This is a genomic window from Mycobacterium sp. NGS17 (genome assembly GCF_059813205.1).
Genome location: NZ_JCALED010000011.1, coordinates 57448 through 171246, shown reverse-complemented (window position 1 = coordinate 171246; position 113799 = coordinate 57448). Strand labels below are relative to the sequence as shown.

107 protein-coding genes, 1 tRNA gene and 2 pseudogenes (1 of these 110 only partly in view) are annotated in these 113799 nt (G+C 67.1%); 57 read left to right on the top strand and 53 right to left on the bottom strand.

Going from position 1 to position 113799, the window contains the following annotated elements:
• Positions 1-102 precede the first annotated feature (102 nt).
• Positions 103-831 carry a DUF2652 domain-containing protein gene (locus AC5Y7E_RS21880; protein ID WP_499950730.1) on the top strand — a complete coding sequence of 243 codons (729 nt, stop codon included), beginning with the start codon at positions 103-105 and terminating at the stop codon, positions 829-831.
• A gap of 12 nt (positions 832-843) precedes the next feature.
• Here the strand turns inward: AC5Y7E_RS21880 and AC5Y7E_RS21875 are convergent, their stop codons facing one another.
• Together AC5Y7E_RS21875 and AC5Y7E_RS21870 are read right to left on the bottom strand one after the other, a co-directional pair.
• Complete coding sequence (locus AC5Y7E_RS21875; RefSeq protein WP_499950729.1) at positions 844-2049, bottom strand: MalY/PatB family protein; 1206 nt, start codon at positions 2047-2049, stop codon at positions 844-846.
• Positions 2050-2072: 23 nt separating this feature from the next.
• Positions 2073-3170: an NAD(P)H-dependent amine dehydrogenase family protein gene (locus AC5Y7E_RS21870; RefSeq protein WP_499950728.1), complete on the bottom strand. Its 1098-nt coding sequence runs from the start codon at positions 3168-3170 to the stop codon at positions 2073-2075.
• A 377-nt stretch (positions 3171-3547) separates the two neighbouring features.
• On the opposite strand from AC5Y7E_RS21870, the gene AC5Y7E_RS21865 reads away from it, so the two are divergent.
• A complete protein-coding gene (locus AC5Y7E_RS21865) occupies positions 3548-4522 on the top strand; it encodes an LLM class flavin-dependent oxidoreductase (RefSeq protein ID WP_499950727.1) in 975 nt (324 codons plus the stop codon).
• A gap of 7 nt (positions 4523-4529) precedes the next feature.
• On the opposite strand, the gene AC5Y7E_RS21860 is transcribed toward AC5Y7E_RS21865, so the two are convergent.
• Positions 4530-5315 carry a spirocyclase AveC family protein gene (locus AC5Y7E_RS21860; RefSeq protein WP_499950726.1) on the bottom strand — a complete coding sequence of 262 codons (786 nt, stop codon included), beginning with the start codon at positions 5313-5315 and terminating at the stop codon, positions 4530-4532.
• Between the two features lie 214 nt (positions 5316-5529).
• Between AC5Y7E_RS21860 and AC5Y7E_RS21855 the strand changes: the two genes are divergently transcribed.
• A complete protein-coding gene (locus AC5Y7E_RS21855; RefSeq protein ID WP_499950725.1) occupies positions 5530-6180 on the top strand; it encodes a TetR/AcrR family transcriptional regulator in 651 nt (216 codons plus the stop codon).
• A 15-nt stretch (positions 6181-6195) separates the two neighbouring features.
• Positions 6196-7398, top strand: a complete 1203-nt coding sequence (locus tag AC5Y7E_RS21850) for a cytochrome P450 (RefSeq protein WP_499950724.1) — start codon at positions 6196-6198, stop codon at positions 7396-7398.
• An 82-nt stretch (positions 7399-7480) separates the two neighbouring features.
• On the opposite strand, the gene AC5Y7E_RS21845 is transcribed toward AC5Y7E_RS21850, so the two are convergent.
• Genes AC5Y7E_RS21845 through AC5Y7E_RS21830 form a run of 4 tightly spaced genes read right to left on the bottom strand, consistent with a single transcriptional unit; the run spans position 7481 to position 10622 of the window.
• A complete protein-coding gene (locus AC5Y7E_RS21845; protein WP_499950723.1) occupies positions 7481-8470 on the bottom strand; it encodes an alpha/beta fold hydrolase in 990 nt (329 codons plus the stop codon).
• A gap of 42 nt (positions 8471-8512) precedes the next feature.
• Positions 8513-9031, bottom strand: a complete 519-nt coding sequence (locus AC5Y7E_RS21840) for a lipoprotein LpqH (RefSeq protein ID WP_499915690.1) — start codon at positions 9029-9031, stop codon at positions 8513-8515.
• A gap of 45 nt (positions 9032-9076) precedes the next feature.
• The gene (locus tag AC5Y7E_RS21835) at positions 9077-9805 is read right to left on the bottom strand and encodes a hypothetical protein (protein WP_499950743.1); all 729 of its coding nucleotides are present in this window, start codon (positions 9803-9805) and stop codon (positions 9077-9079) included.
• 34 nt (positions 9806-9839) lie between these two features.
• Positions 9840-10622, bottom strand: a complete 783-nt coding sequence (locus tag AC5Y7E_RS21830) for an SDR family NAD(P)-dependent oxidoreductase (protein ID WP_499950722.1) — start codon at positions 10620-10622, stop codon at positions 9840-9842.
• Positions 10623-10801: 179 nt separating this feature from the next.
• On the opposite strand from AC5Y7E_RS21830, the gene AC5Y7E_RS21825 reads away from it, so the two are divergent.
• The gene (locus tag AC5Y7E_RS21825) at positions 10802-11680 is read left to right on the top strand and encodes a 5'-methylthioadenosine/S-adenosylhomocysteine nucleosidase family protein (protein ID WP_499950721.1); all 879 of its coding nucleotides are present in this window, start codon (positions 10802-10804) and stop codon (positions 11678-11680) included.
• Between the two features lie 3 nt (positions 11681-11683).
• Here AC5Y7E_RS21825 and AC5Y7E_RS21820 read toward each other — a convergent pair whose 3' ends face one another.
• The 6 genes from AC5Y7E_RS21820 to AC5Y7E_RS21795 all read right to left on the bottom strand — a co-directional run bounded on the left by AC5Y7E_RS21820 (position 11684) and on the right by AC5Y7E_RS21795 (position 18953).
• Complete coding sequence (locus AC5Y7E_RS21820) at positions 11684-12538, bottom strand: sulfurtransferase (RefSeq protein ID WP_499950720.1); 855 nt, start codon at positions 12536-12538, stop codon at positions 11684-11686.
• 38 nt (positions 12539-12576) lie between these two features.
• The gene (locus AC5Y7E_RS21815; protein ID WP_499950719.1) at positions 12577-13722 is read right to left on the bottom strand and encodes a glycosyltransferase; all 1146 of its coding nucleotides are present in this window, start codon (positions 13720-13722) and stop codon (positions 12577-12579) included.
• Between the two features lie 89 nt (positions 13723-13811).
• Positions 13812-15335: an FAD-dependent monooxygenase gene (locus AC5Y7E_RS21810; RefSeq protein WP_499950718.1), complete on the bottom strand. Its 1524-nt coding sequence runs from the start codon at positions 15333-15335 to the stop codon at positions 13812-13814.
• Entirely contained in the window at positions 15328-15960 is a 633-nt protein-coding gene (locus AC5Y7E_RS21805; protein ID WP_499950717.1) for a TetR/AcrR family transcriptional regulator, read from the bottom strand. Before AC5Y7E_RS21805 ends, AC5Y7E_RS21810 begins: the two co-directional genes overlap by 8 nt.
• A gap of 170 nt (positions 15961-16130) precedes the next feature.
• Positions 16131-17312 carry an AAA family ATPase gene (locus AC5Y7E_RS21800; RefSeq protein WP_499915704.1) on the bottom strand — a complete coding sequence of 394 codons (1182 nt, stop codon included), beginning with the start codon at positions 17310-17312 and terminating at the stop codon, positions 16131-16133.
• A 33-nt stretch (positions 17313-17345) separates the two neighbouring features.
• Complete coding sequence (locus AC5Y7E_RS21795) at positions 17346-18953, bottom strand: Na+/H+ antiporter (protein ID WP_499950716.1); 1608 nt, start codon at positions 18951-18953, stop codon at positions 17346-17348.
• 101 nt (positions 18954-19054) lie between these two features.
• Between AC5Y7E_RS21795 and AC5Y7E_RS21790 the strand changes: the two genes are divergently transcribed.
• Positions 19055-19489 (top strand): protease inhibitor I42 family protein, encoded by a 435-nt coding sequence (locus AC5Y7E_RS21790; RefSeq protein WP_499950715.1) that lies wholly within the window; start codon positions 19055-19057, stop codon positions 19487-19489.
• 37 nt (positions 19490-19526) lie between these two features.
• Positions 19527-20006: a hypothetical protein gene (locus AC5Y7E_RS21785; RefSeq protein ID WP_499950714.1), complete on the top strand. Its 480-nt coding sequence runs from the start codon at positions 19527-19529 to the stop codon at positions 20004-20006.
• A 3-nt stretch (positions 20007-20009) separates the two neighbouring features.
• Here the strand turns inward: AC5Y7E_RS21785 and AC5Y7E_RS21780 are convergent, their stop codons facing one another.
• Entirely contained in the window at positions 20010-21302 is a 1293-nt protein-coding gene (locus AC5Y7E_RS21780; protein ID WP_499950713.1) for an alpha/beta hydrolase fold domain-containing protein, read from the bottom strand.
• Between the two features lie 26 nt (positions 21303-21328).
• The gene (gene fdxA, locus AC5Y7E_RS21775) at positions 21329-21655 is read right to left on the bottom strand and encodes a ferredoxin (RefSeq protein ID WP_499915711.1); all 327 of its coding nucleotides are present in this window, start codon (positions 21653-21655) and stop codon (positions 21329-21331) included.
• A 220-nt stretch (positions 21656-21875) separates the two neighbouring features.
• On the opposite strand from fdxA, the gene AC5Y7E_RS21770 reads away from it, so the two are divergent.
• On the top strand, positions 21876-22859 hold the full coding sequence (locus AC5Y7E_RS21770; protein ID WP_499950712.1) for a LysR family transcriptional regulator: 984 nt from the start codon (positions 21876-21878) through the stop codon (positions 22857-22859).
• Here the strand turns inward: AC5Y7E_RS21770 and AC5Y7E_RS21765 are convergent.
• From AC5Y7E_RS21765 to AC5Y7E_RS21755, 3 genes are all read right to left on the bottom strand, one after another.
• Positions 22823-23539, bottom strand: coding sequence for a sirohydrochlorin chelatase (locus AC5Y7E_RS21765; protein WP_499950711.1), 717 nt, complete (start codon positions 23537-23539; stop codon positions 22823-22825). The two genes, AC5Y7E_RS21770 and AC5Y7E_RS21765, sit on opposite strands and share 37 nt — an antisense overlap.
• Positions 23540-23546: 7 nt before the next feature.
• Positions 23547-25214, bottom strand: coding sequence for a nitrite/sulfite reductase (locus AC5Y7E_RS21760; RefSeq protein ID WP_499950710.1), 1668 nt, complete (start codon positions 25212-25214; stop codon positions 23547-23549).
• A gap of 254 nt (positions 25215-25468) precedes the next feature.
• Positions 25469-26854: an FAD-binding oxidoreductase gene (locus AC5Y7E_RS21755; RefSeq protein WP_499950709.1), complete on the bottom strand. Its 1386-nt coding sequence runs from the start codon at positions 26852-26854 to the stop codon at positions 25469-25471.
• A 259-nt stretch (positions 26855-27113) separates the two neighbouring features.
• Here AC5Y7E_RS21755 and AC5Y7E_RS21750 point away from each other — a divergent pair, with 259 nt between their 5' ends.
• Complete coding sequence (locus AC5Y7E_RS21750; RefSeq protein WP_499950708.1) at positions 27114-28586, top strand: serine/threonine-protein kinase; 1473 nt, start codon at positions 27114-27116, stop codon at positions 28584-28586.
• Here AC5Y7E_RS21750 and AC5Y7E_RS21745 read toward each other — a convergent pair whose 3' ends face one another.
• On the bottom strand, positions 28587-29066 hold the full coding sequence (locus tag AC5Y7E_RS21745) for a DUF1707 domain-containing protein (RefSeq protein WP_499950707.1): 480 nt from the start codon (positions 29064-29066) through the stop codon (positions 28587-28589).
• Positions 29067-29135: 69 nt separating this feature from the next.
• On the opposite strand from AC5Y7E_RS21745, the gene AC5Y7E_RS21740 reads away from it, so the two are divergent.
• A complete protein-coding gene (locus AC5Y7E_RS21740) occupies positions 29136-29738 on the top strand; it encodes a TetR/AcrR family transcriptional regulator (protein ID WP_499950742.1) in 603 nt (200 codons plus the stop codon).
• A 4-nt stretch (positions 29739-29742) separates the two neighbouring features.
• On the opposite strand, the gene AC5Y7E_RS21735 is transcribed toward AC5Y7E_RS21740, so the two are convergent.
• Positions 29743-31011 (bottom strand): cytochrome P450, encoded by a 1269-nt coding sequence (locus AC5Y7E_RS21735; RefSeq protein ID WP_499950706.1) that lies wholly within the window; start codon positions 31009-31011, stop codon positions 29743-29745.
• A gap of 148 nt (positions 31012-31159) precedes the next feature.
• Between AC5Y7E_RS21735 and AC5Y7E_RS21730 the strand changes: the two genes are divergently transcribed.
• On the top strand, positions 31160-31612 hold the full coding sequence (locus AC5Y7E_RS21730; RefSeq protein ID WP_499950705.1) for a VOC family protein: 453 nt from the start codon (positions 31160-31162) through the stop codon (positions 31610-31612).
• Between the two features lie 140 nt (positions 31613-31752).
• Here the strand turns inward: AC5Y7E_RS21730 and AC5Y7E_RS21725 are convergent, their stop codons facing one another.
• On the bottom strand, positions 31753-33579 hold the full coding sequence (locus AC5Y7E_RS21725; protein WP_499950704.1) for an AIPR family protein: 1827 nt from the start codon (positions 33577-33579) through the stop codon (positions 31753-31755).
• A gap of 439 nt (positions 33580-34018) precedes the next feature.
• On the opposite strand from AC5Y7E_RS21725, the gene AC5Y7E_RS21720 reads away from it, so the two are divergent.
• From AC5Y7E_RS21720 to AC5Y7E_RS21710, 3 genes are all read left to right on the top strand, one after another.
• The gene (locus tag AC5Y7E_RS21720) at positions 34019-35182 is read left to right on the top strand and encodes a DNA cytosine methyltransferase (protein WP_499950703.1); all 1164 of its coding nucleotides are present in this window, start codon (positions 34019-34021) and stop codon (positions 35180-35182) included.
• A gap of 246 nt (positions 35183-35428) precedes the next feature.
• The gene (locus AC5Y7E_RS21715; protein ID WP_499950702.1) at positions 35429-36073 is read left to right on the top strand and encodes a hypothetical protein; all 645 of its coding nucleotides are present in this window, start codon (positions 35429-35431) and stop codon (positions 36071-36073) included.
• Between the two features lie 56 nt (positions 36074-36129).
• Complete coding sequence (locus AC5Y7E_RS21710) at positions 36130-36585, top strand: very short patch repair endonuclease (RefSeq protein ID WP_499950701.1); 456 nt, start codon at positions 36130-36132, stop codon at positions 36583-36585.
• 26 nt (positions 36586-36611) lie between these two features.
• On the opposite strand, the pseudogene AC5Y7E_RS21705 reads toward AC5Y7E_RS21710, so the two are convergent.
• Positions 36612-37353: pseudogene (locus AC5Y7E_RS21705) on the bottom strand (virulence factor Mce); the annotation flags it as partial.
• Positions 37354-37807: 454 nt separating this feature from the next.
• Here AC5Y7E_RS21705 and AC5Y7E_RS21700 point away from each other — a divergent pair.
• From AC5Y7E_RS21700 to AC5Y7E_RS21685, 4 genes are all read left to right on the top strand, one after another.
• Entirely contained in the window at positions 37808-38323 is a 516-nt protein-coding gene (locus AC5Y7E_RS21700; protein WP_499950700.1) for a C39 family peptidase, read from the top strand.
• 106 nt (positions 38324-38429) lie between these two features.
• The gene (locus tag AC5Y7E_RS21695) at positions 38430-38948 is read left to right on the top strand and encodes a carboxymuconolactone decarboxylase family protein (RefSeq protein ID WP_499950699.1); all 519 of its coding nucleotides are present in this window, start codon (positions 38430-38432) and stop codon (positions 38946-38948) included.
• Positions 38945-39493, top strand: coding sequence for a carboxymuconolactone decarboxylase family protein (locus tag AC5Y7E_RS21690; protein ID WP_499950698.1), 549 nt, complete (start codon positions 38945-38947; stop codon positions 39491-39493). The genes AC5Y7E_RS21695 and AC5Y7E_RS21690 overlap by 4 nt, the downstream gene beginning before the upstream one ends.
• A 76-nt stretch (positions 39494-39569) precedes the next feature.
• Positions 39570-40106, top strand: coding sequence for a TetR/AcrR family transcriptional regulator (locus AC5Y7E_RS21685; RefSeq protein WP_499950741.1), 537 nt, complete (start codon positions 39570-39572; stop codon positions 40104-40106).
• On the opposite strand, the gene AC5Y7E_RS21680 is transcribed toward AC5Y7E_RS21685, so the two are convergent.
• The gene (locus tag AC5Y7E_RS21680) at positions 40086-41255 is read right to left on the bottom strand and encodes an acyl-CoA dehydrogenase family protein (RefSeq protein ID WP_499950697.1); all 1170 of its coding nucleotides are present in this window, start codon (positions 41253-41255) and stop codon (positions 40086-40088) included. The genes AC5Y7E_RS21685 and AC5Y7E_RS21680 overlap by 21 nt on opposite strands.
• Before the next feature lie 214 nt (positions 41256-41469).
• On the opposite strand from AC5Y7E_RS21680, the gene AC5Y7E_RS21675 reads away from it, so the two are divergent.
• The 15 genes from AC5Y7E_RS21675 (at position 41470) to AC5Y7E_RS21605 (ending at position 63956) form a co-directional block, all read left to right on the top strand.
• Positions 41470-42729, top strand: coding sequence for a condensation domain-containing protein (locus AC5Y7E_RS21675; RefSeq protein ID WP_499950696.1), 1260 nt, complete (start codon positions 41470-41472; stop codon positions 42727-42729).
• A gap of 16 nt (positions 42730-42745) precedes the next feature.
• Positions 42746-43525, top strand: coding sequence for an Rv3717 family N-acetylmuramoyl-L-alanine amidase (locus AC5Y7E_RS21670; RefSeq protein ID WP_499950695.1), 780 nt, complete (start codon positions 42746-42748; stop codon positions 43523-43525).
• A 362-nt stretch (positions 43526-43887) separates the two neighbouring features.
• Entirely contained in the window at positions 43888-44547 is a 660-nt protein-coding gene (locus AC5Y7E_RS21665; protein WP_499915770.1) for a DUF4190 domain-containing protein, read from the top strand.
• 66 nt (positions 44548-44613) lie between these two features.
• Positions 44614-45279 (top strand): DUF4190 domain-containing protein, encoded by a 666-nt coding sequence (locus AC5Y7E_RS21660; RefSeq protein ID WP_499915772.1) that lies wholly within the window; start codon positions 44614-44616, stop codon positions 45277-45279.
• A 5-nt stretch (positions 45280-45284) separates the two neighbouring features.
• The gene (locus AC5Y7E_RS21655) at positions 45285-45839 is read left to right on the top strand and encodes a hypothetical protein (RefSeq protein WP_499950694.1); all 555 of its coding nucleotides are present in this window, start codon (positions 45285-45287) and stop codon (positions 45837-45839) included.
• A 17-nt stretch (positions 45840-45856) separates the two neighbouring features.
• Positions 45857-48814 carry a vWA domain-containing protein gene (locus AC5Y7E_RS21650; protein WP_499950693.1) on the top strand — a complete coding sequence of 986 codons (2958 nt, stop codon included), beginning with the start codon at positions 45857-45859 and terminating at the stop codon, positions 48812-48814.
• Complete coding sequence (locus AC5Y7E_RS21645) at positions 48814-52359, top strand: tubulin-like doman-containing protein (protein WP_499950692.1); 3546 nt, start codon at positions 48814-48816, stop codon at positions 52357-52359. The genes AC5Y7E_RS21650 and AC5Y7E_RS21645 overlap by 1 nt, the downstream gene beginning before the upstream one ends.
• 2 nt (positions 52360-52361) lie before the next feature.
• On the top strand, positions 52362-55013 hold the full coding sequence (locus AC5Y7E_RS21640) for a hypothetical protein (RefSeq protein WP_499950691.1): 2652 nt from the start codon (positions 52362-52364) through the stop codon (positions 55011-55013).
• Positions 55014-55015: 2 nt separating this feature from the next.
• The gene (locus AC5Y7E_RS21635; protein ID WP_499950690.1) at positions 55016-57055 is read left to right on the top strand and encodes a SaeA-related protein; all 2040 of its coding nucleotides are present in this window, start codon (positions 55016-55018) and stop codon (positions 57053-57055) included.
• Complete coding sequence (locus tag AC5Y7E_RS21630; protein ID WP_499950689.1) at positions 57052-59541, top strand: GAP1-N2 domain-containing protein; 2490 nt, start codon at positions 57052-57054, stop codon at positions 59539-59541. The genes AC5Y7E_RS21635 and AC5Y7E_RS21630 overlap by 4 nt, the downstream gene beginning before the upstream one ends.
• Complete coding sequence (locus AC5Y7E_RS21625; protein ID WP_499950688.1) at positions 59541-60473, top strand: hypothetical protein; 933 nt, start codon at positions 59541-59543, stop codon at positions 60471-60473. Before AC5Y7E_RS21630 ends, AC5Y7E_RS21625 begins: the two co-directional genes overlap by 1 nt.
• A 23-nt stretch (positions 60474-60496) precedes the next feature.
• Positions 60497-61651: a hypothetical protein gene (locus AC5Y7E_RS21620; RefSeq protein WP_499950740.1), complete on the top strand. Its 1155-nt coding sequence runs from the start codon at positions 60497-60499 to the stop codon at positions 61649-61651.
• A gap of 153 nt (positions 61652-61804) precedes the next feature.
• Positions 61805-62629: a sensor domain-containing protein gene (locus AC5Y7E_RS21615; RefSeq protein WP_499950687.1), complete on the top strand. Its 825-nt coding sequence runs from the start codon at positions 61805-61807 to the stop codon at positions 62627-62629.
• Between the two features lie 3 nt (positions 62630-62632).
• On the top strand, positions 62633-63634 hold the full coding sequence (locus tag AC5Y7E_RS21610; protein WP_499915787.1) for a sensor domain-containing protein: 1002 nt from the start codon (positions 62633-62635) through the stop codon (positions 63632-63634).
• A 4-nt stretch (positions 63635-63638) separates the two neighbouring features.
• Positions 63639-63956: a DUF4190 domain-containing protein gene (locus AC5Y7E_RS21605; RefSeq protein ID WP_499915789.1), complete on the top strand. Its 318-nt coding sequence runs from the start codon at positions 63639-63641 to the stop codon at positions 63954-63956.
• 18 nt (positions 63957-63974) lie between these two features.
• On the opposite strand, the gene AC5Y7E_RS21600 is transcribed toward AC5Y7E_RS21605, so the two are convergent.
• The gene (locus AC5Y7E_RS21600) at positions 63975-64730 is read right to left on the bottom strand and encodes a cutinase family protein (RefSeq protein ID WP_499950686.1); all 756 of its coding nucleotides are present in this window, start codon (positions 64728-64730) and stop codon (positions 63975-63977) included.
• A 215-nt stretch (positions 64731-64945) separates the two neighbouring features.
• Between AC5Y7E_RS21600 and AC5Y7E_RS21595 the strand changes: the two genes are divergently transcribed.
• The gene (locus tag AC5Y7E_RS21595; protein WP_499950685.1) at positions 64946-65188 is read left to right on the top strand and encodes an acyl carrier protein; all 243 of its coding nucleotides are present in this window, start codon (positions 64946-64948) and stop codon (positions 65186-65188) included.
• 210 nt (positions 65189-65398) lie between these two features.
• Positions 65399-66886: a flavin-containing monooxygenase gene (locus tag AC5Y7E_RS21590; protein ID WP_499950684.1), complete on the top strand. Its 1488-nt coding sequence runs from the start codon at positions 65399-65401 to the stop codon at positions 66884-66886.
• Here AC5Y7E_RS21590 and AC5Y7E_RS21585 read toward each other — a convergent pair.
• The 3 genes from AC5Y7E_RS21585 to AC5Y7E_RS21575 form a co-directional block, all read right to left on the bottom strand.
• Entirely contained in the window at positions 66883-67437 is a 555-nt protein-coding gene (locus tag AC5Y7E_RS21585) for an ester cyclase (RefSeq protein ID WP_499915797.1), read from the bottom strand. The genes AC5Y7E_RS21590 and AC5Y7E_RS21585 overlap by 4 nt on opposite strands.
• A 92-nt stretch (positions 67438-67529) precedes the next feature.
• Positions 67530-68837 carry a cytochrome P450 gene (locus tag AC5Y7E_RS21580; RefSeq protein WP_499950683.1) on the bottom strand — a complete coding sequence of 436 codons (1308 nt, stop codon included), beginning with the start codon at positions 68835-68837 and terminating at the stop codon, positions 67530-67532.
• Positions 68838-68874: 37 nt separating this feature from the next.
• Entirely contained in the window at positions 68875-69222 is a 348-nt protein-coding gene (locus AC5Y7E_RS21575) for an MmpS family transport accessory protein (RefSeq protein ID WP_499915801.1), read from the bottom strand.
• 83 nt (positions 69223-69305) lie between these two features.
• On the opposite strand from AC5Y7E_RS21575, the gene AC5Y7E_RS21570 reads away from it, so the two are divergent.
• Both AC5Y7E_RS21570 and AC5Y7E_RS21565 read left to right on the top strand, forming a co-directional pair.
• The gene (locus tag AC5Y7E_RS21570; protein ID WP_499950682.1) at positions 69306-70391 is read left to right on the top strand and encodes an NAD(P)H-dependent amine dehydrogenase family protein; all 1086 of its coding nucleotides are present in this window, start codon (positions 69306-69308) and stop codon (positions 70389-70391) included.
• A gap of 108 nt (positions 70392-70499) precedes the next feature.
• Positions 70500-72173 (top strand): Hsp70 family protein, encoded by a 1674-nt coding sequence (locus AC5Y7E_RS21565; protein WP_499950681.1) that lies wholly within the window; start codon positions 70500-70502, stop codon positions 72171-72173.
• 21 nt (positions 72174-72194) lie between these two features.
• Here AC5Y7E_RS21565 and AC5Y7E_RS21560 read toward each other — a convergent pair whose 3' ends face one another.
• From AC5Y7E_RS21560 to AC5Y7E_RS21540, 5 genes are all read right to left on the bottom strand, one after another.
• Positions 72195-72659 (bottom strand): hypothetical protein, encoded by a 465-nt coding sequence (locus AC5Y7E_RS21560; protein WP_499950680.1) that lies wholly within the window; start codon positions 72657-72659, stop codon positions 72195-72197.
• A gap of 71 nt (positions 72660-72730) precedes the next feature.
• The gene (locus tag AC5Y7E_RS21555; RefSeq protein ID WP_499950679.1) at positions 72731-73828 is read right to left on the bottom strand and encodes a class I SAM-dependent methyltransferase; all 1098 of its coding nucleotides are present in this window, start codon (positions 73826-73828) and stop codon (positions 72731-72733) included.
• Positions 73829-73856: 28 nt separating this feature from the next.
• Positions 73857-74813, bottom strand: a complete 957-nt coding sequence (locus AC5Y7E_RS21550; RefSeq protein WP_499950678.1) for an SDR family oxidoreductase — start codon at positions 74811-74813, stop codon at positions 73857-73859.
• A gap of 30 nt (positions 74814-74843) precedes the next feature.
• Positions 74844-75467 carry an MBL fold metallo-hydrolase gene (locus tag AC5Y7E_RS21545; protein WP_499950677.1) on the bottom strand — a complete coding sequence of 208 codons (624 nt, stop codon included), beginning with the start codon at positions 75465-75467 and terminating at the stop codon, positions 74844-74846.
• Positions 75467-76552 carry an S-(hydroxymethyl)mycothiol dehydrogenase gene (locus AC5Y7E_RS21540; RefSeq protein WP_499950676.1) on the bottom strand — a complete coding sequence of 362 codons (1086 nt, stop codon included), beginning with the start codon at positions 76550-76552 and terminating at the stop codon, positions 75467-75469. The genes AC5Y7E_RS21545 and AC5Y7E_RS21540 overlap by 1 nt, the downstream gene beginning before the upstream one ends.
• Before the next feature lie 117 nt (positions 76553-76669).
• Between AC5Y7E_RS21540 and AC5Y7E_RS21535 the strand changes: the two genes are divergently transcribed.
• The 3 genes from AC5Y7E_RS21535 (at position 76670) to AC5Y7E_RS21525 (ending at position 79171) form a co-directional block, all read left to right on the top strand.
• Positions 76670-77689 carry a class I SAM-dependent methyltransferase gene (locus AC5Y7E_RS21535; RefSeq protein ID WP_499950739.1) on the top strand — a complete coding sequence of 340 codons (1020 nt, stop codon included), beginning with the start codon at positions 76670-76672 and terminating at the stop codon, positions 77687-77689.
• Entirely contained in the window at positions 77689-78507 is an 819-nt protein-coding gene (locus tag AC5Y7E_RS21530; RefSeq protein ID WP_499950675.1) for a serine hydrolase domain-containing protein, read from the top strand. Before AC5Y7E_RS21535 ends, AC5Y7E_RS21530 begins: the two co-directional genes overlap by 1 nt.
• A 151-nt stretch (positions 78508-78658) precedes the next feature.
• The gene (locus AC5Y7E_RS21525) at positions 78659-79171 is read left to right on the top strand and encodes a DUF3145 domain-containing protein (RefSeq protein ID WP_067132670.1); all 513 of its coding nucleotides are present in this window, start codon (positions 78659-78661) and stop codon (positions 79169-79171) included.
• Here AC5Y7E_RS21525 and AC5Y7E_RS21520 read toward each other — a convergent pair.
• Complete coding sequence (locus AC5Y7E_RS21520) at positions 79168-80100, bottom strand: diacylglycerol kinase (RefSeq protein WP_499950674.1); 933 nt, start codon at positions 80098-80100, stop codon at positions 79168-79170. The two genes, AC5Y7E_RS21525 and AC5Y7E_RS21520, sit on opposite strands and share 4 nt — an antisense overlap.
• Entirely contained in the window at positions 80097-81677 is a 1581-nt protein-coding gene (locus AC5Y7E_RS21515; protein ID WP_499950738.1) for an FAD-binding oxidoreductase, read from the bottom strand. The genes AC5Y7E_RS21520 and AC5Y7E_RS21515 overlap by 4 nt, the downstream gene beginning before the upstream one ends.
• Positions 81678-81724: 47 nt before the next feature.
• Here AC5Y7E_RS21515 and AC5Y7E_RS21510 point away from each other — a divergent pair, with 47 nt between their 5' ends.
• On the top strand, positions 81725-82294 hold the full coding sequence (locus AC5Y7E_RS21510) for a TetR/AcrR family transcriptional regulator (protein ID WP_499915821.1): 570 nt from the start codon (positions 81725-81727) through the stop codon (positions 82292-82294).
• On the top strand, positions 82291-83832 hold the full coding sequence (locus AC5Y7E_RS21505; protein ID WP_499950673.1) for a glycerol-3-phosphate dehydrogenase/oxidase: 1542 nt from the start codon (positions 82291-82293) through the stop codon (positions 83830-83832). The genes AC5Y7E_RS21510 and AC5Y7E_RS21505 overlap by 4 nt, the downstream gene beginning before the upstream one ends.
• A 14-nt stretch (positions 83833-83846) precedes the next feature.
• On the opposite strand, the gene AC5Y7E_RS21500 is transcribed toward AC5Y7E_RS21505, so the two are convergent.
• Positions 83847-84230: a hypothetical protein gene (locus AC5Y7E_RS21500; RefSeq protein WP_499950672.1), complete on the bottom strand. Its 384-nt coding sequence runs from the start codon at positions 84228-84230 to the stop codon at positions 83847-83849.
• Positions 84231-84422: 192 nt separating this feature from the next.
• Here AC5Y7E_RS21500 and AC5Y7E_RS21495 point away from each other — a divergent pair, with 192 nt between their 5' ends.
• Positions 84423-85967 carry an FAD-dependent monooxygenase gene (locus AC5Y7E_RS21495; RefSeq protein ID WP_499950671.1) on the top strand — a complete coding sequence of 515 codons (1545 nt, stop codon included), beginning with the start codon at positions 84423-84425 and terminating at the stop codon, positions 85965-85967.
• 72 nt (positions 85968-86039) lie between these two features.
• Here AC5Y7E_RS21495 and AC5Y7E_RS21490 read toward each other — a convergent pair whose 3' ends face one another.
• The 7 genes from AC5Y7E_RS21490 to aceE form a co-directional block, all read right to left on the bottom strand.
• On the bottom strand, positions 86040-87461 hold the full coding sequence (locus tag AC5Y7E_RS21490; RefSeq protein WP_499915829.1) for an acyl-CoA carboxylase subunit beta: 1422 nt from the start codon (positions 87459-87461) through the stop codon (positions 86040-86042).
• Between the two features lie 33 nt (positions 87462-87494).
• A complete protein-coding gene (kasB, locus tag AC5Y7E_RS21485) occupies positions 87495-88754 on the bottom strand; it encodes a 3-oxoacyl-ACP synthase KasB (protein ID WP_499950670.1) in 1260 nt (419 codons plus the stop codon).
• 26 nt (positions 88755-88780) lie between these two features.
• On the bottom strand, positions 88781-90031 hold the full coding sequence (kasA, locus tag AC5Y7E_RS21480) for a 3-oxoacyl-ACP synthase KasA (protein ID WP_499915833.1): 1251 nt from the start codon (positions 90029-90031) through the stop codon (positions 88781-88783).
• A complete protein-coding gene (gene acpM / locus AC5Y7E_RS21475) occupies positions 90028-90375 on the bottom strand; it encodes a meromycolate extension acyl carrier protein AcpM (protein ID WP_007770614.1) in 348 nt (115 codons plus the stop codon). Before acpM ends, kasA begins: the two co-directional genes overlap by 4 nt.
• An 87-nt stretch (positions 90376-90462) precedes the next feature.
• Positions 90463-91371 carry an ACP S-malonyltransferase gene (locus AC5Y7E_RS21470; RefSeq protein WP_499915834.1) on the bottom strand — a complete coding sequence of 303 codons (909 nt, stop codon included), beginning with the start codon at positions 91369-91371 and terminating at the stop codon, positions 90463-90465.
• Positions 91372-91514: 143 nt separating this feature from the next.
• Positions 91515-92837 carry a PucR family transcriptional regulator gene (locus AC5Y7E_RS21465; RefSeq protein ID WP_499950669.1) on the bottom strand — a complete coding sequence of 441 codons (1323 nt, stop codon included), beginning with the start codon at positions 92835-92837 and terminating at the stop codon, positions 91515-91517.
• Positions 92838-93000: 163 nt separating this feature from the next.
• Positions 93001-95790: a pyruvate dehydrogenase (acetyl-transferring), homodimeric type gene (gene aceE / locus AC5Y7E_RS21460; protein WP_499950668.1), complete on the bottom strand. Its 2790-nt coding sequence runs from the start codon at positions 95788-95790 to the stop codon at positions 93001-93003.
• Positions 95791-95973: 183 nt separating this feature from the next.
• Here aceE and AC5Y7E_RS21455 point away from each other — a divergent pair, with 183 nt between their 5' ends.
• The 4 genes from AC5Y7E_RS21455 (at position 95974) to AC5Y7E_RS21440 (ending at position 97657) form a co-directional block, all read left to right on the top strand.
• Entirely contained in the window at positions 95974-96561 is a 588-nt protein-coding gene (locus AC5Y7E_RS21455) for an Rv2240c family protein (RefSeq protein ID WP_499915839.1), read from the top strand.
• 83 nt (positions 96562-96644) lie between these two features.
• Complete coding sequence (locus AC5Y7E_RS21450; protein WP_499950667.1) at positions 96645-97067, top strand: DUF3052 domain-containing protein; 423 nt, start codon at positions 96645-96647, stop codon at positions 97065-97067.
• On the top strand, positions 97067-97528 hold the full coding sequence (locus tag AC5Y7E_RS21445; protein WP_499950666.1) for a peroxiredoxin: 462 nt from the start codon (positions 97067-97069) through the stop codon (positions 97526-97528). The genes AC5Y7E_RS21450 and AC5Y7E_RS21445 overlap by 1 nt, the downstream gene beginning before the upstream one ends.
• 57 nt (positions 97529-97585) lie before the next feature.
• A tRNA-Val gene (locus AC5Y7E_RS21440) sits at positions 97586-97657 on the top strand.
• A gap of 43 nt (positions 97658-97700) precedes the next feature.
• Here AC5Y7E_RS21440 and AC5Y7E_RS21435 read toward each other — a convergent pair.
• Positions 97701-98141, bottom strand: coding sequence for a DUF732 domain-containing protein (locus tag AC5Y7E_RS21435; protein WP_499950665.1), 441 nt, complete (start codon positions 98139-98141; stop codon positions 97701-97703).
• 25 nt (positions 98142-98166) lie between these two features.
• Between AC5Y7E_RS21435 and AC5Y7E_RS21430 the strand changes: the two are divergent.
• From AC5Y7E_RS21430 to AC5Y7E_RS21420, 3 genes and pseudogenes are all read left to right on the top strand, one after another.
• Positions 98167-98688, top strand: a pseudogene (locus AC5Y7E_RS21430) (peroxiredoxin); the annotation flags it as partial.
• Positions 98689-98694: 6 nt separating this feature from the next.
• Positions 98695-99132 carry a DUF742 domain-containing protein gene (locus tag AC5Y7E_RS21425; protein WP_499950737.1) on the top strand — a complete coding sequence of 146 codons (438 nt, stop codon included), beginning with the start codon at positions 98695-98697 and terminating at the stop codon, positions 99130-99132.
• A gap of 51 nt (positions 99133-99183) precedes the next feature.
• Positions 99184-100314, top strand: a complete 1131-nt coding sequence (locus AC5Y7E_RS21420) for an epoxide hydrolase family protein (protein WP_499950664.1) — start codon at positions 99184-99186, stop codon at positions 100312-100314.
• A 3-nt stretch (positions 100315-100317) separates the two neighbouring features.
• Here AC5Y7E_RS21420 and AC5Y7E_RS21415 read toward each other — a convergent pair whose 3' ends face one another.
• Together AC5Y7E_RS21415 and AC5Y7E_RS21410 are read right to left on the bottom strand one after the other, a co-directional pair.
• The gene (locus AC5Y7E_RS21415) at positions 100318-100713 is read right to left on the bottom strand and encodes a VOC family protein (protein WP_499950663.1); all 396 of its coding nucleotides are present in this window, start codon (positions 100711-100713) and stop codon (positions 100318-100320) included.
• A gap of 84 nt (positions 100714-100797) precedes the next feature.
• Positions 100798-101613, bottom strand: coding sequence for an oxygenase MpaB family protein (locus AC5Y7E_RS21410; RefSeq protein ID WP_499950662.1), 816 nt, complete (start codon positions 101611-101613; stop codon positions 100798-100800).
• A gap of 107 nt (positions 101614-101720) precedes the next feature.
• Here AC5Y7E_RS21410 and AC5Y7E_RS21405 point away from each other — a divergent pair, with 107 nt between their 5' ends.
• Entirely contained in the window at positions 101721-101924 is a 204-nt protein-coding gene (locus AC5Y7E_RS21405; protein ID WP_499950661.1) for a hypothetical protein, read from the top strand.
• 36 nt (positions 101925-101960) lie between these two features.
• Positions 101961-102917 (top strand): cobalamin biosynthesis protein, encoded by a 957-nt coding sequence (locus AC5Y7E_RS21400; protein ID WP_499950660.1) that lies wholly within the window; start codon positions 101961-101963, stop codon positions 102915-102917.
• On the opposite strand, the gene AC5Y7E_RS21395 is transcribed toward AC5Y7E_RS21400, so the two are convergent.
• The 3 genes from AC5Y7E_RS21395 to AC5Y7E_RS21385 are packed head-to-tail and all read right to left on the bottom strand — an operon-like array spanning position 102899 to position 104926.
• Positions 102899-103741, bottom strand: a complete 843-nt coding sequence (locus AC5Y7E_RS21395; RefSeq protein ID WP_499950659.1) for an SURF1 family cytochrome oxidase biogenesis protein — start codon at positions 103739-103741, stop codon at positions 102899-102901. The genes AC5Y7E_RS21400 and AC5Y7E_RS21395 overlap by 19 nt on opposite strands.
• Positions 103741-104238, bottom strand: coding sequence for a low molecular weight protein-tyrosine-phosphatase (locus tag AC5Y7E_RS21390; protein ID WP_499915858.1), 498 nt, complete (start codon positions 104236-104238; stop codon positions 103741-103743). Before AC5Y7E_RS21390 ends, AC5Y7E_RS21395 begins: the two co-directional genes overlap by 1 nt.
• Entirely contained in the window at positions 104231-104926 is a 696-nt protein-coding gene (locus AC5Y7E_RS21385; protein ID WP_499950658.1) for an HAD-IA family hydrolase, read from the bottom strand. Before AC5Y7E_RS21385 ends, AC5Y7E_RS21390 begins: the two co-directional genes overlap by 8 nt.
• 90 nt (positions 104927-105016) lie before the next feature.
• Here AC5Y7E_RS21385 and cobC point away from each other — a divergent pair, with 90 nt between their 5' ends.
• Genes cobC through AC5Y7E_RS21365 form a run of 4 tightly spaced genes read left to right on the top strand, consistent with a single transcriptional unit; the run spans position 105017 to position 109054 of the window.
• Positions 105017-106063, top strand: coding sequence for an Rv2231c family histidinol phosphate aminotransferase CobC (gene cobC / locus AC5Y7E_RS21380; RefSeq protein WP_499950657.1), 1047 nt, complete (start codon positions 105017-105019; stop codon positions 106061-106063).
• Positions 106060-107208, top strand: coding sequence for a Nif3-like dinuclear metal center hexameric protein (locus tag AC5Y7E_RS21375; RefSeq protein ID WP_499950656.1), 1149 nt, complete (start codon positions 106060-106062; stop codon positions 107206-107208). Before cobC ends, AC5Y7E_RS21375 begins: the two co-directional genes overlap by 4 nt.
• Positions 107205-107942 carry a zinc ribbon domain-containing protein gene (locus AC5Y7E_RS21370; protein ID WP_499950655.1) on the top strand — a complete coding sequence of 246 codons (738 nt, stop codon included), beginning with the start codon at positions 107205-107207 and terminating at the stop codon, positions 107940-107942. Before AC5Y7E_RS21375 ends, AC5Y7E_RS21370 begins: the two co-directional genes overlap by 4 nt.
• On the top strand, positions 107939-109054 hold the full coding sequence (locus tag AC5Y7E_RS21365) for a bifunctional RNase H/acid phosphatase (protein ID WP_499950654.1): 1116 nt from the start codon (positions 107939-107941) through the stop codon (positions 109052-109054). The genes AC5Y7E_RS21370 and AC5Y7E_RS21365 overlap by 4 nt, the downstream gene beginning before the upstream one ends.
• A 3-nt stretch (positions 109055-109057) precedes the next feature.
• On the opposite strand, the gene AC5Y7E_RS21360 is transcribed toward AC5Y7E_RS21365, so the two are convergent.
• From AC5Y7E_RS21360 to AC5Y7E_RS21345, 4 genes are all read right to left on the bottom strand, one after another.
• Complete coding sequence (locus AC5Y7E_RS21360) at positions 109058-111010, bottom strand: aconitate hydratase (protein ID WP_499950653.1); 1953 nt, start codon at positions 111008-111010, stop codon at positions 109058-109060.
• 72 nt (positions 111011-111082) lie between these two features.
• Complete coding sequence (locus tag AC5Y7E_RS21355) at positions 111083-111277, bottom strand: ferredoxin (protein ID WP_499950652.1); 195 nt, start codon at positions 111275-111277, stop codon at positions 111083-111085.
• A complete protein-coding gene (locus AC5Y7E_RS21350) occupies positions 111274-112452 on the bottom strand; it encodes a cytochrome P450 (RefSeq protein ID WP_499915873.1) in 1179 nt (392 codons plus the stop codon). Before AC5Y7E_RS21350 ends, AC5Y7E_RS21355 begins: the two co-directional genes overlap by 4 nt.
• Positions 112453-112501: 49 nt before the next feature.
• A complete protein-coding gene (locus AC5Y7E_RS21345) occupies positions 112502-113077 on the bottom strand; it encodes a helix-turn-helix domain-containing protein (protein WP_499950651.1) in 576 nt (191 codons plus the stop codon).
• Positions 113078-113124: 47 nt separating this feature from the next.
• Here AC5Y7E_RS21345 and AC5Y7E_RS21340 point away from each other — a divergent pair, with 47 nt between their 5' ends.
• Positions 113125-113757: a class I SAM-dependent methyltransferase gene (locus AC5Y7E_RS21340; RefSeq protein ID WP_499950650.1), complete on the top strand. Its 633-nt coding sequence runs from the start codon at positions 113125-113127 to the stop codon at positions 113755-113757.
• Between the two features lie 5 nt (positions 113758-113762).
• Here AC5Y7E_RS21340 and AC5Y7E_RS21335 read toward each other — a convergent pair whose 3' ends face one another.
• Positions 113763-113799: the final stretch of a 2OG-Fe(II) oxygenase gene (locus AC5Y7E_RS21335; RefSeq protein ID WP_499950649.1), read on the bottom strand. 674 nt of this gene lie beyond the right edge of the window; the window shows 37 of its 711 coding nt (coding positions 675-711); its start codon lies beyond the right edge, outside the window; it ends in the stop codon at positions 113763-113765.

The window sequence follows — 113799 nt, the reverse complement described above, 5'->3', positions numbered from 1 at the left end:
TCCGGTGAACCGGCACCTCTGTAAGCCTCTCGCGCCGACGCGAGTTCGTCTAGTAGCAGATTCATTGAGCAACGCACCTCGGCCAACTAAACTGACGTGTTCATGGCGATTCGGCGCGTGGTCCTGCTCATCGCCGACATCGGCGGGTACACGCGTTACATGCAGTGGAACCGGACGCACCTTGCCCATGCGCAGCTGACGGTTGCCGCCCTGTTGGAGTCGGTGATCAATGCGGGCAAGGGTTTGAAGCTGGCCAAACTCGAGGGTGACGCCGCGTTCTTCTGTGCTCCGGACAGCCACGCCAAAGCGGTGGTGTGCGAGCGCTTGTCACGGATGCGCGCCTCGTTTCTGGAGCGGCGTGAGCAAATGAAAAACGACATCGCCTGCGAGTGTGCGAGTTGCGCACAACTGGACAAGCTGTCGCTGAAGTTCGTCGTGCACGTGGGCGAGGTGGCGGATCAGAAGGTGAAGCGCCACGTCGAGCTGGCCGGCTTCGACGTCATTCTGGTGCACCGCATGCTGAAAAACATGGTGCCGGTAGCCGAATACGTACTGATGACCGATCCCGTCGCGGCATGCCTCGACGAGCCGATGCGCGAGCTGTGCATGCCGCTGACGCACGTCTTCGACGGAATCGGAGAAACCTCGACGCACTACATCGACCTTGCGGCGTTACCGGTTTACGTCGCGCCGCCGCGGCGCAGCTTTTTGCGCCGGTTCGGCGCGACGACGAGGTTCGAACTCGACGCCCTGCCCTTCACGCTCGGCATGAAGGAGCCCGCACAAGGGTTCCGCAACTTGGGCCGGGGCGCCGAGGAGGTCTCCGCGTAGCTGAACACTCCACTATCGGGCATCGGCCAGGGCTCGGCCCATTCGCGATACCGCCTCGGTGAGGATCGCTCGCGAGGTGGCGAAGTTCAAGCGCACGTGTCCGGTTCCGCCGGTTCCGAACACATGGCCGGAACTGAGCGCTACCCGCGCGTGATCGAGAAACCAGCGCGCCGGGCCCGACAGGTCGGCAACCACCGCAAGGCCATCGGTGACTTCCTCGTCGAAACCGAGCTCTCGGCAGTCGAGCCAGGCCAGGTAAGTCCCTTGCGGCCATTGGTATTTCACGCCGGGAAGATGCTCGGCGACCAACTCGCCCAGCAGGGTCCGGTTCGCGTCCAGGCCCCGCAGGGTCGCGTCGAGCCAGTCGTCGCCGCTCCGGAACGCCTCGGCGTGGGCGATGACGCCGAGGTGGCTGGGTCCGTGACCGACCTCCTCCGGCATCCGGTTCAGGTCGGCGGCGGCCTCCGGTCCGGCGATGGCCAGCGCCGCTTTGAGGCCGGACAGATTCCAAGCCTTCGACGCCGAGGTCAACGCGAAGGCGTTCTCGGCCCCCGGCACCGTGAGGAACGGGGTGAATCGCGATCCCGGCAGGATGACGGGGGCGTGAATCTCGTCGGACACCACCCGCACCCCGAATCGCCGCGCGAGCTCGGCGACCGCACGGAGTTCGTCGGCGGTGTGGACCGATCCGGTCGGGTTGTGCGGATTGCACAACAGATAGGCGACCTTGGTGTCCTTAGCGGCTTCCGCGCGAGCCCGAACGAAGGCATTCTCCAAGGCGTTCAAGTCAATTCGCCCCTCGACCAGGGGCGCCTCGATGACGCGACGGCCGTCGTGCGACACGAACGCGTAGAACGGCGCATACACCGGCGGGTTGACGATGACCACGTCACCGCGATCGGTGAGCAGGCGCAACACCTCGACCACACCGAGCATCACGTCGGGAACCAGCGCGGTGCGGCTCACTGCGAGGTCATGCCACTGCCAATGCCGCGCGGCGAACTGGCTGACGGCTTCCGCCAGCGCGTGCCCGCAGGGATATCCGGTGTCGCCGTCGTCGATGGCCTTCCGCAGCGCTTCGGCGACCGTCGGTGCCAGGGTCACGTCCATCTCGGCGACCCAGAGCGGCAGGACGTCGGCGGGGTGCGCGCCCCATTTCATGCTGGTGCGACGCCGGAGTTGCTGCAGCGTCAGTTCCTCGAGCGGATTAACCGTCACGCCCGCAGACTAACCGCCGCGACCTAGCCCCCGACAAACGCCTTTTGTGGAATCGTCAGCGGTAGATCCACCGAACTCAGCAATCCCGGTTGGGCCGCAACCACATACGGCACGGCGTTGACGACGCGCATCGCCGTGGCGACCATAGCGCCGGCCCCGGAGGTCATCCCGCCGACGCCGGCCTTGGCGGGATCCTTCAGCGTCGCCGCCAGGGTGCAGTCGATATCCGGATCGCCGGAAATCATGACCCGGTAGGACAGATCGCCGATCCCGGTGGGCCAGTCGGGGGCGACGTCGTGCGCGAGTCGGGTGACGTGCTCGATGACGATGGCTTCCCGGCCGTCGACGACGCCGATGGCCTGCATCCGCAGCGCGCCACACGTTCCGGCCTCGACGGTGCCCATCGCAACCTCCAGCGTCCGGTTGGTGACGGCGCGGTCGAAACCCTCGCGGACTTCCTGGACTTCGACCCCCAACGCGTCGGCGATCAACCGGATCTGCCCCTGCCATTCGCCGGCGATGGCACCGGGGAAGCTGATCCACGGCTGGTAGTCGAGCGGACGGCCGAAGCCCAGCGCGTCGCTCATGATGTCGGGAACGCCGTAGTCGTCATACAGCCCGATCTCGAACGAGTGGATCTTGTCGATCGACGACGACTGGGTGGACAGCACCAGCGGTAAGTAGTCGGCAGCGAAGCCCGGCTCGATCCCCGAGGCGTACAGCGACGCCTGGCCCTGCTTGGCCGCGGCGACCAGCTGGTCGCGCCACTCCGCGGGCTCGTAAGCGTGTGGATTGACCAATCGCGTGGTGCTGGTGGTCACGACGTTGATCCCGCCTTCGAGCAGCTTGACGTAATCCGGGATGGCCAGCGCGTCGCGCTCCGGACCGCTGGCGGCATAGACGATGCAGTCGGGCCTGAGCGCGATCAGCGCGTCGGCGTCGTTGGTGGCTTTGAGGCCGATCGGCTCGCCGCCGGCCAGTTCGCCCGCGTCCTTGCCGACCTTTCCTTCCGAGTGCACCCACACGCCGACCAGATCGAGATTGGGGCGCCGCTGGATCGCGCGGATGGCGATCGAGCCGATGCCACCCGTCGCCCACACCACCACGCGATGAGCCGTCATCTTGTTCCTCCTCGGGTGCGTGCGCGGCGAAAGCTGAGGCGTCCGTTGCCCTTACGGCAGCAGTGACCCAACGTTCGTCTCGGAAGCTAACAGCCGCTATGCCGCACGGTCAAGGGTTTAAGAGAGTAAGTACTATCCTAATGAACAAATCTTAGGTTAATCTGCAGCGGTAACGCCCAATCCCGGCGGCCGCTGATGTTCACGCTCAGGTTCGACATGCCCGCCCCGCATGGGGGGCTCAGGCGCACGTAGTTGGGCACCACCGCGCCGTCGCGGTCGGGTCCGCTGGGGGCGACCTCCCGGCGACTCTTCCGCTTTACGCCTCCGACTGAACGTGTAACGTGCAGCACAACGATTAGGCCAGCTAGGAGTCAGCCGTGTACACACTGCGCTTCGACATGCGCGACCCCGAATGGGCGGCGCCCCCAGCCGATCTCTACGCCGCGGCACCCGAAATGTCGGCCTGGGCCGAAGAACACGGTGGCCTGGCCGCAATCCTCTGTGAACACCATGCGTCCGAGGACGGCTACCTGCCCTCACCGTTCCTGCTGGCCTCGGCGGTGGCAGCGCGAACGCAGCGGCTGGCGCTGAGCCTGATCCTGATCCTGCCGTTCTACGAAGCGGTGCGGCTCGCCGAGGACATGGCGGTGCTCGACATCATCAGCAACGGGCGCGCCTCCTACATTCTGGCGCTGGGCTACCGGCCCGAGGAGTTCGAGCACTTCGGCGTGCCGATCAAGAAGCGCGGCCGGGTCTGCGACGAGAAGCTCGCGCTGCTCCGGCGCCTGCTCGCCGGTGAAACCGTCGTCGAAGACGGTCGGCGGATCACCGTGACACCCCGCCCGCTGACTCCCGGCGGCCCCGGACTGATGTGGGGCGGGGGAACGCTCGCTGCGGCCCGTCGGGCCGGCAGGTACGGCCTGGGCATGCTGGGAAACGCCAACGCGCCCGGCATGCAGGAGGCCTACGAAGAGGCGTGCCGCGAGCACGGCCACACGCCCGGCCCGACGATGTTTCCCGACCGCAACACCCCTTCGGTCGTGTTCGTCGCCGACGATGTGGATCAGGCGTGGAAGGAGATCGGCGAGCACCTGCTGCACGACGTGCGCAGCTACGCGGCGTGGAACCCCGGCGACGAGACGACGGCGGGCTTCAGCCACGTGAACAGCATCGAAGAGCTGCGTGAGACGGGGACGTCGCACGTGATTATTTCTGTGCCCGAAGCGATTTCGCGCGTCAAAGCCGGCCAGGTGCTCAACCTGTCGCCGCTGTGCGGCGGGTTGCCACCCGACATCGCGTGGCCGTATCTGAAGCGCGTGGGCGAGGTCGTGCTGCCCGAGGCGATCGGCTGACGGCCCGTTATTTGGGTTGGTTCGGTACGCCTGGATAGAGCTGTTCGGTCGGGCCCGCGGTCACATAGCCGGCCAGCTTCGTGATGAGATGGGGCGCAAAGACCGCGCCATATACCAGGTGCCCGACGACGACGACGGCCGCGATCGACAGCGCCGCGGACTGGCCCCGGCTCTTTGATCGCTTGTCGACCCACATGTCGATGACGTTGCGTCCTTCGGCGTCGGTGCGGCCCAGTAGATAGGTGAAAAGCATCATCTGGATGCCCATGGCCAGCGAGTCGTAGAGCGGGTACTGGTGCTTGGTGCCCTCGAAGATCGCGAGCCCGGGAATCACGTAGCCGTAATAGAAGTTGCCCAACTGGGCCCCGGTGTAGGCGTTGAAGAACAATGCCCAGCAGAAGCCGACGACGAGGCCGACCACGAGCAGGGTAATCGGCCTGCGCCAGTTGAACTTTGCGCTCAGCCACCGTCCGAGGGCGGCCCCGGTCACCGCCGGGATGATGAAGTAGGAGACGTAGCCGATCGGCACCGCCAACGGCAAGCCTCCCCACGTCACGTTCAATGGCCACCAGGACGGCATGCGGGGCAGTCCGGGCGGAAACTGCGCGTACATCGCCCAGTCATAGGGTGACTCGATCCAGGAGAACGAGATCGCCGAGATGCCAAGAAGCAACAGCGGATGGATGCGGCGCCGACGGTAGCTCAGGTAGATCCCGATGGTCAGGAACGCGATGCTCGCGGCGTACGAAAAGTACTGAGCCCCGGCCATCACCGGCGTCATCTGGGCGCTCACCGGCGGCCGTCGTCGCTCGGCGTGCGCCGCGCCTCGGGATCGAAGCGCAGTACCAACCCGAAGATCAAAGCGATCAGGCCGAACAGCGTGCCGAGCATGATGACAGCGCCCATTGTGTCGCCCTTTCGATGATTTCGCCTTTAAGGTAGTGGATACTATCCTATGTGGATAGCCGTTACTATCCTCAAGGCGGATTCGACGGGAGTGGACATCGGTGGCTCAGCGAGCAACTAGGCGGCCGCAACCGGTTACGGTGGCGCGCCGTCCCCGCGGGGAGCCACGCCGGCTGCTGCTCGACGCGGCCCGGGCGCTGTTCGCCGGCCAGGACTACCGCAGCACCACGACGCGTGAGATCGCGCAGGCCGCCGGCGTCACCGAACACCTGCTGTTCCGCAATTTCGGGTCGAAGGCGGCGCTGTTTCGTGAGGCGCTCGTCGTGCCGTTCGTGAGCTTCGTCGACGAATTCGGGGCAACCTGGCAGTCCGTCGTCCCCGAGGAGACCGACGAAGAGGAGCTGACCCGGCTTTTCGTGTCACAACTGTACGACGTGTTCGTCGAACATCAGGGTCTGCTGTTGACGTTGATGGCGGCCGAAAATCTGAGCGACGAGGAAAAGGTGGACGCCGGTATCGCCGAGATCCGCAGGGCGGTCACGGTATTGGGCCAAATCAGCGTCGAGGGCATGCAATTGCGGGGGTTGCGGTCCGACCACCCCGACCTGCCGGCCCACTCGACGGTCTCGATGATCGCGGGCATGGCAGCGTTGCGTTCGACCTACTTCGGCAACGAACCACCGCCCCGGGAGGTGATCGTTGAGGAACTCGTTCAAGCGCTCTTGCACGGCTTCTTGCACCGCAACGACTGAATTAGGGATCCGATCATGACGAGCCCCAGCGCCACCGAGTTGTACTACGACCCGTTCGACGTCGAGATCGACTCGGATCCGTATCCGGTGTGGAAGCGGATGCGCGAGGAAGCCCCGCTGTACTACAACGAGAAGTACAACTTCTACGCGCTGAGTCGCTACGACGACGTCGTGCGCGAACTGCCCAACTGGGAGACCTACCGCTCCGGGCGGGGCACCACCGCCGACATCTTGTTCGCGAATATCGAAGTGCCCCCGGGCATTCTGCTGTTCGAGGATCCACCGCTGCACGACCTGCACCGCAAACTGCTGTCCCGGGTCTTCACGCCCCGGCGCATGCTCGCCGTCGAGGACTTGGTGCGCGGCTTCTGCATCCGCGAGCTCGACCCGCTGGTCGGCGGGAGCGGATTCGATTTCATCGCGGACCTGGGCGCGATGATGCCGATGCGGACCATCGGATACCTCCTCGGCATTCCCGAGGCCGACCAAGAGAAGATCCGCGACCGCAGCGTCGCGAACATCGAATTGTCCAAGGACAGCGACCCCGCCGCGGTCGATGCGAACGTCTTCGCGAATTCCATTGCCCTGTTTGCCGAGTACATCGAATGGCGGGCCAATCATCCTTCCGACGACCTCATGACCGAGCTGTTGCGGGCCGAGATCGACGAGCCGGACGGCACGCGGCGGCCCCTGTCGCGGACCGAGGTGTTGGCGTATACCGCGATGATCGCCGGCGCAGGCAACGAAACCACCGCTCGCCTCATCGGTTTCATGGGCCAACTGCTCTCGGATCACCCGGATCAACGCCGCGAACTCGTCGCGGACCCGTCGCTGATCCCCGGCGCGATCGAGGAGACGCTGCGGTACGAGCCGCCGTCACCGGTTCAGGCCCGCTACGTCGCGCGCGACGCCGAGCACTACGGCCGCACGGTCCCCGAAGGATCGTTCATGCTATTGCTGAACGCCTCGGCCAACCGCGACGAGAGCCACTTCCTCGACGCGGATCGCTACGACATCCACCGTCGCGGAAGCCATCTCAGCTTCGGGCAGGGCCTGCACTTCTGCCTGGGCTCGGCGCTGGCCCGGTTGGAGGCGCGGGTGGCCTTCGAAGAGGTATTGAAGCGTTGGCCCGACTGGGAAGTCGACTATGCGAACGCCCAACGGGCGCATACCGCGAGCGTGCGTGGGTGGGCACGTTTGCCCGTCGTCGTGGGTTAGCGGGCTGGCTCTTTTTGCGTCGAGCGTGAAGTTAGTTTCACGCTCGACGCCGAACGTGAAGCTAACTTCACACTGGGCGAAGCTAATGCGCGCTGTGGTCCACCAACACCGCGCCGTCGGGCCGATTTCCCAGGGTCTGCAACGGAATATCCCCACCCTGGGCGGTGAGACGCACGATCTGGGCTAGTTGTTCGGGGGCGTCGCACTGCAGGTAATGGTCGGCGCCGGGCAGCATCCAGTAGCGGTTGCGACCCGGCTTGTTCTTCAGATACGTCTGCCAGACGTGGTTGGGGACCCGCAACGGTGAAACGTTGTCGTGCACGCCCCACACCACCGTAGTGTTGACCTCACTCGTGGAAAGCGCTTCCAGCCAACCGGTTTCGTCGGCGGCGCGCTCGTGCAGATATTGAATGGTGTCGGGCAGCACGCGGATTCCGTCGTTGTGGGCGAAGCACTTGGCCAGCGCGGCGATCTCCGGGTCTTCCAGCGTGCGCCGCGGCATGAACGTGCTTGCGCCCATGCCCGCCGCCAGCATCTCGGGCGTCGTGGCCGCCGCGGTGGCCCGCGCGGTCGCGGGGTCAAGCAGCGCGGTCTGGAACGCGGTGAGGTTGGACAGCGGGAGGTAGATGTTGGCATTAGTCAAGATCAAATCGACGGGCGCCGACAGTGAATCCGGTGCGGCCAGCATGCCCGCCGCGATCATGCCGACGCTGCTGCCGCGGTCGTGGGTGAGCATGCGGTATTCGGCGAGCCCCCACACCTGGGTGATCGCATAGATCAGCAGGCGCGCGTCGTCGTAGAGCGAGTACACATAGGGCTCGGGTGGTTTGTCGGAGAGTCCGTAGCCGGGGAAGTCCAGCAGGTAGATGTCGAAGTCGGCGCTCAGTTCACCGGCCAGCGCGAAGTAGTCGATGCTGCTGGTGGGAAAGCCGTGCACCAAGACCAATGCGGGCGCCCCGGGGGTGCCGCACCGGCGACTGAAGACCGTGACCTCCTGGCCGCCGTTGGCCGCGGTTGTCGAGCGCCAACGAAGCTCGCCGCCGCCGTCTTGCCACTGCGCGAAGATGTCCAAGCTGCCAGCATCGCAGAGGGGGTCGCGACAGACAACACGTGCCTATGGGCACGCCACGTGAATCCCAAAAGTGACTTCTCGCAAACCACTTTGGCCGGGCGTGGTCGCCTGACCAGTCCCGGTCACCGTGTAGCCCTTGCCGACCTTGGTGGCTTGGACCTGAGTGGGCGATTTGGTTCCCTGGTAAGGCAATTGGTATTGGCCGTTGTCCAGCTTGAGCGAAATACCGAACGCGTCGACGCTGGGCGGCTGCTCGTCGGAGATGGCCAGCGAAACCGAGGCGTTATCGTCGTGCACGCTGATTCGGGTGGTGAGGTCGCCGGATTCGGGCGGCGACGCGCTCGGTTGTGCCGCAGAGCGGCTGCAGTCCACCGCGGCGATGATCGTGTGCCTGTTTCCATCGATCATGACGGTTGTGCTTGCCAACGGCGGTCCTGAGCTCGGGGCGGCGGCCGGGTGATCACCCTTGCTGGAACAGGCCAGCAGGCCCGCCCCAACCGCCACCAGGCCGAGTGTGGCCGCCGAGCGAGCGACCCATCGCTGTTTGTTCAGATGCGCCATACCTGTCCTCCGCTAGACGGTCATGAGGACTATAAAGCCTGTCTGTTACGGCCAGGCTTCCCAACTGATCATGCTGCGCAGCGGGCCGGCGAATACGGGGCGCATCGCCGTTGAACGCCAACGCTCTTCGATGAGGGGGGCCAGCGCACCGATGGTGGTCAGCGGATCCTCGTCGAGGTAGACGACGGTGATGTACTGGTGATCGGTGCGCCAGCCCCGGGGGAGGTGGCTCCATCCGGCGCTGGAGCCGAAGGTCCACGCGCCGGCCGTGCCGGGTGTCGCAAGCAGGGCAGGGTAGTGCTCGCCGTGCAACCACTGCAGCCAGTCGTCCGGCCGGCCGTCCGTGGGCTCTTCGACGATCAGCACGATGCCGCGGTGCGGCCGAAACGGCACCACTTCGGGCGACACCAAGGCGTGTGGCGAGGATTGCCACTGCAGCAGGCGCAGGCCGGCCACTTGCAGCGACGGTCGCACAGTTGGGAAGCGACCGTTGTCGCGCAGTGTGCGCCCGAGGGTGACGAAGTCGTCGAAGGTCTGCTCGACGGGATCGCCGACCAGGTAGTGCACCGCGTTGCCGATGTCGCCTAGCGATCCATTGGACGCCAGGCGGTGGTCTGGATAGTCGCCGTCGGCGATCCAGCGCAACCCGTGCACGATGCCCGGCAGCTGGTATTGCTCGGGCAGGTGATCCAGCAGGTGCCAGCGTAGGTAACTGCCGTCGTCGTCATCGGGCGGCGTGCCCGTGAGGCTGAATATGCCTGCCCTGACGCGGATCACGTGCCACCGCCGACGAGGGAACGGTATCCGCTCATCCCTGCATGTACCCCCCGGCATCGACGGGGATCGATTGGCCTGTGATGGTGCGGCTTTCGTCGCTGGCGAGGAACAGCGCCAGGTTGGCGATGTCCTCGGGCGAGGAAATATCTTGCAGTGCAACGCCCTTGAGTTGCCTGGCGCGAACGGTTTCGGCGTCGACTCCTTGCTCGTTCGCGATGCGTTGCACCCAGTTGCGCCACAGTTCGGTGTCGATGGCACCGGGCACAATGCAATTGCACCGGATGCCGTGCGGGCCGACCTCGAGGGCCACGGCCTTGGTGAAGGCCCGCAGCGATGCCTTGGCGGTGACGTAGTGCGTTTTGCGGACCATGCCGGCATAGCTGACCGTGGAGGAGAAATTCAAGATGACGCCGCGGCGGCGCTGCAGCATCGACTGGTTGAGAACCTCACGGGTACACAGCATCGCGGCGGTGACGTCGATGGCGATGGTGGCGTTCCAGTTGTCCAGCGTCTGTTCCCAGACCCAGCGGTCCTGACCGGGGGCGGCGGCGTTGTTGCACAAGATGTCGACGTGACCGAACTCGTCGACCGCCCGCGCCACCATGGCCGCGACGTCGTCCTCATCGGTCACGTCAGCGCGCATCGCGATGGCGCCGGGGCCGGCCGCGCGCGCGGCGGCCTCGACCAGCTCCGCGCGCCGTGCGGCCAGCAATACCCTGGCGCCTTCCCGGACGAACACCGAGCCCAGTACCGGTCCCAGGCCGGTGCTGGCGCCGGTGATGATCGCGACCTTGCTGTCGAGGCGTCCGGTCATGACGCAGTCACCTTGCCGGCGGGCATGTTTCGAGCCACGCGTGGATCCGTTCGGCGACGGCCGGCCGTCCAGGGTCGAGCATCATGTCATCTTAGGGAAGATCTGTGTCGCGGTGCCATAGGCGGTCCCATCCGCGTGAACCCTTCCAGGTCATCCTTGTCGTGGCGTTTACTGTGTCGGTGGGTGGCGGAACGAATCGCGGCGAACGGCGCACGCTGGTCTTGTCCGCCTTTCCGGCCGAAACCGACGCGGTGCTGTCACACACTACGCTCGATCCCGATCCGGTGGTCGTCGCTGACCGTCGGCGCTTTTACCTTGGCTCGATAGCCGGCACGAAGGTGATCGTGGCGATGACCGGTATCGGTCTGAGCAACGCCACCGACACCACCGAGGCCGCCTTCGGCCGCTTCCCCACTGGGTCCGCCATGACGATTGGCGCAGCGGTCTTTTCGGGCGTCGCCGGCGGGGGCGGCCGCACCAGGATCGCGGATGTGGCGGTACCGGCGCGGTGGACATTGGACGGCGGCAAGACATTTCATTCGGTCGATCCCGGGATGCTCGCCACGGCCGAGAAGCTTTCCGTCGCATTGGACAGCGTCGCCGGGCGCATCAAACTGCGGCACCGGCCGCGAGTGTTCGCCGGCGGCGACGGATGCAGCTATGACAACAACAACGGTGTGGCCTTCCCGTGCATCCCGCACGGCGGCAGCGTTTTTGGCTGCGAGCCCCGCAGTGCACCCGGCCGTTCCTTTCTATATTCCGGCAACTTCTTCCGGGCGGCGGCCCCCTGGCTGAGAAGCGGCCTGGTCAGCAACCTCAATATCGTGTCGACGGCAGATCCGGCCTTCGACGCGACGGATATGGAGACCGCGGCCGCGCAGGCCGTCGTCGACACGCATGGTGTCCCGTTCGTCGGCATCCGGGGCATCACGGACGGACCTGGCGATCCGCTTCACCTGCCCGGCTTTCCGTTCCAGTTCTTCTGCTACAAGCGGATTGCGGCGGCGAACGCCGCCCGGGTAACCGCGGCTTTCCTGCAGAGTTGGACCGGCCGCTGACCGCTACTCGGCACCGCGTTGCACCGGATGGGCGGGATCCGAGCTCCATTCCGACCACGATCCCGGATACAACGCGGCCTCGCGTCCCATCGCGGCGAGTGCGGCGATCGCGACCGTGGCGGTGACGCCCGAGCCGCAGTAGGCCGCCACCGCATCGTGACGCTCGATCGCGCGATCGGACAACAGTTGTGCCAGCGAGTCGTCGTCGAGGAAGGTGCCGTCGGCCGCCAGCACCGAGCCGCTGGGTAGATTCTTCGCGCCGGGAATATGGCCGGCGACGGGATCGAGAGGCTCGACGTCGCCGCGGTAGCGTTCCGGTGCGCGCGCATCGAGCAGCGTCACAGTGTCTTCGCCGATGCGCTCGGCCGTCAGCGTGCGCCGGCTCCCCGCATACAGATCGTGGTGCGGCACAGTCACATTCCCGGGCGGCGGATCGACCGGTCCGGTCTCGAGATGTAGTCCGGCCGATCGCCACGCGGCCAAGCCGCCGTCCAGAATGCGCACGTTGTGCAGCCCGGCCGCGGTCAGCACCCACCACGCTCGTGCTGAACCGGCGCGATTCCAGTCGTCGTACGCCACGACCAATGCGTCCTGCCGGATTCCCCAGCGCCGCGCGGCAGTCTGCACGTCGCGTCCCGACGGCAACGGATGACGGCCCCTGCCGGAGATCGCATGGTCGCTGAGGTCATCGTCGAGTGAGACGTACACGGCGCCGGGAATGTGCCCGCCCAGGTAGGCCGGCCGCCCGTCAGGAGCATCGATCCTCCATCGCACGTCCAGGACGGTCACCGGGTCACCGGCCCGAATGACGTCCGCCAACTCGGCGGCGGTGATCAACACCTGATCGCGTGCTCGCACCGGATCCTCCTTGCGGTCTGCTGCGAGCCTAGTGACCGTTACGCCGTCTGCTCGGAAGTGCCGCGCGGGTCGTTGAAGGCCGGTGCGCCCAAGGACGCCAGCATGCCGGTCGCGGCCCGGTGCCAGGTGAAGTCCTCTGCGCGGCGTCGCGCCGCAACGCGACGCTGTCGCTCCGGCCGATTGACGATGGCGCTGACCGCTTTTGCGATGGCGGCCGGGTCGTTGTCGGCCGACGCGCCACTGTCCGGGGTGATGATCTCGTGGAGCGCCGACGTGCGTGAGACCACGGCCGGGGTTCCGCATGCCAGCGATTCCAGCGCGGCCAGCCCAAAAGTCTCGTGCGGCCCCGGCGCCAGGGTTACGTCGGCCGTCGCCAGCAGCTGCGCGACCGTGTTGCGGTCGGAGACGAAGCCGGTGAAGTCGATCGGTAGTCGCGCGGCCTGTCGCTCCAGCCGGGACCGCAATGGACCCTCGCCGACGACCACCAGTCGCGCGTCGACACCGGCGTGCAAAAGCTTGCCCAGCGCGTCGATGCTGCGATCGACACGCTTTTCCACCGACAGCCGCCCGCAATGGACCAACAGCAGCTGCGTCGGCGCGGCCCACCGCTCGCGCACCAGATACGAGTGGTGGCGCGGATGAAACGTCTGCAGGTCCACGCCAAGCGGAACCGTGACGGTGTTGTCGGCTCCGATCCGGTCGAATTCCTCGCGAGCGAAAGCCGTGGTGCACACGACGGTGTCGTAGTTCGCGGCGGTGCGCGCATTGGCCACGTCGGCGAACTTCCGCGCGGCCCTACGCGGAAGAACCTGCCCGACAAGGCGATCCAAGCGTTCATGGGAGATCATCACCGTCGTGGCGCCGAAGTCGCGGCCCCACCGCCCCAGCGATCGCAAGGTGAGGCGATCCGAAACCTCCAACGCGTCGGGTCGCAGCGCGGCCAGCAGCGCCTTGACCGGGCCCGGCAGCACAGCACGGTAGCCGCCGGTCAAGGGAATCAGGCGGGCCGGCAGGGTGATTCGCACGACGCCGGTGTACAGCTGGGCGCGCTCAGCGCGCTGGCCGGGAACGATCAAGAAGACTTCGTGCCCGGCGGCGCAGTATTCCGCACCCAGCCGGTCGATCGCGGTGCGGAGGCCGCCGGAGCGCGGGCCATAGAAATTGGCGACCTGTACAACGCGCATAACGTGAGGACACGCGGTGCGCGTGTGCGCTCACCAATGCCGAACCGACGCGGGCCTGAACTCTGTGTGAACTTCGCTTCGGTGCGCCGTTATCCCATCGTCTGCGGCCCGAACCAGCGCTGAAGCGCCGCCCGCAGGCCCGTTTCCTGGGTCGGGCCGAATTCGTCGGCTGCCCAGGCGACGTAGCCGTCGGGGCGAATCAGCAGGGCCGCGGCGGGCCCGTCGGCCATGCCCGCGCTGACGGCGTCGACCCGATCGGCCCAGCCACGCGCCGTATCCGCGAAGCCGCCGCCGAGGTCGAGCAGAACCGCGCGGCCATCGTGGAGCAGCTCGGCGACCCGTCGACCGTCATCGAGCGTCAGCTCAGGCACCAGCCAGCCCGACAGCGGGTGGTCGTCGCCCACGTCATAGCGCACGTCGGCACCCGCCAGCAGCGCCGCCAGGTGCGTTTGTGCGTCGGCGAACGTGAGGAGTTCGCCCAGCAGCGTTCGCAATGCGGCGACCTCGGGGCCCGGCGCCATGAGGGCGATCTGTGCCAGCGAGTGCATCATGACCCGCCGGCCCGCCGGGTAACGCTCCGACTGGTAGGTGTCGAGCAATCCGGGCGGGGCAGCGCCATTGACCTCGGCCGCCAGCTTCCAGCCCAGGTTCATGGTGTCTTGCATCCCCAGATTCAAGCCCGGGCCGCCCAACGGGCTGTGCACGTGCGCGGCGTCACCGAGCAGCAAGACCCGGCCATCGCGGTAGCGCTCGGCGTGTCGGGTGTTCTGCCCGTTGATGCGGCGAAGGGCATGCGGCCCAGTGCCTTTCGGCTCCTCGAACGGGATGTCGACGCCGAGGATGCGCCGCGCGCTGTCGCGGAGTTCGGTCAGAGTCATCGGAACGTCGGGGACCGGAGGCCCGAACTCGAGCGTCCCGAGCAGCGACCGGCCCGGCTCGAATTCCGCGTAGATGATCCCGCCCCGGTCAAAGCGGCTGTGGCCGAAAGGAAGCAGTCCGAATCCCGGAATCTCGATACGGCTGTAGGGTCGGTGGAGCTCGTCGGGGATATGCACGTGAGCCAGTCGGGCGACCATCGGCGATGTGAAGCCGGGAAAGTCGATGCCGAGCATCTTGCGGACCAGGCTGCGGCCGCCGTCGGCGCCGACGGCATAGCCGGCGGCAATGGTGTACTCGCGCTCGGGCGACGAGACCGTCAGCGCAACCGATTCCGGGTTCGGTTCGATGCCGACGAGTCCATGGCCCCAGCGCAGATCAACCCCGAGGTCGCGGGCTCGCTTCTCCAGCAGCCGCACCAGCCGGGGCTGCTGCATGGCCAGCACATACATCGGGTTGTCGGTCACCTCCGAGAAGTCCAGCCCCATGGCCGCGAAAATCCATCCAGGGTTCGGGTGTGGAGGCGCCTCGTCACCGGTGAAGGTTTGATATAGCCCACGCATGTCGAGCTGTCGGATGACCTGTCCCACAAGGCCGTTGGCTTTCGGCTCGGAGCTGGGCCCGGTCAGGACGTCGAGTACGACCGGCCTGATTCCGGTCAGCGCCAGCTCGCACGAAAGCAGCAGCCCGTTGGGCCCGGCGCCGGCGATGACCACGTCGACGTGTTCGTCAGCCATGGCGTGCCTTCTTTCTGGGGGGTTCGGGTAGCCCAGCGCTGACGGTCGCGAACCCCTCGCGGATCAGTGCGGTGATGGCCACCGGCGGATCGGCCCGCACATACGCGTCGGCGGCGGCGTCGCCGACGGCGCGTACGACGGACATCACCAATCGTGGGTACAGGTCGCGGTCGGGGTCGGTCCCGGTGCGTTCGGCGATCACCTGAAGTAACTCGTCGAACAGGTTGTGTGGCAGCGAGTTCCGTACTTGCGGGTGCATGACCAGCTTTCGGACCTCGACAAGCTCTTGGCGGCTGGGAGCACGGTTCTCGTCTCCGTACACGTCGCCGAAGTCCGTTTCCAAGGGTTCCAGCACCGCGTGGGTGAGGGCCGTCCACAACGGTTCGTCGGCGGGGCGCTGTCGCAGCACCGCAATGCTGCGCCGCACACGCTCGGCTTGCCGGTAGGCGAGCGCTTCGTACTTGCCGCTGAAGTAGTTGTTGAACGTGCGCAGTGAGACGCCGGCCATGTTCGCGACGTCTTCGCGCGTCACGTTTTCCAGGCCGCGTTCGAATGCCAGTCGCAATGCGGCATCACTGAGCGCGCGCCGGGTGTCGGCCTTCTTGCGCTCACGGAGCCCGGTCATGGCGACCAACGTACGCCAAAGTTGCCTAGTGGGCAATATTGCCTGGCGGGCAATTCTTTGTTTGAGTGTGCGTTCAGTTGAGCGTGCAGCTACGGCGGCGACACGCCGGTGCGGGCCCGCCCAGGATGCACAATCGACGCGCCAGCGGAGACGACACGACCCCGGCGTGACTAGCGCGTGCCCCAGTCCCAGCGGGGCGTCGTCAACAAGGTCTGGCCGCTGATAAGTGTTTCGCCCCAGTCCTTGTACAGCTCGATCTCGATGGCCTCGCCGTCGGAGCGCTCGCTCAGCGGAACGGTATCCAAAAAGTCGAGCAGCGACCGGGAATGCGTGACCACCACGACTTGCGTCGTGGCGGCGGTGGTGCGGATCAGCGACGCCAGCGGCGCGACCAGGTCGGGGTGCAGCGAGGTCTCCGGTTCGTTGAGCACCATCAGCGAGGGCGGTTGCGGGCTCAGCAGGGCGGCGGCCCAGAGCAGGAAACGCAATGTGCCGTCGGATAATTCGGCTGAACGCAACGCGCGAAGCATGCCGCGCTGTCGCAACTGGAGGTCGAACAACCCGTCGTGGATGGCGACCGAGACGGTGGCGCCGTCGAATGCTTCGGCGACGGCGCGGTTGAGGTCGTCGAACCCCGACTCGAGGATCGTCTGGACCGCCGCCGCCAGGTCGCTACCGTCGTCGGAGAGCACCGGGGTGCGGGTGCCCACCTGCGGGTGCCGCGCGGGCGCCCCCGCGTCGACCCGGAAGCCGTCGTAGAACCGCCAGCCGCGCAACCGTTCTCGCACGGCCGCGAGCTCGGGAAGCGCATGCGGGTGGGCGTATTCGGCGAGCACGCTGTGGTACGACGGCAGCGATCGCGACAATTCGTCGAACCCGCTGCCGGAATCCGCGCTGGCCTCGGCGAAGACTCGCGACCGGCGCACCAGCGTCGTACTGGGCCGCAGCACCGGCCCGGCGAACAACACTTCCCGCTTGATCTCCGGATCGCGGGCGAACACCGACTTCCCGGCCGACTGCGGGATGCCCAGGTCCACGAGATAGCCGAAATCGTCTGCGGCGAAGCCCAATTCGAGTGATACGGGCCGGGTGCGCACGGTGCCCTCGGCCTTCCCGGAGCGTCGGGCGCCGGCCAGCTGCTCGGGGCCGGCCCACAGCACCGATTTCAGCCCACCCTCGCGCGCCAGTGACCCGATGACCTCGCCGCGGCCGCAGTCGGCCAGCAGGCGCAAGGCGCGATACAGCGAGGATTTGCCGGCGCCGTTGGCGCCGGTGATCACCGATAGCCGGCCCAGTGGCAGGATCACCTCGCGCAGCGAGCGATAGCCACGGATCGCGACGGTGTGCAGCATGGGGCCGACTGTACGGTCGGCCACCGACGGGGCCTATTCGTCTTCTTCGTCGTCGTCGGCAGCGGCGGCGAGCAGCTGCACTTCCTCGAGGTCCATCTCGTTCTGCAATTCGCGCAGCACGATGTCGTCGATGAGGTTCTGGTTGCGCAGCGAGGTGATTTCCCGGCGCTTGTGTTCGAGCACGCCAAGCCGCACGCGCCGGACCTTTTCCCGGCCCTTGAGTATGCGGGAGTTTGGTTCACCGTTCTCGGTGGCCAGCACCAGCGCCGCCTTCTCCTCATACTCCTTTTGCAACCGCCGCCTCAGGTCGTCGCCGATGCCGACTTCGTCGGCGACCGTGGGCAGCGCGGCGAGGGCGGCTTGCGATCCCCGACATCGAGCCAGATGCAGTTCCTCGGCGTGGGTCGCGTCTTCAGGCATGTTCGCCCACCGCACCACGGCGGGCAGCGTGCTGCCCTGGACCAGGACGGTCACCAGGATGACGACGGTCACGATGAAGATCAGCAGGCTGCGGTCGGGGAAGGGCGCACCACTCAGCGTTGTCATCGGCACGGCAACCGCCGCCGCCAGCGACACGGCCCCTCGGAATCCGGCCCAGACGGTGACGAAGCGCTGGCGCCAGTTGACCCGGCGTTCGCGTTGCACCTGGCGGCGGTCGATGAGCCGGATCAGCAGCGTGGTGATTTCGCCCCAGAAGATGCGCGACACGATGACCACGCCGGTGATCACCAGCGCCACGAACAGGGCGTGCCGAACCCCGCCGTCGACGCCGACGATGCCGCGCAGCGCTCCCGGGATCTGAACACCGACGAACACCCACAGCGAGCCGTTGAGCAGGAAGGTCGCGATGTCCCAAAAGGCAAAGGACTGCAGCCGCGAACGGGCCCGGATCACCAATGGGCTGGCGTATGCGAGGACCAGGGCTGACACCATCACCGCGACCACGCCGCTGCATTCCATCGACTGAGCCAGCAGGAAGGCCGCGAACGGCGTCACCAGGCTCAACGCCCCTTCCTCCTGGGGGGCGTCGATTCGCTTGCGCAGCATGGTCACCGCGCCACCGACGAGCAGACCGGCGGCGATTCCGCCGAGGTAGGAAACGATGAACCGTACGGTCACCTCAGGCGGGGTGATGGCGGACCCACCGATCGCGACGTTGACGCTGACGGCGAACAGCACCAGGGCGGTGCCGTCGTTGATGAGACTCTCGGCCTTCAGCACGGTCAGCGATCGGCGCGGCAGCTTCTTCGCAAGACCGGCCACCGCGGCCGCGTCAGTGGGCGACAGGACCGCGCCCAGGACGCCGGCGGCGTGCGGATTCATGCCCAGCGCTCGCGCCGTCCACGACACCGCCACCGCCGTGGCGATCACCAGGACGACGCTGAGGAACACGATGATGCGTGCGTTGGCCCGGATCTCGCGGAAGCTCGTGTTGAGGCCCTCCCAGTAGAGGATCGCGGGAAGGAACAGCAACAGCACGATCTCGCCGTTGACCTTGATGTGCGCGAAATGGGGGATGAGCCCCAGCAGGACGCCGAGGAAGATGAGCAACACCGGGGGGCCGACGCGATAGCGCCTGCCGATGACCGTCCCGACGATGACGGTGGACACCAGGGCGACGATCAGTTCGAGGCCAAACACCAGCCCATCCTGCCGGACGCGGCGACGGGCGGCGTCGTCGCCTATCTTCGGTCTGGGTCAGACCTATTAGGCTCCGGGGCGGGAAATCGAAGGGGGATTCGGTGAGGGTCAGGCTGCTGGCAACAGTCGCCGTGCTGATGTTGTCGACCGTGGTGGGCTGCCACTTCGCCTCCAGAAACCCGCCGTCGACCAAAACGCTCCAGGTCCCCATGAACGATGTGCTGACGCAGAGTGAGATCAAGCAGAGCGTCACCCTGTCGGTCGGCAACACCCTGGTGGTGGAGTTGGGCTCGAACTACACCACCCCGTATCGGTGGACGCCCGACACGACCATCGGCGATGCGTCCGTCATCAAGCAACTCGGCCACCAGTTCGTCCAGCCGACCTCTGACGCGCTGGGGGCGCCGGGCAACGAGGAGTGGACGTTCGCCGCTTTGAAGCCGGGAAGCACCACCGTCAGCACCTCGTATACGAGCTTCGTGGGCAAGGACGCCAAACCGGCGTGCACCTACACGCTGACCGTGACGGTGCAATAAGCCTGCGCGATGCCAGCCGCGAGGCTACGGTTCGGACGTGTTCGGATTCCTTCGCAATCTGTCCCAGATCGGCCAGTTGCCCGCGGCGCTGCGTGCGGAACTCGACGCCGAAGGGATCATTTTCAGCGCCGGCCGGGCGGGGGTGGTCCGCCACTTCAGCGGCCATGTGCCCGGGGTGTATTCGGCCTCCGGCGTCTCGCGGTATACGGGTGGGTTCGCGTTCAGCGCCGCCCGAATCGTCGCCACCTTTCCCGCGCGCGGCGACGCCAACCTGCGGTCCATCGACTGCCCGTGGGACACCGACTTCGGGCCGGGCCGGGCCACCATCACCGGCAAGGGACTCGGCATTGACATCGACCTTCATGGAGTCGACGCCGCGTTCAGCGGCTCGATGAAGCTCAACTACAAGAAGAGGATTCCCGACGAGGTGCTGCAAGCACTACCCAGGACGACGTTGCGGTTTCCGGTGGAACCGCTGTTCGTGTACCGCGCCGCGGGGGTGCGTCCGAAGTCCTAGCGGTTACGACACCTCGGGGGCCGCAACGACATCGGCCCGCAGGTGCGCTGCGTAGATCTCGGCGAGGAATTGCTCGATGGCAACCGCGGTGTGTGCGGCGCGGACCGAGCCGAAGATGTCGAAAGCGTGTTGGGTGAGCGGTAATTCGGCGTACACCACCGGCTGCGCGCTGACCTGCCGGAGTCGCTCGACGAACGTGCGGGCTTGCTCGACGTAGGCCAGCGAGTCATTGGTGCCGTGCAGGACGAAGAACGGGGGAGCGTCGGCGCGTACGTGGTTGACCGGTGACGCGGCCTCGAACGTCTGCAGGTGTGTGGAGGGCTTCTGCTTGATGATCGACTTGATCAGCATCGCCGGCATCATCGGGTGCAGCGTCTTGTCGAACCGGGTGAAGTCGTAGATGCCGTACAGCGGAACCGCCGCCTGCACCCGGGTGTCGGCGTCCTCGAATCCCGGCTGAAACTGCGCGTCGTTCTGCGTCAGCGCGGCGAGCGCCGTCAGGTGGCCGCCGGCCGAACCGCCGGTGACGACGACGAAGTCGGGGTCGCCGCCGTATTCGGCGATGTGGTCTTTGACCCAGGCGAGGGCGCGCTTGACGTCGACGATGTGGTCGGGCCAGGTGTTGCGCGGGCTGTGCCGGTAGTTGGCCGCGACGCAGACCCAACCCAGCTCGGCGAGGTGGCTCATCAACGGATGAGCTTGTCCGCGTTTGTTTCCCGTCGTCCAGGCGCCACCGGGGATCTGGAAGAGCACCGGCGCCTTGCCGGCCGGGTCGAGGTCCGGCCGTCGCCAGATGTCCAGGTGGTTGGCGCTGCCGTATTCGCCGTAGCTGATGTCGGAGTCGTGGGCGTAGTCGCGGTAGATCCGCAGCATGCGCACCAGCCCCGGGGTCTTGGCGGTGCCACCGCCGGATGGCCGCCGCCACAGGCCGCCCGACTCCGTGAGCCGGTCGGCCCCCAATCCGCTGTCCAAGGCCTCGGTCAACGGCACATTGGCCCGATGGCCCGCGCGGCTGAGGTTCAGCAGGCCCAGCGCGGAGAGACCGGCGACGATCCACGCGGCTATTCGCACGGGCTTGGTCAGGCGGCGACCGGTCAACGCCAGTCCACCGAGCTGGGTCAGCAGCGTTTGCAGTGGCAATTCGGTGACGACGAGCCCGAACATCCACGAAAACAGCGAGGGGTATCCGCCGCGGGCCAACGGCCGGTAGGCGTTGATGGTGGACGCCGCGGTCGTGGTGGTGACCGCCAACGACCCGGTTTGGCGGAGGACGTGGACGATTCGGGCTATCCGCATTGCCTCACCTTACGAAACGGGTGCGGCTACGACGCCTCTGCTCTGCTCTCCAGCTCCTTGATCGGGGCCGGGTCGTTCTCGGTCAGCCCGACCTTCGCCGCGCCGCCGGGCGAGCCGAGCTCGGTGAAGAAATCGGCGTTGAGCTGCAGGTATTGGCTGTGCTCGTCGGGCAGGTCGTCTTCGTAGAAGATGGACTCGACCGGGCAGACCGGCTCACAGGCACCGCAGTCGACGCACTCGTCGGGGTGGATGTAGAGCATCCGGGCGCCCTCGTAAATGCAGTCGACGGGGCATTCCTCGATGCACGCCTTGTCTTTGATGTCGACACAGGGTTCGGCGATCACGTAGGCCACGAGTGATGTCCTTCCTTCTGGCTAGCGGGGTCAGCCGGTTGCGAGCAGTCAAATGCGGTCTGGCTGGCTAATTTAGCGCGACGGCGCCCGCGGGGGCTACCAGCCGGCACGCGTCATGCGCCCGATTGTTCCGGCTCGGGCGGGGGCGTGAATAGAGGCTCCGCGTTGTGGTGTCACAAGCTATAGTTGTGTCACACCATTTGATTGTGAGCCGCCGCCCATGCCGCTGAGCCCTCGGTTGCCCGACCTCGCCTCGTTCGAGGCGTTTTTGGCGATCGCCGAGACCGGCAGCCTGGGCCGGGCCGCTCGCGAGCTCGGGCTGACCCAGCAAGCGATCTCCCGACGGCTTGCCGCGATGGAGGCCCAGATCGGCGTCACCCTGGCCGTGCGGACGACGCGGGGCTCGCAACTGACGCCCGCGGGCCTGATCGTCGCGGACTGGGCGACCCGCCTGCTCGAGGTCGCGGGCGAGGTCGATGCGGGCCTGGGTTCGCTGCGCAAGGAAGGCCGCGAACGCATCAGGGTGGCGGCCAGTCAGACGATCTCCGAACAACTCATGCCGCACTGGCTGCTGTCGCTGCAGACCGAGGCGACGCGGCGCGGCGAGACAGCGCCCCAGGTGATTTTGACCGCCACCAACAGTGACCACGCCATCGCCGCGGTCCGCGATGGGAGCGCCGACTTGGGATTCGTCGAAAACCCCGGTACGCCAAAGGGTTTGGGAAGCTGCGTGGTGGGTGAGGACGAGCTGGTGATCGTGGTTGCGCCCGACCACAAGTGGGCGCGACGGGGGCGGGTGGTGACCGCGCGCGAGCTCGCGCAGACGCCGCTGGTCGCCCGCGAACTGCATTCGGGCATCCGCGATTCGCTGACGGCCGCGTTGCGCAAGGTGCTTGGCGAAGACATGGAACAGGCCGCACCCGTGCTGGAATTGACCTCCGCGGCGGCCATGCGCGCCGCAGTGCTCGTGGGCGCGGGACCGGCGACCATGAGCCGGCTGGCCGTCGCCGACGACCTGGCCGACGGTCGCCTGCACGCGGTCAACATCCCGAAGTTGGACCTACGCCGCAAGTTTCGGGCCATCTGGATCGGCGGGCGTACCCCGCCGCCGGGAGCGATCCGCGACCTGCTCAGCCACATCCTCAGCCGCGCGGCGGCGTCGAAGGCTCAGGCCGCGGCGTCCTCGGCCAGCGCCTCGTCGTAGCGGTCGAGCACGGTCTCGGCCACCAGCCGGTGAGCGCCCAGCGGCGCCGCCATCGGAATGCCGTTGTCGCGGGCGAAGTTTGACACCCCATCGGTGATGAGGCCCGGCGCCAAGAACCACGGCGCGATGACGAGCCGGCGCGCGCCGCGGCGGCGCAGCTGATCGGCGGCCCGGGCCACCGACGCCTCGGGCCGGGTGGCGAACGCCGTTGTGGCCCCGGCCCATTGGGTGCCAACGGCCAGCCTGGCCGCCACCTTCGAAGTGCGGGCGTTCGCGGCGAGGTTCGACGAACCGATCGCGACGACCATCACCCCGAGGTCGTCGTCGAGTTCCGAAACCCCAACCTCGGTAAGGCGCTCGCGCAGCACCGCGATCAGCCGCTCGTCTTCACCGAGCACGTCGGCCTGCCGGACGCCGTGGGCGCCGGCGTCGGCGATCTGCTTGGGGATGTCCAGGCGCGCGTGATACGCGCTGGCCAGCAGCAAGGGCGCGACCACAGCGCGGCGGCTGTCCGGCAACCCCGCTAGCACATCGGCGAAGCTCGGCGTGTTGAGCTCGAGGAACGCCAGCCGCACGTCCAGGTCGGGCCGCATCTTGGTTAGGCGGGCGGCCACAGCTTCGGCGTTGGCGCCCGACCGGGGGTCGCGGCTGCCGTGTGCGGTGAGTACGAGTGTGTTCATCGCGGCCTCAGCGCAATTCGTCCTCGTGGGCGCGCAGCGCCCACGAGGCGAAGGTCTCGCCGTCCTGGCGACCGTCGAGATACTTGCGTGTCACCCGGTCGATGTAGTCGCCGAGTTCGGCGCTGGTGACCTTGTGCTGCCGCAGTTTTCGGCCGAAGCCGCTCTGCTCGCCCAGGCCGCCGCCGAGGTGCACCTGGAAACCCTCGACCGAGTTGCCCTCGCCGTCGTCGATCCACTGGCCCTTGAACCCGATGTCGGCCACCTGGATTCGGGCGCACGAGTTGGGGCATCCGTTGAGATGCACGCTGATCGGCAGGTTGAGCCTGGAATCGACGTCGGCCAGGCGCTGTTCCAGCTCGGGCACCAAAGTCTGTGCCCGGACCCGGGTTTCGGCGAACGACAGCTTGCAGTACTCGATTCCGGTGCACGCCATGGTGTTCTTGCGCCACGACGACGGCCGCGACGGCAGGCCGAGCGCTTCCAGCCCCGCGACCAGTTCGTCGACCTTGTCGTCGGCGACGTCGAGGATGACCAGCTTCTGAAACGGGGTCCACCGCGCGCGGTCGGAGCCGGCTTTCTCCATCAGGTCGGCCACGGCCGACAGGGTGCTGCCGGTTACGCGCCCGACGATCGGCGCGACGCCGACGGCGTTCAGCCCGTTCTTGATCCGCTGCACCCCTACGTGGTCGATGGTCTGCTTGACCAGCGCGGGCGCAGGTCCATCGATCAGCCGGCGGTTCAGGTACTCGGTCTCCAGGACGTCGCGGAATTTCTCCACGCCCCAATCCTTGACCAGGAACTTCAGCCGGGCCTTGGCGCGCAGCCGGCGGTAGCCGTAGTCGCGGAACAGCTGGGTGACGCCCTCCCAGACGTCGGCGACCTCGTCCAGCGGGACCCACACGCCCAGCCGCTGGGCGAGCATCGGGTTGGTGGACAGTCCGCCGCCCACCCACAGGTCCAGGCCGGGGCCACGTTCGGGGTGGTTGACGCCGACGAACGCGACGTCATGCGTCTCGTGGGAGACGTCCTGCAGGCCCGAGACCGCCGTCTTGTACTTGCGCGGCAGGTTCGCGTACTCGGGGTTGTTCAGCGAGCGCCGCACGATCTCGTCGATCGCGGGTGACGCGTCGAGAATTTCGTCGAGCGAGTCGCCGGCCAGCGGCGAGCCGTGGATGCCGCGGGGGCAGTCACCGCACGCCTCGGTGGTCTGCAGGCCCACCGATTCGAGCCGCCGCCAGATCTCGGGCACGTCCTCGATTCGAACCCAGTGCAGTTGCAGGTTCTCCCGGTCGCTGATGTCGGCGGTGTCGCGGGCGAATTCGGTCGAGATCTGCCCCAGCGTGCGCATGGTGTGCGCGGTCATCGCCTTGCCGTCGGAGCGGACCCGCATCATGAAGTACTTGGCTTCGATCTTGTCGGTGTTCTCGTCGCCGGTCCAGCTGCCGTCGTAGCCCTGCTCACGCTGCGTGTAGAGGCCCATCCAGCGGAACCGCCCGCGCAGGTCATCCTTGGCGATACTGTCGAAGCCCTGCTTCGAGTAGACGTTGATGATGCGCTCGCGCACGTTGAGCGGGGCGTCGTCGGTTTTGAACTGCTCGGCGTGGTTGAGCGGTTCGCGATCGCCCAGCGCCCACTGACCGTCGTTGCGGGTCTTGACGGGACGTGCGGTGGTCATGTGGCGTTCTCGTTCCTTAGGGCGGATCTGGCCTCAGATCGGGCCGATGCGCGGCCGCGGGGCGGGCTGTCGGGCCACGGCATCGCGATGATGTGGGTCTGTAGGCACCCGCAAGTTCGTCGTTGGACCCACGGGTCGCGATTTCCATGGTGCACCACCTACCGCGGCGTCAGTAGAGGTCATCTGTTGTGAAGGCACAACTGGGCGTTGTGTGCGCTGCTTCACTGTGTGCGCCGGGGCTCGGTCCAGTGGAATTACGGGTCGCCCGCAGCGAACGCGACGTCGGGGTTGAGGATGCCCGCGGGGTCAAAGCTCGCCTTGATGCGGCGCATCAGGTCGACCTTGACCGGGTCCTCGAGCTCGACGAAATACGCGGCCTTGGCGCGGCCCAGGCCGTGCTCGCCGGAGATCGCGCCGCCCAATTCCATTGCCAGCGCGAAGATGTCGGTCAGCAGCTTCTTCCGGATGTCCGAGTCCGGGCAGAAGATGGCCAGGTGCACGTTGCCGTCACCGGCGTGCCCGCAGCCCGCCGCCGCACCACCGGCCGCCGCCGCCAGACCGCGCGCGCCGGAAAGGAACTTCGGCATCGCGCCGCGCGGCACCACGGCGTCGATGAGGTCGTCGGCGTTGAGCGCCTTGAGCGTCCAGAACGCCTTCTCGCGCGCCTCGATGAGCTTGCGCGCCGAGCCGCCCTCGAGCACATAGGCGTCCACCGCACCGAGTTCGGCGAGCAGTTCACCGGTCTTCTCGACGTCTTCGTCCAGCCGGTCCGCCGTCCGATTCTCAAGTGCCACAACCAGATACGCTTGGCAGCTGTCGCGGATGTTATCCGGCACGCCCAGCTCGAGATTCTGCGTATGGACCAGCGCCGCCATCGTCACGTTGTCGACGTATTCCAGGATGTAGGGCGCCAGGCCGCTGGCGAGGATCTTGGGCACCGCCTCCATCACCTGGTCGAAGTCGGCGAAGGGGGCGAGCACGGTGGCGCTGTGGTCAAGCCGCGGATGGAGCTTGACGGTCACCTCGGTGGCCAGGGCCAGGGTGCCTTCGGAGCCGACGATCAGCTGAGTCAGGTCGTAGCCGGTGGAGACCTTCGCGATCTTGCCGCCGGTGCGGATCAGTTCGCCGGTGGGCAGCGCGGCCTGCAGGCCGAGCACGTTGTGGCGGGCGATGCCGTACTTGACCGCGCGCATGCCGCCGGCGTTGGTGCCGACGTTGCCGCCGACGCTGGACGACAGCTCGCCCGGATGGACCATGTACCGCAGCCCGGTGCCGGCGGTCGCGTCGTCGAGTTCGGTGAGCGTCACCCCGGGTTGGACGACGGCGACCTGGTTGGTGACGTCGACCTCCAGCACGGCGTTCATGCGCTCGAAGGAGATCAGCAGCCCGTCCGCGCGGGGGATCGCCGCGCCCGACAGGCCGGTGCCCGAGCCGCGAGCCGTCACCGGCACGTGGTTTTCCGTGGCGACCTCGAGGAGTAGAGCGACTTCCTCGGCGGCCGCGGGCTTGGCCAGGTATGCCGGCTTTTGCGGCGGCTTGGTCAGCACCTCGTCGTGCGAATAGTCCTCGGAAATTGCGTCGCCCGTCAGCAGGTTGTGCTCGCCGACGATCTCCGCGAACTGCGCCGTCATGTCGGTCATCGAAGGCCTCACCTACTTACGTGCCGGACGATGACTCACTGTATCGGGGGTGCGGCTCGCGATTGTGGACTGCGTGGACGTGCAGCTGCCGCTAGGGTGGGGCAGGCGCAGTTTCGCGCAGTGGTGTTGATTCCGGCCGGCGAACAATAGCGGCTACCAGCGGCGTCTCAGAGTAGTGACACGCGTGAGGCTGCGCACGTTAGGTCGACGCCCGATTCGGGAACCCGCGGGCTGGACTGTCTTGAGAAAGGATTGCGCAGTGACCTCCTCGTCCCGCGGTTCGCGGCTCGGTACCCGGTTCGGGCCGTACGAGCTGCGCTCACTGATCGGCGCCGGGGCAACGGGCGAGGTCTACCGCGCGTACGACACGGTCAAGGACCGGATGGTCGCGCTCAAGCTATTGCGTGGCGAGACGGCCGCGGACCCTGGCTTCCAGCAATGCCTTTGGCGCGAGTGCCGAAAGGTGGCACGGCTGCAGGAGCCGCATGTCCTGCCGCTGCATGACTTCGGCGAGATCGACGGCGTCCCCTTCATCGACATGCAGTTGGTCGACGACGGCGGCAGCCTCAAGGATCTGCTGCGCGAACAGGGCGGGCTGGAACCGTCGCGTGCGGCATCGATCACCGCGCAGGTGGCGCGCGCGCTGGACGCCGCGCATGCCGGTGGTCTGGTGCACCTCGACGTCAAGCCCGAGAACATCCTGCTCACCCATGACCACTTCACTTACCTCGCGGACTTCGGCATCGCCCAGGCCGTGGGCGACGACAAGATTTCGCGGACCTACATGGCGCCCGAGCGATTCACCACCGGACGCGTCGGGCCGCAGACCGATGTGTACTCGTTGGCGTGCGTGCTCTACGAATGCCTCACCGGCCAACCGCCGTTCGAGAGCGAGGACGCGGGGGAGCTGAAGCGCGCGCACATGTTGGCGCCCGCGCCCCGGCCCAGCATCATGCGCCGCGGCGTCGGCCGGGAGTACGACGACATCATCACCCGGGGCATGGCGAAGCAGGGCGGTGCGCGTTTCGCGTCCGCGGGTGAACTCGCCCAAGCCGCCAGCGAGGCGGTGTTCGCGGCGTACGAACCGGTGGGTGCCGCGACGAGGGGACCCTTAAAGACGCGTCCGTTACCCACCCTCTCGTTCGGCGAGCTCGACGAGCCCGCGGACAGCCTTCCCGAGCCGCCTGCCGCGTCAAGGCCCTCGTGGCGTTGGCCGGCGATCGGTCGCATGCCGGTCGTGGTTGCTGCGGTGGCGGCGGTCGTGTTGATCGCCGGGCTGGTGCTGTCGGTGAATCTTGTTGCTGGAACTCATCACAACGGTTCTGCTTCCGCGCCGTCGTCTGCACAGGCGGCACCCCCGGCCCCGACGGCCTCGCCGGCTCCGCTGACGCCGACACTGTCGCGTCCGGTGAAGGGCGCCGACGGCTTAGGGTTCGTGGGCGAGACGGCGCGATGCGATCCGGGCAACCCGCCGGCCGCCGTGGTGAGAACCGCCAAGTCGCTGGCGGTGGTGTGTAAAAACCTCAGCGGCACTTACTACTATCGCGGCGAGCGGATTCGCGACGGCGCCCACATCGAGCTCTCGAATGCCGAGCGGGCCGAGGACGGGTTCGATGTCACCAATCCGGTCGACGGGGTCGTCTACGAGGTCCGCCCGAACCGTCTGCGGATCATCAGCTACGGCCATGTGGATTCGTCGGAACCCGTGCTGCAGTTCGCTACGGCGACGTAATCACCAAGGCCGCAACGTCTCTCGACCGTTTATGGCCGGAAGCATTGGTAGCCAATGCCTTTGCTTGGTGCCCGGTGTCGATAGAGCGTGGCTGACGAGTCCGATGCCTGCGCCGAGGATGGGCCAGATCGGCCAGAAGTAGGTCGCGTCGGTCGTCAGCGCGACCGCTGCCCAGACGGTGAGCACGATGGCGCACATGGCGAGGTACGCGTACAGATGTGCGCGCACGCCGCGGCGAGCCGCGGCGATGCGAGCGGCACGCCGGCGGGGATCCTGACGGCGGATGCGATCGACCGGCAGGCCCGCGGTGAGTTCGCGCAGTGCTTCGGTCGTGTGCGTCTGGAACGCCGATTGCAGCCGCTGGTCGTACTCGTCCACCTGCAGGTAGCCCTGGGCAAGCGCCTGACCGAGTAGGTCAGCCGTCTTCTCCCGATCGCGGGTGCCGGCGAGCGTGGCTGTGGTTTCAAGCGGATTGGACATTTCGTCTCCCGGGTCGCCGATGTGAATTGTATTAACATAGACGACAATGTTAATATCGTCAACATGTCAGTGAAGGGTTCGGCCGTCAGGCGACGCCAGAGCTATCACCACGGTGATCTCAAACGCGCGCTGACCAGCGCCGCGCTCTCGCTGGTGGCCGAGAAGGGGCCGAAAGGGTTCACCCTCACGGAGGCGGCCCGGCGCGCCGGCGTCAGCGCTGCGGCCCCTTACCGGCATTTCGCCGACAAGGCCGAGCTGCTGGCCGCCGTCGCCGAACAGGGATTTCGCGAATTGCACGCTGCTTTGGGTGCCGCTGCCGAGCGCGTGTCGGATCCGAGGGAGAGGGTCGTCGAGCTCGGCCGGGCTTATGTGCAGTGGGCGATTGCGCATCCCGACCACTATCAGGTGATGTTCGGCGCGGAGTCGCTGAAGGCCGAGCAGCCGGGCCTGGCGGTCGCCGGTGAGCAGGCGTTCGGCGACCTGCTCGACGCGATCGTCAAGTGTCAGGAGGCGGGGATCGTCGAGGATCGGAATCCTCTGGGGGTGGCCGCACCGCTCTGGTCGCTGGTGCACGGCATCGCGTCGTTGGCCATCGGTGGCCAACTCGGGGCCGTCGGGATTGTCTCAGCGCCCGATGACATCATCGCAGGCGTTGTGGCTCAAGCGCTTTGAGCGATCACCAGGGTCGTTCCGTTTCCCGGCTGGTCCCCGGTGTGAAGGTAACCGGAAGGTTGCCCAGACCGGTCATGCTCGGGTTGCCCAGGTATTGATGGACGTTCTCGACGTCGACCTGGTAGTCCGGGATGCGGTCGAGGACGGCCTTGACCAGCACGGCGGACATCAGCCGGGCCAGGTGCGAGCCGATGCAGCGGTGCGGGCCGAGCCCGAACGCGACGTGGCGGTTGGGTGCGCGATCGAGAATGACCACGTCGGGCCGGTCGAACTCGCTTTCGTCGTGATTGGCGGACAGCCAGCTGATGACGACTTTGTCGTTCTTGCGGAGGCGTTGGCCGGCGAGGACGACGTCGTGAGTGACTGTGCGGCTGAGGGTTTGGTTGACGGAGAAGTAGCGCAGGAATTCGTCGGTGGCGGTGCGATAGAGCTCCGGGTGGTCGATGAGCTGCTGTCTGATGTCCGGATGGGTGCCCAAGTGTCTGAGCGTGAGCGCGGTTTGGGAGGTGGTGGTGTCGACGCCGCCGCCGATGAGGTTCCACAGGATGTTGAGCAGCTGCTCGTCGGTGAGGCGGTGGCCGTCGAACTCGAACTGAATGAGGAAGCTGGTCAAGTCTTCTCGGGCGTCGGCCCGTCGGTTGGCCGCGAACTCGAGGACTTCTTCCATCATGGCGGGCACTTTGGCGATCGCGCTGGCGTACTCGTCGCTGTCCTGGGGGACGGCCATGACGGAGTGAAAGAGGTTGGCGTACAGGTGCCAGTTGTCGTAGGGCAGACCCATCAACTTCATGGTGAGGATGGCCGGGACCGGGCTGGCGTAGTCGAGCACCAGGTCCATGTGGCCTTTTGCTATTCGTTGGTCGAGGAACCAGTGGGCGGATTGCTCCATGAAAGGCTTGAGCTTCTCGACGGCGCCGGGGGAGAAGAACGGCGCCAGCGCGTGGCGTAGCGCTTGGTGGTAGGGGCCGTCGACCTCGCCGATGCCCAGGGCCGGCTGGCCGTCGGGACGGGGGACGCCCATCTCGCCTTGATAGTCGACACCGTCTGCGGCGTTGGGCTCGTATTTGTGGGCGAAAGTGTCTCCGTTGCGGGCGGTTTGGCTCACGGCGTCGTAGCTGCTGAGGAACCAGAACCCGCCGTAGTTCTCGTTCCACGCCACGGGACATCGCTGCCGCAGGTCGGCGTTGACGGCCAGCTCGTTGAGATTGAACGCATCGGAATGATGGTCGAAGTCAACGATCGCGTCGGCGCTGACGTTCGGACGTGTGGCCATCGAAAAGCCCTCCAACGGAAGGTGATCTGCTTATTTGGCGGTGCGCTTATTATCTTTGCATTATTACGCGTTTAGGCTGCGTGGTGGAAGCGGTCTGCAGGTCGGTCGACACCGCCGCTTGGGCCCGATTTGGTGCGGAAAGGTTGTCATGACGAGCCATCGGACGGTCTTCAATCACGTTGGGTTATGCGTGCGCGACCGCGAGCGATCGCGCCGCTTCTACGAGGGCTTGCTCGGGTTTCAGTTCTGGTGGGAGCTTGACCCGCCCGACAGCCCGACTTCCCGGTTGGTGGGCCTGCCCGAGCCGCTCGGTGTGCATGCGACCTACTTGGTGCGGGATGGGTTTGTGCTCGAGCTGATGGACTACTCGAAGCGTCAGGTTCACGCCGGCTCGGAGCGGGTGATGGATCAGATCGGCCTGACGCACATCTCGTTCTCGGTGTCCGACCTTCCCGCCGTGTTGGGTCGGGTGGCGGATTTTGGGGGGTCGGTGGTCGATGGGACCGTGGGCCAGGCGATGGCGATGATTCGAGATCCGGACGGGCAGTTGTTGGAGTTGCTGTCGGAGGGGTGGTTGGCGGCATTGCCGGCGCGCGTCTAAAAGTTCGTTCGTTGTAGGCGACGTCAGCTATCGCTTCAACCGCTAGGCGCCGGCTAGACGGTGTGGCCGCGGATGTAGTTTTTACCTGTTGTTGGGCCGAACTTCGTCCGCGAGCACGGGCATGCCGAGATGCCGAATGCTCAGAGCACCGATTCTGAAAGGACCTCTTCCTGGACGGCGTCCCTCAAACGCAGCCATGCCTCGTCGTCGCGGGCCAAGTTGTATTCAGGTTGGACAGATTTACCTTTGCGATTCTTGTATTCAATTCGAAGAGTTTGGCGGGCCTTGGCGATCACCGGATCTACGTTCTGGGAGAAAGTAGCAGCGGATGCGGTAAGCGTAGCATAGTCCTTGAAAGTACTCGACTTGATCGATTCCAGACCTGCCCCGACAAGAGCAGTAACATAACGAGCGAGCCGATACAGATACTTTGCCTCGTCTAAGTCTTTGGTCTTTTCCTCTTGCTTCAGTTTCTTGCCGATGCCTTGAATGCGATCGTGGATCGCAATCGCTGCGGCCGCCCGTAACAACTCCTCTTCAGGCCAGAAAGTCTGTAGTTTTCCGTCCACACCGAAAGCCTCGCTATACCGGCCATCGCGGTCGAAGAAGGTCGCTGGTTCTTTATAGCTGATGACCGGCCCATATAAAAAAGCATGCCTTATGCCAGCCAGTTGCTCGATTTTCAGACCGCGACCCGTGGCCCCTTTCGGCTTGTGGCCGGACTTATGTACGTAGTACAGGTTCGGGATTGCTCCATGGCCGGCAACCTTCGTCAAGTTGTCTCGCAGCCAAATTTGGATTTGGTCATTGGCAAAGAAGTCAGCAACCTTAACAGGGTTTTGTGTATTATTGTAGCGGATCACATTATCTGTAAACGACCCACCGTACTTCTCGGTAGTCTCAGTTAGTCGGAATAGGACATAGACATCGGGGTTCTGGTGCTTGCGCGCTGCCTTAACCAAAGCGCTAATAGTCTGGGCGCCATTGATGATCTGAAGCCGCTGGGCAGTTACGACATTCTGATTTAACTCATAGCCACCACAAACTGCTGAAACACCATTGTTATAGTAAAGAAAGTTCATGCCTTCGTCGACTGACGCAGCGGTATCGACAATCTTCGGATTTACCTTCTTGCTTGTCAGCGGCAAACGAATATTTAGGTTAAATAGCGAAAGGCCGACACCTTTTTGATTATAAAGGTTGACTAACTCATTCGCTTTGATTACGCCTACGATAGTCTTGTACGGATCCTTGAGTTCGATAAATTTGCCTTCCTGTAGATGCAAGGAGACTTCGTCGACGAGGCCGCCACGTGTCGCGCTCGCTAATTCCTCTTCCCGCTTCGCTAGTTCGGCCGCGCCCATGAGTTCACACGTGATGCTGCGATCTTGTTGAAGATAAACCTCATTTTTTGCCTCGACGAGCTTTTGCAGCTTAATCTTGTTGCCAACGCTGACATTCGTGACAAACCGAAGTACTACTTCCCAGCCCTCGTCAACTTTTGTTGAAAAATTGGCAATCAGATCTTGAATCTGGTCACCGCCGGTTTCTGCATATTCGTGATGTATGATCACATCGGGAACATCGAAGAATGCTGCTACCTTGTCTTCATCGAGATCTTTCGAACGCCATGCTGCTTGAATGAGCTGGATTCTTTTCCCGATTTCGTCTTCGAGGACGACATCGATTTTCAGATCGTTGCTTCTGCAAATGTAGTCGGATAGATCCGCCTCCGAGGTGAGCTCACTCTCAAGGATGGCGTCGAAGCCCTCTTCTTGCGCAAATAAATGTGCAGCGTAACCTTCCAGGCCGCGCTCAAATGCTTCGGCGGGATACTTATATTTCTGCGCGTAAAAGGCGCAAAATTTTCTTAGGTCGGCGTCCGCCTTAACTGCCACTGTTCCGCACTCCTTGCGTTCAATCTGAGACCCCCGCCGCCCATGTGCCGCCGAGGGGTCGCCAGCCAAGATCAACATATTAGGCCCATCGAGATATCAGGCACTTCGAGTTTTGAGCATGAGCGTTCGTCTGGCGCTACCCATCCAGGACTGCCGACATCCAAACATGCTGATAGCAGTTTGTGGGCGCCGGGTCACAGGTATCCAGTGCGGCTTAGAAGGGAACTCGTACGCGCGGCGCATGCTGAAGCAAGCGAGTCGCGGTCATGGCGCGCGCGTTGGAATCTGGGCGTAATTAATACCGATTGACCGACGCCGGGGCGCTCCGGTGGCTGAGGCCAGCTTTCACTGAGACCTAACGCTGTTCCGGTATCCCGTGATCTACTTCAACGCCTCACCACCAGCTGTCGGAAGCTCAACGGTGATTGGGTATCGGCGCGGTGGACCCATTTTGTCATACGGGCTAGGTACGGTTTTGAAGTCAGCCAGGAGACAGGAGGCATACGGCGTGATTCGGGTTGCGGGCCTCTTCGCGGGTATCGGCGGAATCGAGCTCGGCTTTCAAAAGGCCCTCGGTGCCAACGTAGATACCGTTCTGCTATGTGAGTCCTGGGATGCTGCACAAACCGTGCTGGAAAAGCAGTTTCCGGGCACGGAAATACATCCGGACGTGCGCTCCCTCAGGGCGCTGCCGTCCGGCGTGGACGTACTGACCGCCGGATTTCCCTGTACAGACCTCTCGCAGGCTGGCCGAACCGCCGGCATCAGCGGCTCTGCCTCCGGCCTAGTCACTCATGTTTTTGAGGTGCTGCGCATGACACGCGTCTCCAGGAGACCATGGCTCCTTATCGAGAATGTGTTCAATATGCTTGCGCTCGATAACGGCAAAGCCATGGCATACCTCGTTCAGGAACTAGAGTCGCTCGGCTACCGGTGGGCGTACCGCACAGTCGATAGCCGGTTCACGGGCGTGCCGCAGCGGCGTCGACGCGTCATTCTCCTCGCGTCAACTGAGCATGACCCGCGGCCTGTGCTGTTTGCCGATGACGCGGGAGAACGTCAACTGGGTGAATTGTCCGATGATGCATTCGGTTTCTATTGGACCGAAGGCCGCCGCGGCCTCGGTTGGGCTGCCGATGCAGTGCCGACCCTCAAGGGGGGGTCGACCGTCGGCATTCCGTCCCCACCAGCAATCTGGCATCCGAAAGGCCTACCTGGCCGTCGCTTTTTCAAACCGACGATCGCCGATGCGGAGCGATTGCAAGGGTTTCCCGTCGGTTGGACGGACGTCTTCGGCGCCTCGGGTCGGCGGAACGGTCCCCGTTGGAAGCTAGTAGGGAACGCTGTCAGTGTCGGCGTGTCTCGCTGGGTCGCGGCGCGCATCGCCGACCCAGGCGACCCCGTCGTCGAAGAGGAATTGTGGGTCGACGGTGGAAGGTGGCCCTCCGCGGCTTGGGGCGACGAGGGGAAAAGGGTCAGAGTCGTCGTCTCTGAGTTTCCCTTGCGAGAGCCCTACCAGCACTTGCTAGATGTGGTCGACCTTGACGCTGCCGAGGTTTTGAGCCGGCGAGCGCTGGCCGGGTTTTGGAGAAGGCTCAGCGAAGGTAATCTCGGCCGCCACCCAGGGTTCCGTGAGCAGATTGTCGTGGAGCTCGACTCGGCGGTTACCTAATTAATCCCGGGTGATCGGGGGCATTCGCGATAAGTTCGAAGAGTGCATGGTCCTCAAATCCTTGCCCGGTTCTTGAAAGTTCCTGGGAAGCCAGACAAGTACGGAAACACATGGCAATACAACTCCCGGTCAGATAGGCATTCGAAAGTTGGCTGTTGGGGTGTCGCCTTCGACTTGCTTGCCTCCTCGTCTCGGCTTCGCGATCATGCGGCGTCGAGACGAGTCGTACTTGGCGTCAATCACAAGATGACCGACTTCGCCACTGGCCGGCAGAAAGCCCTCGATCTTGTGATCGCACGTCCAGCCTCACCGACGGGTAGGGCGTATCGCACACTTAAAAATTTGGTCTCCCAGTACGGCATTCCCTTAACCGATGAAGAACAGGGTGCGCTGAACGAGCTTCCAGACATGCCAGTAGCGGAGGTAGGCGCAGTCCTGGTAGCGCTCGAAGCAAAGGCGTGTATGACTGCCCACGTCAAAAGTCTTCCACGTCTTTACGATGAACTGAACTCATCGCACCTATGCGTGCACGGCGCATCTAGGTCAGCGCTCGCAATCGGTTATGTTCAGGTGAACAATGCCGATTCGTTCGTCTCATCAGTCACCAACAACTTCTCGCTTGCCGACAACCCTATCGTTTGGTCAACACACCGTCAGCCAGACGACACGCTGCGTGTGATCGACAAAGTTTTGGAAATCCCACGCCGGTCGAGATCGTCCGAGGTTGGGTTCGATGGGGTCGGGATCTCGGTCCTTGACTTCAAGAATGATGGTGGGCAGGTCTCGATGGTTTCAGCACCGCCTGCACCACAACAAGGCGATTCATTTCACTACGGAAACATGATCGTTCGCATGGCGAACGAGTACGACACGACGTTTGGGCATATCTAGCGTCCTCTGACTGGCCTTTACAGCCGGGCAAGTATGCGATACCAATCGTACTTGCTATGGGTTCTTCATCGTCCCGTCGGCGGGCCACTCCTGCAGCGTCAAGCGAAGTTATCCGTCAGCGCATGGCTAGCACGAAGAGACGCGACACGCGTCCAGAGCTTGCGTTGCGGTCGGCGTTGCATCGGCTCGGCCTCCGTTTTTTTGTTGATCGGGCCGTCATAGGGAATCGTCGTCGCGTCGATATTGTGTTCCCCTCCGAGCGGGTTGCCGTCTTCGTCGATGGTTGCTTTTGGCATTCGTGTCCAGAACACGGCACGACCCCTACTCGAAACCGTGAGTGGTGGGTCACCAAGCTCGAAGCGAATCAAGCGCGCGACACTGACACCGACCGTGCGCTTCGCTTGAATGGGTGGTCTGTCATAAGATTCTTCGAGCACGAGGAACCGTCGGCGGCGGCAGATGTTGTCTTCAATCGAGTTATGGCGATTCGAAAAGCAAACGCTCCTAGCTAGGCTAGCTGCTCTTATAAGCATGTCGTCCACGTCTTCGGCACCTTCGACCTGACCAAATCCGACTGCCGATAGATCTGCCCTCGGCCGCGACATACCTTCCCGCGCGCGGGTCATAAGCAGCACCGCAACTGAAGGCATCACACCAGAACCTTTGGAACTAAACGCGTTTGGCGGGTCGCCGGCGCGACACCCGCTTGCGGCGTTGTCGGCGGCGGGTTACGCGAGCCTGGCGCTGACGGCCCTGGTGCCCCAGCGGGCCCCGCCCCGGGCGGCAACGGCGCCCCGTCGAGCGGCCCAAAAGCCCTCTGCTCGATACCGACCCGGTCGTCCGGCGGCAGGCCCTGCGGCAGCAGGTTCGGTCGAGCGGATACGGCCCCGGCGCGTGCCGTCTCTCCGCGAGGGGTACGTACTCCCTGTCGCTATTGCAGATTTCGACTATAAGAGCGCGCTTTCCGGGCTTACCTATGCAGGGATAACTCCCTATGCAGGGATAACTCCGTGCGCCCCGCACGCTGATCGCCGAATCCTGCGGCAGCTTGGAGTACAGATTGTCGGGGGTGTCGGCGTCACTGGCATCCGTGGGCGAGCGCCACTGAGACGGCGGCAGGAACCCCACCGTGGACGCCGGCGGATCGGCGATGGTCAGCATGAAGCCGCCGACCGCCAAACCGGTCGGGTTGGTGGTTACGCCATAGGAGCCGTAGGCCGCACGGATGGCGGGAACAGGACCAGGATTTGTCCGAGCGAGGGACGGGTCACGCCGATCCGTTGCTCGCCGGTGTGGACATGACGTCAAGGGACAGCGGCGCGTGCGGCATCATCAAGGTATTAATGATCTGACTGCCGTTCCGACTGGAAAAGTGAGCTGAGTTGGGCGCCTTTGGACTGGTCGTGGGGGCGCTCGTCGTGCGCCAAAAAGTCTGAGGGCTTACCGCCACCAGCTTGATAACTGCCCGCGTGTCGGTGCGGGATTTTCGCCAAGTTTCTGTCAATCTCCGTCCAGGGCCACAACCTGAACCTCTTTTCGTCACATCTACACGCCGTCGCGGCGGCCCCGGAGCGGACACCCATGACGAGCACCTCGCGGGCGAAGGTCGCCGCACGAGCGGCCGGCCGGGTTGTTTTGTTGTCCGCCACGATTGCAGCGTCGCCGGTGCTATTGGCCGCTGGGGTGCACGCCAACCCGGGTGCTCCCGTCCCCGACGCCGACCATGAGTTGGGAATGTATGGCGATCCCGTCGCCGCCGCACCCTACTGGCGCGAGCAACACGCTTCTGACTGTGGGGAAATGGCGGTGGCCGATGTGGTCGGCCAGATCACGGGACGCGAGCCAACAGAGCAGCAGATGATCACTTTGGCCGAAAACACACCGAGCGCAGCGGGTCACGGGCCGATCTGGACGCCAACGGGCACCACCAATATCGCCGACCTTCCGATCCTGTTGTGGCACTACTGGATCAGAGCCGACAACATTCAGACCGATACCGACGCTGTGGCGCGCAAGCTGGCGGGGAACCAGAAGGTCATCGCCATCCTCAATGCGGAGACAATTTGGAACCGGCCCGGGAAGCGGAACTCTGCGGACCACTTCGTGGTGGTCACCGGCATTGACAGCAAGGCCGGGGTGGTGCATCTCAACGACAGCGGTATCAGTACCGGCCGCGACGAGCAGGTTCCCACCGCTGTCTTCGAGCGGGCGTGGGCCCCAAACTACAACTCGGCTATCGTGACAAAGTGACGGTTCGCGATCCCGAAAGCGAAATAACCTGCAGTCAAACGCAATCGCCGGCGTTACGTCCAAACCGTTCGAAGAATCCTTCCCGGACGAGAAAGGGCCTCGGCGGATGACGCGCATGCCTCTGGCCAAAGCAGACGAGCAGCCGGAACAGATCAGGCAGCTGCTGACCCGCCCCAACACCCTCGATGTGCTTCGACTAATCGCCAACGCCCCCAACATATTCGAGAGCTGGGCACAGATGGCCGGCCAGCTCTTCGAAAGCCCCACCTTCACCCCGCGGATGCGCGAAATCATCATCCTGCGGGTGGCCCACATGCAGGACTCGCCCTATGAACTCGCCCAGCACGTGGGATTCGGCCGCAAAGCCGGACTCACCGAAATACAAATCGACGCCCTACGAAACAAAGCGGACCTGGCCGCGGCCGGATTCAACCCAGACGAACGCACCGTCATCGACACCGTCACCGAGTTGTGCGCCACCCGCCGGCTCAGCGACGACGCCTTCGCCGCCGCCCACGCCCTACTCGGCGACGAGGCGCTCACGGAACTGCTGATGATCGTCAGCTGCTACTACGGCCTGGCGCTGGTGCTCAACGCCGTCGACCTCGACATCGACGCGACATGACCCGCATCCCGTATCGCCAACCGGAAGACATGACCGAACTCGCCCGCGAATTGACCGCGCGGCGCGGCAATCTCAACGTCTATCGCGCACTGGCCAACGCCGAGAAAGTGTTCACCGGCTGGATGGTGGCCGGCGACGCCGCCCTGAGCAGCCCGGTGCTGCCGAGAAGGCTTCGCGAACTGATCGTGCTGCGCACCGCCTATCTCATGGATTGCGCCTACGAACTCGGCCAGCACCGAGACGTCGCGCAAACGGTCGGACTCGACATCGCCACCATCGACGCCATCACGTCCGAATCCGACTGGCAAACCGGACAATTCAACCCAACCGAGCTGGCGGTGCTGCGACTGACGACCGAACTGGTGACCACCCGCCACGTCGCGGCCCCACTCTTCGACCAGGTCCACGCGGCCCTCGGCTCGGAGGCCACCATGGAGACGTTGATGGTGATCAACCGGTATGCGGGCCTGGCGCTGATGCTCAACGCGCTCGACGTCGACCTCGATGACACCGCCCGACTCCCGATTCCGCCGACGAGCCGGTAACGCCTCCCGTAATCTGCATGGTGTGGTGGTGCGAAAGCAGCCCTCGACCCGCCTGTCAGCCGAAGATTGGCTCGAGGTGGGCTATACGGTGCTCGCCGAAGAGGGCGTGCGCGCACTCAAAGTCGAACGCCTCTGCCAGCAGGCGGGCGTCACCCGCGGCAGCTTCTACTGGCACTTCGAGGACATCGAAAACTATCGGACCGCGCTGATTGAGTCGTGGAACAACTTCCTCGAACGCGACCGCCAGGCGCTCTCCGAGCTCGACGCCCTGCCGCCCCGCGAGCGCCTGTCGGCCCTGACCCAAACCCTGGTCAGCCCGCAATACTGGATGCTCGAGCGGGCAATGCGCGAATGGGCCCGCCTGGATCCGGTGGCCGCCGAAAACATCCGCGCCACCGACCGGCTCCTACTACGCATTGTGATAAAGGCCTACCGCGACTACGGTTTCAGCGGCGAGGACGCGAAGCTGCGCGCCGAACTGACCTTCGCGGCGGGAATCGGATTGCTGCACCTCACCAGCTCGGCCGAAGAGGCCCAATCGGTGGCTCAACGAGAACGGTTCCTGGCCCTGATGCTGGGCGAGACGGCCGGCTCAGATCATGGCGATGGGTGAGATCTTCGCGCCAATCGCCAACGCCCCGGCCAACTCTCGACTGGTGTCGTAGTCGAACACGACGTGCCCCGCCGCGATGTCCACATCGCGCTTCGCGCGCTGCATCGGGCTCGACAGGAAGTGCACACTGGCGCCGGAGGCCTCCATGAGATCGGCGATGACCGCCCGGCTTTCGTGCACGGTACGCGCGGCCGCCAGGCGCGCGTCGGCCCGCACCGATCGGCTCACCCGTTCCCCGCTCACCACGATTGCCTCGATGTCGTCGGCCGTCTTGTCGACCAAGGCCCGCAGCGAGCGGAGCCGCACCCGGGCCTCGCCCAGCCGGATCTGCGCGGCGGGCTGATCTTTTTGCGCCACCCCGCTGTAGGCGAGCACCCGCCCACTGAGCCGCTCGGCGAAGAGTTCGGTCACCCGCTCCGCGGCGCCGAGCGCCGGCATGGACGCCGTCAGCGCCAGCGCCGGAACCAGCGGCCACCGGTACGTCGGGACCCCATGCGCACGCGCGCCCGGTGCCGTCCCGCCGTAGATGTCGGCCACGGCGACCAATCGATGCTCGGGCACCAGGGCGTCGGTGATGACGAGGTCGTGCGAGCCGGTGCCGCGCATGCCGACCGTGTGCCAGGTGTCGACGACCTCGACCTGCTCGGCGGGCACCACGGCCAACGCCGGATCGATGCGATCCTGCCGTTCGACGAGCACGCCGACGATCACCCAGTCGGCATCCATCGCGCCCGTCGCCCAGGACCACCGGCCGGTCAAGCGCACCCCGCCGTCTGCCGGAACGGCACGGCCGGTGGGCGCCAGGGGAGCCGGCGCCAGCACGGGTCCCGACGCGAAGACCTCGTCCTGAACGCTCGGATCGAACAGCGACAGCATCCAGTTGTGCAGCGCGTAGAAACCCAACGTCCAGGCGCTCGACGCGCAGCCGTGCGCCATTCGTCGAATCGGTTGCAGCAGTTCGGGAAACGGGGCCTGGAGGCCCCCGAACCGGGCGGGCAGCAGCAACCGGAACAGATCGGTCTGCCGGAAGTCGCTGATCGTCGCCACGGGCAGGCGCCGCAATCGCTCGGCCTCCTCGGCGCGATCGGCCAGCCGCGCAACGAATTCGTCGGTGACGCCGTGCAGGGGAGGGCTTTCGACCACGGACATGCCGAGACCCTAACATACTATTTAGTATGGCGATATCCAGCGGTGTGCGCCGACGTTGCGGCTGACGCGCGCAAGTCGGCGCGATGTCGCGATGTGTGGGAAACGTGGCTCATCCAAGGGGGCCGGGGCCAAGGAACGGCAGGAGACTTGAACCGATTCGGCCGGGAGACCGTCTGCATTGTGTCGCAGCGCTTTTCCGGCGTTTGGAGGTTCGGTGATCGTCAACAGTCCGCAGCACGACCAGGCATCCACTCTCGTCCGCCCCCTCGGAGCCGCGGAGCGGCTCTTTTACCGGTATAGCGAACGCAACCCCGCTCACTTCTCGATCGTGGCGGAATTCGGCGAGGTGCTCCACGCGGACAAGCTGCGTACCGCACTGGCCGCCGTCCAGCGACGGCATCCGCTGCTGTCCGTACACGTGGAGGACCGGCCCGCCATCCGCCTGGGCTTCTACCGTGCGGCGACCGTCGCGCCCGTCGAGCTGACCGTACGAGGCGATCCGGAACTGGCGTGGCGGGCCGCCGCGGCCGAGGAGCTGCGCCGACCGTTCGACCGGTCGCGTGCGCCACTGGTGCGTGCCTCGTTGCTACAGGGCCCGTCGCGTAGCGCGCTGTTGCTCACGTTCGATCACACGGTGGCCGACGGAATCAGTTCCATCGTCGTGCTCACCGACGTGCTTGCCGCGCTCAACGGACGCACCATGACGAGTTCGCCTGTGCCACAAGCCCAAGAGGACTTGATCGCCAACACGCTCGCGGCCGGCCCGCTAGAACCTGCCGCGTTATCAGGCGACCCGAGGATGAGCGAGCCCAGCACCATCCGTCCGTTCGACGGCGCCTTGACCAACGTGCGCACCATGGCCATGACCCACGCGGACACCGCGGCACTGGTGCGGCGCTGCCGCGCGGAAAGCACCACGGTGCACGCGGCGCTGGTGGTGGCGATGTGCCGAGTGCGCGCCACCGACCGCGGGGCGGAGTTCGTCCGCGTCCTCCACCCCATCAACGTGCGGCCGATTCTCGGAATCGAGGGGGGCTGCGCCATGCGCATCGTGCCGACCGCGACGGGGCACGCGCCGTGGGACGGGACACCGTTCTGGGAGCAGGCCCGCGCGATGACCGCGCATCTGAACGTCGCCCGGTCGGCCTCCGGAATCCGCACCAGCTCAATGGCGCTCGAGCAGATGATCACCATCGACGCCGACACCGACGATGCGGAGCAGCTTTTCAGCCGGATCAGCCCGTGGGACATCATGGTCACCAACCTCGGTGTGCAAAACCTCGACGGCGCAAGCCCTTTGCGCCCGACGGCGGTGTGGGGACCGGTGGTGCTCAGCCAGACCGACGGCGAGTATCTGACCGGAGTTACCACTTACCAGGGCAGGCTGAGGATGGTGACGTGTGGCTACAGCGTGCCGGCCACCTTCCTGAAGTGTGTGGGCGATGCCCTGATGGCTGCCGTCGAAGAGCCCTGATTGCTACCATCGCGCGGTGAGTGACCGCCCCGGTGCCTCGCGATCGATGACACGCCGCGACGTCCTGAGAATCGCCGGTCTGATGCCGGCGACCGTCGCCGCGGGCGCGTTGTTGCCCGTCCCGCGGGCAAGGGCCGGGGTGGCCGGGACGTCGGTGTTCCTCGACCCGGGCCACAACGCCGTCAACGACGCCTCGATCAACCAGCAGGTGCCCAACGGCCGCGGCGGCACCAAACCCTGCCAAACCTCGGGCGCCGCCGCCGACGACGGGTATCCCGAGCACGCGTTCACCTGGGCGGTGGTGGGGCTGATCAACGACTCGCTGAACCAACTGGGCGTGCGAACCCAGGTGTCGCGCGACAGCGACAGCGGCGTCGGGCCCTGCATCGACCGACGCGCGGCCGCGGCCAACGCCATGCACCCGGACGCGATCGTGAGCATTCACGCCGACGGCGGGCCCGCATCCGGCAGTGGATTCCACGTCAACTACTCCAGCCCGCCGCTGAACGACGTCCAGTCCGGGCCCGCCGTGCAGCTGGCCCACGCGATGCGGGATGCCTTGGTCCAGTCCGGTTTACAGCCGGCCAACTACATCGGCTCGGACGGCCTCTACGGCCGCGACGACCTCGCCGGGCTGAACCTGGCCCAGTACCCCGCGGTGCTGGTCGAACTGGGCAACATGAAAAACGCCGGTGACTTGGCGCGAATGGAAAGTCCGGACGGTCGGGCGAAATATGCCGCCGCGGTCACCCAGGGGATAGTCGCCTTTCTCAACTCCAAAGCCCCGACCGGCTAGCGCGAGCTAATTACCCGACGCGCTTCGAACGTCCGGCAGCTAACTTACGCGATGGGCTGGGCTCAGTCACGGGGCAGCGCAGTTAACTTCGATGCCGACCGTATAGCGAACGTCGCGTCACAACCTAAATTGCGCGGGTGTGCGGCGCGCCACTATATATAGCAGTACCGAAGGGTGCTTCTCGTGGAAAAAGAGTGCGTCGTGCCTGCACCGACTATGTTGATTTGTTGCGGTGGGACGTCACGAATTTCAAGGCATGTGGTGACGGTGAACGCCGCCGACTGGGCGCGTCGACCGGGAATGGGATGGCGATTGATGAGGGGGATGGGTGACCAGCTCCGGCCCAGCATCGAGGGGCGCCGATGACGTATAGCGGTTACCAGGATCCGTTCGGCGGCGATCCGTTCGGGGGGCAGGGGTCCTCGTTCGGCCAGAACCAGCCGGGTCATCCGTCCGCAGGATCCGGGTCCTTCCCGTCCGGGCCGAAGGTCAACACGTTGGCCACGCTGTCGGCCATCTTCGCGTTCGTCTTCGCGCCGGCCGGTGCCGCGCTGGGTCACGTGGCCCTGTCCCAGATCCGCCAACGCCACGAGCGCGGCCGCGACCGCGCCATCTTCGGGCTGACGGCCTCGTACCTTTTCATCGTGCTCGCGGTCGGCGCGCTGGCGGTGTGGCTGGTCACCAGCGGCGGATCGGATTCGAACACGGTCAAGACGGCGGCTCCCAGCCCGTACGTGCCGCCGACCCCGCCGCGCACCACGGTGATCACGGCCCCGCCCGCGCAGCGCCCGAGCGTCTCCGTCGGCGACCTGCACGTGGGTGACTGCATCGAGGTCCAGCAGAACAAGCCGGACCCGTCGGAGAAGGCGGACTTCATCACCATCTATCCGGTCAGGTGCGAGGTGCGCGAAGGCGTGCTGCAGGTGACCCAGCTGCTGTCCAACGACTCCTGCAAGACCCCCACGACGTTGTGGAACAAGACCAAGACCGTGTACGCCTGCATCGTCGACTTCAAGGGTTGACATGGGGCCGCACAGCTCGCGTAGCTCAACACAGCGGTTCGCCGCTACGGCCGGTGGGGTGAATTGATGTATCCCAGCGAAGACCCTTTTGCACCGTCCTCCGGCGACCCGTTCGGCGGAACGCCGCCCACCGTGTCCTACGGTGGCGCGCCGACGGCCCCGGTCGGCTATCCGGGTGCGCCGTTCGGCGGGCAGCCGCCGCGCGCCGACTACAACACGCTGGCGGTGCTCTCGCCGGTCTTCGGGGTGATCGTTCCGCCCGCCGGCATCGTCATGGGCCATCTCGCGCTGCCGCAGATCAACCGCAGCGGCGAACGCGGGCGCCCGGCCGCGATCGCCGGCCTGGCCATCGGCTACCTGATGTGCGTCCTGCTGATCCTCGGCGGCGTGTATTGGGGCACCCGCCCGAGCAATTCCACGCCCGCGACCGCCTCCAGCTCCGCCGTGCCCAGGCCGATACCGCCGCGCGTCATCACGTCGGTCGCACCGGGCACCACCGTGCCGCGCGGCCCGAAGCTCGACCTGGCGACCGTGCCGATAGGCACCTGCGTCGAGCTCCAGCTGCGCAACAGCACGGGCAATGACGCGCTGGACCTGTTCGGTGTCGACTGCGAACACCGCGACGGGGTGTACACGGTTGCCGCGCGGGTGCGCTCGAACAACGACTGCAACTCGGTGTACGTGGCCGCGCCTCCCGACCGTTCCTTCGCCCTCTGCCTGAACCCGTATTGAGACCGATGAACGCACCAAACCCCTTCGACTTCAGCGACTTCGGGCCGGGCAAGCAGGCCCAGTCCGGTGGCGGACAGCAGCCGGCGCAGGGCGGGGGTTTTGCGGGCGGATTCGACCCGTGGGCCAACCAGCGACCCGCCGCGTCGCGAGCCCCCGATGCTTTTCAGGCACCACCGGCGTTCGACCCGACGAGTGGGCGTGACGCGTTCGGGCAACTCACCGCGAGCCCGGCGGGCATCGGCGCGCTGACGACGGCGGGACCGCCGCTGGTGTGGTTCGCGGTGGCCCTGGCGCTGGGGGTTGCCGGCATTGCCCTAGCCGGTGCGAGCGCGTTGGGCGGCCCGATGATTGCGGCCGCGATCATGGGGTGGCTGCTGGCCGGGCCGCTGGCGATCGGCGCCTTGGCGGTCTTCAGCCGGGTCGACACCCGGCGCCGCACCGAGGCCATCTACTCGGCGCCAACGTGGACCTCGAGGTTGTATTGGATAGTGCTGGCCGTCTGCCTGCTCGGGATAGCCGTGGGGGCGTGGCAGATCGCGCTGTGGGCGGGGACGTTGTAGTGGCCCACTCCTCTCGAATGCCCCGCGGCCGCAACGGCTTTGCGACGCTGGCGCGGATGGCCGCGGTCGCGACCATGATCGCCGTGCTGAACCTGGTCGGCTGGGCACCCGTCGCCTCGGCGGCGGGCTCGCCGGGCGCGAGCCGATTCGGGGCCTGCCTGGCCTCGCAGAAGGCCGGCGATCTGCTGCTGTTGTTCGACGAGTCGAGCAGCCTGCAGCAGACCGACCCACAGGCCGCGCGCGTGCAGGCCGCCCGCTACCTGGTGCAGACGCTGGGCAAATACGCCGACCGGGTGAGCGCAAAACTCGACGTCGCGGTGGCGGGGTTCTCCGATACCTATGTCCCCGAACATGATTGGACCCAGCTCACCGGCGCGACCGCAGACAGCGTTGGGGCGTCGCTGGATCCGATCGCCAAGAAGAACACCGGCATCGACACCGACTACTGGCTGGCCCTCGACGGCGCCCGGCAGGCGCTGACGACGCACGCCGGTTCGGCCGACAAGGGTCAGCGCTGCCAGGCCATCGCCTGGTTCTCCGACGGGATGATCGATTTCACCGCCCGCCCGGTCACCAAGCCCTACGCCGACGGGGTGCCGCTGGACTCGCCGAACGGAATCCCCGACACCACGCAGAAGGCCGTGCAATCCATCTGCCGGCCCAGCGGCCTAGCCGACCAGCTGCGGTCGAGCAACATCATCATGCTCGGAATCGGCTTGGGCGCCAAGCAGACTCCCGGCGACTTCAACGTGATGTCGGCGATCAGCACCGGCAAGGGATTGCAGGGCTTGGCGTGCGGCGCCATCACGGATCCGGTGCCGGGCGACTTCTTTCCCGTCGCCAACATCGACGACATGTTGTTCGCGTTCGACGCGCTCAACCCGGATCCCGGCGTGACCGACCAGGGCGGGGTCTGCCAGATCAAGGTGTGCCCGGAGGCGCGGCACAACTTCGTGCTCGACCGGTCCATCAAAGAGGTCAACATCCTGGGATCCGGCGGCGTGCCCGGCGTCGAGCCCTACCTCGTCTCGCCGACCGGGCAGACCCTGCCGCTACCCAAGAAGGACGGCGCCCAGAACGTCAACGTCGACGGCGTAGCGGTGAGCTACCAATGGCAATCCGAATCGGCGCAGACGATCTCGCTGCAGAACGGCAATGCCCCGCACTGGACCGGGCAATGGGCGATCGTCTACGTCGACACTACCGGCCAGCACGCCGACGCGGTGTCCAAGGTCAGCATTCACATCACCACCGACATCTTCCCGGCCCTGACGGGCGCCGACAAGGTCGCCTGGCACAGCGGCCAGACCCTCAAGGGCCTGGTCTTCGGTTTGGTTGACGGTCAAGGCAAGCCGATGGCCCCGAGCGACCTTGCCGGTACGGCCACCATGTCGGCGTCGTTGGGTCCCGATGGCGCCGCGCCGATTCCGCTGCTGACGGCGGCGGGCAAGGATGACATCGCCAGACCCGTCGACGCCGACCTGACCACAGTGGCCCCGGGGCACGCGACGTTGCGGATGTCGCTGGTGATCACCACCGCGAACACCACCGACCAGAACGGCGGGCCGATCGCCGGCACGCAGTTGTCGCCGCAGGAAGTCGATGTGCCCGTGCAGATTCTGCCGAAGGTGGGCCTGCCGACCCCGGGCCAGCGCATCGACTTCGGCACGGTTGAGGGAGCCAAGGGGGCGACCGCGACGCTGAACATCACCGGACCGGGCTGCGCCTGGATCAGCGACACCGATACCCCGACGGTGACGGGCGCACCGGATGGCATCGGCGCGCCGCACGTGGGTTCGCCGACGAATTCGGGCCAGCACTGCCTGAAGGTGCAGGCGGGGGAGACCGCACAGCTGTCGGTCAGCCTGCGCACCGATCACAACGGGCACGGCGGACTCAACGGCACTGTGCCCGTTCATGTTTCGACGCTGGACAATCCGGACGACGCGCAGACCGTGCCGGTGGCCTTCACGGCGTCGATGATCAACCCGCTCAACACCACCAACTTCATCCTGGTGCTCATCGCCGCGCTGCTGCTGGGTCCCGGAATCCCGCTGGCGCTGCTGTACGCATCGAAGTGGTGGGTCAGCAAGATCCCAGACAATCCGCTGCTGGCCGAACGCATCCCGGTGCAGGTCGAGCACGACGCGGTGCTGCGCGGCGGTGAGCCGTTCGCGATGGCCGACACCGATCTGGTGCAACCCGTGACCGGGCTGCCGCCCGGTGGCACCCGTCAGCTGTCGGTGGCCGGTGTGAATCTGTCGGTTGCGCTGGGGCGCAGCCCGTTTGGATCCGGGCACGTGGTCGTCGGCGCCGAGGGCCTGGTCAGCGTCGGGTCCAAGCTGCCCGGATCCGACAAGACTGGCCTGCGTGCGGTGCTGCCGCTGGCGGTACACAACACCTGGGTGCTGCTGCACAACCCGTACGGGCCCGAGAACGCCGCCGAGGTATTGCTGTTGGTGGCCGGAACCACCGACACCGTCGCGCGCGAGCGCCTCTACGAGGAGGTCGCGCAACGGCTGCCCGACCTGCTCACCGGGTTGCGGCTGCGCGCCGCGCAGGCCGGTATGACCGCAGCGTTCGCGGCGCCGGGCGAGCCGGCCTCCCCGTTCGGTGACACGCCCGCGGGCGTCGTCGTCGCCTCGGCCGGAGACGATCCCTTTGGGAGCGGCGCGGATTCGCCGTTCGCGGGGGCGCCTTCGGCGCCTGCGGGGGCGCCTTCGCGGCCCGCGGCGCCGCCCCACGCGCCGACAGGGCCGGTGCCGCCCGGCTTCAATGAGGCGGAGACACAGGAGCGGCCGATCCCCGAACCGATATTCCGCCAAGACGAGACGATGGCAGCCGGCTACCGGTACGACGACGAGGGTGAAGAGCGCGAAAAGGGCACACCGCCCGGGCTCCCGCCGACCGATTCGACGCAACCTTCCCATCGATTTGACCCAGATCCATTCGACCCGTTCGGAGAGGGCACCTGATGCGACGATTCCTGGTAGTGGGCTGCGGCGGTTCCGGCGGCGCCACGCTGTCCCTGATGATGGACCAGCTGCGCTCCGAACTGCACACCGCTGGAATCGAAAAGCTCTTGGCCGGTTGGCAATTCGTCCACATCGATGTGCCGAGCGCCGCGGAGTCCGGCCCGGAGGGGCTGGCGAACGTTCCCGCCCAGGGCGGCAGCTACGTCGGGTGTGGACCGCAGGGCAGCAGCTACGCCGTCCTGGACGGTGCGCTGTCGCAACGACTGGCGGCAGAATCGGCGTTGGACACCATCGCCACCTGGGCGCCGCGCAGCCCGCAGGAGGTGTCGATCCCGATCTCGGCCGGCGCGGGGCAATACCGGGCGATCGGGCGCATGATCACGCTGAGCAAGGCCGCCGAGATCCACGCCCGCCTACAGGCCGCATGGGACACGCTGTTTCGCGTCGAGACCGTCTCCGAGATGTCGACGGTCGACGTGCCGGGCATGGGCCGCTTCGACCCCAACGAACCACCCCTGGTGCTGGTGGTGTCGTCGATGGCCGGCGGTGCGGGCGCGTCGATGGCGCTGGACGTATGCCGCCTGCTGACCTTGGTCACCGGTCTGGATCCCCGCCTGATGGGCGTATTCATGGTGACGCCCGACATTTTCGACTCGCTCCCGCAGAGCGCCATCATCGGGGTGCGGGCCAACGCGTTGGCGATGCTCGGCGAGATCGTGGCCAGCCAGTCCGGTGCGGCCCGCGAACACGACGTGCGAATCCTGCGCGCCTTAGGCCACCATCACGGTGAGGGAGAACCGATTCCGTTCGCGCGGGTGTTCCCCGTCGGCCGCTACATCGGCGCCGACCGCACCCTGTTCGGTGACGGCTCCCAGTACGCGGTGTACCGGGGACTGGCGCGTGGGCTGGCGGGGCTGATGATGAGCGGCCGGGCCAGCGACCAGTTCGTCGCCTACGACCTGGGCAACACCGCCTCGCCGGTGGGTGATCGCGACCTGCTGGGCTGGGGCATCTCGTCGTGGGATGTGTTGCCCTGGGGCACCTATGGCTTCTCCAGCCTGAGCATGGGCCGTGACCGCTACGCCGAATACGCGGCCCAGCGCCTGGCCCGCAGCTGCGTGGACAAGCTGCTCGACGGGCACATGCAGCGGGGCAACCCGGCGTCGAGCACCGAGCAGTTGGACTCGCTGCTGTCCAGCCAATGGGCCGCGCTCTGTGGCGAATTGGGGTTGCCGCCGAGCGCCGGCGACGAGCAGACCCGGGTGAGCCAGCTCGGCCGCTGGATCGGCACCGAGGCCTTCACCGCCGACACCGTCGTCTCCACCGTCAACGGCCTCATCGACCGTCAGCTGCGCAACCACCTGCCCAACCCGGAAGGCGTCACCGCCGAGCAGTGGGTGCCGACCATGCGGCAGGCCGTGCACAACCGGCGCGCCGAGTTGACGCGGGCATGCGCGGAGGCGGCCTACGCCATGGCTTTTCAATGGCACCAAGATTTCGCCCGCCGGCTCGAACGGGTCGTCGGCGCGGCCGTCGCCTCGCTGGGATTGCCGTTTGCGCGGGAAGTCGTCGACCAGCTGCGCCGCCACATCGATGACCACCTCACCGCCGGGGTTGCGCAGCTGGGCAACATGGGCCCGCCTGACATCGTGGCGTTCTCGCCGCAGGTGGACGCCGGGCTGAAATCGCTGCACGGGGTGATGACCAACACCGACCAGGTGGTGGCCGCCGTGGTGGACGGGTTCCGCGCGACGGTGCGTCGCCAGCTGTTCGCCGACGCGGCCGCCCGCATCGCCGACGTGCTGCGGGTGGTGGGGCTGGAACTGCTGGTGCCGCTGCGGGATCGGCTCAGCGAGGCGATGATCCAGCTGGAGAACGCCCGTTCGGAGCCGCCGACCGACGTGGGCCTGGCGCGCCTGGCCACCGACCAGTACGCGGCCTGGCCTGCGGACGCCGACGAACTGGTGCCCAGCAGGTTCGCGGAGGCGAACAACGAAGTGCTGCTGATCAATTCGACCGCCTTCAAGGGGCGTTACGAGGCCGACCTGCCGAAGGCGGTGGCCGGCGCCAACGCGATGATCCCGCTGCAGTCGGCCATCGAGGAGGCCACCACGCGAGTGATCCTGGGGGAGTGGCAGACCACCGGCGGTGTGGCCGCACCCGGCGGGCTGATTGAGCGCACCGCGACGTGGGTCACGCGGGCGCTGGGCACCGACCCGGAGACCGGCCGCGCGCGGGTGCCCTCGATCGCGCAGTTCGACATCCACACCCGCCCAGTGGAATTGCTGCGGCGGGCCCGGCTCTACGTCGAACGGCCCGGGGAGTCGTTCGCCGAATTCTGCAAGGTGTCGCTGCGCGACTACGTGCAGGGGGCGGGAGCTTCGGAGTCGGAGTTGGTGGCGCGCCGCCGCGACATCGCCACCAAGTTCGCCGAGGCGCTGTCGCTGGCGCGACCGCTGGCCAGCGTCAACGACCAAGCGCTGCAACGGGTTCACCCCGGCCAGCAGACCGAATATCGCTACAAGTTCTCCGAGATTCCGTTCGCCGGTCAACCGGTGGACCGCGAACTGTTCGAAGTCATCCGCAACAACCCGCGGATCGACCAGGCGACCAAGGACAACTACGGGCGGTCGCTGTCCGACGAGGACAGCGTCACCCGAATCGACATCTTCGGCTCGTATCCCAACTACTCGCCGCTGGCGTTCGACTCGGTGCTCAAGCCCGCGGCCCAGCAATGGGCGCAGACCGCGGGGCCCGGGCGGGGCGCCTTCTGGAAATACCGTCGCTCCCGGCCACTTTCGGCGTCGCTGCCGATGACCGACGAGCAGCGATTCACGATGACCGGCGGCTGGTTCGTCGGACAGCTGCTGGGCCGCATCCAGATTCCCGCGTCGCCGTTCACCGAGCCGGTGCGGATCTACGACGCCGACAGCGGGCAGTGGCTGAACTTCCCGAACCCGCTGCTGACACCGCCGTCGGCGTTCCACGCTCCCTACGACTGGCTGCCGGCGGTGCTGGAGTCGATCCTGCTGGCCATCGCGCAGTCGCACGAGCCGCCGGTGATGCGCTCGCTGCGGCCCTACAGCGTGCTGCGTGAGCTTTACGACGCGCATTCGCAAGACCCCGCCAGCGGCATCGTCGCGCTGTCGGCGCAGGGACTGCTGCGCGAATTCCTGCAGGGGGCCTCGAGCGCGCCCGGGGTGCAGTCGCGGGTCCCGGGCATCGCCGAGGCCCAGACCGCCGACGAGCGCGCCGCTGCGGCGATCGAGTGGTTGACCACCATCCGTGACGTTGCGGCGCAGTATCTTCCGGCCGACATGGCCGGCGCCACGCCGGGCGGGGCGTTCACGACGGTGCCGACGCGAACCACGGCGTCGAACACGCCGATGTTCCGCGATCTCGCGCCCGACGTGTACGCGGCCACCGGTGCGCTGATCAACCTGATCCAGCACGAGGCCGAGGCGCTGGCGGCCGGCGCGGCCGCGGGCGGCCCGGTGCTCGACGGCGGAGCGCCCGTGGTGATTCCCGAAGGCGGGACGTTCTGACGATGGCCGCATCCCCCGACACCTCGCTCACCGTGGTCGTGGCCCCGCACCTGCAGACCGACGAGCTTCTGGGCATCCTGTGCGATTACTCGTCCGCCGGGCTGCTGGGCGTCTTCGTCTGGGTGGACGCCGGCGATGCGCGGGGGCCCGCCACAGCGGCGACGATGGTGCGCGATGGCCGGTCGGAAAGCGTTGTGCTGCAACAGGTGTTGACCGCCCAGCATTACGACCGGGTCCGGGTGGCGGTGCTGGTTCCGCTGGATGCGCCGGCCGAGCAGCGGGCGCCGCTGGCCGCCGAGCAGTTCGTCGAACAGGTCGTGCGCAGCACCGCCAGGGGAGCCGCGATGACCCTGCTGCGGATGCTGCTCACCAGCGGGCGCGCCGGCGCCAGTCAGCTCGGCGCGTCGGTGGTGGTGGAGGGCTGGCACAACCTGCTGATCGCACCGGAGGATTCGCCGGCACCCGGGTTGGGTGCGGTGCCGTGGGGGCATCTCGCCGAACCGCTGGATCTGGCCCAGCGCGCCGCGCCGGTGGTCGCGGCGGTGGCCGGTTTGTGGGCCGATGTGCAGCAGACCCCTTTCGACAGTGTGGAGATCCTGCCGGGCCAGACGCTGCGCGCGGTGCGCGCGTTCTACCGCAGCCTCGATACCGCCGAGGTGGAACGCCGGCTGCGGGCGCGGCTGTTCGATCCGGCGGGGCGGCTGCCGCTGCCGCACGGCGGCCAGGTGCCGGTGCTCTACGTCGAGGACGTTGCGGCGGCCACCCAGGCGATGGCCCGCGCGCTGTGGACCAAACATCGCGACGTGCTGCGCGGACCGCGGCTGGGTGCCGACGATGTTGCCACCCAAGCCATTTCGATCTGGGCCGCGCTGAAGATGTTCCTGCGCTTCATGGGCGGCGCTTTGCGCAACGCGCCGTCGGCGTGGTTGTCGGCGGTCAAGGGATCGGTATCGGCGGTGTTGGCCTCGACGGTGCAGGGCACCGTGTTCGGCGGCCGCGAATCGGCGTTCTCGGTGGTGACCAGCAGCCAGCTCGCCGACTGGCAGGACCTGGGCCGCAGCGCCGACACGCTCAACGCCGCCATCGGGGGAACGGCGGGCAACGGTCAACTGGCGCAACAGGATCTGAGCCCGCTGTGGATCGATTTCGTCAACGGCGCCCTCACCCTCGCCGATGGCGGACGCCGCGCGAAGGGGCTCGACCCGATTCAAGTGGGCGCTGGCGTGGGTGTGTTGGCCAACGCGGCCGACGTCGTTCCCAGCCGCGCGGACCGGTTCAGGGCGATCCCGACGTCGCTGGCCGCGGTGATCGGCGTCAGCGACCTGGAGCCTGCCGACGTGCTGGGCGTGGCGGATCTGCGCCAGCGGCTGCAGCGCGCCTACTCCGACCCCGCCGCCGGGGTCGAGGCGCGCGGGGTGTCGACCGAGCTGGAGCGCTGGCAACAGCATGCGTCGAAAAGCTATGCCTGGCAGGCGGGGTCGATTTTGACCGACTTCTTGGGGCGGGCCCGCACCGAGGTGGCGCAGATCGCCGAGCAGATTCAGCGGGCGGCCAGCGAGATCTCGATCGACGAGCGGGTGCGCGCCCGCCAGCAAGCCATCGGCACCATCCTGGCCACGATGACCTGGGCGACCATGGGGGTCCTCGTCGTGCTGGTCGGCCTCGCGGCGGTCGGCTTCACGGGCTGGAAGTACACGTTGATCACCGGCGGAATTTTGCTCGGCCTCTACATCGTGGTGTCGCTGACGTTGTTCCTGTTCGCCCAGCGCGACATGTTCACGTTGATGAATCTGCGGAAATCTCAACAGAATCAGCTCGAGATGATGCAGGCGAACCTGCAGACCGCGCTGCAGGACGTCAGCCGCCTGTCCACCGCGTACGGCCAGTATCTGTCGTGGTGTCGCGTGCTGGGGCCGCTGCTGCGCGCGCCCTTTGGGCCCGCACCCGCGGGGCGCTCGCCGGCGCCGCTGATCTCCGACGGCCTGCCCCGCTGCGCCCAGGTCGGGGTCGCTGACCCCGGCGCGGAGCGCGCCGACGATGCGGCCCATGCCATTCAGCGCCGCCTGTACGCGCTCGGCTGGCTGACCAAGCCGTGGCAGGACATGGTCGCCCACGCCGCGGGCCGGCTACGGGAGGAGCCCGAAATGCTGTATCGGATGCCGGGTTTCAAGACCGCCTCGGGTCTGGACCAATGGTCGGCGGCCGTCGCCTCCGGGCAGGTGCACTCCACCGGCGCCGAGGCGCTATGGCAACGCGTCGAGCAGATGTTCGCCGAGGACAGCCGCGTGGGAAACGCGCTGACCGGTGCCGTCTTCGCTCCCGCGATGGGGCAGCACGTCGGGTCCGAACAGTTCGCCGCCGGTGTCGTCGACCATCGGCCGGGACACGCCGCCCCGTTCGACGGATCGGTGTTCACCGACGCGGCCATGACCGCGAGCCGCTGCGCGGTGGCCATCGATACGGCCGCACTTGCCCGGCCCGGCCTGGGATTTCGGGCCGCGGTGGTGCAGGCCAGCGACGGGCTGGCGCCCTATGACTTCACCCTGTTCGAGGTGCCGCTGGCCGCCGCGTCGGGAGTGGAGATGGAGAAGACCGCGGTGATCACCCACACCGAACACCGCGACGTGCCGCCCGGCGGGGATTTGGTGTTCTAGCCATGCCCGATCCGCAACATGCCGGCGACGCCGACGACCCCCGCCTCAACGCCCTGATCGCGTGGCGCCAGCGCCTGATCGATTCCGGCGCGGTGTCCAAGGCCGGCTTCAAGGAAACCCACCTGCGGCTGATTCTGCGGTCCGGACGCACGGACGTGGAACAGATCCGGGCGATGCTGCCCGGCTCGGTCGCCGAGTACGCCGAGGAGTTGGCGGCCGTTTTGGCCGAGGTGGAGTCGCAGCCGTCGCCGAGCCGGCATCGCCCGGCCGGCCTGTCCGCGGTGGGACCCGACGGTGAACCGACCCACGCCGTAGACAGCACGACGAGCGACGAATTGCCGTTGAATGCAGCCGATTTCGCCGCATACGCCTTCGGTGAGCAGACCGGCCCGCTGGCCGCCGTCACCGTCAGACCGCCACGGCCCGACGACGGCGACACCGCGGGCAGCGAGCTGACCTGGACGCCGTATCTACCGGGCGGCGATGCCGTGGTGATCTACCGGCTGGTCGCGCAGGAGGACAACGCGCCGTACTCGCCGGACCGGGCCCGGCTGGTGGCGGCCACCCACGCGACCACCGCGGCCGACCACGAGCCCTCGGCCGCGGCGGTGCGCTACTACCAGGTGTGGGTCAACGTCGGCAGTACCCGCGCTGAAGCGCTTGCGGCGCAGCCGATCAAGCACGCCGAGGGTGTGGCTGTCAGCCCGGTGCGCGATTGCGTGGTTCGGCAGGACAACGGCAAGGTCATCGGCAGTTGGACGGTGCCTTCGGCGGTCAGCACCGTGTTCGTGTCCCGGATGCTGGCCGAGGAAGCCGGTCGCGAGGGGCCGCAGCATCGGATCTTGCTGGACCGCGACAACCGTGCCGGCTTCGTCGACTCCGACCCGGCCCCGGGGCGGCGCTACGTGTATCGGGTTCGGGCCGCGGTCCCGGTCAACGGCGTGCTGCGACTGGCGGCGCCGGTCGACGCCGAGGTCGAAATCGCCGCCGTCCTAACGCCGGTCACCGATTTGATGGTGACGTCGGCGCCGGGGGCCACCGACGGTTTCGAGCTCACCTGGCAGGCGCCGGCCGCCGGCGAGGTGGTGATCTATCGAAGTCAGAAGGGCCCGGCCGCCGGCGCCGAGGCCAATGACCTGCCCGAGGCCGCGCTCGAGCAGGTCGGACTGACCCCGGATTTGCGCCTGACGCAACCGATTACCCAGCAGGCCGCTCCCGACGGGCGGCCGCGGTCGATGATGTCGGGGGTGTCGTGGCCGACGGACTGGAGCCGCGCCTACTTCACCCCGGTCACGGTGCTGGCGGGTCGTGCGTTGCTGGGCAAGACTTTCTGTTCGGTGCGCACCGGGGTCATCCGGGATGTCGAGCTGGCCGAGTACTGCAACAAGCAGGTCTTGACGTTCGACTGGCCGCAGGGCGCCGCCGTCGTCGTGGTGTATCTGGCCCCCAAGGGCTATGACCCGCGCAACGGTTTGACCGGCACGTCCTACGAAATCACCGTCGAGCAGTACGAGAAGTACGGCGGCCTGCAACTGCCCAACGGCAAACTGCCGGTGAGCGGGTGTTCCCTGCACCTGGCCCCGGTGGCGTTCTCCGCCGGCCGCCGGGCCATCGGGACCGTGCGCAGCATCGAATACGCGGGCCTGTTGCGGTTGCAGTACGCGGTGCAGTTGAGCCGCGATCCGCACGGACAGCCGTCGCACGCCACCATCTACATGCGGTCCGAATACGAAGTGCCGGGTTCACCGGCATTCGTCTTGATCAACAACCCCGACCGAATTCCGTTGTCGCCCACCGACGGCGAGGCGCTGGACGCCGCGCCGCTGGACGCACAGGGCGGCCTGGCGGCCACCCCCTCCAAGGAACTGCGATGGTCGGCCCTGACCACCGCCGGCACCGCCGAGCCCTGGGCCGTCGACCTGCGAGGCCGACGCGGATGGATCCGACTGTTCGTCAACACGCCCTCGGCTGCGAGGCTGCGCACCATCGCGCTGCTGGACCCGCCGGTGCACAGCCTCCGTTTGAGCGTGGGCGCGCCGTGACCCCGCGCTACGGCCAGTTGGCCTACACGAGTTTCGACCAGCCGGGCGGCGCGGGCGGCTGGCAGGTCAAGCAGACCACCGGGGACTTGTCGCCCGAGGAAACACAACGCCTCGCGTCCGGTGTCCGCACCGCGTTTCGGCCCGTCACCCCGCTGCCCGACTACCCGACCCCGGAACAGCTGGACGCGGCGCCACGCCGACTGGAGTATCGGCGCTGGGCCGGCGACGCGGCCGGCTACTGGCACACCGTCGCCGCCGGCGCCGACAGCACGGGGCGCCCGGGCAACGTGTTCGCCCACGTATTGCTGGACCGGGCACCGGATTCCGCGCCGCGGCTGAGGCCCATTCAGCGGTGGGGCTCGTCCGCCTGGCTACGTCCGTTCGGTGCCGCGGCCGTCGAGCGCGCCGCCCTGCCCGCCGACCCGCCGGGCGCAGCGCACCTCGTCACCCGGGAAAGCGCGATCGCGTTCGCGCTGGACACCACGACCTGGCGGGTCGGCACCCTGCTCGGGCTGCTCGACGCGGTGGCGGCGGCCCTCGATGGCGGCGCGCCCGTCGTCCTGGGTACCGTCTCCGTCGACTCCGCCGCGCAGTGGATCGGCCTGGTGAGTTTTTTGATGTCACCGGGAACCGCGGCCACCCTGAACTTCAGCACCTTCGACCGCGCCGACCAGCTCGGCTCGGCGCAGCACGCCATCGCGCACCTGACCGCGGTGCCCATCGGTGACTTGGACACGCTGCCAACGGGTTTCGTCGTCATCGACGAGACCGCGACGCTGTCGCTGGGGGAGCTGGGTGGCGAACCCCATCGGACCGCGGCCGGTCAGGCGATCGACGTCACCGCCTGGTCGGTGATGGCGCAAGAGGTGCTACTCGACCCGCAATCGGCACTGGCGATGCTCGACGAACTCGACCGCCGGGCCGCCCAAACCGACGATCGGGGCCTGCACCCGGCCTGGCCATTGGCGGTCACGATCGCCGCCGACGAAGATTTCGCGGCCGCCCATCCCGAGGCCAACGCGATCATCACCGCCCACTCGCCGGCCGGCATCACTCCCGGGTCTCCGACCGAACGCCTTGTCGACGAGGCGCTTTCGGCCCTGGTCGGCCACACCACGCCCGACGCGTGGAAGGCGGCCGAACAGAACCTGCCCGGGTTCGCCGGCGAACACGCCGCGCTGACCTACCTGTGCCGCGCGATCGGCGACGACACCTGGCTGGATCAGCTCGGCCCGATCCCATTGAGCGTCAACACCTATCACGGCCGTGCGGTTCCCGAACCGCTGACGGCCGCGCTGGGCCCGGCGCTGGAGCGGGCCGGCGCCGCCGGTGACCCGCAGCGGCTGCTCAAGCTGGTCGACCTGCTACTGAGAGCGGGCGTCGACGACGATCGCCTGACTCAGGCCCTCACCGAAGGCGTCGCGGCCCAGCTCGCCGACCCGCACACCGGGCCCACGCTGGCCCGGCGGTTGACGCACCGGCTCGGCCCCGAAACCCGGATCGCCGCGGCCGCCGCGGCGCTGCGCCTGAGTTGTGAACGCGCCACGCCGATCAGCGACGCCGTGCTCGATTGGTTCGCCGATGGATCGACCATGCCCGCGGCGGCCGAACTGCTTGGCGCGCAACCGTGGGACGCGACGTGGACGCGAGCTGCGGTGTGCGGCATGCGCGCCGAACGCAACCCCGTTGAGGCGGATCGCTTCGCCGAGCTCTGGTGGCTCGCGGCCAACGGGTCGCCGCGCCGCGACGAGCTGGCGGCCCAACGGATCTGGGATCCCACCCAGCTGCTGGCGGCGGGCGGCGCCACAATGAGCACCGCCGCGCTGTTGCCGACCCTGCTGGGGGCGCCCGACAGTGAATCACTGGCCCGGTTGGCCGACGAGATCACCGGCGCTAACAACGATGACCTCGCGGTGGCATGCGCGGCGCTGCGGATGGTCGATCCGGCATCCTGGGTGCAGCGCGGCTACCTCAACACTCATCAGAATGCTTATGCCGGGCTGTGGGACACGGCACTACGCGAGATCGGGCCTGAGCGAATACATCCCGACTGCGCGGTGCGGGTGACGGTGTTCGCGGCCGTGGGCTTGATCGCGGGACAGCCGCGACCGGTTGCGGCGGGCCGGCTGGCCGGCGACCCGCTGGTGGCCGGCGCGGCGACCGAGCAGGTGCTGGCCCTGGCGGAGAGCGAGATCGTCACGGCCACCGAGGTTGTGGCGGCCAGCCTGTTGCGCACCGACGCCGCCGAGCCGGGCGACGCCGTCGATGGCGTGCTGGCCGCGGCCGCCGCCGCGGTGACGGCGAGACGGCCGTTCAGCGATGACGACCAGGAGGGGGTGCTCGCGGTGATGATGCGGATGGTCGGCAGCAACGATGCGGCGCCGCCGCGGCGCTACCGGAAGCTGGTGAACACGGCGCTGACCCGCCGCGCCGACGGGCTTGCGCCGCAGACGGCCCCGCCGGCCCAGATGTGGAGGAACCGCTGATGCCGATCTACGCCCTGACCGCACGTAATCAACGCGCGCACATACCCGTTGGGCCGCTTTCGGTGTCGATCAGTGGTGCGGTCCGCGACGCGACGCTCGACATCCAGGGCGCACCGGGCCAACCCGTCGTGCGCTCGAGCCCTCATCATGTCGTTTTGCCCTCGCTCACCGGTCCCGTCACCGTCGCCGTCCGGCCCGCATTCACCACGCAGTTCGGTGCCGGCGCCGTGGTGCACCTGGCGATCGCGCACGATGTGCCCGACGAAGCCGACCCGGTGCAGGTGCTGTTCGATCCGGTGGATGTCAGCGGCGACACCACGGTGGTGTTCGCCGAGCTGCGTCCGGCCGGTCACCATATCGAAGTCGCCGTCACCGCCGCCGCCGACACGGCGCTGAGCCCGCTGGCGGCAGCGGCGCGCACGTCCGCGCGGCGGCTCATCGGCCGCGACCGCAAGCAGGCCCACGCCGAACTGGTTGTCGCGCTGAACAGTTCGGCGTCGATGCGGCCCTGGTTCGCCGACGGCAGCGCGGCGGCCGCCACCGACGTGGCGGTCGGGGTGGCCGATGCCCTCGGGATTCACGACGTCGCCGCGGTCCTCGTCGGCGCCGATGTCACCAAGGTCCCAGTGGACGGTCATGCTCCCGGACCGGGGCTGGGGTTGGCCGAGGCGGTTCGCAAGGTGCAGCCGCGATGGTCGGCGGGTGCGCGCTGGTCGCGGCTGCGGACCGACATCGCCACCGTGGCCTGTTCGGACTTCCCGGCCAGCGGCGTGCACAGCGGATTCGCCTTGATCACCCTGTCGGATGACCGCCGTGCCGCCGGGCCACGGCTGCCGGCACCGCGGTCGGGGCAAGATGCCACCGCCGAACTGCTGGCGCATCCGCAGGTGCTCGACGAGATCGCCGCCGGCCTTGTTCGGGCGCTGACATGACCGCTCCGACCGCCCCGGCGATATTGACGAAATGTCCACGCTGCTTTGGGCTTCTGGATCCCGATCATCACCTGTGGACGCTCGCGCCCGCCAGCGGCGCGCCCCGCTACCACGACGAGGTCGGCTCGGCGTTCCTGGGCGCCAAGGCCGACATCGGCCCGATGTTCCGGTGGGATCGACCGCCCGGATACAACGGCCCGCCGCCACCGAACATCGCCGCGCAGGCGCTGCGCGGCCCCGTCCTCGAGATCTGCCCGGTCTGCCATTTCACCCTGCCCGACCGGTGGCGGGAGGGTCAGGCCTATTGCATCGCGATGGCGGGGGCCCGCGCCACCGGCAAGAGCCTCTACATCGGCGTGCTGGTCCGCCAGCTGCAGCTGTTGTGCGAACACCTCGGGTTCGCGATGGCGCCCGCGACCCGCTCGACCGCCGTCGCCTACGCCACCCATTACGAGACACCGCTGTTCGTGCAGCGCGGTCTCATCCCGCCGACGCCCACGATGATGACCCAGACCTCGACCCAGCGCGAGCCGCTGATCTTCAGCCTGGGCACGTGGCACGGCATTCAGCGCTACCTGGTGTTGCGCGACGTCGCCGGTGAGGATATGGAGTCCGGGAACCTGCATTCACCTCCGTTTCGGTTCTTCAGCAACGCCGAGGCCGTGTTCTTCATGTTCGATCCGCTTCGGGTGCAATCGATTCGGGATCAGCTGCAGGACCTGCTGCCCCCGCAGATGGTGAGCGGCGGGGACCCGCGCGGCGTGCTGAACAACGTGATGATGGCCATCGGTTCCGGTGAACCGCGGCTCGCGGTCATCTTGTCGAAGTTCGACGCCCTCCGGGCGCTGCGGGATGTCGACGGGTCCGAGTGGAGCATGGTGATGTCCAACGCCGGGGCCGCCTATCTGCGTGATCCCTCGGATTCCGTGCTCTACGACGACAACGACGGTCAGCTGCTGCACGAGGAGGTCCGCAGCCTGCTCACCCGGCTCAACGCCGGCTCGATCATCGCCGGAGTCGAAAACCCCTCCACCCCGAGGCGGTTGAGACATCGGTTCTTCGTCGTCTCCGCCCTCGGCCAGCCACCCAGCGGGCAGCGCCTACACGCGCGGGGCATTGCCCCGTTTCGCTGCGTCGACCCGGTCCGCTGGGTGACTTCGAGTTTCGGTGTGCTCTAGGCAGTCGCGAACATGACGATCCCACCTCGAAACCCGTTCGAGCACAATCCGTTCGGCGGCACCCCGTTCGGCAGCAATCCCGCCGCGCCTCCGGTGTCTTCGACGCCGACGGCACCGCCGCCGGACCGTCCACCGGTCAACGTCCTGGCGACGTTGTCGGTGGTGTTCGCGTTCGTGTTCGCCCCCGTCGGTGCCGCCCTGGGGCACCTGAGCCTTCGGCAGATCCGGCGCACCGGGCAGCGCGGTCGCGATCGGGCACTGGTCGGGACGGTGCTGTCGTATGCGGTGATCGTCGTCGTGGTCGGAGTTTCGGTGGTGTGGGGTTTGCAGCCCTCGGGCGCTCCGGCGCACATCGCCGCGCCCACCACCACCACAGCGGCGCCGATAGTGAAACCGGCCGATTTACCTGCACTGATCCCCAGCCTCGATGACGTTAAAGTCATCACCGGTGAGCAGACCCTGACGATCGGCGGAGCATCGCACCAGCCGCAGCCGGCCCTGGAAACCCTCGACCGACCGGAGTGTAGGGGAGCCCTTGACGTTGGCGTGCCGGAACTTTATAACGGCGGTGCGATGCAAGGCTTCTACGTCGCAATGTATGTCGAAGGGGCAGGGGGCGATTCATACAATACGGTCACGGTGGGCCCGGGCGTCGCGTCGTTCGTCGACGGAGCCGCGGCGCGAACAGAGCTGACGAAATTCCTCTCAGTGTGGCGCCAATGTAACGGAGCTTCAGTGAAAGACACCTGGCCGAACAAAGCGCCGTTCATGATTTCGGTGACTGGGCCGCTCGACGTCGGGAACGGCATCAGCACAGTCGAACTGGCATCGGAGGCGTCGCTGAATGTGCACGCGGTCGCCGCCAAGGCAAACGTCTTCATCGACCTGCTGGTGTCCTACACCGGCAACGGCACCGACCGCGCCCGGCAAGCCGCCGTGGACGTCGCCAACCAGATACTCAACAAGATTCCGAGCTGAGCCATGACGAATCCACAGGAACCCTCCGGGCCCAATGCCTTCGGTGGCAACCCCTTTGGTGGTGCTCCGTACGGCGGAATGCCGCCCGGCCCGCCGATCTACACGGCGCCGCCACCGCAGCGGCCGCGCACCAACATCTTTGCCACGATGTCGGTGGTGTTCGCGTTCGTCTTCGCCCCCGCCGGGGCGGTGCTGGGGCATCTAGGTCTCAAGCAGATACGCCGCTCCGGCGAGCGGGGCCGCGATCGCGCGATCGTCGGGCTGATGCTGTCGTACGCGGTCATCACGCTGACGGTGGTGGCCGTGGTGGCCTGGGCATCGCAGACCGACAGCGGGCCGTCCCGGACGGCGTCAACCACGAGTAGGGCAGCATCAACCACTTCTGCGCCGTCCTCGCCCATGGTCACGCCCACGGGCCTGCCCGGACTGCTGCCGACCATCGACGACGTCAAACGGTTCATGGGGATCCCCAACCTCGTTGCCCTTCCGCCCACCTACAAGCCGGGCCCGGACTCCGACAGCGCCTCCGTTGATCGCCCCGAGTGCTGGCCGGTGATGGGCGGCGGCGCTCCGAACAGTGATATGCAGGCCCTCGTCGGCTATTACGGCTTGGTGCTGATCGACGACCACGACGTACCGGCCCTGAAGGAAGCGGGACAGGTGGTCATGGCCTTTCGTGACCCGCCGGCAGCGCAGCGACAATTGACGAATCTGGTGTCGATATGGCGAAAATGTGGAGGCTCGACGATGAACATCCTGCCGCCCCCGGGTAAGCAGTCGCCGCCGGTGGCGGTGACCATGGGCGTCCCCTCCGACGCCGGAAACGGCATCACGGTCATGGTTTTGACCACGCAGGGCCCGGCAATGCGATCTCGTAACGATCGCGCGATCGTCGCCAAGAACAATGTGGTGGTGGACATCAACGTCGTGCTGGTGGACACCGATCGGGGCGAGCAAGCCGCCCTGGACATCGCCAACTACATCCTGGGCAAGATCCCGAGTTGAGCCGATGACGAATCCCTTTGGCCCCGGCCCGTTTCAGCCCAATCCGTTCGGCGCGGGTGCGCCTGGCCCGCATCCAGTACCGCAGCCACCTCCTGGCCCGCCGCGGGACGAAGCCAATGTGTTGGCGACGCTGTCGGTGGTGTTTGCGTTCGTCTTCGCCCCAGCGGGGTTGATCCTGGGGCATCTGGGGTTAGCCCAGATTCGCCAGACGGGCCAGCGTGGTCGCGAGCGTGCCTTGGTCGGGGTGACGCTGTCGTACGTGTTCATCACCGCGTTGGTGGTCGCGCTGATCGTCGCGGCCGTCATGCCCGAGACGATCTAGCTCAGGCCGCCCGGCCGCTCAGGTGCCGAATCCTCCCGCCGGCGACGCGACCGGAGCCGGCCCGCCCATACCGAGGTGGCTGGAGGCGAAGCTGACGCCTTTGTCGATCATGGCGCCGTCGTCGGCGTAGGTGTCGTGGGCGGAGAAGTTCATGCCGTCGGAGCAGACGGGGTCTTCGGTGGCGCACACTTTGACGGTCTTGTCTTGGTAGAGCGGGCCGATGACCACGGGGGGTTCGCCCAGGAAGTTCATCGCCCGCACGTTGGGCATGCCGAAGAGCACGACCGAGGAGACGTGGCTGGCGACGTCGGGGGACAGCGGTTTGGGCACGGTGTTGGGGTCGATGCCCTCGGGTACGGCGGCGGAGGTGACAAAGCCCATCACGGCCGCGCCCTGGGAGTAGCCGCCGAGCACCATTTTGGTGTTGGGGCAGTCGTGGGCCATCGAATTGACATGGGCGCCTGCGTCTCTGACGCCGTCGATGCCGGTGTCCCATTGGTCGCTGGCGGGGTAGTTGACCGGGTAGACGTCGAAGGAGCGTCCGCCCACGCGCTGGCGCAGGGAGTCGACGAAGGCTTGGCCGGTGGGGCCGACGCCGGGCGCTTCGCCGGTGCCGCGGGCGAACACCACTTGCACATCCGGACACTGGGCCGACGCGGAGGGGACGACCGACGTGGACACGGCCGAAACGGCCACGCCCGCCGCCGCGAGAACTACTGCTGAACCGAGGAGACGAAGAGATTGACGTGCGTTCATGGCATCGAAAATGCCCATGCCAGCCCTCCCAAAACTGTCAAGTTGCCAACCATTGAGTGATGTTTTCCTGTATACCGCGGTAGATGGCGGCGGCGTCGCCGCCATCGGACCGGTGCGGCCGTCGCGCAGCGGCTTGCCGAAAAAACCATTCGAGTCGTCGTTTGGTGTTGTCCATTCAGGGTAGCCGGAGACGGCGAGTACCAGATCGGCGCTCAGTGTCAGGAGGTGGCGACATGGCAACGGGTGAAACGGGATTCGACGACGTAACTTTCGATCTTATTTCCCTTCAATATCACTCGCTGAAGGCGGGGCACGATTATGGCCAGTACGCGCGTGACGCGAAGAACGCGGGTTTGGAGGATGTCGAGTCTTTCTTCAACGAAGTAATGGCTCAGGACTCCGAACGCGCCCGGCGATGCCACGATTTTCTGGGCCGACTACAGGGGACGTCCGCGGCCGGGCCGGCCACAAGATGACGACTGCGGCGCGTTGACACGCCGTTTACGCGGTTAATCACCCGGTTGACCAGGCATGGTGACGTGTCGACGGATTGACCCAGTTGTGTCGACAAGATCACATACTGGCAAAGCTCGGATGCGCTCGGCGTGGCGCCCTATTAGAGTCGCGTATCTTAGGGAAAGCTTATGATTCCTTAAGTACGCAATCACGTAGCACGGAGCGAGGCTGTGAACACGGAGCGTTTCGACGCGATCATCGTAGGCGCAGGTTTCGGCGGCATCGGCGCCGCTATTCAGCTGAAGCGCCTCGGATTTGACAACTTCATCATCCTCGACCGCGAGGACGACCTGGGTGGCACTTGGCACGTAAACCACTACCCGGGCATCGCTGTCGACATTCCCTCCACTACGTACTCGTACTGGTTCGAGCCCAAGCCGGACTGGTCACGGCTGTTTGCGCCGGGTGCCGAGGTGAAGGCTTACGCGCAGGACGTGGCCACCAAGTACGACGTGCGCCGCCACATGCGGTTCAACACGACCGTCGAGGGCGCCCAGTGGGACGACGACGCCGCCGAGTGGCGGGTCGCGCTGGCGGGCGGCGAAACGCTGAAAACACGCTTCCTGATCACCGCCACCGGATTCCTGTCCCAGCCGCGCATGCCGGACATCCCGGGCATCGCGAGTTTCCAAGGGAAGGTGGTCCACACCACGGCGTGGGACCACGGCTACAGCTACGCGGGGCGGCGCATTGCGGTCATCGGGACGGGCGCGTCCGCCGTGCAGGTCGTCCCGGAGCTGGCCAAGGAGGCCGGCGAGCTGACCGTCTACCAACGCACCGCGACACACGTGATCCCCAAGGTCGACTTCGAGTTCTCCCCGGCGGTGCGTCGCCTGTTCGCTCGGGTGCCGGCGGCGCAGCGCGCGCTGCGCTGGGTGACCGACATCATCCTCGAGATCATCATGGTCGTGGGCGCGCTGCACTTCCGGGAGTCACGGGGGCGCGGCAACATTTCGGCCTCCGACCTGGCCAAGATGTCCCGATTCCGGTGGATCCGGGACAAGGAACTGCGCGCCAAGTTGACGCCGGACTACGACATGGGCTGCAAGCGGCCCACCTTTTCCAACGGCTTCTATCGCGCTTTCACCAAGCCGCACGTGCACCTGGAGACCAACTCGATCGAACGGATCGAGCACGACGGCATCGTCACCGCAGACGGGCGCAAGACCGTCATCGACACGCTGGTGCTGGCGACCGGGTTCGACCTGTGGGAGGCCAACTTCCCGGCCATCGAGGTTGTCGGGCGCAAGGGCCGCAATCTGGGTAAGTGGTGGCGAGAGACCAGGTTTCAGGCCTACCAGGGCGTCTCCATGCCCTTCTTCCCGAACTACTTGGGCTTGGCAAGCCCGTTCGCCTTCTCCGGACTGTCCTTCTTCCACACCATCGAATACCAGATGCGGCACATGGACCGGCTGCTCGGCGAGGTCAAGCGGCGCGGCGCGACGACCTTCGAGGTGACCGAGGAGGCCACCGACCGATTCATGGATCGGATGACCAAACTGCTGGACAACTCCGTGTTCTACGCCGGTAACTGCGCCACGTCGCGTTCGTACTACTTCAGCCCCAGCGGTGAGGCGTCGCTGCTGCGGCCGACGTCGACGCTCAATTCAGTGCGAGAATCCCGGGCCTTTCCTCTCAGCGACTACATGATCTCCTAGCCCGCAAAGGCGCGCGTGTCGGTCAGCGCCGGGTCCGGCTTTTCAGACGACATCGACAAGAACCCGCGCAGGCAGCGCGCGGCCAGCCACCAATTGGCCGGCCTCTTCATGTCCAGCCCACCCAGCAGCTGCTTGATCATGGTCAGCGTGTCGAAGTAGATACGTTCGCAGACAAGGGTTTCCGTGTCGTCGAAGACGAAGTACGCGGTCATGCGGACGCGGAACCGGCTGCCCGTGGGCGGGACCTTGCCCAGGTAGCCGCGGTGCGTGCCCATCAGCCAGAACTCGACGATCACCGCGTCGGCGCTGTGGCGCACCGCGATGATTTCGTGGTCCTGGTCGGGAAACGCGGTCCGCGTATAGGCGTAGTACTCGCGCACCGCCTCGTCGCCGTCGTGCACCAGCATCTGGGGGATCAGCTCGTAGCGCGGATGGGGAAAGGTCGACAAGACGTCGTCCCAGGCTTGGCGAACCTCGTCGTGGAAGTGGTCGAGCACGAGTTTTTGGCGGGCGGCCAGCACCTCGGCGGCCGGAAACGCGGGAATGGTCACGTGGTCAGCGTAAGCCCCGAATCCGCTCGCGCATGCGCTGTCGGATTCGAGAAGGCGATATAGCTTCGCACAGAGGGGAATTGGGCCCGGGGCTACCGGGGCGGGGTCCAGGCCACCGGCAGGGTTTTGATGCCGTGGATGAACTGCGACAGCAGTCGCGCGGGCTCGTCCGTCGCGACGATGTCGGGTATCTCGCGGCGCAATTCGTCGAAGACGACCCTGATCTCACGGCGAGCCAGGTTGGCGCCGAGGCAGAAATGGGCTCCGCCGCCGCCGAAACCGAAGTGCGGATTGGGTGTGCGGGCGACGTCGAAAACCCAGGGATCGTTGAACGTCGACTCGTCGCGGTTTGCCGAGTTGTACCACAGCGTGGCCTTGTCGCCGGCCTTCATCTTGGTGCCGCCGAGCTTGAAGTCCCGGGTCAAGGTGCGTCGCATGTAGATCACCGGGGAGGCCCACCGCACGATCTCCTCGACGGCGGTGGGGGTCAGGCGGTCGAAGTTTGACCACCACTTCTCCCGCTCGGCGGGGTAACGGGACAACGCCAGCACACCGTGGCTGATCGCGTTGCGCGTCGTCTCGTTGCCGGCTACCACCAGCAGGATGAAGAAGGACGCGATCTCCGCCGAGGACAGCCGTTCCCCGTCGACCTCGGCCTCCACCAGGCTGGTGGTCAGGTCGTCGTGGTGGTTGGTTCGCCGGTCCTCGGCCAGCGCGCTGGCGTAGGCGCCGATGTCCATCGACACCTGAAGGAACTCGTTGAAATCCGTGGCCAGATCCGGGTCGCCGAACCCCAAAATCACATTGGTCCAATGGAATATGCGCTGATAATCGTCTTCGGGGATGCCCATCATGTCGCAGATGACCTGCAAGGGCAGGGGACCGGCGAGCTCGCTGACCAGCTCGGCCTCTCCCTCGGGATGATTGGCGACCAGCGACGCGACCAGCCGGCGGGCCCGCTCGCGGACCGACGCCTCGATGCGCGCCACCACTTTCGGGGTGAACGCGCGGCTCACGATCGAGCGCAGCCGCTGGTGCCGCGGATCGTCCAGCACGATCATCGAACCGAAGTATTCGCTGATCTCCGGCGTGTTGTCGTTGATGGTGATGTTGGGGCTGGAGCTGAAGATTTCGGGGTGACGGCTCGCGAAGTACACGTCATCGTGTTTGGTCAGCGCCCAATGCCCGCCACCGGGTTCGAAGCCCTCGTACTCGATCGCGGGCCAGAACGAGATCGGCGCCTCGCGGCGCAGTGTGGCGAAGGCGCCGTCGCGGATGTCGTCGTCCAACCCCCAGAAGTCCAGCGAGTCGAGATGGATGTCGGCGAGCGAAATGTCGGACGGTGGCGCCCCGTTCGTCCGCGGCGCCAGGGCGTTCTTGGGACCCGTCTTGAGGCTCATCTAGACCTCCTTCGAGGTGGCAAAGGGGAGCGCTGGGTCAGTGCGTGCAGACCGTTCTGGCGGGCGTACCGGTGGTTGCCGTCGCGGCGCTCACCACGTTGCCGTCCAGCAGGATCTTGCAGGAAATCGGGCCGGGCCCCTGCGCGCTGATGGTGAACACTTCCCCGCCAAAGCCGGTGAACTCCGTCGACCAGGGCAGCGGCGCGTTCACCTGGTGCAGTTGCCCGTCGTCGGTTTGGTAGTAGATGAACTCGGCGACCGCGGGCCCGTTGACCTCATAGCGGACCTTCGGCATCTGGGGCAGGGCGTGGGCCACGCCGCACGCGTTCGCGAATCCGAAACCGACGGCCAACAGGACCGAAGGTCCGGTGAGGTGCTTCATCATGAATTGCATCGTGTCACCACGAGCGACGGTAGGGAAGCTTAATGTGAAGTTCGGCTGGTAAGGCGGAAAGGTGGCGTAAACGCATGGCGGAACACGGCTCAAAGCGAGTGGTGGTGTACGGAACCGGCTTCGTCGGCAAGATGGTGATCGCCGAGATCGTCAAGCATCCGTTGTTCGAGTTGGTCGGCGTCGGCGTCAGCAATCCCGGCAAGGTCGGCCGCGATGTGGGCGAGATTTGCGGGCTGCCCGAGCCGGTCGGGATCACCGCCACCGACGACGTCGATGCGCTGATCGCCCTGAAGCCCGATGCGCTGGTTCACTACGGCCCGACCGCGATGCATGCCAAGGAGAACATCTCGCTGATCACCCGGTTCCTGCGGGCCGGCATCGACGTGTGCTCGACGGCGATGACGCCGTGGGTCTGGCCCACCATGAGCCTCAACCCGCCGAACTGGATCCAGCCGATCACCGAGGCGTGCGAGCTGGGGGAGTCGTCCTGCTTCACCACCGGCATCGATCCCGGGTTCGCCAACGACCTGTTTCCGATGACCTTGATGGGCCTGTGCTCCGAGGTGCGCCGGGTCCGGGCTTCGGAGTTGCTCGACTACACCAACTACGAGGGCGACTACGAATTCGAGATGGGCATCGGCCGCGAGCCGGAGTTCAAACCGATGCTGGAAGACCGCGACATGCTGATCTTCGCCTGGGGCGCCACCGTCCCGATGATCGCGCACGCCGCCGGCATCATGCTCGACGAAATCACCACCACCTGGGACAAGTGGGTGACCCCGACGGAGCGCAACTCGGCCAGGGGCGTCATCAAGCCAGGGCACGTGGCCGCGGTCCGGTTCACCATCAACGGCGTCTACCAGGGCGAGACCCGCATCCAGCTCGAGCACGTCAACCGGATCGGGCTCGACGCGGCCCCCGACTGGCCCACCGGCCACGACAACGACGTCTACCGCGTGGACATCGAGGGCACCCCGAGCATCTTCCAGGAGACGGCGTTCCGCTTCACCGACGGTTCGGGCCGGGACGCGGCCGCGGCCGGATGCCTGGCGACCGGCCTGCGCGCACTCAATGCCGTCCCCGCCGTCAACGACCTGCGGCCGGGCTGGGTCACCCCCCTCGACCTGCCGCTGATCGCCGGCGAGGGCAGCATCCGCTGACGGCACACAGCGGGCGCATAGCCGCCGCTGACACGGAATACAGACTGCGGCGGCACAATGACGCCTAGCCGGATGCGAGTTGGTGCTGTGGATACGGGGAATCGGGATATGGCCAATGGAGTCGGGACAGCGCTGGGCTTGTCGATCGGATCCACCAACCTCGCGGCCGTCACCAGCGACAACGCCATCACTCGCAAGCCCGTTCTGACGCTCTATCCGGATCGTCCCGCCGAGGTCGGCATCCCCGCGGAGAACCCCGGACTGCGGGGGCCGGGCGTGGTGATCACCGGCTTCGTCAACCGTGTCGGCGACGCGCGTGGCGTCGTGGCGGTCGACGGCTCCGTGCACCGCAGCGAGATATTGATCGCCGACGCGTTGCGGGCGCTCGCGCACGCCGCCACCGGCGGCCATGCCGTGCCCGACGACGTCGCGGTGACGTATCCGGCGCACTGGGAGTCACACGCTGTGGATGTCCTCGGCGCCGCCCTGAGCGAGGTCCCCGAATGGTCGCAACGGGCGCGCCCCATCCTGCTGATCCCCGACGCCGCGGCGACGCTGCTCGCCGTGCGCACCAATCCGGGCATACCGCCGGGCGGAACCGTGGCGGTCTGCGATTTCGGCGGCAGCGGCACCAACATCACGTTGATGGACGCCGGCGGGGACTACCGCGCGCTGGCCCCGACCGTTCGGCACCGCGATTTCTGCGGCGACCTGGTCGATCAGGCGCTGCTGGGCGTCGCCATCGCCAACATGCCGACCACCGGTGCGTTCCCGACGGGCACCGCGGCGATCGGCTCGCTGAGCCGCCTGCGCAGCGCGTGCCGGATCGCCAAGGAACAGCTGTCCTCGAGCATGGTCGCCACGCTGACCGACGGGCTGACCGGTACGCGCGGTGAAGTCCGGCTCACCCGGCACGAACTTGACGACGCGATCCGCCCTCCACTGGGCGGCGTGATCGCGGCGCTGGAAGAAGCGTTGACGCGTAACGGAATTCGCGACCTCGTCGCGATAGTCTCGACGGGTGGTGGGGCGAACCTGCCGACGGTCATCACCTCGCTGTCTAGGCATTTCCGCGTTCCCGTGGCAACGACGCCGCGCCCGCAGCTCACGGCCGCGGTCGGCGCCGCGTTGCGGGTGGCGCACGGTCCCGGCGACGCCGGCGCGACGCTCTCCGCACCCGCGGCGCCCGCCGCCGTGACCGCCGCGCCCGCCGCCGTGACCGTTCGGACGTCGGCGCGGCCGGATCCGCGCACGGAAGCGACCGCGAGCGCCGAGCCGACCGGGGTGGCCGAGGCCGCACCCGAAACCGCCACACGCAAGAAGCTGTCTGCTCGAGGGCATCTGCTGCCGGCGGCGGCAATAATCATCACGGTCGCGGCGGTGCTGCTGGTCGGGACCGCCGTGGCGATCGGCCTGACCTCGCAGAACAAATCGGCGACCACACCAACGCCGATCCGGAGCACGGCGCCGGCGGCGCCCAACAGCGCAACCGGCCAACCCGCCGCGCCGCCACCGGAAGTTCCGGTGCCGTCAACTTCCGACACCACGCCACCCGCCGAGACCGAGACGCCGATGACCACCACACCCGGGGCGACTCCCCAGGCAGCCCCACCGGCGGCGCCCGCGCGTCCTGCGACTCCGCGCAGGGTGGCGGCCCCACCGATTCCCCCCATTCCGGGCGTCAACGAACCCATTCCCGGGCTCGACCGAGTCAACGAGATCATTCAGGGGATCGCGGGCAACCTGGGGATCAGCGGATTGGGGCCGCTGCCCGGGCATTGAGTTCGGGAATTTCCTTCCGGCTCAACCCTTTTCGCCCTTGTTCTCCTCCTGGGCGGCTTCTCTCAGCTTCTCGTTGAGGGCCTTGTCCTTTTCGATCTGCTCCTTCAGCGCCTGTTCGTCGCGCTGGCCAGCACCCTGCTCCGCGTCAGAATCCTGCGCATCCGAGCCTTGGGCGTCCGAGTCCTGAGCATCCGAACCCTCGGGTTCTTCGTGCTTGGGATTGCCGTCTTCGTCCAGCCAGTCGTTGACCGCGGTGCCGGACACGCTTCCGCCGGTGCCGGGCAGGACGATCGTGGGCTTTTCTTTGTAGGCCTCCATCATTTCGGCGGCCTTCTGCTTATCGTCGTCGTCCGGCTCGGGTTTCTCCGTCACCCGCTGCTCATCGTCCCCTTGATTGGTTTGATCAGCTTGCTTGGCTCGCTCCGACTGCGTATCTTCCTCGGTCGACTTGTCGTTCTCAGTCCCTTTATCGTCTTGCACGCTCATGCGTCTACCCCTTCGCGGTCGCAGGTTGACGATTGCTAGGGGTTACCCGCAGTACCGTTGTGCCGAAACTCTCATCGCTGCGCTGTGTCGCGCTTGACCAGCACAACCAACGCCTGCGGAATCCACATCGGCTCGGGTGCGCTCGACAGGCGCTCGGCGAGCCCGGCCTCCAGCTGCTCGGCGAACTTCGCCGCTCGCCCGTCGTGGATCCCACCGTCGAGCGCGGCCACCAGGGAGGGGAACAGCGCGAAGCGAGCAAAGGCCGCCCACTGCGCGCCGAAAGCCTCTGCGTCACGGTCCAACCGGTAACGAGCCCAAAATCGATCCTCGGCGTTGAACATCTCGAGGTGCTCGATCATCAGGCCTTCGAACCGGCCCTTCGGAGCGAACGGGGCACGGAAATCCTTCTCGGCACGGGGAAACGTCGGAATCATCATGCGCCGCAGCTCATCTGAACTCAGCAGACCGTCGCGCACTTGGTCGCCCAGCGCGTCGACGATGGCATCGAGCAGCGGGGCGAACCCCGCCGTGTCGTCCTCGTCGGCGGCCGGCGTCAACGCCACCAGCCGGCCCTCGGGGGCCAGCTCGCGGCCGCGGAAGGCGACGAAGTTGTGCCAGTCCAGCGCGGCCTGGTCGGCGAAGGCCGACCGCACGGCCTCGTCCCTGCTGTGCGAGACGTGCACGTGATCGTGCACCTCGCACGGAGTTCGGCTCAGCCATTGGATTGCCCACGACGTCCAACCCAGGTTGACCGTCTTGGACGGCACGATCTGGTCATAGAACGATCGGCCGACCGCCGAGGTGAACGTCGCGGTGTCCGAGTGCAGATAGCTTTCCGGATCGTCGGCCACCGTCGAGAACAGCGCCGCGAAGTCGTTTCGCGGTACGTCGGTGTGCGCCACCAGGATTGCGTGATCGTGGCGGGTGCGGCGACGCAACACCGCGATTGCCGCCGACAGCGGCTTCAGCGAATTGTGGCCGTTGGCGGCGCCGTAGTCGGCGATGACGATCGGCTGCGGGGCTTTGGGCAGCGTCACCTCTTCGGCGGCCCGCTCGAACGCCGCGATCGCCTGTGCCAAACCGGCGGCCCGCAGCCGCGACGCCTCGGCGTAGTCGGGTTCGGGCCGCACCACGATGCTCGATTCGGGCATCTGGGGTTCGGGCCGCATGGATCAACGATAATCGTTGCGCTGATTATCAGTTCGTCGTCGGATAGCTCACGCCGGTAAGCTGCGCCGAAAGCTCCCACAGCCGCCGGCAGTCGTCTTCGTTGCGCGCGCGCTGGGGAACCTTCGCCAAAGCCACCCCGCCGCCGGCGGCCTCGAAGGGTCCCCGGGGCCCATAGAACGCGCCGCCTTCGGCGTGCGGCGCGGCCGCCGCGTACAACGCCGGCAGAATCCCCTCGTCGATCTTCTGCCACAGGAACGGCGTGAAGCGCCAGGACGCCTTGTACAACCGCTCCATCAGCGCGGGCTTCTCGCGACCGTGCGAAGGGCCGGCGACCTGCAGGTTGGTCTTGGTCAGGCCGGGGTGTGCGGCGTTGGACATGATGCCCCAGCCGGCCGCCCGGCTGCGCCGGTCCAACTCGAGGGCGAACATCAACACCGCCAGCTTCGACTGGCCGTAGGCCGACATCGCCGCGTAGGACTGCTCGAACTGCGGGTCGTCGAAGTGGATCTTGCCGCTTTGGCGCGCGGCGAGGCTGCTCAGCGAGACGACGCGAGGGCTCTGGGCGGCGCGCAACAGCGGCAGCAGATGCCCGGTCAGCGCGAAGTGCCCGAGATGGTTACTGCCGAACTGCAATTCGAAGCCGTCCGCGGTGGTGTCGCGCTCCGGCGGCGTCATGACCCCGGCGTTGTTGATCAGGATGTCGATCGGTCGGCCGTCGGCATTGAGCTGCTCGCCGAGCGCGGCGACGGAGGCCAGCGACGACAGGTCGAGCGATTTGATGGTCAGCTTGGCCCCGGGAACCGTGGTGCGGATCTCCTCGATCGCCCTTTCCCCTTTGGCCCGGTTACGAATGGCCATGACGACGTCGGCGCCCGCGGCCGAGAGTCGCCGAGCCAGCCCGAAACCCAAACCGCTGTTCGCTCCGGTGACGACCGCCAGTTTTCCCGACAGATCGGGCACGGTGGCGACGAGGTTGCTGGCCATGCTTATCACTCCTTGAACAGTGTGGAGTACTCAGTGGCCGCGGGCCACCCATTCCTCGTAGTGCACGATCTCCTCGCCGATCGTCGTGCTGTCCCCATGGCCGGTATGCACGACGGTCTCGCCGGGCAGCTTGCCCAGCCGCCCGGAAATCGACTCCAGAATCGTCGGGAAGTCGGAGTGCGAACGCCCGGTGGCGCCGGGGCCGCCGGCGAACAAGGTGTCGCCGCTGAATACGACGCCCAGGTCGTGCACGTACCAACACACCGATCCAGGGGAGTGACCCGGAGTGTGCAACGCTTTCAGCTCGGTGCCGGCGATCTTCAACGTCTCCCCATCGGATATGGTGCGAAAATCCTTGTCCGGGTGGGTCATTCGCCACAGAACTTCGTCGGCGGGGTGCAGCAGCACAGGTGCGTCCAGCGTCTTGCCGAGTTCGGGCGCCACCGTGACGTGATCGTTGTGGCCGTGCGTGCACACCACCGCCACCACATGGCGACCCCCCACGGCCTCGATGATCGGCGCCGCATCGTGGGCAGCGTCGAACACCACGACATTCGAGTTGTCGCCGATCAGCCAGATGTTGTTGTCGACTTCCCAACTGCCGCCGTCGAGTTCAAAGGTGCCGTGGGTGACCACCCGATCGATGTCGACCATCAGAGCACAACCACCGATCGCAGTACCTTGCCGCCATGCATCTTCTCGAACGCCTCCTCGATGCCGTCTAGCCCGATTCGCTCGGAGACAAACTTCTCGAGGGGAAGCCGGCCCTGCAGATACAGGTCGATCAGGGTGGGGAAGTCGCGTTCGGGCAGGCAATCGCCGTACCACGACGACTTCAACGAACCGCCGTGGCTGAACAAGTCCACCAGCGGCATGTCCAGGCGCATGTCGGGGGTCGGAACACCCACCAGCACAACGGTTCCGGCGAGGTCGCGGGCGTAGAAGGCCTGCTTCCAGGTTTCGGGCCGGCCCACCGCGTCGATCACCACGTTGGCGCCGAACCCGTCGGTGAGGTCCTTGATCGCCTCGACCGCGTCGAGTTCGCGGGCGTTGACGGTGTGGGTGGCGCCGAACTTGCGGGCCCAGTCCAGTTTCGTGTTGTCGGTGTCGACGGCGATGATGCGCCGCGCGCCCACCAGCGCCGCACCGGCGATCGCGGCGTCGCCCACCCCGCCGCAACCGATCACCGCGACGGTGTCATCCCGGGTGACCGCCCCGGTGTTGATCGCCGCGCCGAGTCCGGCTATCACCCCGCAACCCAGCAGGCCCGCCACCGCCGGGTCGGCCTCGGGATTGACCAAGGTGGCCTGCCCGGCGGCCACCAGCGTCTTGTCGGCGAACGCCCCGATGCCCAGGGCGGGCGTGAGTTCGGTGCCGTCGGTCAGCGTCATCTTCTGCGTGGCATTGAAGGTGTCGAAGCACAGGTGCGGCCGGCCGCGCTTGCAGGCCCGGCACTGCCCGCACACCGCGCGCCAGTTCAACACGACGAAGTCGCCTGGCGCGACGGCGGTCACGTCCGGCCCAACCGCCTCGACCCGGCCGGCGGCCTCGTGGCCGAGCAGGAACGGATACTCGTCGTTGATGCCGCCCTCGCGGTAGGTCAGATCGGTGTGGCACACCCCGCAGGCGATGACGTCGACCAGAGCCTCACCGGGCCCGGGGTCCGGGACGACGATGTCGACCAGTTCGACCGGCTCGCCCTTCTTACGTGAAATCACGCCGCGCACTGTCTGACTCATGGGCTCCAACCTACTGACCGTCGCCATACATCTCTCGGCGGGTTGTCCAGCCATGGACCGGGTGTAGCGTCGCTGTGCGTGACGGCTTTGGAAACCACCGAAGAATTCACCGAACGGATGACCGCGGCGATCGACGGCGCCAGCCTGTCGCTGTTGCTGAGCATCGGGCATCAGACCGGCCTGCTGGACACGATGGCCGGGATGGCACCCTCCACCAGCGAGCAGATCGCCTCGGCCGCCGGATTGAACGAGCGCTACGTCCGAGAGTGGTTGGCCGGCATGACCACCGGCCGCGTGGTCGAGTACGACCCCGGCACCGCCAGTTACTCGTTGCCCGCGGAGCGCGCCAAGGTGCTGACGCGCGAGGCCGGACCGGACAACCTGGCCCTGGTGACCCTGCTGTTTCCGGTGCTCGCCGAGGTCGAACAGAAAATCATCGGGTGCTTTCGCGCCGGCGGCGGTCTGCCCTACAGCGAGTTTCCCCGCTTTCACGCGTTGATGGCCGAGCAGAGCGGCGTCGTGTACGACACCGCGTTGGTCGACGTGGTGCTGCCGTTGGTGGGCGGCCTGGTGGAGCGCCTGCGGTCCGGAGCCGAGGTCGCGGATTTCGGCTGCGGCAGCGGACACGCCATCAACGTGATGGCACAAGCGTTTCCGGCCAGCCGCTTCACCGGCATCGACTTTTCCGAGCAGGCCATCGCCACCGGGATCCGGGAAGCCGAGGAGCTCGGCCTGACCAATGCCGCCTTCGAGAGCCACAATCTGGCTGACTTGGACAAGGCGGACGCCTACGACGTCATCACCGTCTTCGACGCCATCCACGATCAGGCGCAGCCGGCGCGCGTCCTGGAGAACATCTACCGGGCGCTGCGGCCCGGCGGCGTGCTGCTGATGGCCGACATCAAGGCGTCGAGCCGGCTCGAGGAGAACGTCGGCGTGCCGATGAGCACCTACCTGTACACGACGTCGCTGATGCACTGCATGACGGTGTCGCTGGCGCTGGACGGGGCCGGACTGGGCACCGCCTGGGGGACGCAATTGGCCGTCTCGATGCTGGGCGATGCCGGATTCGCCGACGTGAGCGTGGCCGAGATCGAGTCGGACCCGATCAACAACTACTACATCGCCCGGAAGTGATGGCGGCCCTCGACGCCCTGAACGACTGGCCGGTCGGGGCCGCCGCCGCGGCGGTAATCGGATCTGATGGTGTGCTGGCCAGCCACGGCGACACCGGGCGGGTGTTCGAACTGGCGTCGGTGACCAAGCCGCTGGCCGCCCGGGCCGTGCAGGTCGCTATCGAGGAAGGGGCGGTCGACCTCGACACGGCCGCCGGGCCGCCCGGCGCGACCGTCCGCCACCTGTTGGCCCACACTTCCGGTCTGTCGATGCACTCCGACCAGGTGCTGGCCGCGCCCGGTGCCCGCCGGATCTATTCCAACCAGGGCTTCACCGTGTTGGGTCAGACCGTGGAGCAACAGACCGGCATCGAGTTCGCGCGCTACCTGACCGAGGCGGTATGCGAACCGCTGGGCATGGCGGCGACCGTCCTGGAGGGCGGCGCGGTGGCCGCCGGATTCGGGGCGAGGTCGACGGTGGCGGACCTGGCGGCGTTCGCCGGGGACCTGTTGCGCCCGGTGACGGTGTCGCCGGACCTGCACGCCGAGGCGACGACCGTGCAGTTTCCCGGTCTGGACGGCGTTCTGCCGGGTTACGGGGTGCAGCGGCCCAACGATTGGGGGCTGGGTTTTGAGCTGCGGGACACGAAATCGCCGCACTGGACGGGCGCGGGTAATTCCGCGCGAACGTACGGACATTTTGGCCAAGCAGGCGGTTTCATCTGGGCAGATCCCCAAAAAGACCTGGCGCTGGTGGTGCTCACGGACCGGGAATTCGGGGACTGGGCGCTGGGGCCGTGGCCGGCGATTTCTGACGCCGTGATAACCGCTTACAGCTAGTGGGAAACGCACACTAGCGCAACAGGGGTATCACAAGGCACAATAGACACGCACGACACACAAAAAATCGAAGAATTCAGCACGCTGCCCTGTTTGTCGGGTCCGCAGGTCGTTGGGGAAGACGTCCCTCGTGGAACCGAAGGAGCAGGATATGCGAGCGTCGAACCAATTCGCCGACGTGACGACCGGCGTGGTGTACGTGCACGCGTCACCCGCGGCGGTTTGCCCGCATGTCGAGTGGGCGCTGTCGTCGTCCCTGGGCGCCAAGGCGAATCTGACCTGGACGCCCCAGCCGGCGATGCCCGGGCAGCTGCGCGCGGTCACCAACTGGGTCGGTCCGGTGGGCACCGGCGCCAAACTGGCCAACGCGCTGCGGTCCTGGTCCGTGCTGCGGTTCGAGGTCACCGAGGACCCCAGCCCCGGAGTCGACGGCCACCGGTTCAGCCACACCCCACAGCTCGGGCTGTGGAGCGGCGCGATGAGCGCCAACGGCGACGTCATGGTCGGGGAGATGCGCCTGCGGTCGATGATGGCGCAGGGCGCCGACACCTTGGCGGCGGAACTGGACTCGGTGCTGGGCACCGCCTGGGATGAGGCACTCGAGCCCTACCGCGACGGCGGCGACGTCGGCGAGGTGACCTGGCTGAGCCGGGGCGTCGGTTAGGTTTCCCGCTCGCCAGTGGGCCGCAGGATCTGCAGCGCGCCCGGCACCGCCGAGATCTCGGCCGGCAGCGCGCAGGCGAAGTCGCCGTCGGCGTAGACGTTGATGCCGGGGCACTCGACATGGATTGACCGGGCCCTGGCCGTGCTCACCTCATCGAGGTTGACGTGGGTGCCCTTCATCACGGTGGGGAACAGTCGGACCAGCTTGGTGCGGGATGCCTCGTGCACCATGGTGATGTCGAGCAGACCGTCGGTGTAGTCGGCGCCGGGGCAGATCCGCATCCCCCCGCCGTAGCTGCGGGTGTTGCCGAAGGCGGCCAGCGTGATGTCCGCGTCGAGCTCTTCGGTGCCGTCGAGAATTAGGCGGAATGGCAAAAGCCGCAGCTGCGACAGCTCGGCGAGCATCGCGACGTAGTAGCGCAGCCGGCCGTGCGGCCAGGTCATCCGGTTGGCGCGGTCGGTGACCAGCGAATCGAAGCCGGTGGCCGCCACCGTGCCGAACCATTTCTCGACGCCGTTGCTATCCCGAATCAGGCCCAGGTCAATGGATTCCGTGCAGCCGTCGACGACGATGTCCGCGGCGGCCTCGGCATCCTTGGTGGGAATGCCGAATTCGCGGGCGTGGTCGTTGCCCGTGCCGGCCGGAATCACGCCCAGCGGGATGTCGGTGCCGGCCATCACTTGCAGGGCGTTGGAGACGACGCCGTCGCCTCCGGTCACCATGACCGCGTCGGCGCCCTTCTCCAGGGCGGCGCCGACCAGGTGCCGCGCGTCTTGCGCGTCGTCGCCGATGATTTCGACTACTTCCACGCCCCGGCGGTGCAGCCGGGCGATCGCGAGCTGGGCGGCGCGGACCGCGGCGCCGTGGCCCGACACGGGGTTGGTCAGCGCGATCACCTTGCCGATTTCTCGGCGGCGCGGCGGTGTCACGGAATCAGCTTGCCGGGGTTGAGAATTCCGGCCGGATCCAATGTCTGCTTGACCGCGCGTAACACCTGCACTCCCAGCTCGCCGATCTCGTCGCGCATCCACGGGCGGTGGTCGGCACCGACCGCATGGTGGTGGGTGATGGTCCCGCCGGTGGCCATGATGGCATCCGACGCGGCCTTTTTGGCAGCTTTCCACTGCTCGATCGGGTTGCCCCGTTGCCCGGCGACGACGGTGAAGTACAAGGAGGCGCCTTCTGCGTAGACGTGGGAGATGTGGCACATCACCAAGGCGGGAGTGCCTGTCGCGGCGAGCGCGTCGGTAAGTGCTTGGCTGACAGCGGCTTTGAGCGCGGGAACGTTCGACCAGTTGGTGGCGGTCTCCAGCGTTTCGCACAGCGCGCCCGCCGCGAGCAGGGAATCGCGCAGGTACGGTGCGCCGAACCGGCCGCGCTCCCACGCCTGCGCCGGACCGTCGCCCAGCGAGGTTCCGCCCCGCGCCGCCAGCAGAGCGCTGGTTTCGGCATGCCGGCTTTCGACGTGTTCCTTGGTGCCCTCGAAGGCGGTGATGGCAAGGCATCCGCCGGTGATCTGGGACTCGCCGATCGACTCGGTGGTGGCCAGGTTCACTGCGGTCTCGGCTTCGTCGGAGAGCCGAATGACGGTGGGGCCGGTGGCATTCTGGGTGACGGCGCGCAGGGCCGCGGCCCCGGTCTCGAAATCGGGGAACGACCACGCCTCGTAGCGGACGGCTTCCGGCGCGCGGTGCACGCGCAGCCGTACCTGGGTGATGACGCCCAGGGTGCCCTCCGAGCCGATCAACAGCTGGCGCAGGTCGGGACCCGCGGCGGATTCTGGCGCGCGACCCAGGTCCATGGTGCCCACCGGAGTGACCACCCGTAGCCCACGCACCATGTCGTTGAACCGGCCGTAGCCCGCCGAGTCCTGACCGGAGGAGCGCGTCGCGGCGAAGCCGCCGATGGTGGCGTACTCGAAGCTCTGCGGGAAATGGCCGAGCGAAAAGCCTTGTGCGCCAAGGAGTCGCTCAGCCTGGGGACCGGTGACCCCGGCCCCGAAAACGGCCTGGCCGGACACGTCGTCCAGCGAGATCAGTTGGTCGAAGCGCCGCAGATCCAGCGAGACGACGGCGGAGAACTCCCCACGGTCGGGGTTGAGGCCGCCGACCACACTGGTGCCCCCGCCGAAGGGCACGACGGCGATGCGGTGTTGCGTGCAGTGGCGCAGGATCGCGGCAACGGCGTCGTCGTCACCTGGCAGCAATATCGCGTCGGGCGCATCCTGCACGCCAGGCTGCGCGCGGTTGAGCAGGTCAATGGTTGACTTGCCGCCCGCATGCAGCAACCGATCGGGGTCCGCGGTGCGACAGTATTCGGCGCCGACGATGGCGGCCAGGGCCTTGTGATCGGACTGCGACAACGCCGACGGGCGCAATTGCACCTGGTCGGGTTGCAGTTCGGCCGTGCGGGACCCCTCGACCCCCACGGCCTGTTGCAGCAATGACCGGATCCCCTCCGACAGCGGCTTGGCCGCGGCGGGATCTCCCCATGCGTTCCATTTCATCGGTGGCAAAAGCCCCTGAAGGTCGGTCATGCATTACAATATTACACATGCTGTCAATCCGTAACAAAGAGCTGGACACCGGCGAGCGGATCCTCGCGGCGGCGGGCAGCTGCGTGGTGGACTTCGGCGTGGACCGGGTGACGCTAGCCGAAATAGCCCGACGCGCCGGCGTCAGCAGGCCGACGGTGTACCGGCGGTGGCCGGACACACAGTCGATCGTGGCGGCGCTGTTGACCCAGCACATCACCGAAGCGATGCGCGACGCGCCGTTACTCGGGGAGGATCGCGAATCGCTTGTGCGACAAATAGTTACGGTGACCAATCTGCTGCGGGCCGACCGATTGGTGATGTCGGTACTGCACTCGGATCTCGCGTCGACGTACATCACCGAACGCCTGGGGACGAGCCAGCGCATGCTGATCGACGCGCTTGCCGCCCGGCTGCGGGCGGCTCAACGGCACGGTAGCGTCCGGCGCGGGGACCCCGTCCAGATGGCGACCATGGTGCTGCTGATCGCGCAATCGACCATTCAGTCGGCCGGGATCGTCGAGTCGATGCTCGACGCCGATGCGCTGGTCACCGAACTTGCCCACGCACTGAATGGATATCTGTCGTGATACCTGACCCGACCGCCTTGAATGCCACGCGCCGCGCGGCCGATCTGACCGCACTCGCCGACGGTGAGCCGTTGGACGTGGTGGTGATCGGCGGCGGCATCACCGGTGCCGGGATCGCGTTGGATGCGGCGGCGCGCGGGTTGCGGGTGGCGCTGGTGGAAAAGCACGATCTCGCGTTCGGCACCAGCCGGTGGAGTTCCAAGCTGGTCCACGGCGGGCTGCGCTACCTGGCGACTGGCAACGTCGGCATTGCCCGCCGGAGCGCCATCGAGCGGGGAATCTTGATGACGCGCAACGCCCCTCACCTGGTTCGTGCGATGCCCCAATTGGTGCCGTTGCTGCCGTCGATGAGTTCGGGCAAGCGGGCGCTGGTGCGCGGCGGGTTTTTGGCCGGTGACGCGTTGCGGTTCCTCGCCGGCACCCCGGCGTCGACCCTGCCCGGCTCGCGCCGGATCTCGCCGGGGCGTGTCGTGCAGATGGCGCCCACCGTGCGACGCGACGGTCTGGACGGTGGCTTCCTGGCCTACGACGGTCAACTGATCGACGACGCCCGACTGGTCACCGCGGTCGCCCGTACCGCGGCGCAGCATGGCGCCCGAGTTTTGACCCACGTGTCGGCATCACGGGCCACCGGGACCTCGGTGCGACTGACCGACATGCGCGGAGGGGAATCGTTCGACGTGTCGGCGGGCGCCGTCATCAACGCGGCCGGGGTGTGGGCGGCCGAGATCGACGGCTCGCTGCGGTTGCGGCCCAGCCGCGGCACGCACCTGGTGTTCGATGCCCAGGCCTTCGGGAATCCGACTGCGGCGCTGACCATTCCGATTCCCGGTGAACTCAACCGCTTCGTTTTCGCCATGCCCGAACAGCTGGGCCGCGTCTATCTGGGGCTGACCGACGAGGCGGCTCCCGGCCCCATTCCCGATGTGCCCGAACCCTCGGTCGAGGAGATCACGTTCCTGCTCGACACGGTGAACACCGGATTGGGGACCGGGCTCACCGCCACCGACGTGATCGGCGCCTACGCCGGGCTACGGCCCTTGATCGACACGGGCGAAGGCCGCACCGCCGACGTCTCCCGCGAACATGCCGTCGTGGAGTCGGCGTCGGGGGTGATCAGCGTGATCGGCGGCAAGCTCACCGAATACCGCTATATGGCACAGGATGTGCTGGACCGCGCGATCCGGGTACGGCGGCTGCGCGCCGCGAAATGCCGGACCCGCAATCTGCCGCTGATCGGAGCGCCGGCGAACCCCGGGGTGATCGCCGCGACGGACACCGCGCTGCCGGTGTCACTGGTGCAGCGTTACGGGGCTGAGGCGTCCAAGGTGATTGCCTCCGCCACCTGCGAACGCCCCACCGAACCGGTCGTCGAGGGAATCGACGTCAGCAGAGCGGAATTCGAATACGCGATAACCCATGAGGGCGCGCTGGATGTCTCCGACATCGTCGATCGGCGGACCCGGATCGGGTTGGTGGCGCGCGATCGGGAGCGCGTTGTTCCGGTGGCAACCGAGTTCTTGGCGCGCGTCGGCTAAGCAGCGCCAGGCGCCTAGTCCGACGAGTCCTTGGAGTCCTTGGAGTCCTCGGAGTCCTCGTCGTCGGAGTCGTTTTCGTCGTCGGAGTCGGCCTCGTCGTCATCGTCCTTGGAGTCTTTGGAGTCGTCGTCGTCCTTGGAGTCCTTGGAGTCCTCGTCGTCCTTCGAGTCCTTCGAGTCCTTGGAGTCGTCGCCGCCCTTCGAGCTCTTGGTCACGTCGGAATCCGCGGCCTCGTCGAGCTTGGTTGCGAACTTCGTCAACAGGCCGGCGAGGTCACGGGCCTCTTCGGCCGAGAGCGAATCATCGAATACCCGCTTGTCGCCATCGGAGATGCGCTCGAGGCGAACCGCATTGTCCTGGATGCCGACGTCCCACCGGCCACCCTCTTCACGACCCATCCGATGCCCCTTTCGATTAGGACGTCACCAACTGCAGACGCGTTGAGCGTTGTTTACCCACTCCTGCTGATGGCGCAACGGCCTTTAGCTGGAATTTCTGGAAGCCGTCCGACACGCAGCAAACCGCGGCTATATGAGAGTCAATATCGAATGATAGTCTCTGTCAAAATACTGCCTTCGGAGGTGAATGCGATGACGAAGCGTGTCCCGGTTTTGATCGTCGGAGCCGGCATCGGCGGCCTCGCGACGTCGGCGCTGCTGGCCCAGCACGGCGTGCGCTCGCTCCTGGTCGAGAAGCGACGGGAATTGTTCCTCTACCCGAAGGCCCGCAACCTGAGTTTCCGCAGCTCGGAGATTCTGCGCGGCTTGGGGCTTGGCGACGAGGTGCGAGAAGTCGCCGAACACGTCTCGGCGCTGGTGCTCAAGCGCACGCTCAACAGCGCCGCGCAAGAGCCGGCGCTCGACGTCGACGCGATCTTCGCCGGCCTGGACGAGGTCAGCCCCGAGCCGGCGGCGCAGTATTGCCCGCAGAGCCGGCTCGAGCCGATCCTGCGCGACGCGACGAGACGGGGCGGCAGCGAAGTGCGCTATGGCACGGCACTGTCCTCGATCGAGATGGACGAAACCGGAGTCACCGCGGTGGTGCACGACGCGGAGTCGGGAGAGTCGGAGACCATCCGCGCCGACTATCTGGTGGCCGCCGACGGCGTGCACAGCCCCATCCGCGAATGGCTGGGCATCACCACATCCGGGTACGGCGCCCTGCCCATCTATGTCGTGTTCGTCTACTTCCGGGCGCCATGGCGGCACTTCATCCCGGAGTTGCACGACGGTGACGGCGTGCAGGTCAAAAACGACGACGTGGATGGCATATTCCTGGTCGCCGAGGGCGATCTCGGCATGTTCATCACCACCTACTTTCCCGGCGCAGGCGAGACGGCCGAACAGTTCACCCCGCAGCGCTGCCGCGAGGTGCTGACCAAGGCGATCGGCGAACCGATCGACATCGACATCATCGAGGTCGCGGCGTGGCAACCATACGAACGAGTGGCCGACCAATTCGATTGCGGGCGAGCATTTCTCGTCGGCGATTCGGCGCATACCATGCCGCCGTTCAAAGCCGGAGGTGCCAACACCGCCATCCAAAGCGCACACAACCTGGCGTGGAAACTCGCTGCCGTCCTGCGCGGCACCGCCGCGCCGGAGCTGTTGGCGACTTACCAGGCCGAGCGTCATCCGGTGGGCCGATTCGCCGCGCGTCAGTCGCTCACCGGGCCGTCGGCGGCGCTGCTGCGGGCGGGTGGCGATGCACCGCAATTGCCGGCCGACGAGGAGCGCTCGATGTTCGCCCTGCTCATCGGGTACCGGTACCGTTCGGCCGCGGTGGTGACAGCTGACGCGGACGGCGGCGGCCTGGTGGACGAATTGCGCGCCCAGCCCGGCACCCGGCTGCCGCACGTCTGGGTGCGCGAGGGAGTCTCGACACTCGATCTGCTGGGACCCCGATTCACCGTGCTGTCCGGGGACGAGCGCTGGTGTGCGGCAGCGACTTCGGCGTCGCTGGCCGCGCGCCGCTTCTACAGCGACGAGTGGGCGGCGGTCACCGGGCTGCCGCCGGAGGGCGCGCTGCTGATCCGACCGGACGACTTCGTCGGGTGGCGCGCCGAGGAACTCCCCGCCGATCCCGAAGGGGAACTGCGGCAAGCCCTTTCGGCGATCCTGGGCCGCGGGCGCTAGGGCGCGAGCAGACGCAAGAGCCCCGCGACACGCCGTGCGTCGGGGGCTTTTGCGTCTGCTCGCGAGAAAAAGTTACAGCGGGATGTTCTTGTGGCGACCGCGGCGGGCGGGCGCCTGGGCCAGCGCCTCGGTGAGCTTGCTGCGGGTGTGCGACGGGTCGATCTTCTCGTCGACGACGCCGATCTCGATGGCGCTGTCCACGCCGCCCGCGATCCGCTCGTGCTCGGCGGCCAGCTCGTCGTGCAGCGCTTCGCGCTCGTGGTCCGCCGCGGCGGCCAGCTTCTTCTTGTGCAGAATGCCGACGGCGGCCTTGGCGCCCATCACCGCGACCTCGGCGTCCGGCCACGCGTACACCTTGGTCGCGTTCAGCGACCGTGAGTTCATCGCGATGTAGGCCCCGCCGTAGGTCTTTCGGGTGACCAGAGTGACACGCGGAACCGTGCACTCGCCGAACGCATGCAACAGCTTGGCGCCGCGGCGCACCACGCCGCCCCACTCCTGGTCGACACCGGGCAGGTAGCCGGGCACGTCGACGACCACGACCAGCGGAATGCCGAAGGCGTCGCAGAGTCGCACGAAACGCGCCGCCTTCTCGGCACTTTCGGAGTTCAGGCAACCGCCCAACCGCAGCGGGTTGTTGGCCAGCACGCCGACCGTGCGGCCGGACAGCCGGCCCAGGCCGATCACCATCGACGGCGCCCAGTTGGCCTGGAACTCGTCGAACGGCGTCTCGGCGTCGAGGATCGCGGCCACGATCGGGCGCACGTCGTAGGCGCGCCGCGACGACTCGGGCAACAGCGCGTGGATGTCGGTGTCACCGGCCTCGGCCTTGTCCCGGTCGAAATGCCCTTGCTGGCAGAACAACCCGACCAATCGGCGACCGCGCTCGTAGGCGTCGAGCTCGTCGTCGGCGACGATGTGGCACACCCCGGACTTCTTGTGGTGGGTTTCCGGGCCGCCGAGCGAGCACATGTCCACGTCCTCGCCGGTGACGCTGCGCACCACGTCGGGCCCGGTGACGAACACCCGGCTTTCCGGGGCCATCACGATGACGTCGGTCAGGGCCGGCCCGTAGGCGGCGCCGCCGGCGGCGAAGCCGACGACCACCGAGATCTGCGGGATGTAGCCGGACGCCCGGATCATCGCCTCGAAGACCAGGCCGACCGCGTGGAGTGCCTTGACACCCTCGGCCAGCCGGGCACCGCCGGAGTGCCAGATGCCCACGATCGGGCTCTGCTCCTCGATGGCGGTGTCGTAGGCGTTGACGATGTGCGTGCACCCCTCGATGCCCATCGCGCCGCCCATGACGGTGCCGTCGGTGCAGAACGCGATGGTGCGCACGCCGTTCACGGTTCCCGCGGCGGCAAGCACGCCGGAACGATCGCGCTCGTGCAGCAGCTCGACGGAGTCATCGTCGAAGAAATTGCTCAAGCGCAACAGCGGGTCGCGAGGGTCGAGCGACTCGCCAACCGTCTCGGGGGCCGTGATTGTCATCGCAGGTCTCCTGATATTCGGTGTTGCTCGGGTTTAGTACCGCCCGAAGGCGATGGCCACGTTGTGTCCGCCGAACCCGAACGAGTTGTTGATCGCGTACTCGTAGTTGCCCGGCCGTGGTTTGCCGGCCACGACGTCGAGGTCGATTTCGGGGTCGAGGTTTTCCAGGTTGAGCGTGGGCGGGACCACCTGGTCGCGCAGCGCGAGCACGGTCAGGATGGATTCCACGGCTCCGACCGCGCCCACCGAGTGGCCCAGCGCGGCTTTGGGGGCATAGACGGCCGCGTTGCCGCCGTGAGCGCCCAGCGCGTTGTTGATGGCCTTGCTCTCGGCGACGTCACCGACGGAGGTGCCGGTGGCGTGGGCGTTGACGTGGTGAATATCGCTGGGGGACAGGCCCGCGAGCTGGATGGCCCGGCTCATGGCGTGCCCGGCGCGTTCGCCGTTGGGGTCCGGCGCCACCATGTGGTAGCCGTCGGAGGTGATGCTGGCGCCCATGATGCGGGCCAAGATGTTGGCGCCGCGGGCTTTGGCGTGTTCCTCGGTCTCGATGACCATCAGCGCGCCGGCCTCGCCGAACACGAAGCCGGTGCGGTCGCGGTCGAACGGGCGACACGCGCCGGCCGGGTCGTCGTTCTTGGTCGACATCACGATGCGCATCTGGGCGAACGCCGCAATGGGCACCGCTTCGATACGCGTTTCCACACCGCCGCAGATCGCGATGTCGGCCTCGCCGAACACGATGTTGCGCCACGCCTGCGCCACGCCCTCAGAACCCGACGCGCACGCCGACACCGGCGTGATCACCCCGGCCTTGGCCTGGCGCTCGAGTCCCACCGCCGCCGAGGCGCCGTTGGGCATGTACTTCTGAACGCCCAGCGGAGAAACGGCCTTCATGCCACGAGCGCGCATGTCGTCGTAGCTGAAGACCATCTCCTCCGACGAACCCAAACCGGTTCCGATCGACACCATCAGGCGATTGCTGTCGACCTCGGGGGAGCCGGCGTTCTCCCAGACCCGGCGGCCCAGAATGGTGGACATCCGCTGCAGGTAGCCCGTCCGGCGCAACTCGATACGGGTCATTTGGCTGTCGAATTCCTCCAGCAAATGCCCGCCGATGCGCACCGGCAGGTCGAACTCCTCGACGAACGGATCCTCGAGTTTGCGGATACCACTTTGGCTGTCCAACAACAGCTTCCAGGTGTTCTCGGCATCAGTAGCCAACGCGGTCGTCATGGCGACGCCAGTGACGACCACGTTCGGGAGCGTTTTCCCGGTAACCAGCTCTGTCATGGGTCTTGCGAACGTTCCTTCCGTGCTCAGTAACGCCCGAAGGCGAGTGCCACGTTGTGGCCACCGAACCCGAATGAGTTGTTGATCGCGTAACGGAAATCGCCGTAGCGGGGTTCGCCCGCGACAACGTCCAAATCGATCTCGGGATCGGGTGTTTCGTAGTTGAGTGTTGGCGGTATCACGCCGTCCCGAAGGCTCAATACCGTGAGAACAGACTCCAGAGCTCCGACCGCACCAATGGAGTGCCCCAGAGCCGACTTCGGTGCGTACACCGCCGCTTCCTGGCAACCGGCGACCCGAATGGCGTTGGCCTCGGCCGTGTCGCCGATCGGCGTCGCGGTGCCGTGCGCGTTGACGTGGTCAATGTCCGCCGGCGACAAACCCGCCAGCTCGAGCGACCTCGTCATCGCCCGGCCGGCACGGACGCCGTCCGCCGCGGGCGCCACCATGTGGAAGGCGTCCGAGGTGATGCCGGCACCCAGCAACCGGGCCAGCGGCTTGGCGCCCCGGGCCTTGGCGTGCTCTTCGGTCTCGATGATCATCATCGCCCCGGCTTCACCGAACACGAAGCCGTCGCGGTCCTTGTCGAACGGCCGCGATGCGCGCTCGGGCTCATCGTTGCGCGTCGACATGGCCCGCATCATCGAGAACGCCGCGATCGGCAGCGCTTCGATGGGACCCTCGACACCGCCGCAGACGGCGAAGTCGGCGTCGCCCATGACGATCTGACGCCACGCGTGCGCGATCGCCTCCGAGCCCGACGAGCAGGCCGAGACCGGGGTGATGACGCCGGCGCGAGCGCCGAGCTGCAGGCCCACCACCGCCGCGGCGCCGTTGGGCATGATCATCTGAACCGCGAGCGGCGACACCTTGCGGGGGCCACCCTCGTTCATCAGGTCGTAGCTCTCCACGATCCGTTCGGCGCCGCCGAGCCCGGTGCCGACCACGACCGAGAACCGGTCGGGGTCGACCTCCGGACTACCGGCGCTCTCCCACAACTGACCGCTGAGCAGTTTGGCCAACCGCTGTACGTAGGACATGCGGCGCAAGTCGAGCCTGCTCATGTGTTCGTCGATGGGCTCCTTGAGGTGTCCACCGATCTTGACGGGCAGGTCCCACTTGGTGATGAACTCGTCTTCGAGGACGTGGATGCCGCTCTCGCCGGCCAACAAACCCTTCCACGTGCTCTCGATGTCCGGCGCGATCGATGTCGTCGCCGAGACGGCGGTTACCACAACGCTGGGGTAACCGCCATTAGCAGTGGAAGGCTTGCTCACTTGCTGTCCGCTTCCAGCCTCGACTTGACGTTCGCGACCGCCTCGGGGTTCTCGGTCTCCAGCTTGGCGCGCAGCGCCTCGGCAGCCTCGGGGTTCTCTTCCTCGAGCTTCTGGATGTAGGAGACGACGTCACCGACGGTGCGAAGACCGGCGAGGTCCTCGTCGGGGATCTTGACGCCGTACTTGTCCTCGGTCTGAACGGCGATCTCGACCATCGACAGCGAGTCGATGTCCAGGTCGTCGACGAAGGACTTCTCCGGGGTGACCTCGGAGGGCTCGATACCGGTTACCTCTTCGATGATCTCGGCGATACCGGCGATGATTTCTTCCTGGCTGACGGCCACAGCGTGCTTCCCTTCGTAATGTGTTGTGTGTTAGTCGAATTGACGTGCTATGCGGTTGTACTGGTTGTGCAACTGGTCGAGCTGGCTTTAGAGCTCGGCCAATGCGTCCAGGTCTGCGGGAGACTTGACGGCACGAGCCGTGATCCCCCGAAGTTCTCGTTTGGCGATGCCGGTGAGCGTGCCCGCGGGCGGGAACTCCACGGCCGCAGTGACTTCCAGGTCACGCAGCGTCGCGGTGCACAGGTCCCAGCGCACCGGCTGGGTCAGCTGGGCGACCAGCGCCTCCATCGCCGCGGCCGCCGACGCGACGGGCTTGCCGTCGCGGTTCGACAGCAGCGTGGCGGTTGGCTCGGACGTCTGGACGGCGGCCGCCGCGGCGGCGTAGCCGTCGAGCGCCGACGCCATGTACTTGGTGTGGAACGCTCCGGCCACACCCAGGGCGCGCACCCGGGCCTTCTCCGGCGGGTCCTCGGCCAGCTTCTCCAGCGCGGACAGCGAGCCGGCGGCGACGATCTGGCCCGCGGCGTTGCGGTTGGCGGGAAACAGGTCGAGCTGCTCGAGCCGGGCAAGAACCTCGCCCTCGTCCCCGCCGAGCACCGCCGACATGCCGGTGGGCTCGACGGCGCAAGCCTTGGCCATCTCGGCGCCACGGGTGGCGGCCAGCGCGACGGCGTCGTCGGCGGCGATCACGCCGGCGATCGCGTATGCGGCGATCTCGCCGACCGAGTGGCCGGCGACGACCAATTCCGCATCCGACAGCAGGCCACGCTTGGTCAGCTCCTGATGGGCCAGCAGCGTGGCGGCGACGACCAGTGGCTGGGTGACCGCAGTGTCGGTGATTTCTTCGGTCGATGCAGTGGTGCCCAGGCGCACGAGGTCGAGGCCACTGGCCTTGGACCACAGCGCCAACTGGTCAGCAGCGCCGGCGAGTTCGAGCCACGGCGACAGCATCCCCTCGGTCTGCGAACCCTGTCCGGGCGCAAGCAATGCAATCACGTGTTTAAGAGAACACTGTGGAAACGGTTTTGGCGGGTGTATCAGATTATGAACCTCGTCTTAGGTTTTTGTGAACTCCCTACAAAACAGCTCCTTAAGCTACAGGTTTGATATCGCGCCGCGATCTGTTGCCTGGGTCACTGTCACCCGGATTGGCGCGCGGCGACCCCTCTGACCGGCAGCGGAACCGCCGGCATGGCGTTGTTGTCGGCGCTTGACGGATTGATGGGGTAGTTGAGCTGGCCGACCGTCGCCGCCACTCGCAGCACATATGCGTCTCGCGGCTGCATGGGATCGCGGCCGGTGAAGTCGGTGATCCGCTTGAGTCGGTAGCGCACGGTGTTTGGATGAACGAACAACTTTCTGGCACAGGCCTCAATCGCGCCGCCACAATCTAAGTAAGCGTCAAGCGTCTCGATCAGCGTGGGACCCGCGTCGGCCAGCGGGCCCATCACGTCGGTATGCAGGGCCACGATCGCCGACGCGTCGCCCATCAGGGCCCGTTCGGGCAGCAGCTCGCGGGCCGGCACCGGCCGCGGCGCACCGCGCCAGCCACCCACGGCGTTCATGCCGGAGATCGCCTCGCTGGCGCTGTGGTAGGCCGCCGTCAGCATCGGCGCGGTGGGTCCGACGACCACGGGACCGTCGGCGAAGGCCGCCAGCAAATCGCCGAGGAATTTGTCGGTTGGTGACAGTTGGCCGGACACGATCGCCACCAGCCAGGTGCCGTGCACGTCGGTGAGGGCCGCGCGCCCGTGCTGCGCCGCGATATCGCGGACGTGCTGACTCGCGCGCTCGCTGTCGTCCGGGCCGGTCGATCCGTCGCGGCCGGGGGCCGGGGTGCCGACGACGACCGTCGCCGGGGCGGTGGTGTCCCAGTTCAGCGCCGCGGCGCGGGACAGCAGCTCGGGGCCGGTGTCGCCGCGGACCACCGCGTCGACGACGCTGGCTTCCATCCGGCTGTCCCAAGTGCCGCGTGCTTCGGCCGCGTTCGCGTAGGCGGTGGCGGCGGTGAACGCCAGGTCGCGGCTGTATTTGAGGATGCCCACGGTCAGCGCGGTCAGCTGCTCTTCGGAGCGGGCCAGCAGCGGGACCACTTCCTCGAAGAAGTCCATGGTCACGCGCGCCATGTCGACGCTGTGGCGCAGCGCGATGCGGCGGGCGAGGTCTTGGGGTACCAGTTCGAACGCCTGCGCGGTGTGGCTGACGTTGCTGTGCGGGTCCTGCATCCACTCCGCGAAGTTGTTGATGGCCGTCTGCACGACCAGCGCCATGCTGGCGCGCTGCGAGGCTTCCAGGTCGGCGAAGAACGGCAACCGGTCGCCCATCACCGAGACCGCTTCGGTGGCCAGCCGGCCGGAGTACTGCTTCAGCCGGCGCAGGACGGAGTCCGGCACGGTATCCAGCAGCTCCAGTGGCGATCGCGGCTGCTTGGCGAACGGACCGGCGAAGGGGTTGTCATTCACCCCTAAAACCTACGCGCCATTTCTGGAAGTTTCCCCCAAAGCCGGCGCGTGTTGTTCGCGGCGTTGGGGGCGGACGTCGAGCGTGAAGTTATCTTCACGCTCGGTGCCCAGCGTGAAGATAACTTCACGCTGGGCGGGCGGGTGGCCGGAGCCGTGCCGCCCGTCAGGCCACCCCGGGGTCCGACGTCTGCTCGGGGGCGGCCTGTACGTCGTCGATCTGGTACTGGCGGGCCGCGGCGATCGGCACCGAGGGGTCGATCTCACCGTCGCGCGCCAGCGCCTCCAGCACCGCGACCACCTGCGATTCGGCGTCGGTGTTGAAATACCGCCGCGCCGCCGGCCGGGTGTCCGAGAAGCCGAACCCGTCGGTGCCCAGGGTCACGTAGGTGCCTGGGACCCAGGGCCGGATCTGCTCGGGAACGGCACGCATCCAATCCGACACCGCGACAATCGGCCCGCTCGCGTTCTCGAGGGCCTCGGTGACGTACGGGACGCCGGCCGGCCGGTCCGGATGGCGCAGCCTCGCCCTGTCGACGGCCACACCGTCGCGGTTCAGCTCGCCCCAGCTGGTCACCGACCACACGTCGGCGGCGACGTCCCACTCCGCGGCGAGCATGTCGGCGGCATTGAGCGCCGACGGCATTGCCACCCCGGACGCCAGGATCTGCGCCTTATTGGTCCGCTGCTCGGTGGCGACGCGGTAACGGTAGAGGCCGCGCAGCACGCCCTCGGGGTCGAAGTTCTCGGGCTCGGGCGGCTGCACGTACGGCTCGTTGTAGACGGTGATGTAGAAGAACACGTCTTCGGGGTTCTCCCCGAACATTCGCGCCAGGCCGCTCTCCACGATGTAGGCGATCTCGTAGGCGAAGGCCGGATCGTAGGCGACCACGGCGGGGTTGGTGCTGGCGAGCAGCAGCGAGTGGCCGTCGGCGTGCTGCAGGCCCTCGCCCGTCAGCGTGGTGCGCCCCGCGGTGGCCCCGAGCAAGAACCCGCGTGTCATCTGGTCGGCGGCGGCCCACAGGCCGTCGCCGGTGCGCTGGAAGCCGAACATCGAATAGAAGATGTAGATCGGGATCATCGGCTCGTTGTGCGTCGCATACGACGTGCCGGCCGCGATGAACGACCCCACCGACCCGGCCTCGTTGATGCCCTCGTGCAGGATGTGGCCGCCTTCGCTTTCCTTGTAGGCCAGCATCAGCTCGGCGTCCACTGCGGTGTACAGCTGGCCGTTGCGGTTGTAGATCTTCAGCGACGGGAACCAGGAGTCCATCCCGAAGGTGCGCGCCTCGTCGGGGATGATCGGCACGATACGCGGGCCAACTTCTTTGTCCCGCAACACTTCCTTGAAGGTCCGCACCGTCGCCATGGTGGTCGCGACCTCCTGGTTTCCCGACCCCTTTTTCAGCGCGGCGTAGGTTTCGCGGCCCGGCAGCCGCAGCGCCTTCGCCTTGGTCCGCCGCTCGGGCAAAAAGCCCCCGAGGGTGCGCCGGCGGTCGACCATGTAGCGGATCTCCTCGGCGTCGGAGCCGGGGTGATAGTAGGGCGGCAGGTAGGGATCCTCTTCCAGCTGGGCGTCGCTGATCGGGATCCGGATCGCATCGCGGAAGTCCTTAAGGTCTTGCAGCGCAAGCTTTTTCATCTGGTGGGTGGCGTTGCGGCCCTGGAAATGTGCGCCCAGCGAATAGCCCTTGATGGTCTTGGCCAGGATGACCGTGGGCTGGCCCTTGTGGTCGACGGCGGCGCGGTAGGCGGCGTAGACCTTGCGGTAGTCGTGGCCGCCGCGCTTGAGGTTCCAGATCTCGGAATCGCTCATGTGCTCCACGAGCGCCTTGGTGCGCGGGTCGCGGCCGAAGAAGTGATCGCGCACGTACGCACCGTCATTGGCCTTGTACGTCTGGTAGTCGCCGTCCGGGGTGGTGTTCATGAGATTGACCAGCGCGCCGTCGCGGTCGGCATGCAGCAGGGCGTCCCACTCGCGGCCCCAGACCACCTTGATGACGTTCCAGCCGGCGCCACGGAAAAACGACTCCAGCTCCTGAATGATCTTGCCGTTGCCGCGCACCGGGCCGTCGAGGCGCTGCAGGTTGCAGTTGATCACGAACGTCAGGTTGTCCAAGCCCTCCAGCGCGCCCACGTGCGCCAGACCCCGGCTCTCCGGCTCGTCCATCTCGCCGTCGCCCAGGAAGCACCACACGTGCTGGTCGGACGTGTCCTTGATGCCGCGGTCGTGCAGGTAGTGGTTGAACCGCGCCTGGTAGATCGCGTTGAGCGGGCCGAGCCCCATCGAGACCGTGGGGAACTCCCAGAAGTCGGGCATCAACCGCGGGTGCGGGTACGACGGCAGCCCGCCGCCGGCGTGGCTGTGCTCCTGCCGGAAGCCGTCCATCCGGTCGGCGGTCAACCGGCCTTCCAGGAACGCGCGGGCATAGATGCCCGGGGACGCGTGGCCCTGGATGAACACCTGGTCGCCCCCTCCGGGGTGCGATTTACCGCGGAAGAAGTGGTTGAATCCGACCTCGTACAGCGCCGCCGACGAGGCGTAAGTCGAAATGTGGCCGCCCACACCGACTCCCGGGCGCTGGGCGCGGTGCACCATGATCGCCGCGTTCCACCGGATCCACGCGCGATAGCGCCGCTCCACGTCCTCGTCGCCGGGGAACCACGGCTCGAGTTCGGTCGGAATGGTGTTGACGTAGTCGGTGGAAGTCAGCGACGGGACCGCGACGCGCTGCTCGCCGGCCCGTTCCAGCAATCGCAGCATCAGATAACGCGCCCGCGACGGGCCGGAGCGCTCCAGCAGCTCATCGAAGGACTCCAGCCACTCCGACGTCTCTTCGGGATCGATGTCGGGCAGGTAGGAGGCCACCCCCTCGCGGATCACCCGAACGCGGTCGGGTTCGGTTGCGCTGTGGGGGTTTGTGGCCAGATCGTGGCGCACGAACTCAGTTGTCAACGCACTACTCCTGTTGTTGGCGGAATGTGTGCCGTAACGGGCGGGTCGCACCCTGCCACCATCGTGCCGCACCCGTGTCTCGCGCGGATAGCCGACGTCGGCTCGCCGGCGAAGCGTGGCGCGGCGAACACGAACTCGGCGGGTATGGGGCAGTCGGGCAACCCACCCGGTAACGTCAGCCGTGTGCTCATCCGGTGGGGTGCAGTCCCTCAGACGCAGGTGAAGGCTTTGCCCCAGCGCGGGGCCTTGGCGCTGGGATGTGTGGCCGTGGCACTGATGGGCATCGTCGGGTGCACCTCCGTCACCAACGGCACGGCCACGCCCGACACCAAGGTGGCGCCGGCCTACCGGCAGTCGGTGTCCGCGTCGGTGTCGGCCTCGTCGGTGACCTCGAGCGTGCGGGAGTCACAGCGGCAGCAATCGTTGACCACCAAGGCGGTGCGCACCGCCTGCGCCACGCTGATCACCACCAGCAAGAACGCGATCGACAAGACCAACGAGTTCGTGAAGGCGTTCAACGCCGGCCGCGGTACCGGCCCGACCGAAGGCCCGGCCATCGACGCCCTCAACGACAGCGCCACCACGGTGGGCAACAGCTTCAGCGATGCGATGTCGCAGCAGATAAAGGACGCCTTCAACGCCTACATCGACGCCGCGCGGGCGGTGGCCAACGCCATCGGCACGCACGCGGGAACCGGCGAATTCAACAAACGGGTCGACCAGCTCAACGACACGAAGAAGAACGCGGTGAAACTGTGTCTGGCAACGTGATGATGCGGAAGTATGGACCGGGTTCTGGCTGTGCGACGATAATCCTCAATCGCATCGCGTGCGGACATTAAGGAGGCTCCACGGTGGTCGCGGCGGATCACGCCCCGAGCTACGCTCGCAAATTGGGCATCCAACCCGACCAAGTTGTCCAGGAGTGGGGCTGGGATGAAGACACCGATGACGACATCCGCGCCGCGGTCGAGGAGGCCTGCGGCAGCGACTTGCTCGACGAAGACACCGACGAGGTAGTCGACGTCGTTCTGCTGTGGTGGCGAGACGGTGACGGCGACCTGGTGGACACCCTGATGGATGCGATCGGCCCGCTGGCCGAAGACGGCGTGATCTGGGTGCTGACGCCCAAAACCGGCAAGCCCGGGCATGTGTTGCCGGCCGAAATCGCGGAGGCCGCGCCCACCGCCGGTTTGATGCCGACCTCGTCGGTCAACCTGGGGGACTGGAGCGCCAGCCGGCTGGTGCAGCCCAAATCCCGTGCCGGGAAGCGTTGATGCTGCCCGTCGGCACAGCCGCCCCGGATTTCACCTTGCGCGACCAGAATCAACAACGCGTCACGCTGAGCTCCTATCGGGACGCCAAGAACGTGCTGCTGGTCTTCTTCCCGCTGGCATTCACCGGGATCTGCCAGGGCGAGCTGGACCTGTTGCGCGACCACCTGCCCGATTTCGAAAACGACGACAGCGCGCCCCTGGCGATCTCGGTGGGACCTCCGCCGACCCACCGGGTCTGGTCGCTGGACAGCGGTTTCACCTTCCCGGTGTTGTCGGACTTCTGGCCCCATGGCGCGGTCAGCCAGAGCTATGGCGTGTTCAACGAGGACGCCGGTTACTCCAACCGCGGGACGTTCGTCGTCGATCGGTCCGGGATCATCCGCTTCGCCGAGATGAAACAGCCTGGCGAGTCCCGCGATCAGCGGCTCTGGACCGATGCCCTGGCCGCACTGCGGGGCTGAGCGGGGCTGGAAATTTTGGGAACTTGGCCTTCGGACGGGTAGCCTGCCCGGGGCAACGGGCGCGTAGCTCAGTGGTAGAGCTCTGGTTTTACACACCAGCGGTCGGCGGTTCGATACCGTCCGCGCCCACCGACATTTGCGCGCGACGGCGCGACCGCGCCGAATCGCTCGCTTACGAGCTGGCGGCCGTCGTCGTGGTGGTCGACGAAATAGCGTCCGGACAGTAGGCGCTGGCCGCGATCGCGGTGAATTTCTCCGCTTTCTCTTCGGTCAGTGCGGCCGCCTTCGACGTCATCGCCTTGGCGATATCCGCCATCGCCGTGCCGCCCCCAGCCGCCGAGCACACATAGTGGGCGGCCTGGATGACCTGCGCCGGATCGTTATAGGTGAAGCCGGCCGAATTGAGCGACGCGAGGAACGCGTCGTCGGTGTCATCGGCGTGCGCGGGCACCGCCAAGCCAATGACGGCCGCCACGCCGGAAATCATCAGAACGAGCTTCATAAATTCGAAATCGTCCCAGATGCGCTGGGCGGTTCGCGGCCCACGAAACAATTTGTAACAATCGGCAACCTCCGGTTGACAGACCGAATTATCCGAGTGTGCTTCGCGCAAAGCGCCCCGGCGTTAGTCTTTGCCGATGATCGCGGGCGAGAAGGCGCCTGACTTCACTTTGTTTGATCACACCGGTCGGCCCCGGGCGCTGTCCGCGCTCCTTGCCGAAGGACCGGTTGTGCTGTTCTTCTTCCCACTCGCATCCTCACCGATCTGTACGGCCCAGGCCTGTCATTTTCGGGACCTCAGCAACGAATTCGTGACGGTGGGCGCCCAGCGGGTGGGCATCAGCACCGACACCGTCGACAGGCAGGCCCATTTCGCGCAACAGCGCTCGTTCGACTATCCGCTGCTCTCCGACGCGGACGGCGTGGTGTCCGAGCTGTTCGGGGTGCGCCGAGGCAGGTTCGCCAAGCTGCGTAGATCCGTCGCCGCGCGTGACGAGGCCCGGCGCGGCCGACACACCCGGCGCCGTGGCCTGCTGGCCCGGCTGCTCCCGGTCAGACGGACCACATTCGTGATCGACACCGATCGGACCGTGCTCAAGGTGGTCTCCAGCGAGCTGCGCGCATCGGTGCATGCCGACCAGACCTTGTGGTTCCTGCAGCACCACATGGGTGCCCATAGTTCGCCGCATGCCGGGGGGAAACATTCCGACGCGCCTCGGCAGTCGGGGGACGAAGCCACGGAATCAGAGACCGCGAATGAGCCGAGCCTGGTCCGGCCGTACGCGCTGACGGGAGGCCGCACCGACGCCGGCGTCGAACTGGCGCTCGAGGCTCCGGTCGAAGCGCTCGACACCACAGCGAAGCCGCCGCGCTGGCCGAGAAACGATGTGCGGGGCCAGATCCTGACCTATTGCGTGCAGAGCCCCTCGGTCGCAGAGATCGCCGCTCGGCTGTCCCTGCCGCTCGGTGCGACGCGGTTCCTGGTCGGCGAACTGGTGACACAGGGCTATCTGAGGGTGCACGCACCGCTCGGTGACTCGATGACGATCGACGAACGACGTGAACTGATCGGCCGGACCCTCAGCGGCCTGCGAGCGCTCTGACGGCGCCGGGGTGCGTGCCGCCGGTCAGGCGGCCGCAGGCACTATGAACGCGTGAAACCGTTCCGCATCGAGGTTCCTGACGACGTTCTCGACGATCTGCGATCGCGGCTGGCCCGTACGCGTTGGCCGGAGGCCGAATGCGTGGACGACTGGAGCCAGGGCGTGCCGTTGGCCTACACCCGCGAGCTGGCCGACTACTGGGCCAACGACTACGACTGGCGAGCGCGGGAGGCCGCGCTCAACCGTTTCGATCAGTTCACCACCGAAATCGACGGCCTGGACATCCATTTCATCCATCAGCGGTCGCCGCACGCCGACGCCTTCCCGCTCGTGATCACGCACGGCTGGCCGGGTTCGATCGTGGAGTTCCACAAGGTGATCGAGCCGTTGACCAATCCCGCGTCGGGCCGCGCCGAGGACGCCTTCCACGTGGTATGTCCATCGCTTCCGGGATATGGGTTCTCCGGAAAACCCACCGAGACCGGCTGGGGCGTGGAAAAGATTGCCGAGGCGTGGGAAACGCTCATGCTGCGCTTGGGGTACGACCGCTACGGCGCCCAGGGCGGCGACTGGGGCGCCGCCGTCACGACACAGATCGGCCGCAACAGTAGCCACGGGGGAGGCCACTGCCTGGCGATCCACCTGAACATGCCGGTCGGCCGGCCCACCAAGGACTCGCTGACCAACCCGACCGACGAGGAGCAGCGGGCGCTCGCTGGGTTGGCCAACCACCGCAAGTGGGGCACCGGCTATTCCAAGCAACAGTCCACCCGGCCGCAGACACTGGGCTACGGCTTGGCTGATTCGCCTGTGGGGCAGCTGGCCTGGATCGTCGAAAAGTTCTGGGATTGGGCCGATTGCGACGGGCATCCCGAGAACGCGGTCAGCCGCGACGAGCTGCTCGACAATGTGATGGTGTACTGGGTGACCAACACCGCCGCGTCCTCGGCCCGCCTGTACTGGGAGAGCTTTGCGGTCTGGGGCGGCGGGGATCGCGTCGAATTGCCAACGGGCGTCGCGGCTTTCCCCGGTGAGCTGCTCAAGGCGCCTCGTAGCTGGTGCGAGCCGGTCTACAACATCACCCACTGGACGGACATGCCGCGCGGCGGGCATTTCGCGGCGTTCGAACAACCGGAGCTGTTCGTCGAGGACGTGCGCGCGTTCTTCGCGACGGCGCGCTGACGATCAGCCGGGTGGGGCGAAGAACTCCAGGGCGATGCCGTCGGGGTCGCGGAAACTCAGCCCGGAGCCGTACGGCGCATCCACGATGCCGCCGTGCTCGATGCCCAGTTCGCCGAGCCTGGTGACCCAGTTCTCCAGCTCGGCCCGGCTGGCGCAACCGAAGCCGACATGGTCGAGACCGACGCGATGTTCGCTGAACTTTTCGTCGGGTGCCTCGCGGTCGTGCTGATGGATGCCGAATATCGTGCCCCCGTCGAGCATCCACACTTGATGGTGAAATCCGGCATCGGTGTGCTCGTCGAGGATCGGGTCGGCGCCGAGCAGGTTGCGATACCACGGGCCGCTGATGTCGATGTCGCGCACCGTGACCGCGACGTGGTTGAGCGGTGGAAACGTCATGCCTTGCCACGCTAGTCCGCTTTGCGCGGTACGGGCTCGCCTATTGACGAGGAAGATTTTCCCCTCGAAATGACCCTGTGCCCGCTAGACGATCCGCCAGCCGCGCCGGGCGCGAAACCGCATGTCCCACAAGTAGATTCGATACAGGAAGATCCAGGCGTCATGGAGGATGAACAGGTCGGCCAGCCGCAGCGCCGAAAGCAGCCATTCGAACCGGCGCTGCTGGCGCGGCGACCAGTCCAGCTGCATCATCGCCCGAAACTGCGGAGCCAAAAAGCCAGTCGTCGCGAACAGGTTGAGCGGCCCCCCCAGCACCCGCAAGGGCCAGGGCAGAAACGCCATGGCAGCCACCCCGTGCAGATGTTCGCGCACCGGGGGGTCGATGTGCAGTTCTTCGAGCGAACGCTTCCAGTACGCATCAAAGGCGGCCCGGTCCGGCGGCCACATGCTCTCGGGCACCTGCAGCGTGGTGCCCAGCCGCTTGCCGTCTTGATAGACGGCGTCGGCGGTCGCGTCGTCCAGCGGGCCGTACAGGAACTCGTGTTGCTCAACGAAGTACCGGTACAGGCAGGCCGCCACCCACAGCTGCAGCTTCGGGTCGAATGCGTTGTAGGACACCGGGCTTGATGCTGTCGACCGGACCTGCCGGTGCGCGCCGTCGACGGCGGCGCGGATCATCGCCCGATCGGACTCGGTCCCGATGGCCGCGACCGCCAGATAGGTGCCGGTGGTGCGCGCGCGCTTGAAGGGATGCTTGTAGACGTTGCCGCTGTCCACCGGGCTTTCCAGCACGCCATAGCCGACGCCGGGCAACGACAACTGCATGATGACGTTCGCGGCGGGCAACAACAACGCCGCCGGGTTCAGCAGGTCGGCGACGCGGGTCGCGGGCCGCTTCACCGCCGACCTCGCCTGCTGGGCCTCATGCCTTCGAGTAGACCATCGCCGGATCGGCACGATCAATGATCTGACGTTATATCCGCCTGATAATGGGCAGACATGCCCGGATGAGCACTGAACCTGGCAACTCGAGTCCTCCGCCCCCCGACCCGCCGAACATGTCGCCCGGCGGCAAATGGGGGGTCGCGCCGTCGGCCAGCCCCCAGATGACGCGCGCCGACGGCCGGTTCAAGCACGGCTACGGGCTGTGGTGGACGGTGGCGGTCCTGATCGTGCTGGTCATCGCGGTCGTAATCGTGGCGGTCGCCTAGCCGAGGCGGGGCGCGAGGGTGTGAGACGCTGCCGAGGTGGTTGCGAGGCAGGCTCGAGTCGCGGGCGTGGCGATCGGCGTTTTGGCCGACCGCGCGCTGGGCGACCCGCGACGGGGTCATCCGGTCGCGCTGTTCGGCCGTACCGCCGCCGCGCTGGAGAAGCTGACCTACCGCGACAGCCGGATCGCCGGCGCGGTCCATGTCGGGGCGCTGATCGGGGCGGTGGGCGTGTTGGGCCTGGCGATGCAGCAGGCCGCCGCGCGGTGCGCCCGGGTGTGGCCGATCGCGGCGACGGCCGCGGCCACCTGGGTCTCGCTGGGTGGCACCTCGTTGGCCCGCACCGGACTGGACATGTCGGAGCGGCTGGGACATGGCGACGTCGAGGCCGCGCGTGCGCTGCTGCCGTCGTTGTGCGGGCGTGACCCGGCGTCGCTGAACCGCGCGGGCCTGACCCGTGCGTCGCTGGAATCGATCGCCGAGAACACCTCCGACGCCCAAGTGGCACCGCTGCTGTTCGCGGCGGCCGGCGGCTTGCCCGCGGTCCTGGTATATCGCGGCATCAACACCCTGGACTCGATGGTCGGCTATCGCTCGCCGCGGTATCTCCGGTTCGGTTGGGCCGCGGCGAGATTGGACGACGCCGCCAACTTCCTCGCCGCGCGGGTGACCGCGTCGCTGACGGTGCTGCTGGCGCCGGTGGTCGGGGGATCACCGGCGGACGCGGCTCGGGCCTGGCGCCGCGATGCCGCCCGTCACCCCAGCCCCAACGCCGGCGTCGTCGAGGCCGCCTTCGCCGGGGCGCTGGGCGTGCGCCTGGGCGGTCCCACGCACTACCAGCACGGACTGCAGATCCGGCCCACCCTCGGCGATGGCCGCGAGCCGACGGTGGCCGACCTGCGGCGCGCGGTGACGCTGTCGTCGCTGGTGCAAGCGGGTGCCGCGGTGTTGGCCGGACTGTTGACGTATCTGTCGGGTTACCGCCGGCGGCCGTAGCGGTCGGCGAGTTTGGCCTCGACGGACTGCGGCGCCTCGGGCGCTTCGGGGGTGGGTGCTGCCTCGGGCGCCGGCCGGTGTTGTTTCTCCTGTCGCCGGGCGCGGATCTCCGAGTAGGCGAAGTAGCCCAAGCCGATGGGTGCGAGGATGCCGAACGCGATCCACTGGATGCCGTAGGACAGGAACGGGCCGGCGTCCAGCTGCGGCACGCCTACCACGCCGAGCCCACCGGGCTGACCGTCGATCAGTTGCAGGTAGGACCCGGCCAGTGGCGTCTTGGTCAGCACGGCGACCTGTTCGGTGTCGATCGAATAGACCTGCTGCACACCGTCGCCCACGAACGGATCCTTGTTCGCCGCCGGGGTCTCGGAGTTGCGCAGCCGCGCCGTGATGGTCACCGTCGGCGCGGGTGGGCGGGGTATCGGCGGGACGTGAGACCCCTCCAAAGGACGCACATAGCCGCGGTCGACCAGGACGGTCGGTCCGCCGTCGACGACGAACGGCGCCAGCACCTCGAACGCCGGCTTCGAGTCGATCACCCGCAACCGGGCCAGCACTTGCACGTCCGGCAGATAGTGCCCGGTTGCGGTGACCTGGCGCCACTGCGCGCCGGGAGCCGCCGAATTCTGCTGCGGCAGTAGCGTTTTCAACGGAACCGGTGCGGTGTTCAGCGAAGCTTCGATCTGGCGGTTCTCCTGCGAGGTCCTGCTGTGCTTGCCCAGCTGCCAGGGCGCGAGCACCGTGAAGCACAGGTACGCGAAGGCGAGGACCACCAGCGCCAGCACGATCCAGCCCGGGCGCAGCGGGAAGGGCAACCGGCGCATCAAGGGGATCCGTTCTGCGCGAGCCGTTCGTCGACCCAGTCGTGCAGGCCGGGCAGCGCGGCCTCGATGACGGCGTAGACGCGTTCGAAGTCTTCGGTGTCGCCGTAGTAGGGATCGTCCACGTCGGGGGTGTGGGCGCCGCTACGCGGGTCGAAGGACCGCAGCATCCGGACGCGATCCTCGTCGGCGCCCAGGTGCCGCAGCATCCGGGCGTGGTTGCGGTCGAGGGCCACCACCAGATCGGCGCCCAGGTGCTCGGCGTCGACCTGTGCGGCGCGGTGCTCGCACGCGTAGCCGTGGGCGCGCAGCACGCCGGCCGCCCGCTCGTCGGCGCGCTCGCCCACATGCCAGTTGCCGGTGCCGGCGCTGCTCACCCGCACCGCGTCGGCCAGGCCCCGCCGGCGCAGCTGGTCGGCGAACATCTTCTCGGCCATCACCGAACGGCAGATGTTGCCGGTGCACACGAACGTGACGTGCAGCGCCTCGCGACTAGACACCCAGTGCCCTCCGCAGTTCGTCCATGGTCGAGGCGTGCGTCACGCCGGATTCGGCGGCGTCGCTCGCGGCTGCGCGGTCGGGGAAATCGGCCTTGCCGTAGCCCCAGCCGACCACCACCGTGTCGATGCCGTGCGCGGCCGCGCCGTGCACGTCGTGGCTGCGGTCGCCGACCATGCGTACCCGCTCGGGCAGGGGCCGCAGCTGCGCCAGGGCATGGGCCAGCACGTCGACCTTGGTCTTGCGCGAACCGTCGGGGCTGGCGCCGGCGATGACCTCGAAGTGCTGGTCGAGCCCGAAATGAGCGAGGATGCGCCGCGCCGTGGGTTCCAGCTTGGAGGTGGCGACCGCCAGCCGGACGCCGACGGCGCGCAGATCCACCAGCAGCGCCTCGATCCCGTCGAAGAGCGCGTTCTTCGCCCAGCCCCGAGCGCCGTACTCGGCGCGAAACGCGGCGATGGCCTCCTCGGCGTCGGCGCCGAGCTCCATGGCCCGGAACGTGTCGTCCATCGGCGGGCCGACGATCTGCGCGACGAGGTCGCCGGGCGGCACCGGGGCGCCGATGTGGTCGAGCGCATGCAGGAAGCTGGCGACGATCCCCTCCGCGGAGTCGGTCAGCGTGCCGTCGAGATCGAAGATCACCAGTTGCGCCCCGTGGGCTTCGCGCTCGGCCGGCCTTGTGCCTGTCACCTCACCATTGTCCTTGATGGGTGGGGCCGGGTGTGACGGTGTTGCCGATGCATCGCCGGGCGGCCCGGCCGGCGCACTAGTGTTTCACGGATGGCGAGTCTGAACCTGAGCCCGCCTGCGGCGCGCTACCACGGTGATCAGGCCGTCGCGCCCGGGATGCTGGATTTCGCCGTCAACGTCCGGCACGGCCGCCCGCCGGAGTGGCTGCTGCGACGACTGGCCGAGCGGCTGCCCGATCTGGCGCGCTACCCGAGCCTCGACGACGTCCACCGGGCCCAGGACGCGGCCGCCGAGCGGCACGGCCGGACCCGCGACGAGGTGCTGCCGCTGGCCGGCGTGGCCGAGGCCTTCGCGCTGCTGGCCAACCTGCGTCCGCGCCGGGCGGCGATCATCGCGCCGGCGTTCACCGAGCCCGCCGTCGCCCTGACCGCGGCCGGGGTGCCGGTGCACCACGTCGTGCTGGAGCCGCCGTTCGGCCTGGCCGGTGCGGCCGTCCCCGACGACGCCGACCTCGTCGTGGTGGGTAACCCGACCAACCCCACCTCGGTGTTGCACGCCCGCGGACAACTGCTGGCGTTACGCCGGCCCGGGCGGATCCTGGTGGTCGACGAGGCCTTCGCCGACTCGATTCCCGGTGAGCCGCAGTCGGTGGCCGGCGACGCGCTGCCCGACGTGCTGGTGTTGCGCAGCCTGACCAAGACGTGGGCACTGGCCGGGTTGCGGGTGGGCTACGCGCTCGGTTCCCCCGAGGTGTTGGCGCGGCTGACCGTGCAGCGGGCGCACTGGCCGGTGGGCACGCTGCAACTGACGGCCATCGCGCAGTGTTGCGGTCGGCAGGCGGTCAGCGCCGCGGCGGCCGGCGCGACGCGATTGGCGCGGCTGCGCGCCCAGATGGTGGCGGGCCTGGCGTCGGTGGGCGCCGAGGTGGTCGACGGCCAGGCGCCGTTCGTGCTGTTCCGCACGCCGGACGCGGTCCGGCTCCGAAAAAGTTTGCATGACAGGGGAATTGCCGTTCGCCGCTGTGATACGTTCGTCGGCTTGGACGAGCGGTACCTGCGGGCGGCGGTGCGTAGCGAGTGGCCGCGGTTGGTGCAAGCCATCTCGGAAGCGACGGGACACCTCGGGGGGCAGCGGTGAGCGTGAAGCTGGCCGAGGTCATCGCGGTGCTCGACGAGGCCTACCCGCCGCGGCTCGCGGAATCCTGGGATTCGGTGGGGCTGGTGTGCGGTGACCCCGACGACAAGCTGGACTCGGTGACCGTCGCGGTCGACCCGACGCCGGCGGTCGTCGACGCGGTTCCCCGGGCGAGCCTGCTGCTGGCCCATCACCCACTGCTGTTGCGCGGGGTGGACTCCGTGGCGGCCAGCACCCCCAAGGGCGCGCTGGTGCACCGGTTGATCCAGACGGGGCGTTCTCTGTTCACCGCGCACACCAATGCCGATTCGGCTCGCCCGGGCGTCTCCGATGCGCTGGCCGAGGCGCTGAGCCTGACCGTCGAGGCCGTGCTCGAACCGGCGACGGGCGCGCCCGACCTCGACAAGTGGGTCGTCTACGTGCCCGGCGAGAACGCGGAAGCCGTGCGGGAGGCGGTATTTGCGGCCGGCGCCGGCCACATCGGGGACTATTCGCACTGCAGCTGGACCGTCAGCGGCATCGGGCAGTTCCTGCCGCACGAAGGCGCCTCGCCCGCGCTGGGCAGCGTCGGGAAGGTCGAGCGGGTGGCCGAAGACCGGTTCGAGGTCGTCGCGCCCGCGCGATCCCGGGCCGCGGTGCTGGCGGCGATGCGCGCCGCCCACCCCTACGAGGAGCCCGCCTTCGACATCTTCGCGCTGGTGCCCCCGCCCGGCGACTCCGGGTTGGGCCGCATCGCGACGCTGGCACGCCCGGAACCGTTGCGCGACTTCGTCTCCCGCGTGCGGGCGGCGTTGCCGCGGACATCCTGGGGAGTGCGAGCGGCGGGCGACCCCGATACGCCGGTGTCGCGGGTCGCCGTCTGCGGTGGCGCCGGAGATTCGTTGCTGGCCGCGGCGGCCGGTGCCGGTGTGCAGGCCTATGTCACGGCCGACCTGCGGCACCATCCGGCCGACGAACATCGCCGCGCCTCCGATGTGGCTCTGATCGATGTGGCACATTGGGCAAGTGAATTCCCTTGGTGTGAACAGGCCGCCGGGTTGCTGCGGTCGCGTTTCGGTGCGGAACTCCCGGTGCGGGTGAGCTCGATTCGCACCGACCCGTGGAATGTCGAGCACGCTGACAACGAGTCCAGGGGGGACGGGTCATGAAAGCCGAAGTGGCACAGCAGCGTTCGTTGCTGGAATTGTCGAAATTGGATGCCGAGCTGTCCCGGATCACGCACCGGGCCACGCATCTGCCGGAACAAGAGACCTGCGAGCGGTTGCAGAAGGAAGTCGAGGCGGCGGGTGACCGGCTGGCCACGCTGCGCATCGCCTTGGAAGACATCGACGCCCACGCTTCGCGGCTGGAGGCCGAGATCGACGCGGTGCGCAAGCGGGAAGACCGCGACCGCTCGCTGCTGCAGTCGGGCGCGACCGACGCCAAGCAACTGTCGGATCTTCAGCATGAGCTGGAGACCCTGCAGCGTCGTCAAACCAGCCTGGAGGACTCGCTGCTGGAGGTGATGGAACGTCGCGAGGAGCTGCAATCTGAGCTGGACCGTGAGCAGCAGACGCTGACGTCACTGGAGGCCGAAATGGCCGGGGCGCGCGAGGCTCTCGACGCCGCGGTCGCCGAGATCAGCGAGGCCCGCGAGCTGCAATCCTCGAGGCGTGACTCGCTGAGCGCCGAGCTGGATCCGGGGCTGGCCGCCCTGTACGAACGCCAGCGCGCCCGGGGAGGCGCGGGCGCGGGACAACTGATCGGGCGCCGGTGCGGGGCCTGCCGACTCGAGATCGACCGCGGCGAGTTGTCCCGCATCTCGGCGGCGGCCGAAGACGATGTGGTGCGCTGCCCCGAATGCGGCGCGATCCTGTTGCGGGTCAAGGGTTTCGACCAGTGAAGGTCGTCATCGAGGCCGACGGCGGGTCACGCGGTAACCCCGGGCCCGCCGGATACGGTGCGGTGGTGTGGACCCAGGACCGAGCGACCGTGCTGGCGGAGGCCAAGCAGGCGATCGGCCGGGCAACCAACAACGTTGCCGAATACCGTGGTCTGATAGCCGGTTTGGACGACGCCCTGAATTTGGGCGCCACCGAGGCCGCGGTGTACCTGGATTCCAAGCTGCTGGTGGAACAGATGTCGGGTCGGTGGAAGGTCAAGCACCCCGACCTGGTCGAGTTGCATGCCGAAGCCCGGAACCGGGCCAGGCGGTTCGCAAAGATCAGCTACTCGTGGATTCCGCGGGAGCGCAACACGCACGCCGACCGGTTGGCCAACGAGGCGATGGACGCCGCGGCCGAGGTCGACGGCGCGACGCAAAAGCCCGAGCCGGCACAACAATCCGCCCCGGCGGAAAAACCCGAACCCGCCCCGTCGGCGCCCGGCTGGACCGGCGCGCGCGGCACCCCGACCCGACTGCTGCTGCTGCGGCACGGCCAGACCGAGTTGTCGGTGCAGCGCCGGTATTCGGGTCGCGGCAACCCGGCGCTGACCGAGCTGGGGCGGCGGCAGGCCGACGCGGCTGCGCGCTATCTGGCGCAGCGGGGCGGGATTTCGGCGGTGTTCGCCTCGCCGCTGCAACGGGCTTATGACACCGCGGCGGCGGCGGCCAAGGCACTGGGCCTGGACGTGACCGTCGACGACGACTTGATCGAGACGGATTTCGGCTCCTGGGAGGGGCTGACGTTCGCCGAGGCGGCCGAGCGCGATCCCGAGCTGCATGGTCGCTGGCTGCGCGACACCGGCACCGCACCCCCGGGCGGGGAGAGCTTCGACGCGGTGGCCGAGCGCGTGTCGCGGCTTCGTGACCGCATCGTCGCCGCCCAGCAGGGGACGACGGTGCTGGTGGTGTCGCACGTGACACCGATCAAGATGTTGCTCCGCGAGGCGCTGGACGCCGGCCCCGGCATCCTATACCGCCTGCACCTCGACCTGGCATCGTTGAGCATCGCCGAGTTCTATTCCGACGGAGCGTCTTCGGTGCGGTTGGTGAACCAGACGGCCTACCTGTAGACGTCACTCCTGCTCCTGGTTGAGTCGCGGGATCAGCCCGCCGGCCAACACGTCCTTGACCTGTCGTGGCGAGAGTCGATGCCGCACCGGGAATGATAAATCCTTGCCGGCATTGTCTACCTGCAGCACATCCTCTTTGTCGATCGCATTCAGATTCCGGAAGCGCAGTGTGTCGTCCTGGTCGATCGAGTCGTAGTCATCGGGGTTTTCGAACTCGAGCGCCAAAATTCCATAGTTGGCCAGGTTTTGCCAGTGGATGCGCGCGAAGGACTTGGCGATGACAACGCGCAACCCGAGGTAACGCGGTGCGATCGCGGCATGCTCGCGCGAGGAGCCTTGGCCGTAGTTCTCCCCGGCGACGATGACGTGCCCGCTGTCGTCGGCCTGTTGAGCCCGCTCGGGGTAGGAGTCGTCGATCCGAGTGAAGCTGAACATCGCGAGCTTCGGGATGTTGGACCGAAGCGGAAGCGCCTGCACGCCGGCCGGCGAGATCTCGTCGGTGGAGACGTTGTCGCCGACCTTGAGCAGCACCGGAGCCTCGAGTTCGTCTGGCAGCGGCGACAACTCGGGCAGGCTGGAGATGTTGGGCCCCTTCACCGGTTCGACACGTTGTGCCTCTTCGGTGTCGAGCGGAGGAACCAGCATTGCGGTGTTGACGGAGTTGTGCTCGGGCAGATCGAGTTTCGGGTACTCCATCTGCTCCTCTTTGGCCCAGTCCCGCGGATCGGTGATCACTCCCGTCAGCGCCGATGCCGCCGCGGTCTCGGGGGAGCACAGCCAGACCGCGTCCTCCTTGGTGCCAGACCGGCCGGGGAAGTTGCGGGGCATCGTGCGTAGCGAGTTGCGACCGACCGCGGGCGCCTGGCCCATGCCGATGCACCCCATGCAGCCCGCCTGGTGGATGCGCGCCCCGGCCACCACCAAGTCCAGCGTCGCGCCCATCTTGGTCAGATCGGCCAGGATCTCGCGCGACGTCGGGTTGATGTCGAAGCTGACCTGCGGGGCCGTCTGGCGTCCCGCCACCATCGCGGCCGCGATCGCGAAATCGCGCAGCCCGGGGTTGGCGCTCGAACCGATCACCGCCTGGGCGATCTCCTCGCCGGCCACCTCGCGAACCGGTACCACGTTGCCCGGCGACGACGGTTTGGCGATCAGCGGCTCGATCTGCGACAGGTCGATCGTGTCCTCGACGTCGTAGCCCGCGTCGTCGTCGGCCTGCAACTCCATCCAGTCGTCCTCGCGTTCCTCGGCGCGCAAAAACTCGCGAACGGCGTCGTCGCTGGGAAACACCGTCGTCGTCGCGCCGAGTTCGGCTCCCATGTTGGCGATGACGTGGCGGTCCATCGCCGTCAGCGTCGCCAGGCCGGGGCCGTGATACTCGATGATCCGGTTCACCCCGCCCTTGACGTCGTGGCGGCGCAACATCTCCAGGATCACGTCTTTGGCCGAACACCATTGGGGCAGCTCGCCGTCGAGCCGCACACCCCATACCTCGGGCATCCGGATGTGCAGGGGCCGCCCGGTAATCGCGAGCGCCACCTCGAGGCCGCCGACGCCGATCGCGAGCATGCCCAGCGATCCGGCCGCAGGAGTGTGGGAGTCGGAGCCCACCATCGTCTTGCCGGGGATGCCGAAGCGCTGCATGTGAGTTGGGTGCGAGACTCCGTTGCCCGGTTTGGAGAACCACAGCCCGAAGCGTTGCGCCGCGGTGCGCAGGTATTCGTGATCCTCGGCGTTCTTCTCGTCGCCCTGCAGCAGGTTGTGGTCGACGTACTGGACGCTCACCTCGGTGCGGGCGCGATCCAGCCCGAGCGCCTCGAGCTCCTGCATCACCAGCGTGCCGGTCGCATCCTGGGTCAGCGTCTGATCGATGCGGATCGCGATTTCTTCTCCCGGCGACATCTCCCCGGATTCCAGATGTGAACTGATCAGCTTGTGAGCGACGTTCATGGCCATACCCGGGGGTTACCCCGGCGCGGCGTGTTCTAGCGCGATGCCACAGCCGACGTTTGGCCTCGGACCCACGCGTCAACGACCCAGCGTGATGGCACTTTCGGGGCAGTTCTGTTCGGCGGTGACGGCCTGCGATTTCAGCTCGCCGGACACCTCGTCGACGAGCACCACGCAATGTCCGACCTCGTCGGCGTCAAAGACGTCGGGCGCCAGGGTGTAGCAGCGCCCGTGCCCGGTGCAGCGGTCGGGATCGACGGCTACGCGGGTCATGACACCGGAAAGACCAGCGGCAGCGACTCGACCGAGCGCAGCGCCGCGGTGTAGGACAGCTCGGCGCCGGGCTTGATCTCGTAATCCGGTATCCGCCGGTGGAATTCGCGCAGCGCCACCCGCAGCTCCATGCGGGCCAGGTGCGAGCCGAGGCAACGGTGCGGCCCGCCGCCGAACGCCCGGTGCCGGTTGGGGTTGCGGGTGAAGTCCACCAGCTCCGGGTCGGGGAACTCGGCCGGGTCGGTGTTGGCCGCCCCCAGCAATGGGCTGACCCGTTCGCCCTTGCTGATCGGACACCCGCCGACCTCGACGTCCTGGATGGCGACCCGGGCGACGCCGGGCACAGGTGTTTCCCAACGCAACAACTCCTCGACCGCACCGGGCAGGACGTCGGGCCGCTCGACAAGTTGACGACGGTGATGGGGGTGGCGCGCCAGGTACACGAAGAAGCAGTCGAGCGAGTCGGTGACCGTGTCCAGTCCGGCGATGAGGAACAGGAAGCAGATGTCGAGCAGCTCGTCGCGCGACAGCGGTTGGGCCGCGTCTTCTTTGAAGTTCGCCGCGATCATTGCGGACAACACATCGTCGCGGGGGCTGGCGATGTGGTCGTCGATGGCCCGGTCGAAGTATTCGTAGATTTGCTGGGCCATGCCCGCCGAGCTTTCGTGGCGGCGGTCGAAACCGGAGTCGCCCTCCGGGCGGATCACGCCGTCCTTCCACACCAGGAATTTGTCGAGGTCGTCGAGCGGCAAGCCGAGCAGCTGCAGAAAGACGGTGCAGGGCAGCGGCACCGCGAACTCGGTGTGGAAGTCGCACTCGCCCCGGTCGGCGAAGCGATCGATCATCTCGTTGACCAGCTCGGTGACGCCTGGTTCGCGTCGGGCCATCTCCCGCGGAGTGAAGAGGGGATCGAGAATGCGCCGGTACTTCGCATGCTCGGGCGGATCGATTTGGAGCGGGATCAGCGGCCGCACGTTACCCAGGTCGACCGCGTCCATGTTCGACGAGAACAGCTCGGTGTGTTTGAGCGCCATCTCGATGTCGGCCAGGCGGCTGAGAACGACCGCCTGCGGCGACCGGAATACGGGGCTGGTTTCGCGCAGCGCCTTATACATCGGTTGCGGCTCCGCGAGTCCCGTCCGCGTCTGATCGACGAAACTTTCGGCTTCTGTCATGCGGTCAGCCTGGCACCGACGCGCCTATTGGGCAATGGGCTAATACGGGTCAATTGTGCAGGTGGAGCCGCTCGCCGTGCGGTCCGAAGATGACGATGGCTTCCACCGGCCCGTCCACCACACCGAACCAGTGCGGCGTCCAGGTCGAGAACTCGACGGCTTGGCCCGGGTCGATGGTGAAGTCGCGTTCGCCCAGGATGAGCCGCATCCGGCCCGAAAGCACATACATCCAGTCCCGGCCCTCGTGCACCGGCAGCTCGGCGGGTGGGGTGCGGCGGCGCGCGCTGACCCGGACCTTGAATGCGTGCAGGCCCCCGGCGGGGCCCTGGCGGGTGAGCGGCCAGTAGGTGACGCCGTGGTGGGTATGCGCGGTCCCACGCACCCGCGGGTCGGGCGTGGGCGGCGCCTGCAACAGCTCGTCGGTGCTGACGGACAGGGCCCGGGCCAGGCGCGGCAGGTGATCCAGTGCCAGCCGGCGCTTCCCGGATTCGAGGCGGCTGAGCGTCGAGACGTCGATCCCGGCGCGCTCGCCCACCTCTTGCAGGGTGAGGCCGCGCTGCACGCGCAGTTCTCGTAGTCGCCGGCGCACCAGGAGGTCGATGTCGGGTGTGCTTTTTGCCTGCATGGCAATTCAGCTTGGCAAACGCCGTGCCGGGTGGGCAAGCTCGCGGTGTGGAGAACCCATGCAAATCAGATGATGCCCAGCGGTTCTGGGAGGAGCGCTACCGCTCGGCGGAGCGGGTGTGGAGCGGACGGGTCAATCCCCGCCTGGCCGAGGCGGCCACCGATCTGCCGGTCGGCCGGGCCCTCGACCTGGGCTGCGGGGAGGGGGCCGACGCGCTATGGCTGGCTGAGCGGGGCTGGGAAGTGGTGGCCGTCGACATCTCGGCCACCGCGTTGCAGCGCGCCACCCAGGCTGCGTCGGCTCGGAACATGCTCGCTCACATCGACTTTCAGCGGCATGACCTCAACAAGAGCTTCCCCGACGGGACCTTCGACCTGGTGTCCGCGCAGTACTTGCACTCGCCGGCGCGACTGGAGCGTGACGGGGTGCTGCAACGGGCGGCCGAGCGCGTGAATCGCGGCGGTGTGCTGTTGATCGTCGACCACGGAGCGCCCCCGCCGTGGGCGGAACATCACGATCACCACTTCGAAGACATCGAGGAGGTCCTCGCGTCGCTGCACCTGAACGCGTCGCGCTGGACGCGGGTGCGCACCGAGGCCGTCGAGCGAGAAATGGTGGGTCCGAATGGGGAAGTCGGCACCATGGCCGACAACGTGATGATCCTGAGACGATCCGGCTAGCCCCCCTACGCCGCGTCGTGGAAGATCAGCCCCATGGCGTAA

Excerpts from the sequence above, each read along its gene's own strand:
- AC5Y7E_RS21425 (WP_499950737.1), top strand. The coding sequence starts at position 98,695 with ATGGGTGCCCATAGTTCGCCGCATGCCGGGGGGAAACATTCCGACGCG.
- AC5Y7E_RS21405 (WP_499950661.1), top strand. The coding sequence starts at position 101,721 with ATGAGCACTGAACCTGGCAACTCGAGTCCTCCGCCCCCCGACCCGCCG.
- kasB (WP_499950670.1), bottom strand. The coding sequence starts at position 88,754 with ATGACAGAGCTGGTTACCGGGAAAACGCTCCCGAACGTGGTCGTCACT.
- AC5Y7E_RS21850 (WP_499950724.1), top strand. The coding sequence starts at position 6,196 with ATGACGAGCCCCAGCGCCACCGAGTTGTACTACGACCCGTTCGACGTC.
- AC5Y7E_RS21370 (WP_499950655.1), top strand. The coding sequence starts at position 107,205 with ATGAAAGCCGAAGTGGCACAGCAGCGTTCGTTGCTGGAATTGTCGAAA.
- AC5Y7E_RS21360 (WP_499950653.1), bottom strand. The coding sequence starts at position 111,010 with ATGGCCATGAACGTCGCTCACAAGCTGATCAGTTCACATCTGGAATCC.
- AC5Y7E_RS21655 (WP_499950694.1), top strand. The coding sequence starts at position 45,285 with ATGAACGCACCAAACCCCTTCGACTTCAGCGACTTCGGGCCGGGCAAG.
- AC5Y7E_RS21880 (WP_499950730.1), top strand. The coding sequence starts at position 103 with ATGGCGATTCGGCGCGTGGTCCTGCTCATCGCCGACATCGGCGGGTAC.
- AC5Y7E_RS21510 (WP_499915821.1), top strand. The coding sequence starts at position 81,725 with ATGCTGTCAATCCGTAACAAAGAGCTGGACACCGGCGAGCGGATCCTC.
- AC5Y7E_RS21780 (WP_499950713.1), bottom strand. The coding sequence starts at position 21,302 with ATGCGGATAGCCCGAATCGTCCACGTCCTCCGCCAAACCGGGTCGTTG.
- AC5Y7E_RS21515 (WP_499950738.1), bottom strand. The coding sequence starts at position 81,677 with ATGAAATGGAACGCATGGGGAGATCCCGCCGCGGCCAAGCCGCTGTCG.
- AC5Y7E_RS21565 (WP_499950681.1), top strand. The coding sequence starts at position 70,500 with ATGGCCAATGGAGTCGGGACAGCGCTGGGCTTGTCGATCGGATCCACC.
- AC5Y7E_RS21635 (WP_499950690.1), top strand. The coding sequence starts at position 55,016 with ATGCCCGATCCGCAACATGCCGGCGACGCCGACGACCCCCGCCTCAAC.
- AC5Y7E_RS21695 (WP_499950699.1), top strand. The coding sequence starts at position 38,430 with ATGACGCGCATGCCTCTGGCCAAAGCAGACGAGCAGCCGGAACAGATC.
- AC5Y7E_RS21575 (WP_499915801.1), bottom strand. The coding sequence starts at position 69,222 with ATGATGAAGCACCTCACCGGACCTTCGGTCCTGTTGGCCGTCGGTTTC.
- AC5Y7E_RS21660 (WP_499915772.1), top strand. The coding sequence starts at position 44,614 with ATGTATCCCAGCGAAGACCCTTTTGCACCGTCCTCCGGCGACCCGTTC.
- AC5Y7E_RS21760 (WP_499950710.1), bottom strand. The coding sequence starts at position 25,214 with ATGACCACCGCACGTCCCGTCAAGACCCGCAACGACGGTCAGTGGGCG.
- AC5Y7E_RS21595 (WP_499950685.1), top strand. The coding sequence starts at position 64,946 with ATGGCAACGGGTGAAACGGGATTCGACGACGTAACTTTCGATCTTATT.
- AC5Y7E_RS21555 (WP_499950679.1), bottom strand. The coding sequence starts at position 73,828 with ATGCGGCCCGAACCCCAGATGCCCGAATCGAGCATCGTGGTGCGGCCC.
- AC5Y7E_RS21765 (WP_499950711.1), bottom strand. The coding sequence starts at position 23,539 with ATGAACACACTCGTACTCACCGCACACGGCAGCCGCGACCCCCGGTCG.
- AC5Y7E_RS21870 (WP_499950728.1), bottom strand. The coding sequence starts at position 3,170 with ATGACGGCTCATCGCGTGGTGGTGTGGGCGACGGGTGGCATCGGCTCG.
- AC5Y7E_RS21840 (WP_499915690.1), bottom strand. The coding sequence starts at position 9,031 with ATGGCGCATCTGAACAAACAGCGATGGGTCGCTCGCTCGGCGGCCACA.
- AC5Y7E_RS21735 (WP_499950706.1), bottom strand. The coding sequence starts at position 31,011 with ATGGCCACACGTCCGAACGTCAGCGCCGACGCGATCGTTGACTTCGAC.
- AC5Y7E_RS21730 (WP_499950705.1), top strand. The coding sequence starts at position 31,160 with ATGACGAGCCATCGGACGGTCTTCAATCACGTTGGGTTATGCGTGCGC.
- AC5Y7E_RS21680 (WP_499950697.1), bottom strand. The coding sequence starts at position 41,255 with ATGTCCGTGGTCGAAAGCCCTCCCCTGCACGGCGTCACCGACGAATTC.
- AC5Y7E_RS21605 (WP_499915789.1), top strand. The coding sequence starts at position 63,639 with ATGACGAATCCCTTTGGCCCCGGCCCGTTTCAGCCCAATCCGTTCGGC.
- AC5Y7E_RS21530 (WP_499950675.1), top strand. The coding sequence starts at position 77,689 with ATGGCGGCCCTCGACGCCCTGAACGACTGGCCGGTCGGGGCCGCCGCC.
- AC5Y7E_RS21580 (WP_499950683.1), bottom strand. The coding sequence starts at position 68,837 with ATGAGCCTCAAGACGGGTCCCAAGAACGCCCTGGCGCCGCGGACGAAC.
- AC5Y7E_RS21770 (WP_499950712.1), top strand. The coding sequence starts at position 21,876 with ATGCCGCTGAGCCCTCGGTTGCCCGACCTCGCCTCGTTCGAGGCGTTT.
- AC5Y7E_RS21715 (WP_499950702.1), top strand. The coding sequence starts at position 35,429 with ATGACCGACTTCGCCACTGGCCGGCAGAAAGCCCTCGATCTTGTGATC.
- AC5Y7E_RS21495 (WP_499950671.1), top strand. The coding sequence starts at position 84,423 with ATGACGAAGCGTGTCCCGGTTTTGATCGTCGGAGCCGGCATCGGCGGC.
- AC5Y7E_RS21415 (WP_499950663.1), bottom strand. The coding sequence starts at position 100,713 with ATGACGTTTCCACCGCTCAACCACGTCGCGGTCACGGTGCGCGACATC.
- AC5Y7E_RS21640 (WP_499950691.1), top strand. The coding sequence starts at position 52,362 with ATGGCCGCATCCCCCGACACCTCGCTCACCGTGGTCGTGGCCCCGCAC.
- AC5Y7E_RS21805 (WP_499950717.1), bottom strand. The coding sequence starts at position 15,960 with ATGACCGGGCTCCGTGAGCGCAAGAAGGCCGACACCCGGCGCGCGCTC.
- AC5Y7E_RS21445 (WP_499950666.1), top strand. The coding sequence starts at position 97,067 with ATGCTGCCCGTCGGCACAGCCGCCCCGGATTTCACCTTGCGCGACCAG.
- AC5Y7E_RS21550 (WP_499950678.1), bottom strand. The coding sequence starts at position 74,813 with ATGGCCAGCAACCTCGTCGCCACCGTGCCCGATCTGTCGGGAAAACTG.
- AC5Y7E_RS21545 (WP_499950677.1), bottom strand. The coding sequence starts at position 75,467 with ATGGTCGACATCGATCGGGTGGTCACCCACGGCACCTTTGAACTCGAC.
- AC5Y7E_RS21355 (WP_499950652.1), bottom strand. The coding sequence starts at position 111,277 with ATGACCCGCGTAGCCGTCGATCCCGACCGCTGCACCGGGCACGGGCGC.
- AC5Y7E_RS21755 (WP_499950709.1), bottom strand. The coding sequence starts at position 26,854 with ATGACCGACATGACGGCGCAGTTCGCGGAGATCGTCGGCGAGCACAAC.
- AC5Y7E_RS21570 (WP_499950682.1), top strand. The coding sequence starts at position 69,306 with ATGGCGGAACACGGCTCAAAGCGAGTGGTGGTGTACGGAACCGGCTTC.
- AC5Y7E_RS21350 (WP_499915873.1), bottom strand. The coding sequence starts at position 112,452 with ATGACAGAAGCCGAAAGTTTCGTCGATCAGACGCGGACGGGACTCGCG.
- AC5Y7E_RS21525 (WP_067132670.1), top strand. The coding sequence starts at position 78,659 with ATGCGAGCGTCGAACCAATTCGCCGACGTGACGACCGGCGTGGTGTAC.
- AC5Y7E_RS21610 (WP_499915787.1), top strand. The coding sequence starts at position 62,633 with ATGACGAATCCACAGGAACCCTCCGGGCCCAATGCCTTCGGTGGCAAC.
- cobC (WP_499950657.1), top strand. The coding sequence starts at position 105,017 with ATGGCGAGTCTGAACCTGAGCCCGCCTGCGGCGCGCTACCACGGTGAT.
- AC5Y7E_RS21710 (WP_499950701.1), top strand. The coding sequence starts at position 36,130 with ATGGGTTCTTCATCGTCCCGTCGGCGGGCCACTCCTGCAGCGTCAAGC.
- AC5Y7E_RS21560 (WP_499950680.1), bottom strand. The coding sequence starts at position 72,659 with ATGAGCGTGCAAGACGATAAAGGGACTGAGAACGACAAGTCGACCGAG.
- AC5Y7E_RS21395 (WP_499950659.1), bottom strand. The coding sequence starts at position 103,741 with ATGCGCCGGTTGCCCTTCCCGCTGCGCCCGGGCTGGATCGTGCTGGCG.
- AC5Y7E_RS21490 (WP_499915829.1), bottom strand. The coding sequence starts at position 87,461 with ATGACAATCACGGCCCCCGAGACGGTTGGCGAGTCGCTCGACCCTCGC.
- AC5Y7E_RS21625 (WP_499950688.1), top strand. The coding sequence starts at position 59,541 with ATGCCGATCTACGCCCTGACCGCACGTAATCAACGCGCGCACATACCC.
- AC5Y7E_RS21500 (WP_499950672.1), bottom strand. The coding sequence starts at position 84,230 with ATGGGTCGTGAAGAGGGTGGCCGGTGGGACGTCGGCATCCAGGACAAT.
- AC5Y7E_RS21810 (WP_499950718.1), bottom strand. The coding sequence starts at position 15,335 with ATGGCTGACGAACACGTCGACGTGGTCATCGCCGGCGCCGGGCCCAAC.
- AC5Y7E_RS21815 (WP_499950719.1), bottom strand. The coding sequence starts at position 13,722 with ATGCGCGTTGTACAGGTCGCCAATTTCTATGGCCCGCGCTCCGGCGGC.
- AC5Y7E_RS21700 (WP_499950700.1), top strand. The coding sequence starts at position 37,808 with ATGTATGGCGATCCCGTCGCCGCCGCACCCTACTGGCGCGAGCAACAC.
- AC5Y7E_RS21535 (WP_499950739.1), top strand. The coding sequence starts at position 76,670 with ATGACCGCGGCGATCGACGGCGCCAGCCTGTCGCTGTTGCTGAGCATC.
- AC5Y7E_RS21650 (WP_499950693.1), top strand. The coding sequence starts at position 45,857 with ATGCCCCGCGGCCGCAACGGCTTTGCGACGCTGGCGCGGATGGCCGCG.
- AC5Y7E_RS21540 (WP_499950676.1), bottom strand. The coding sequence starts at position 76,552 with ATGAGTCAGACAGTGCGCGGCGTGATTTCACGTAAGAAGGGCGAGCCG.
- AC5Y7E_RS21345 (WP_499950651.1), bottom strand. The coding sequence starts at position 113,077 with ATGCAGGCAAAAAGCACACCCGACATCGACCTCCTGGTGCGCCGGCGA.
- AC5Y7E_RS21600 (WP_499950686.1), bottom strand. The coding sequence starts at position 64,730 with ATGGGCATTTTCGATGCCATGAACGCACGTCAATCTCTTCGTCTCCTC.
- AC5Y7E_RS21665 (WP_499915770.1), top strand. The coding sequence starts at position 43,888 with ATGACGTATAGCGGTTACCAGGATCCGTTCGGCGGCGATCCGTTCGGG.
- AC5Y7E_RS21645 (WP_499950692.1), top strand. The coding sequence starts at position 48,814 with ATGCGACGATTCCTGGTAGTGGGCTGCGGCGGTTCCGGCGGCGCCACG.
- AC5Y7E_RS21800 (WP_499915704.1), bottom strand. The coding sequence starts at position 17,312 with ATGCTGCACACCGTCGCGATCCGTGGCTATCGCTCGCTGCGCGAGGTG.
- AC5Y7E_RS21690 (WP_499950698.1), top strand. The coding sequence starts at position 38,945 with ATGACCCGCATCCCGTATCGCCAACCGGAAGACATGACCGAACTCGCC.
- AC5Y7E_RS21830 (WP_499950722.1), bottom strand. The coding sequence starts at position 10,622 with ATGACCGGACGCCTCGACAGCAAGGTCGCGATCATCACCGGCGCCAGC.
- AC5Y7E_RS21745 (WP_499950707.1), bottom strand. The coding sequence starts at position 29,066 with ATGTCCAATCCGCTTGAAACCACAGCCACGCTCGCCGGCACCCGCGAT.